Origin of the sequence: Isoptericola sp. NPDC056618 (assembly GCF_042792715.1) — a bacterium.
GTDB classification, from domain to species: domain Bacteria; phylum Actinomycetota; class Actinomycetes; order Actinomycetales; family Cellulomonadaceae; genus Isoptericola; species Isoptericola nanjingensis.
The window spans coordinates 1-114,267 of the sequence record NZ_JBHTVZ010000013.1 but is presented as its reverse complement, the minus strand read 5'-3'; the positions used below and the strand labels follow the sequence as shown (position 1 = coordinate 114,267).

At 75.3% G+C, this 114,267-nt stretch carries 102 protein-coding genes and 1 pseudogene (1 of these 103 only partly in view); 32 read left to right on the top strand and 71 right to left on the bottom strand.

Annotated elements, in window-relative coordinates; genetic code table 11:
* The 8 genes from ACFQ8T_RS15505 to infC form a co-directional block, all read right to left on the bottom strand.
* Positions 1–600 carry the 5' portion of an SDR family NAD(P)-dependent oxidoreductase gene (locus ACFQ8T_RS15505; RefSeq protein WP_430547408.1) on the bottom strand. It extends 273 nt beyond the left edge of the window, so 600 of the gene's 873 nt are visible here — the first part of the coding sequence; its start codon is at positions 598–600; its stop codon lies off the left edge, out of view.
* Positions 593–3,205 carry a phenylalanine--tRNA ligase subunit beta gene (gene pheT, locus ACFQ8T_RS15500; protein WP_430547407.1) on the bottom strand — a complete coding sequence of 871 codons (2,613 nt, stop codon included), beginning with the start codon at positions 3,203–3,205 and terminating at the stop codon, positions 593–595. Before pheT ends, ACFQ8T_RS15505 begins: the two co-directional genes overlap by 8 nt.
* Positions 3,205–4,293 (bottom strand): phenylalanine--tRNA ligase subunit alpha, encoded by a 1,089-nt coding sequence (gene pheS, locus ACFQ8T_RS15495; RefSeq protein WP_429762144.1) that lies wholly within the window; start codon positions 4,291–4,293, stop codon positions 3,205–3,207. The genes pheT and pheS overlap by 1 nt, the downstream gene beginning before the upstream one ends.
* A gap of 174 nt (positions 4,294–4,467) precedes the next feature.
* On the bottom strand, positions 4,468–5,139 hold the full coding sequence (locus ACFQ8T_RS15490; protein WP_430547406.1) for a 2'-5' RNA ligase family protein: 672 nt from the start codon (positions 5,137–5,139) through the stop codon (positions 4,468–4,470).
* Positions 5,140–5,304: 165 nt separating this feature from the next.
* Positions 5,305–6,162 carry a TrmH family RNA methyltransferase gene (locus ACFQ8T_RS15485; RefSeq protein WP_430547405.1) on the bottom strand — a complete coding sequence of 286 codons (858 nt, stop codon included), beginning with the start codon at positions 6,160–6,162 and terminating at the stop codon, positions 5,305–5,307.
* A 57-nt stretch (positions 6,163–6,219) separates the two neighbouring features.
* Positions 6,220–6,603, bottom strand: coding sequence for a 50S ribosomal protein L20 (gene rplT / locus ACFQ8T_RS15480; protein ID WP_079576292.1), 384 nt, complete (start codon positions 6,601–6,603; stop codon positions 6,220–6,222).
* Positions 6,604–6,693: 90 nt separating this feature from the next.
* Entirely contained in the window at positions 6,694–6,888 is a 195-nt protein-coding gene (gene rpmI / locus ACFQ8T_RS15475; RefSeq protein ID WP_079576291.1) for a 50S ribosomal protein L35, read from the bottom strand.
* Positions 6,889–6,992: 104 nt separating this feature from the next.
* On the bottom strand, positions 6,993–8,018 hold the full coding sequence (infC, locus tag ACFQ8T_RS15470; protein ID WP_430547404.1) for a translation initiation factor IF-3: 1,026 nt from the start codon (positions 8,016–8,018) through the stop codon (positions 6,993–6,995).
* A gap of 306 nt (positions 8,019–8,324) precedes the next feature.
* Here infC and ACFQ8T_RS15465 point away from each other — a divergent pair, with 306 nt between their 5' ends.
* From ACFQ8T_RS15465 to ACFQ8T_RS15445, 5 genes are all read left to right on the top strand, one after another.
* On the top strand, positions 8,325–8,792 hold the full coding sequence (locus ACFQ8T_RS15465; RefSeq protein ID WP_430547403.1) for a Fur family transcriptional regulator: 468 nt from the start codon (positions 8,325–8,327) through the stop codon (positions 8,790–8,792).
* A 43-nt stretch (positions 8,793–8,835) separates the two neighbouring features.
* Positions 8,836–10,353 carry a catalase gene (locus tag ACFQ8T_RS15460; protein ID WP_430547402.1) on the top strand — a complete coding sequence of 506 codons (1,518 nt, stop codon included), beginning with the start codon at positions 8,836–8,838 and terminating at the stop codon, positions 10,351–10,353.
* Between the two features lie 121 nt (positions 10,354–10,474).
* Positions 10,475–10,861, top strand: coding sequence for a DUF1844 domain-containing protein (locus tag ACFQ8T_RS15455; protein ID WP_430547401.1), 387 nt, complete (start codon positions 10,475–10,477; stop codon positions 10,859–10,861).
* A 1-nt stretch (position 10,862) separates the two neighbouring features.
* Complete coding sequence (locus ACFQ8T_RS15450) at positions 10,863–11,444, top strand: hypothetical protein (RefSeq protein ID WP_430547400.1); 582 nt, start codon at positions 10,863–10,865, stop codon at positions 11,442–11,444.
* Positions 11,441–12,250, top strand: a complete 810-nt coding sequence (locus ACFQ8T_RS15445) for a S1C family serine protease (RefSeq protein WP_430547399.1) — start codon at positions 11,441–11,443, stop codon at positions 12,248–12,250. The genes ACFQ8T_RS15450 and ACFQ8T_RS15445 overlap by 4 nt, the downstream gene beginning before the upstream one ends.
* A 7-nt stretch (positions 12,251–12,257) precedes the next feature.
* Here the strand turns inward: ACFQ8T_RS15445 and ACFQ8T_RS15440 are convergent, their stop codons facing one another.
* From ACFQ8T_RS15440 to ACFQ8T_RS15415, 6 genes are all read right to left on the bottom strand, one after another.
* A complete protein-coding gene (locus ACFQ8T_RS15440) occupies positions 12,258–13,049 on the bottom strand; it encodes an SseB family protein (protein WP_430547398.1) in 792 nt (263 codons plus the stop codon).
* The gene (gene priA, locus ACFQ8T_RS15435; protein WP_429762153.1) at positions 13,046–13,777 is read right to left on the bottom strand and encodes a bifunctional 1-(5-phosphoribosyl)-5-((5-phosphoribosylamino)methylideneamino)imidazole-4-carboxamide isomerase/phosphoribosylanthranilate isomerase PriA; all 732 of its coding nucleotides are present in this window, start codon (positions 13,775–13,777) and stop codon (positions 13,046–13,048) included. The genes ACFQ8T_RS15440 and priA overlap by 4 nt, the downstream gene beginning before the upstream one ends.
* Positions 13,778–13,854: 77 nt before the next feature.
* Positions 13,855–14,670 carry an imidazole glycerol phosphate synthase subunit HisH gene (gene hisH / locus ACFQ8T_RS15430; RefSeq protein ID WP_430547397.1) on the bottom strand — a complete coding sequence of 272 codons (816 nt, stop codon included), beginning with the start codon at positions 14,668–14,670 and terminating at the stop codon, positions 13,855–13,857.
* 9 nt (positions 14,671–14,679) lie between these two features.
* Positions 14,680–15,225 (bottom strand): hypothetical protein, encoded by a 546-nt coding sequence (locus ACFQ8T_RS15425; protein WP_430547396.1) that lies wholly within the window; start codon positions 15,223–15,225, stop codon positions 14,680–14,682.
* Positions 15,226–15,229: 4 nt separating this feature from the next.
* Positions 15,230–15,832, bottom strand: a complete 603-nt coding sequence (gene hisB / locus ACFQ8T_RS15420) for an imidazoleglycerol-phosphate dehydratase HisB (protein ID WP_430547395.1) — start codon at positions 15,830–15,832, stop codon at positions 15,230–15,232.
* Complete coding sequence (locus ACFQ8T_RS15415; protein WP_430547394.1) at positions 15,832–17,058, bottom strand: histidinol-phosphate transaminase; 1,227 nt, start codon at positions 17,056–17,058, stop codon at positions 15,832–15,834. The genes hisB and ACFQ8T_RS15415 overlap by 1 nt, the downstream gene beginning before the upstream one ends.
* 279 nt (positions 17,059–17,337) lie before the next feature.
* On the opposite strand from ACFQ8T_RS15415, the gene adhP reads away from it, so the two are divergent.
* Positions 17,338–18,369: an alcohol dehydrogenase AdhP gene (adhP, locus tag ACFQ8T_RS15410; protein ID WP_430547393.1), complete on the top strand. Its 1,032-nt coding sequence runs from the start codon at positions 17,338–17,340 to the stop codon at positions 18,367–18,369.
* Between the two features lie 65 nt (positions 18,370–18,434).
* Here adhP and ACFQ8T_RS15405 read toward each other — a convergent pair whose 3' ends face one another.
* Positions 18,435–18,956 (bottom strand): Rieske (2Fe-2S) protein, encoded by a 522-nt coding sequence (locus tag ACFQ8T_RS15405; RefSeq protein WP_430547392.1) that lies wholly within the window; start codon positions 18,954–18,956, stop codon positions 18,435–18,437.
* A gap of 79 nt (positions 18,957–19,035) precedes the next feature.
* Here ACFQ8T_RS15405 and ACFQ8T_RS15400 point away from each other — a divergent pair, with 79 nt between their 5' ends.
* The gene (locus ACFQ8T_RS15400; protein ID WP_430547391.1) at positions 19,036–19,458 is read left to right on the top strand and encodes a hypothetical protein; all 423 of its coding nucleotides are present in this window, start codon (positions 19,036–19,038) and stop codon (positions 19,456–19,458) included.
* A 265-nt stretch (positions 19,459–19,723) separates the two neighbouring features.
* A complete protein-coding gene (locus ACFQ8T_RS15395; protein WP_430547426.1) occupies positions 19,724–21,958 on the top strand; it encodes a RecQ family ATP-dependent DNA helicase in 2,235 nt (744 codons plus the stop codon).
* 33 nt (positions 21,959–21,991) lie between these two features.
* On the opposite strand, the gene ACFQ8T_RS15390 is transcribed toward ACFQ8T_RS15395, so the two are convergent.
* On the bottom strand, positions 21,992–25,354 hold the full coding sequence (locus ACFQ8T_RS15390) for an SNF2-related protein (protein ID WP_430547390.1): 3,363 nt from the start codon (positions 25,352–25,354) through the stop codon (positions 21,992–21,994).
* 147 nt (positions 25,355–25,501) lie between these two features.
* Positions 25,502–26,827, bottom strand: a complete 1,326-nt coding sequence (gene hisD, locus ACFQ8T_RS15385; RefSeq protein WP_430547389.1) for a histidinol dehydrogenase — start codon at positions 26,825–26,827, stop codon at positions 25,502–25,504.
* Between the two features lie 58 nt (positions 26,828–26,885).
* Here hisD and ACFQ8T_RS15380 point away from each other — a divergent pair, with 58 nt between their 5' ends.
* Complete coding sequence (locus ACFQ8T_RS15380) at positions 26,886–27,134, top strand: RNA-binding S4 domain-containing protein (protein WP_430547388.1); 249 nt, start codon at positions 26,886–26,888, stop codon at positions 27,132–27,134.
* A gap of 70 nt (positions 27,135–27,204) precedes the next feature.
* On the opposite strand, the gene ACFQ8T_RS15375 is transcribed toward ACFQ8T_RS15380, so the two are convergent.
* The gene (locus ACFQ8T_RS15375) at positions 27,205–27,609 is read right to left on the bottom strand and encodes a pyridoxamine 5'-phosphate oxidase family protein (RefSeq protein WP_430547387.1); all 405 of its coding nucleotides are present in this window, start codon (positions 27,607–27,609) and stop codon (positions 27,205–27,207) included.
* A gap of 98 nt (positions 27,610–27,707) precedes the next feature.
* Between ACFQ8T_RS15375 and ACFQ8T_RS15370 the strand changes: the two genes are divergently transcribed.
* Entirely contained in the window at positions 27,708–28,070 is a 363-nt protein-coding gene (locus ACFQ8T_RS15370; RefSeq protein WP_430547386.1) for a hypothetical protein, read from the top strand.
* Positions 28,043–28,231 (top strand): hypothetical protein, encoded by a 189-nt coding sequence (locus ACFQ8T_RS15365; RefSeq protein WP_430547385.1) that lies wholly within the window; start codon positions 28,043–28,045, stop codon positions 28,229–28,231. The genes ACFQ8T_RS15370 and ACFQ8T_RS15365 overlap by 28 nt, the downstream gene beginning before the upstream one ends.
* A gap of 34 nt (positions 28,232–28,265) precedes the next feature.
* Here ACFQ8T_RS15365 and ACFQ8T_RS15360 read toward each other — a convergent pair whose 3' ends face one another.
* The 23 genes from ACFQ8T_RS15360 to mraZ all read right to left on the bottom strand — a co-directional run bounded on the left by ACFQ8T_RS15360 (position 28,266) and on the right by mraZ (position 54,624).
* Positions 28,266–28,772 (bottom strand): NUDIX domain-containing protein, encoded by a 507-nt coding sequence (locus tag ACFQ8T_RS15360; protein ID WP_430547384.1) that lies wholly within the window; start codon positions 28,770–28,772, stop codon positions 28,266–28,268.
* Complete coding sequence (gene dnaE, locus ACFQ8T_RS15355) at positions 28,769–32,356, bottom strand: DNA polymerase III subunit alpha (RefSeq protein WP_430547383.1); 3,588 nt, start codon at positions 32,354–32,356, stop codon at positions 28,769–28,771. Before dnaE ends, ACFQ8T_RS15360 begins: the two co-directional genes overlap by 4 nt.
* 80 nt (positions 32,357–32,436) lie before the next feature.
* On the bottom strand, positions 32,437–32,853 hold the full coding sequence (locus ACFQ8T_RS15350) for a YkvA family protein (RefSeq protein WP_430547382.1): 417 nt from the start codon (positions 32,851–32,853) through the stop codon (positions 32,437–32,439).
* Between the two features lie 9 nt (positions 32,854–32,862).
* On the bottom strand, positions 32,863–33,807 hold the full coding sequence (locus ACFQ8T_RS15345) for an RluA family pseudouridine synthase (RefSeq protein ID WP_430547381.1): 945 nt from the start codon (positions 33,805–33,807) through the stop codon (positions 32,863–32,865).
* Positions 33,804–34,472, bottom strand: coding sequence for a signal peptidase II (locus ACFQ8T_RS15340; RefSeq protein ID WP_430547380.1), 669 nt, complete (start codon positions 34,470–34,472; stop codon positions 33,804–33,806). Before ACFQ8T_RS15340 ends, ACFQ8T_RS15345 begins: the two co-directional genes overlap by 4 nt.
* Positions 34,473–34,523: 51 nt before the next feature.
* Positions 34,524–34,985 (bottom strand): TraR/DksA family transcriptional regulator, encoded by a 462-nt coding sequence (locus ACFQ8T_RS15335; protein WP_430547379.1) that lies wholly within the window; start codon positions 34,983–34,985, stop codon positions 34,524–34,526.
* A gap of 159 nt (positions 34,986–35,144) precedes the next feature.
* Positions 35,145–35,777, bottom strand: a complete 633-nt coding sequence (locus tag ACFQ8T_RS15330; RefSeq protein WP_429762172.1) for a DivIVA domain-containing protein — start codon at positions 35,775–35,777, stop codon at positions 35,145–35,147.
* Between the two features lie 220 nt (positions 35,778–35,997).
* Positions 35,998–36,291, bottom strand: coding sequence for a YggT family protein (locus ACFQ8T_RS15325; RefSeq protein WP_430547378.1), 294 nt, complete (start codon positions 36,289–36,291; stop codon positions 35,998–36,000).
* A gap of 101 nt (positions 36,292–36,392) precedes the next feature.
* On the bottom strand, positions 36,393–36,863 hold the full coding sequence (locus tag ACFQ8T_RS15320) for a cell division protein SepF (protein WP_430547377.1): 471 nt from the start codon (positions 36,861–36,863) through the stop codon (positions 36,393–36,395).
* Between the two features lie 148 nt (positions 36,864–37,011).
* Entirely contained in the window at positions 37,012–37,830 is an 819-nt protein-coding gene (pgeF, locus tag ACFQ8T_RS15315) for a peptidoglycan editing factor PgeF (RefSeq protein ID WP_430547376.1), read from the bottom strand.
* A gap of 7 nt (positions 37,831–37,837) precedes the next feature.
* Positions 37,838–39,190, bottom strand: a complete 1,353-nt coding sequence (ftsZ, locus tag ACFQ8T_RS15310) for a cell division protein FtsZ (RefSeq protein ID WP_430547375.1) — start codon at positions 39,188–39,190, stop codon at positions 37,838–37,840.
* 239 nt (positions 39,191–39,429) lie between these two features.
* Positions 39,430–40,446 carry a cell division protein FtsQ/DivIB gene (locus tag ACFQ8T_RS15305; RefSeq protein WP_430547374.1) on the bottom strand — a complete coding sequence of 339 codons (1,017 nt, stop codon included), beginning with the start codon at positions 40,444–40,446 and terminating at the stop codon, positions 39,430–39,432.
* Complete coding sequence (murC, locus tag ACFQ8T_RS15300; RefSeq protein ID WP_430547373.1) at positions 40,446–41,969, bottom strand: UDP-N-acetylmuramate--L-alanine ligase; 1,524 nt, start codon at positions 41,967–41,969, stop codon at positions 40,446–40,448. The genes ACFQ8T_RS15305 and murC overlap by 1 nt, the downstream gene beginning before the upstream one ends.
* Complete coding sequence (murG, locus tag ACFQ8T_RS15295) at positions 41,966–43,141, bottom strand: undecaprenyldiphospho-muramoylpentapeptide beta-N-acetylglucosaminyltransferase (RefSeq protein ID WP_430547372.1); 1,176 nt, start codon at positions 43,139–43,141, stop codon at positions 41,966–41,968. Before murG ends, murC begins: the two co-directional genes overlap by 4 nt.
* A gap of 10 nt (positions 43,142–43,151) precedes the next feature.
* Complete coding sequence (ftsW, locus tag ACFQ8T_RS15290; RefSeq protein WP_430547371.1) at positions 43,152–44,507, bottom strand: putative lipid II flippase FtsW; 1,356 nt, start codon at positions 44,505–44,507, stop codon at positions 43,152–43,154.
* Between the two features lie 36 nt (positions 44,508–44,543).
* Complete coding sequence (murD, locus tag ACFQ8T_RS15285) at positions 44,544–46,010, bottom strand: UDP-N-acetylmuramoyl-L-alanine--D-glutamate ligase (protein WP_430547370.1); 1,467 nt, start codon at positions 46,008–46,010, stop codon at positions 44,544–44,546.
* Positions 46,007–47,089 carry a phospho-N-acetylmuramoyl-pentapeptide-transferase gene (gene mraY / locus ACFQ8T_RS15280; protein ID WP_429762183.1) on the bottom strand — a complete coding sequence of 361 codons (1,083 nt, stop codon included), beginning with the start codon at positions 47,087–47,089 and terminating at the stop codon, positions 46,007–46,009. The genes murD and mraY overlap by 4 nt, the downstream gene beginning before the upstream one ends.
* Positions 47,086–48,582, bottom strand: a complete 1,497-nt coding sequence (gene murF, locus ACFQ8T_RS15275; protein WP_430547369.1) for a UDP-N-acetylmuramoyl-tripeptide--D-alanyl-D-alanine ligase — start codon at positions 48,580–48,582, stop codon at positions 47,086–47,088. The genes mraY and murF overlap by 4 nt, the downstream gene beginning before the upstream one ends.
* Positions 48,579–50,222, bottom strand: a complete 1,644-nt coding sequence (locus tag ACFQ8T_RS15270) for a UDP-N-acetylmuramoyl-L-alanyl-D-glutamate--2,6-diaminopimelate ligase (RefSeq protein ID WP_430547368.1) — start codon at positions 50,220–50,222, stop codon at positions 48,579–48,581. The genes murF and ACFQ8T_RS15270 overlap by 4 nt, the downstream gene beginning before the upstream one ends.
* A 119-nt stretch (positions 50,223–50,341) precedes the next feature.
* Complete coding sequence (locus tag ACFQ8T_RS15265) at positions 50,342–52,387, bottom strand: penicillin-binding transpeptidase domain-containing protein (protein WP_430547367.1); 2,046 nt, start codon at positions 52,385–52,387, stop codon at positions 50,342–50,344.
* Positions 52,388–52,527: 140 nt separating this feature from the next.
* Positions 52,528–52,959 (bottom strand): hypothetical protein, encoded by a 432-nt coding sequence (locus ACFQ8T_RS15260; RefSeq protein ID WP_430547366.1) that lies wholly within the window; start codon positions 52,957–52,959, stop codon positions 52,528–52,530.
* The gene (rsmH, locus tag ACFQ8T_RS15255) at positions 52,956–53,996 is read right to left on the bottom strand and encodes a 16S rRNA (cytosine(1402)-N(4))-methyltransferase RsmH (protein ID WP_430547365.1); all 1,041 of its coding nucleotides are present in this window, start codon (positions 53,994–53,996) and stop codon (positions 52,956–52,958) included. The genes ACFQ8T_RS15260 and rsmH overlap by 4 nt, the downstream gene beginning before the upstream one ends.
* 193 nt (positions 53,997–54,189) lie before the next feature.
* Entirely contained in the window at positions 54,190–54,624 is a 435-nt protein-coding gene (gene mraZ, locus ACFQ8T_RS15250) for a division/cell wall cluster transcriptional repressor MraZ (protein WP_429762671.1), read from the bottom strand.
* A 392-nt stretch (positions 54,625–55,016) separates the two neighbouring features.
* Here mraZ and ACFQ8T_RS15245 point away from each other — a divergent pair, with 392 nt between their 5' ends.
* From ACFQ8T_RS15245 to ACFQ8T_RS15235, 3 genes are read left to right on the top strand one after another with little or no spacing between them, the layout of a single operon-like run.
* Positions 55,017–56,129 carry an AAA family ATPase gene (locus ACFQ8T_RS15245; protein ID WP_430547364.1) on the top strand — a complete coding sequence of 371 codons (1,113 nt, stop codon included), beginning with the start codon at positions 55,017–55,019 and terminating at the stop codon, positions 56,127–56,129.
* An 8-nt stretch (positions 56,130–56,137) separates the two neighbouring features.
* The gene (locus ACFQ8T_RS15240; protein ID WP_430547363.1) at positions 56,138–57,541 is read left to right on the top strand and encodes a DUF58 domain-containing protein; all 1,404 of its coding nucleotides are present in this window, start codon (positions 56,138–56,140) and stop codon (positions 57,539–57,541) included.
* Complete coding sequence (locus tag ACFQ8T_RS15235; protein ID WP_430547362.1) at positions 57,538–59,775, top strand: transglutaminaseTgpA domain-containing protein; 2,238 nt, start codon at positions 57,538–57,540, stop codon at positions 59,773–59,775. The genes ACFQ8T_RS15240 and ACFQ8T_RS15235 overlap by 4 nt, the downstream gene beginning before the upstream one ends.
* A gap of 223 nt (positions 59,776–59,998) precedes the next feature.
* Here ACFQ8T_RS15235 and ACFQ8T_RS15230 read toward each other — a convergent pair whose 3' ends face one another.
* From ACFQ8T_RS15230 to ACFQ8T_RS15220, 3 genes are read right to left on the bottom strand one after another with little or no spacing between them, the layout of a single operon-like run.
* Positions 59,999–60,427 (bottom strand): DUF3040 domain-containing protein, encoded by a 429-nt coding sequence (locus tag ACFQ8T_RS15230; RefSeq protein WP_430547361.1) that lies wholly within the window; start codon positions 60,425–60,427, stop codon positions 59,999–60,001.
* 38 nt (positions 60,428–60,465) lie between these two features.
* Positions 60,466–61,743, bottom strand: coding sequence for a DNA polymerase IV (locus ACFQ8T_RS15225; protein ID WP_430547360.1), 1,278 nt, complete (start codon positions 61,741–61,743; stop codon positions 60,466–60,468).
* Positions 61,740–62,156 (bottom strand): SAV_6107 family HEPN domain-containing protein, encoded by a 417-nt coding sequence (locus ACFQ8T_RS15220; RefSeq protein ID WP_430547359.1) that lies wholly within the window; start codon positions 62,154–62,156, stop codon positions 61,740–61,742. Before ACFQ8T_RS15220 ends, ACFQ8T_RS15225 begins: the two co-directional genes overlap by 4 nt.
* Before the next feature lie 294 nt (positions 62,157–62,450).
* Here ACFQ8T_RS15220 and ACFQ8T_RS15215 point away from each other — a divergent pair, with 294 nt between their 5' ends.
* Positions 62,451–63,269: a spermidine synthase gene (locus tag ACFQ8T_RS15215; RefSeq protein ID WP_430547358.1), complete on the top strand. Its 819-nt coding sequence runs from the start codon at positions 62,451–62,453 to the stop codon at positions 63,267–63,269.
* A gap of 100 nt (positions 63,270–63,369) precedes the next feature.
* Here ACFQ8T_RS15215 and ACFQ8T_RS15210 read toward each other — a convergent pair whose 3' ends face one another.
* The 5 genes from ACFQ8T_RS15210 to ACFQ8T_RS15190 form a co-directional block, all read right to left on the bottom strand.
* Complete coding sequence (locus ACFQ8T_RS15210; protein ID WP_429762195.1) at positions 63,370–63,573, bottom strand: cold-shock protein; 204 nt, start codon at positions 63,571–63,573, stop codon at positions 63,370–63,372.
* A 216-nt stretch (positions 63,574–63,789) separates the two neighbouring features.
* Complete coding sequence (locus tag ACFQ8T_RS15205; RefSeq protein WP_430547357.1) at positions 63,790–64,728, bottom strand: proteasome assembly chaperone family protein; 939 nt, start codon at positions 64,726–64,728, stop codon at positions 63,790–63,792.
* 113 nt (positions 64,729–64,841) lie between these two features.
* The gene (locus tag ACFQ8T_RS15200; RefSeq protein WP_430547356.1) at positions 64,842–65,282 is read right to left on the bottom strand and encodes a response regulator; all 441 of its coding nucleotides are present in this window, start codon (positions 65,280–65,282) and stop codon (positions 64,842–64,844) included.
* A 90-nt stretch (positions 65,283–65,372) separates the two neighbouring features.
* Complete coding sequence (locus ACFQ8T_RS15195) at positions 65,373–66,584, bottom strand: ATP-binding protein (protein WP_430547355.1); 1,212 nt, start codon at positions 66,582–66,584, stop codon at positions 65,373–65,375.
* Entirely contained in the window at positions 66,581–67,996 is a 1,416-nt protein-coding gene (locus ACFQ8T_RS15190; RefSeq protein ID WP_430547354.1) for a PP2C family protein-serine/threonine phosphatase, read from the bottom strand. Before ACFQ8T_RS15190 ends, ACFQ8T_RS15195 begins: the two co-directional genes overlap by 4 nt.
* A gap of 170 nt (positions 67,997–68,166) precedes the next feature.
* On the opposite strand from ACFQ8T_RS15190, the gene ACFQ8T_RS15185 reads away from it, so the two are divergent.
* A complete protein-coding gene (locus tag ACFQ8T_RS15185) occupies positions 68,167–70,476 on the top strand; it encodes a HelD family protein (RefSeq protein ID WP_430547353.1) in 2,310 nt (769 codons plus the stop codon).
* A gap of 69 nt (positions 70,477–70,545) precedes the next feature.
* Positions 70,546–71,679, top strand: a pseudogene (gene serA / locus ACFQ8T_RS15180) (phosphoglycerate dehydrogenase); the annotation flags it as partial.
* A 20-nt stretch (positions 71,680–71,699) separates the two neighbouring features.
* Here serA and ACFQ8T_RS15175 read toward each other — a convergent pair.
* The 3 genes from ACFQ8T_RS15175 to ACFQ8T_RS15165 all read right to left on the bottom strand — a co-directional run bounded on the left by ACFQ8T_RS15175 (position 71,700) and on the right by ACFQ8T_RS15165 (position 72,946).
* Positions 71,700–71,879: a DUF5302 domain-containing protein gene (locus ACFQ8T_RS15175; protein ID WP_429762202.1), complete on the bottom strand. Its 180-nt coding sequence runs from the start codon at positions 71,877–71,879 to the stop codon at positions 71,700–71,702.
* A gap of 132 nt (positions 71,880–72,011) precedes the next feature.
* Complete coding sequence (nrdR, locus tag ACFQ8T_RS15170; protein WP_430547352.1) at positions 72,012–72,494, bottom strand: transcriptional regulator NrdR; 483 nt, start codon at positions 72,492–72,494, stop codon at positions 72,012–72,014.
* Positions 72,495–72,607: 113 nt separating this feature from the next.
* Positions 72,608–72,946: a LysM peptidoglycan-binding domain-containing protein gene (locus ACFQ8T_RS15165; protein ID WP_430547351.1), complete on the bottom strand. Its 339-nt coding sequence runs from the start codon at positions 72,944–72,946 to the stop codon at positions 72,608–72,610.
* Between the two features lie 246 nt (positions 72,947–73,192).
* Here ACFQ8T_RS15165 and lexA point away from each other — a divergent pair, with 246 nt between their 5' ends.
* Positions 73,193–74,023 (top strand): transcriptional repressor LexA, encoded by an 831-nt coding sequence (gene lexA, locus ACFQ8T_RS15160; protein ID WP_430547350.1) that lies wholly within the window; start codon positions 73,193–73,195, stop codon positions 74,021–74,023.
* Positions 74,024–74,047: 24 nt separating this feature from the next.
* Here the strand turns inward: lexA and ACFQ8T_RS15155 are convergent, their stop codons facing one another.
* From ACFQ8T_RS15155 to hflX, 3 genes are all read right to left on the bottom strand, one after another.
* Positions 74,048–75,007, bottom strand: coding sequence for an L-lactate dehydrogenase (locus tag ACFQ8T_RS15155; protein WP_430547349.1), 960 nt, complete (start codon positions 75,005–75,007; stop codon positions 74,048–74,050).
* 9 nt (positions 75,008–75,016) lie between these two features.
* Positions 75,017–77,077, bottom strand: a complete 2,061-nt coding sequence (locus ACFQ8T_RS15150; RefSeq protein WP_430547348.1) for an ATP-dependent DNA helicase — start codon at positions 77,075–77,077, stop codon at positions 75,017–75,019.
* A gap of 87 nt (positions 77,078–77,164) precedes the next feature.
* Positions 77,165–78,739: a GTPase HflX gene (hflX, locus tag ACFQ8T_RS15145; protein WP_430547347.1), complete on the bottom strand. Its 1,575-nt coding sequence runs from the start codon at positions 78,737–78,739 to the stop codon at positions 77,165–77,167.
* A gap of 173 nt (positions 78,740–78,912) precedes the next feature.
* Between hflX and ACFQ8T_RS15140 the strand changes: the two genes are divergently transcribed.
* Positions 78,913–79,515, top strand: a complete 603-nt coding sequence (locus ACFQ8T_RS15140) for a class I SAM-dependent methyltransferase (RefSeq protein WP_430547346.1) — start codon at positions 78,913–78,915, stop codon at positions 79,513–79,515.
* 20 nt (positions 79,516–79,535) lie between these two features.
* Here the strand turns inward: ACFQ8T_RS15140 and dapF are convergent, their stop codons facing one another.
* Both dapF and miaA read right to left on the bottom strand, forming a co-directional pair.
* Positions 79,536–80,471: a diaminopimelate epimerase gene (dapF, locus tag ACFQ8T_RS15135; RefSeq protein WP_430547345.1), complete on the bottom strand. Its 936-nt coding sequence runs from the start codon at positions 80,469–80,471 to the stop codon at positions 79,536–79,538.
* Positions 80,468–81,547 carry a tRNA (adenosine(37)-N6)-dimethylallyltransferase MiaA gene (gene miaA / locus ACFQ8T_RS15130; RefSeq protein WP_430547344.1) on the bottom strand — a complete coding sequence of 360 codons (1,080 nt, stop codon included), beginning with the start codon at positions 81,545–81,547 and terminating at the stop codon, positions 80,468–80,470. Before miaA ends, dapF begins: the two co-directional genes overlap by 4 nt.
* A 121-nt stretch (positions 81,548–81,668) precedes the next feature.
* Between miaA and ACFQ8T_RS15125 the strand changes: the two genes are divergently transcribed.
* Genes ACFQ8T_RS15125 through ACFQ8T_RS15115 form a run of 3 tightly spaced genes read left to right on the top strand, consistent with a single transcriptional unit; the run spans position 81,669 to position 86,151 of the window.
* Positions 81,669–82,184 carry a YbjN domain-containing protein gene (locus ACFQ8T_RS15125; RefSeq protein WP_430547343.1) on the top strand — a complete coding sequence of 172 codons (516 nt, stop codon included), beginning with the start codon at positions 81,669–81,671 and terminating at the stop codon, positions 82,182–82,184.
* On the top strand, positions 82,181–84,136 hold the full coding sequence (locus tag ACFQ8T_RS15120) for an HSP90 family protein (RefSeq protein WP_430547342.1): 1,956 nt from the start codon (positions 82,181–82,183) through the stop codon (positions 84,134–84,136). Before ACFQ8T_RS15125 ends, ACFQ8T_RS15120 begins: the two co-directional genes overlap by 4 nt.
* Positions 84,133–86,151 carry a hypothetical protein gene (locus ACFQ8T_RS15115; protein WP_430547341.1) on the top strand — a complete coding sequence of 673 codons (2,019 nt, stop codon included), beginning with the start codon at positions 84,133–84,135 and terminating at the stop codon, positions 86,149–86,151. The genes ACFQ8T_RS15120 and ACFQ8T_RS15115 overlap by 4 nt, the downstream gene beginning before the upstream one ends.
* A 33-nt stretch (positions 86,152–86,184) precedes the next feature.
* Here ACFQ8T_RS15115 and ACFQ8T_RS15110 read toward each other — a convergent pair whose 3' ends face one another.
* Positions 86,185–86,889, bottom strand: coding sequence for a hypothetical protein (locus ACFQ8T_RS15110; protein ID WP_430547340.1), 705 nt, complete (start codon positions 86,887–86,889; stop codon positions 86,185–86,187).
* Positions 86,890–87,030: 141 nt separating this feature from the next.
* On the opposite strand from ACFQ8T_RS15110, the gene ACFQ8T_RS15105 reads away from it, so the two are divergent.
* Together ACFQ8T_RS15105 and ACFQ8T_RS15100 are read left to right on the top strand one after the other, a co-directional pair.
* On the top strand, positions 87,031–87,606 hold the full coding sequence (locus tag ACFQ8T_RS15105; RefSeq protein WP_430547339.1) for a YbjN domain-containing protein: 576 nt from the start codon (positions 87,031–87,033) through the stop codon (positions 87,604–87,606).
* Complete coding sequence (locus ACFQ8T_RS15100; protein WP_430547338.1) at positions 87,603–88,187, top strand: YbjN domain-containing protein; 585 nt, start codon at positions 87,603–87,605, stop codon at positions 88,185–88,187. The genes ACFQ8T_RS15105 and ACFQ8T_RS15100 overlap by 4 nt, the downstream gene beginning before the upstream one ends.
* Before the next feature lie 28 nt (positions 88,188–88,215).
* On the opposite strand, the gene miaB is transcribed toward ACFQ8T_RS15100, so the two are convergent.
* Entirely contained in the window at positions 88,216–89,868 is a 1,653-nt protein-coding gene (gene miaB / locus ACFQ8T_RS15095) for a tRNA (N6-isopentenyl adenosine(37)-C2)-methylthiotransferase MiaB (RefSeq protein WP_430547337.1), read from the bottom strand.
* Positions 89,869–90,101: 233 nt separating this feature from the next.
* On the opposite strand from miaB, the gene ACFQ8T_RS15090 reads away from it, so the two are divergent.
* The 4 genes from ACFQ8T_RS15090 (at position 90,102) to ACFQ8T_RS15075 (ending at position 93,620) form a co-directional block, all read left to right on the top strand.
* Positions 90,102–90,896 (top strand): amino acid ABC transporter ATP-binding protein, encoded by a 795-nt coding sequence (locus tag ACFQ8T_RS15090; RefSeq protein ID WP_430547336.1) that lies wholly within the window; start codon positions 90,102–90,104, stop codon positions 90,894–90,896.
* A gap of 129 nt (positions 90,897–91,025) precedes the next feature.
* Positions 91,026–91,886: a glutamate ABC transporter substrate-binding protein gene (locus ACFQ8T_RS15085; protein WP_430547335.1), complete on the top strand. Its 861-nt coding sequence runs from the start codon at positions 91,026–91,028 to the stop codon at positions 91,884–91,886.
* A 124-nt stretch (positions 91,887–92,010) separates the two neighbouring features.
* The gene (locus tag ACFQ8T_RS15080) at positions 92,011–92,700 is read left to right on the top strand and encodes an amino acid ABC transporter permease (RefSeq protein WP_430547334.1); all 690 of its coding nucleotides are present in this window, start codon (positions 92,011–92,013) and stop codon (positions 92,698–92,700) included.
* Entirely contained in the window at positions 92,697–93,620 is a 924-nt protein-coding gene (locus ACFQ8T_RS15075) for an amino acid ABC transporter permease (RefSeq protein WP_430547333.1), read from the top strand. Before ACFQ8T_RS15080 ends, ACFQ8T_RS15075 begins: the two co-directional genes overlap by 4 nt.
* A gap of 179 nt (positions 93,621–93,799) precedes the next feature.
* On the opposite strand, the gene ACFQ8T_RS15070 is transcribed toward ACFQ8T_RS15075, so the two are convergent.
* The 5 genes from ACFQ8T_RS15070 to ACFQ8T_RS15050 all read right to left on the bottom strand — a co-directional run bounded on the left by ACFQ8T_RS15070 (position 93,800) and on the right by ACFQ8T_RS15050 (position 99,066).
* Entirely contained in the window at positions 93,800–94,474 is a 675-nt protein-coding gene (locus ACFQ8T_RS15070; RefSeq protein ID WP_430547332.1) for a regulatory protein RecX, read from the bottom strand.
* Between the two features lie 40 nt (positions 94,475–94,514).
* Positions 94,515–95,633: a recombinase RecA gene (gene recA, locus ACFQ8T_RS15065; protein ID WP_429762224.1), complete on the bottom strand. Its 1,119-nt coding sequence runs from the start codon at positions 95,631–95,633 to the stop codon at positions 94,515–94,517.
* A gap of 158 nt (positions 95,634–95,791) precedes the next feature.
* Positions 95,792–96,730, bottom strand: a complete 939-nt coding sequence (locus ACFQ8T_RS15060; RefSeq protein ID WP_430547331.1) for an MBL fold metallo-hydrolase — start codon at positions 96,728–96,730, stop codon at positions 95,792–95,794.
* On the bottom strand, positions 96,727–98,769 hold the full coding sequence (locus tag ACFQ8T_RS15055; protein WP_430547330.1) for a phosphodiesterase: 2,043 nt from the start codon (positions 98,767–98,769) through the stop codon (positions 96,727–96,729). Before ACFQ8T_RS15055 ends, ACFQ8T_RS15060 begins: the two co-directional genes overlap by 4 nt.
* A gap of 63 nt (positions 98,770–98,832) precedes the next feature.
* Positions 98,833–99,066 (bottom strand): DUF3046 domain-containing protein, encoded by a 234-nt coding sequence (locus ACFQ8T_RS15050; protein ID WP_429728478.1) that lies wholly within the window; start codon positions 99,064–99,066, stop codon positions 98,833–98,835.
* A 112-nt stretch (positions 99,067–99,178) separates the two neighbouring features.
* Here ACFQ8T_RS15050 and ACFQ8T_RS15045 point away from each other — a divergent pair, with 112 nt between their 5' ends.
* Together ACFQ8T_RS15045 and ACFQ8T_RS15040 are read left to right on the top strand one after the other, a co-directional pair.
* Positions 99,179–104,266 carry a DEAD/DEAH box helicase gene (locus ACFQ8T_RS15045; protein ID WP_430547329.1) on the top strand — a complete coding sequence of 1,696 codons (5,088 nt, stop codon included), beginning with the start codon at positions 99,179–99,181 and terminating at the stop codon, positions 104,264–104,266.
* Between the two features lie 14 nt (positions 104,267–104,280).
* Complete coding sequence (locus ACFQ8T_RS15040; RefSeq protein ID WP_430547328.1) at positions 104,281–105,084, top strand: DNA-formamidopyrimidine glycosylase family protein; 804 nt, start codon at positions 104,281–104,283, stop codon at positions 105,082–105,084.
* 87 nt (positions 105,085–105,171) lie between these two features.
* Here the strand turns inward: ACFQ8T_RS15040 and ACFQ8T_RS15035 are convergent, their stop codons facing one another.
* From ACFQ8T_RS15035 to pgsA, 3 genes are all read right to left on the bottom strand, one after another.
* Complete coding sequence (locus tag ACFQ8T_RS15035) at positions 105,172–105,516, bottom strand: helix-turn-helix domain-containing protein (protein ID WP_430547327.1); 345 nt, start codon at positions 105,514–105,516, stop codon at positions 105,172–105,174.
* A 246-nt stretch (positions 105,517–105,762) separates the two neighbouring features.
* Positions 105,763–106,296, bottom strand: coding sequence for a CinA family protein (locus tag ACFQ8T_RS15030; protein WP_430547326.1), 534 nt, complete (start codon positions 106,294–106,296; stop codon positions 105,763–105,765).
* On the bottom strand, positions 106,293–106,895 hold the full coding sequence (gene pgsA / locus ACFQ8T_RS15025) for a CDP-diacylglycerol--glycerol-3-phosphate 3-phosphatidyltransferase (RefSeq protein ID WP_430547325.1): 603 nt from the start codon (positions 106,893–106,895) through the stop codon (positions 106,293–106,295). Before pgsA ends, ACFQ8T_RS15030 begins: the two co-directional genes overlap by 4 nt.
* 74 nt (positions 106,896–106,969) lie before the next feature.
* Between pgsA and ACFQ8T_RS15020 the strand changes: the two genes are divergently transcribed.
* Positions 106,970–108,265 (top strand): CapA family protein, encoded by a 1,296-nt coding sequence (locus tag ACFQ8T_RS15020; protein ID WP_430547324.1) that lies wholly within the window; start codon positions 106,970–106,972, stop codon positions 108,263–108,265.
* A gap of 40 nt (positions 108,266–108,305) precedes the next feature.
* Here ACFQ8T_RS15020 and ACFQ8T_RS15015 read toward each other — a convergent pair whose 3' ends face one another.
* The gene (locus tag ACFQ8T_RS15015; protein WP_430547323.1) at positions 108,306–111,119 is read right to left on the bottom strand and encodes a DNA translocase FtsK 4TM domain-containing protein; all 2,814 of its coding nucleotides are present in this window, start codon (positions 111,117–111,119) and stop codon (positions 108,306–108,308) included.
* Between the two features lie 77 nt (positions 111,120–111,196).
* On the bottom strand, positions 111,197–111,610 hold the full coding sequence (locus ACFQ8T_RS15010) for a hypothetical protein (RefSeq protein ID WP_430547322.1): 414 nt from the start codon (positions 111,608–111,610) through the stop codon (positions 111,197–111,199).
* A gap of 92 nt (positions 111,611–111,702) precedes the next feature.
* Between ACFQ8T_RS15010 and ACFQ8T_RS15005 the strand changes: the two genes are divergently transcribed.
* Complete coding sequence (locus ACFQ8T_RS15005; protein ID WP_430547321.1) at positions 111,703–112,284, top strand: TetR/AcrR family transcriptional regulator; 582 nt, start codon at positions 111,703–111,705, stop codon at positions 112,282–112,284.
* A 22-nt stretch (positions 112,285–112,306) separates the two neighbouring features.
* Here the strand turns inward: ACFQ8T_RS15005 and add are convergent, their stop codons facing one another.
* Both add and ACFQ8T_RS14995 read right to left on the bottom strand, forming a co-directional pair.
* The gene (gene add, locus ACFQ8T_RS15000; protein WP_430547320.1) at positions 112,307–113,350 is read right to left on the bottom strand and encodes an adenosine deaminase; all 1,044 of its coding nucleotides are present in this window, start codon (positions 113,348–113,350) and stop codon (positions 112,307–112,309) included.
* A 30-nt stretch (positions 113,351–113,380) separates the two neighbouring features.
* Positions 113,381–114,160 (bottom strand): DUF4328 domain-containing protein, encoded by a 780-nt coding sequence (locus tag ACFQ8T_RS14995; RefSeq protein WP_430547319.1) that lies wholly within the window; start codon positions 114,158–114,160, stop codon positions 113,381–113,383.
* Positions 114,161–114,267 lie beyond the last annotated feature (107 nt).

Here is a 114,267-nt window from a genome sequence, read left to right as displayed (position 1 = left end):
CGCGACCTCCAGCACGCGCAGGCCACGGTCGTGGCCGGCGGCGTGCAGGCCGGCGCCGAGACGCATCAGCGCGGTCTTGCTCGCGGTGTAGGCGGTCGCGTCGGCGTTGTCGTGCGAGCCGGCACCGCTGTTGAGGTCGACGACCCGCCCGCCGCCGCGCGCCAGCATCCCCGGCACGGCGTGCCGGGCCAGCAGGAACGGCCCGCGCACGTTCGTCTCGAGCACCGACCACCACTCGTCGGGGTCGGCCTCCCACAGCGGCACCTCGGCGTCGATGCGGCCGGCGTTGTTGACCAGCAGGTCCACGGCGCCCAGCCCGCCGTCGGTCGGGGACCCCTCCGCGGCCCGCACGGCCGCCGCCACCGCCGCGGCGTCGGTGATGTCCGCGGGCAGCTCGAGGGCCGTCCGGCCGAGGTCGCGCACCTCGCGCGCGACCTCGGCCAGGCGGGCGGCGTCCCGAGCGACGAGGGCGACGTCCAGCCCGGCCCGCGCCAGCCCGAGCGCCACCGCGCGCCCGATGCCGCGGCTCGCGCCCGTGACCAGCGCGGTCCGGGCGGGCCGAGGCTCGACGGGCCGGGCCGACGGTGCCGACTCAGCCACGCAGCACGGCCCCCACGCGCTCGGTCGCCGCGGCGACGACCCCCTCGCGGACGGCGCGCACGTCGTCGGCGGTCAGCGTGCGGTCGGCGGCGCGCAGCCGCACCGAGTAGGCGAGCGACTTCTTGCCCTCGCCCACCTGCTCGCCGGTGAACACGTCGAAGAGTCGCGCGTCCTCCAGCAGCGGGCCCGCGCCCGCGACGACGGCGGCGTGCACGGCGTCGGCCGTCACGTCCGCGTCGACGACGAACGCGAAGTCCTCCTTCGCCGCGGGGAACGCCGACACCGGCTCGGCCACGACGGGCACGCTCCCGCCGGCGGAGATCAGTGCGCCGAGGTCGAGCTCGAACGCCACCGCCCGGGCAGGCAGGCCCAGGGCCTCGACCACCTTCGGGTGCAGCTCGCCCGCGTGCCCGACGACGGCGCCGTCGGCCAGCGCCAGCGCCGCGCAGCGCCCGGGGTGCCACGGCATCGTGCCGGAGTCGGCCCGGACCACGACCTCCGCGCCCGCCCGCTCCGCGACGAGGCGGGCGGCGTCGAGGGCGTCCGTCCAGTCGGCCGCACGGCCGTCGCCCCACCAGCCGGCAGGCACCGCCCGGCCGGTGAGCACGCCCGCGACGTGCCGCGGCTGGTCCGGGACGGCGGAGACGAGCGCCGCGAGGTCGTCGTCCGACGGCCGCACGCCGACCGGCAGCTGCGGCGGGGCCGGGGTGCCCGGCGTCGGCCGCGTGACCAGGCCGATCTCGAAGACCGCCACGTCGGGCAGCCCGCGCGAGACGTTCCGCCGCGCGGTCTCGAGCAGCGTCGAGAGCAGGTCGGCGCGCAGGAAGGGCCGGTCGTCGGCCAGCGGGTTGGCGAGGCGCAGCGTGGTGCGGCGCACGTCCTCGTCGGGCAGGCCGAGCGCGTCGAGGTCGGCCTCGCCGACGAACGGGTAGGAGAGCACCTCGACGAGGCCCGCCTCCGCGAGCGCGCGCGCCACCGACCGGCGGGCCCGCTGCTCTGGCGTCAGGCCGCGACCGCCCGGGGCGGCCGGGAGCACCGACGGGATCTGGTCGTAGCCCGCGATCCGCACGACCTCCTCGACCAGCGCGGCCGGCTCGGTGAGGTCGGGGCGCCACGACGGCGGCGTCACGCGGACCGCGTCCACGCTGGCCCCGGCGACCGCGTCCGTCACGGTGCAGCCGATCTGCTCGAGGATGCCGACCACGGTGGCCCGGTCGTACTCCACGCCCGACAGGCGCGTCGGCAGGGTGACGTCCAGACGCACCGGCTTGGCGGCGGTCGTGGTGTCGAGGTCGCTCACCGCGGCGTCCGCGGTGCCGCCGCCGAGCTCCACGAGCAGGTCGACCACGCGCTGCGCCGCGACGGCAGGCAGGCGCGGGTCCACGCCGCGCTCGAACCGCTTGGCGGCCTCGGACGGCAGCCGGTGCCGCCGCGCCGTGCGGGCCACGGTGATCTGGTCGAAGTGGGCCGCCTCGACGAGGACGTCCGTCGTCGTCGGGCTCACCTCCGACGACGCACCGCCCATGACGCCGGCCAGCCCGAGCACGCGAGCGCCGCGCTCGCCCGCGGGCGAGTCCGTGATGAGCAGGTCCTCGGCGTCGAGCGCGCGGTCGGTGTCGTCGAGCGTCGTGAGGCGCTCGCCGGGAGCCGCACGCCGGACGACGATCGGCGCCGCGACCTTGCCGAGGTCGTAGGCGTGCAGCGGCTGGCCCAGGTCGAGCATCACGTAGTTGGTGACGTCGACGGCCAGGGAGATGGACCGCATGCCCGAGCCCTCGAGACGGCGCTTCATCCACGGCGGGGTGGGCGCGGCGGGGTCGATGCCGCGCACGACGCGCGTGACGAACCGGTCGCAGCCGACCTGCCCGTGGATCGGCGCCGCGTCGTCGACCTCGACGACGAACCCGTCGGCCGTCGGGGCGGGCGGGGGCGTGACGAGGTTCTCCGGCAGCCCGCGGTCGGTGAACCGCGCGCCCGTGGAGTGGGCGTACTCGCGCGCCACGCCGCGGTAGCTGAACGCGTACCCGCGGTCCGGGGTCACGTTGATCTCGAGCACCTCGTCGCCGAGGCCGAGCAGGGCGATCGCGTCCTGGCCGGGAGTGAGGTCGGCGGCGTCGAAGCCCGCGCGCGTGAGCACGAGGATGCCGTCGTGGTCGTCCCCGATGCCGAGCTCCCGCACCGAGCAGATCATGCCGTCGGAGACGTGGCCGTAGGTCTTGCGCGCCGCGATGGCGAAGCCGCCGGGCAGCACGGTGCCCGGCAGCGACACGACGACGTAGTCCCCCACGCCGAAGTTGTGCGCGCCGCAGATGACGCCGCGAGCGCCGCCCGCGGGGACGTCGGCGTCGTCGACGCCCTTGATCTGCGTCGCGTTGTGCTCCGGGCCGACGTCGACCAGGCACCAGTTGACGGTCTTGCCGTTCTTCTGCGGCTCGGGCGTCTGCGCGAGCACTCGCCCGACGACGAGCGGGCCGGTGACGGCGGCGGGGTGGATCTCCTCCTCCTCCAGGCCGACCCTCACCAGCGCCGCCGCGAGCTGCTCCGCGGTGAGGTCCGCCGGCAGCTCGACGTGCTCGCCGAGCCAGTCAGTGACGATGCGGGGCATCAGATCTCCGTCCCGAACTGGGTGGAGAAGCGCACGTCGCCCTCCACGATGTCGTGCATGTCCGCGATCGAGTGGCGCAGCATCGCCGTCCGCTCGATGCCCATCCCGAACGCGAAGCCCTGGTACTCCTCGGGGTCGATCCCGGCCGCGCGCAGCACGTTCGGGTTGACCATGCCGCAGCCGCCCCACTCGATCCAGCCGGCGCCGCCCTTCTTCTGCGGGAACCACAGGTCCATCTCCGCGCTGGGCTCCGTGAACGGGAAGAAGCTCGGGCGCAGCCGCGTGCGGGCCTCCGGGCCGAACATGGCGCGCGCGAACGCGTCGAGGGTGCCCACGAGGTTCGCCATCGTCAGGCCCTTGTCGACCGCCAGGCCCTCGACCTGGTGGAAGACGGGCGTGTGCGTGGCGTCCAGCGCGTCGGTGCGGAACACCTTGCCCGGGCACGCGATGTACAGCGGCACGCCACGCTCCAGCATCGAGCGCGACTGCACCGGCGACGTGTGCGTGCGCAGCACGAGGTTCGACGGCTTGTCCCCCTCGCCGGACACGTAGAACGTGTCCTGCATCTGCCGCGCGGGGTGGTCCGGGTCGAAGTTCAGCGCGTCGAAGTTGAACCACTCCGCCTCGACCTCGGGGCCGTCGGCGATCTCCCAGCCGAGGCCCACGAAGAAGTCGGCGATGCGCTCCTGCACCAGCTCGATCGGGTGCCGCGCCCCGACGGGGCGGCGGTCGGTCGGCAGCGTGACGTCGACCGTCTCCTCGACCAGGACGCGCTCGTCGCGCTCGGCCTCGAGCTCGGCCTGGCGCGCGGCGATCGCCTGGTTCACGCGCCCGCGGCGCGGGCCGACGTTCTTGCCGGCGGCGGCCTTGTCCGGCCCCGGCAGGGCCCCGATGGCACGGTTGGCGAGCGCGAGCGGGCTCTTGTCCCCGGTCTGCGCGGTGCGGACCGTCTTCAGCTCGTCGAGGTCGCGCGCGGCGGCGACCGCGGCGAGGGCCTCGTCGACGGCGGAGTCGAGCGCCGCGACGTCCAGCGGGTCGGGGCTCTGCCGTTCGATGCCGGGTTCTGGGGTGGGTGCGGGCGTGGACATGCGTGCCTTCCTGAGAGGGGCCCTGCGAAGGGTGTGGGCGGCGGGGTCAGTTTATGTGCCCGCCCGGGCCGGTCAGGTCGGCGTCCGCGGTACCGCGCTCAGCGCGCGGGCGTCGCCGGGGCCGGGCCCGTGGCGGGCCCGGTAAATCGGCGGTCGCGGCGTGTCACGCACCCATCATGGCACGGGCCGTCCCGTCCCGTCCCGGTCCGCCAGGGGGATCACGGCGACGTCGTCGTGCAGCGGACCCCCCGACCGTCCCTCGCCGAGCCGGGACGCGACGACGTGCACGGCGCCGACCTCCCACGACGGGCCGCGGTACACGGCCAGCGCCCGCGCCCACGGCACCAGGGGCGACGCCTCCGGCTCGCGCCCGCGCGGGCCACGCGTCCCCCCGCGGGCGCCGTCGACCCTCCGCCGGCCCTCCGCCGCCCGCAGGGTCGCGCGCGCGACCGTGAGGTGCGGCCGTCCCGACGTGCGGTCGGAGGCGGGCAGGCCCGCCGCGCCGACGGCGGCGTCCTGCGCGAGCTCGCCGGCGCGCCGCAGGTCGTCGACCGACCCGGCCACACCGACCCAGAGCGTCCGCCCCCCGAAGGTGCCGCCACCGCTCAGGGCCAGCGCGAACGGCGGCACGTCGGCCAGGGCGATCCCCAGCGCCTCGACGTAGTCCGGCACGGCTCCGTCCGGCACCTCGCCGTGGAAGGCGAGGGTGACGTGGCGCTGCTCCGGCGCCACCCAGCGCAGGCCGCGGCCCGGGTCGGAGAGAGCGGCGCCGCCCACCCCGGCGAGGGCGAGCTCCAGGTGGTCGCCGGCGTCGGCGGAGGGGTACACGGCCGTGAACAGGCGCATCCGCGCATCGTGCCACGCCCCGGCACGGGCCGCCCCGGGCGGCGCGCGACCGGCGCCGGGCAGGGTCCGGACCGACCGCCGCCCTCGCGACCGCCGGCGAGCGGGCTGTCCCACGCCGGGCCGGGGCGTTCGGCCGGCGCGACGACGACGCGGCGGCCTGCGGCGTCAGCGCTGCGCGCGCCCGCTCGCGTAGAGGCAGACCGTGGCGGCGGTGGCCAGGTTGAGCGACTCCGCGCGGCCGCGGATCGGCACGCGCACGACGGCGTCGGCCAGCGCACGGTCGGCCTCGGGCAGGCCCCATGCCTCGTTGCCGAAGACCCAGGCGCTCGAGCCCGCCAGGTCCGGCTGCCCGGCGTCGACGGCCGGGCCGCCCGCCACGTCGAGCAGGTCGTCGAGGTCGTGCTCGCCCGTGCCGTCGGCGGCGAGGACGACGCAGCCCGCGGCGCGGACGACGGCGACGGCGTCGGCCAGGGGCAGGCCCGTGACCACGGGCAGGTGGAAGAGGGAGCCGGCGGTGGAGCGCACCACCTTGGGGTTGTGGACGTCCACGCTCTCGCCGGCGAGGACGACGAGGTCCGCGCCCGCCGCGTCGGCCGCGCGGATCACCGTGCCGGCGTTGCCCGGGTCGCGGACGTTCGCGAGCACCGCGACGAGCAGCGGCCGCGAGGTGACGCCGGCCAGGGCGTCGTCGAGGCCGAGCGCGGTGGTGCGCACCACCGCGAGCACGCCCTGCGCGTCCGGGCTCATCGCCTCGAGCACCTCGGCCGTGCCGACGTGCAGGTGCAGCCCGGCGCCGAGCGCCGCGTCGACGATCTCGGCGTAGCGCTCCGCGGCGGCGGGCGTGAGGTAGACGTCCCGGACGTCGGCGGCCGCGTGGCGCACGGCCTCACGCACGCCCTGGGGCCCCTCGACGAGGAACTGTCCGTGCCGGGAACGCGCAGGACGCCCGGACAGCGCCCTGACCTGCTTGACCCGGTCCGCCCGCGGGTTCGCGAGCGTCACGTCGGGGATGCCTGAGATCATGCGCGGCATCGACAGGTCGGGGGGTGTCCGGGCGTCCGGGGTGCTGAGCGGGGTGGCTCAGGCGGCCTTCGGCGCGTTGACGTCGGCCGGCAGCGCGTCCTTGGCGACCTGGACGAGCGCGTTGAACGCCGCCACGTCGTTGACCGCGAGCTCGGCGAGCATGCGGCGGTCGACCTCGACACCAGCAGCCTTGAGGCCCTGGATGAGGCGGTTGTAGGTCAGACCCTGCGCGCGGGACGCAGCGTTGATGCGCTGGATCCACAGCTTGCGGAAGTCGCCCTTCTTCGCCTTGCGGTCGCGGTACGAGTAGACGAGGGAGTGGGTGACCTGCTCCTTCGCCTTCCGGTACAGGCGCGAACGCTGGCCGCGGTAGCCGCTGGCGCGCTCGAGGGTCGTACGGCGCTTCTTGTGGGCGTTGACCGCCCGCTTCACGCGTGCCACGTGATGCTCCTTGCAGTGTCGGGGCCGGAAGTGGACCCGGCGGTCGTGCGTCCCGGTGGTGTCACCGGACTCAGCGGACCGCCGAGGGCGTCACTTGCCGAGCAGCTTCTTGATGGTCTTGACGTCGGCGGCCGAGACCACCTGGTCCTGGGCCAGACGACGCGTGCGGCGGCTGGACTTGTGCTCGAGGTAGTGGCGAGCGTTCGTCTGCTCCCGCATGATCTTGCCGCTGCCGGTGACCCGGAAGCGCTTCTTGGCGCCGGAGTGCGTCTTGTTCTTCGGCATGACTGCCGTCTCTCCTCGTGTCGGTCACCCGCCGGGTGGCGGGGACGTGGTGCGGACCGGGGCCGGCGAGCGGCCCGGTGCCAGATGGACGTTGCGGTGCCGCCTCAGCGACCTGCGCGGGGGCTCGGCTTCGGCCGCGGCGCCGGCGGCCGCGGGGTGGCGGGCTTCGGCGTCGTGGGCTTCGGCGTCGCCGCGGCGGGCTTCGCCGGGGTCGCGGGCTTCGGGGCCGCCGCCGGCTTGGCCGGCGCGGAGGCCGGCTTCGCCGCGGCCGCAGGCTTCGACGTCGCGGGCTTCGACGGGGCGGCCGGCGCTGCGGCGGGCTTCGTCTCGGCAGGCTTCGTCTCGGCGCGCGGGGCGGGCGCCGGCTGCGCGGCCTCGGGGGCCGGAGCCTCCTGCGCCTCGACCTCGGGCTCCGTCGGCTCGGGCTCCGTCGTCGGCTGCGCCGGCGCGGCCTGGGCGCGGGCCTCGGCCTTGACCTCGGACTTGGTCTTGCGCTGCGCGTTGATCTCGCTGGACCGCTTGCGCTGCTCGACCTTGGCGTCGGCCTTCTTCTTCACCGGGCCGAGCACCATGGTCATGTTGCGGCCGTCCTGCTTCGGCATCGACTCGACGAAGCCGAGGTCCGAGACGTCCTCCGCGAGACGCTGCAGAAGCCGCACGCCCATCTCGGGGCGCGACTGCTCACGACCGCGGAACATGATCATGACCTTGACCTTGTCGCCGGCCTCCAGGAAGCGGACGACGTGGCCCTTCTTGGTGCCGTAGTCGTGCGGGTCGATCTTCAGGCGGAACCGGATCTCCTTGAGGACCGTGTTCGCCTGGTTGCGCCGCGCCTCGCGCGCCTTCATGTCCGACTCGTACTTGAACTTGCCGTAGTCCATGAGCTTGGCGACGGGCGGACGGGCGTCCGGGGCCACCTCGACGAGGTCGAGGTCGGCGTCCTGGGCAAGCTTCAGGGCGACTCCCGTGGCGACCACGCCGACCTGCTCCCCGCCCGGGCCGATGAGTCGGACCTCGGGGACGCGGATCCGATCGTTGATGCGAGGCTCGCTGATGGTGATGCTCCTAAACTCGTCGGTAAACCGCCAGGGACGGGAAAGGCCCCCGACCTGAGCACAGGTGGAGGCCATCTACCGACGCCGGGGCGCGAGCGCTCCGGCGACCGAGGCGGACGCCCACGAGAGGCGCCCGACCGGGACCCGGCCCCTGTCGGCGCCCCGGGGGCGCTCGGTCGGTGCTCGGGTGGGATGAGATCCACTTGATGCACCTGAGCCCTGCAGCCGCTCCGTAGAGCGACGTGCCGATGGACCCAGGTCGGTCAGCTGTCAAGGCTAGCACGGGATGGCCGCGGGGCCGGCCGGTGTGGTGAGAGTCTCGACCGTCCACGTCGCGACCTTTACTGGAATCGTTCCAGAAAGTGTGGCAGGGTCGCGGCCATGACCACGGCGAGCACGGACGAGACGTTGCTGAGGGAGCGGGGCCTGCGCGTCACCGGTTCCCGGCTCGCCGTCCTGCGCGCGCTCTCCGAGCACCAGCACGCCACCGCGGACGACGTCGTGCGCGCGGTGCGGGCCGACCTCGGCTCGGTGTCCGTGCAGGCGGTCTACGACTGCCTGCACGCGCTCACCTCGTCCGGTCTCCTGCGCCGCATGGAGCCCGCCGGGCACCCCGCACGCTACGAGCGCCGCACCGGCGACAACCACCACCACGTGGTGTGCCGCTCGTGCGGTGCCGTCGCCGACGTCGACTGCACCGTGGGGCACGCGCCCTGCCTGACGCCCAGCGCGTCCCACGGGTTCGCCGTCGACCTCGCCGAGGTCACCTTCTGGGGCCTGTGCCCCGACTGTGCCGACGGTTCGGCCGCCGACCCCGTCCCGGCAGCCGGCCCCGGCACTACCATCTGAAACCGGACCGAACCGGAACCCCCCTGAGAAAGGACGTCATCACATGACGACGCCGTTCACGACGACGCAGACCGGCACCCCGGTCGCGAGCGACGCGCAGTCCCTCACGCTGGGCGCGGACGGGCCCACCGTCCTGCACGACCGCTACCTGGTCGAGAAGCTCGCCTCCTTCAACCGGGAGCGTGTGCCGGAGCGCAACCCGCACGCCAAGGGCGGCGGCGCGTTCGGCGAGCTCGTCGTCACGGAGGACGTCTCGCAGTACACCCGCGCGGCCGTCTTCCAGAAGGGCGCGAAGAGCGAGACGCTGCTGCGCTTCTCGTCCGTCGCGGGCGAGCAGGGCTCCCCCGACACCTGGCGTGACGTGCGCGGCTTCTCGCTGCGCTTCTACACGACCGAGGGCAACCTCGACATCGTCGGCAACAACACCCCGGTCTTCTTCCTGCGCGACGCGATGAAGTTCCCGGACTTCATCCACTCCCAGAAGCGCCTCGGCGCCTCCGGCCTGCGCAACGCCGACATGCAGTGGGACTTCTGGACCCTCTCCCCGGAGTCGGCCCACCAGGTCACCTACGTCATGGGCGACCGCGGCCTGTCGAAGTCGTGGCGCCACCTCAACGGCTACGGCTCGCACACGTACCAGTGGGTCAACGCCGAGGGCGAGCGCTTCTGGGTGCAGTACCACTTCATCTCCCAGCAGGGCGTGGAGCACATGTCGTCCGAGGACGCCGAGCGGATCGCCGGCGAGGACGCGGACTACTACCGCCGCGACCTGTACGAGGCCATCGAGCGCGGCGAGCACCCCTCGTGGGACGTCAAGGTCCAGGTCATGCCGTACGAGGACGCCAAGACCTACCGCTTCAACCCGTTCGACATGACGAAGGTCTGGCCGCACGCGGACTACCCGCTGATCAAGGTCGGCACGTTCACGCTGAACCGGAACCCGAAGAACTTCTTCGCGGAGATCGAGCAGGCCGCGTTCTCGCCCGGCAACCAGGTGCCTGGCACCGGCATCTCGCCCGACAAGATGCTCATGGCCCGCGTCTTCTCCTACCCGGACGCGCAGCGCTACCGCATCGGCACCAACTACAACCAGCTGCCGGTAAACCAGCCGCACGCCGCCCCGGTCGCGAACTACATGCACCAGGGCAGCATGCAGTACCACTTCAACGGCCCCGAGCACCGCGTCTACACGCCGAACTCGTTCGGCACCCAGGGCGGCCCCGTGGCCGACCCGGCGCGCGGCGTCGAGTCCTCGTGGGAGTCGGACGGCGAGCTCGTGCGTGCCGCGCAGACCCTGCACGCCGAGGACGACGACTTCGGCCAGGCGGGCACCCTGTACCGCGAGGTCTTCGACGACGGCGCCAAGGCGCGGTTCCTCGAGACGCTCACCGGCCAGGGCCTCGCCATCACGATCGACGAGATCCGCGAGCGGTTCTTCCAGTACTGGACGAACGTGGACGCCGAGCTCGGTGCCAAGCTCCGCGCCGAGGTGTCCGCGGGTCACGTGCCCTCGCCGGCCGCCGCCGGCTCGGGCCCGGACGTCGAGCCCGTCGGGATCTGACAGGGCGGGCGACGGCGGGCCCTCCGCCGTCGCCCGCGCACCGAGGCCGGGTCCCCCGCGGGGCCCGGCCTCGCCGTCCCGGCGGGCCGTCGCGGTCCCGCCCGATGCGAAGATGGACCCCATGAGCACCTCGCCCGACGCCTCCTCCCCCGCGACCACCCCCACGAACACCCACGCGGCCGACGACGCCACCCGTGACATCGCCGACGTCGCCGCGGTCGAGGTCATCACCGCCGCAGCCGTGCACCTCATGAGCGCCGCCGCCGTGAAGTGCGGCCTGGCGGAGGACGCCGACGCCCAGGGGCACCTGGACCTCGACGAGGCCCGCAAGCTGATCACCGCCCTGGCCGCGCTCGTCACCGCCAGCGCCCCCGACATCGGCAACCAGCACGCGCGCTCGCTGCGCGACGGGCTGAAGTCCCTGCAGCTCGCGTTCCGCGAGGCGTCGGTCGTGCCGGACGCTCCCGGCGAGGGCCCCGGCGAGAAGTTCACGGGCTCCGTCGTCTGAGATGTCCGCCCCGTCCGCCTGGCCGCCGCCCCCGGACCGCCCGCCGCCCCCGCCGGAGGCCGGCGCACCCGCTCGACGCCGCGACCGGCGCACGGCCGTGGTCGTCCTGGCCGTGCTGCTCGCCGGGGCGCTCGGCATCGGCGCGTACCTGTGGGTGACCACCACCCGCTGGCAGGCGCACAGCGCGGCCTGGGAGGACGAGGCGCGGGGGTATGCCGACCGGGTGGCGGCCCTCGACGCCGAGCTCGACGCCACCGACGCCGAGCTCGTCGCGGCCCGCGAGCAGCTCGCCACCGCGACGGCTCGCATCACCGACCTCGCCAACGAGAAGGCCCAGCTCGGCGACGAGAACGTCGCCTCGCAGCAGTACCTCGACTACCAGCGGCGGGTGAGCGAGGCGGCCGGCGTCGTGACCACGGCGCTCGGCGACTGCGTCGACGCCCAGTCGCAGCTCATCACGTACCTCGAGGACCGCGGCTCCTACGACGCGAAGGACCTCGACCGGTTCGCCTCGGACGTCGAGACCCTGTGCCGGCAGGCCTCGAAGGCGAACGACCAGCTCGAGCAGGAGCTCGAGCAGTGACCCGACCGGGCCGCTCGCGCGGCCTGCGCCCGGCGCCGGCCCTCCTCCTCGCCGCGACGCTCGCCGGCTGCGGGGTGCTTCCCTCGCTGCCGCCCGAAGTGCCGGACGACGTCGTCCCCACGCGCGTCGCGCCGTCGGCCCCCGCCTCGCTCGCGCCCGACGGCGCAGAGGGCCTGTCCCCCGACGGCTTCGACGCCGTGCAGCGGATGGCCGTGCGGATCCGGAACGTGGGCTGCAACGGGCTGTCGACCGGGTCGGGGTTCGCCGTCGACGAGCACACGCTCGTCACCAACCGGCACGTCGTGGCCGACTCGGAGTCGCTGGAGGTCAGCATCTACGACGGGCGCGACCTCGAGGTCTCCGCCGCGGGCAGCGCGGCGCTGGCCGATCTCGCCCTGGTGCGCACCGCGGACCCGCTGCCCAGCCATCCCAAGCTCGCGGACGCCGACCCGCGGCCCGGCGACGCCGTCACGGTGGTCGGCTATCCCGAGGGCGGCGAGCTGACGATCACCGCGGGCGAGGTCATCGGACCGACCACCGACCCGCTCCACGAGAACCTGGGCGAGGTGCTGCTCACCGACGCCCCGGTCGAACCGGGCTCGTCGGGGTCGGCGGCGCTCGACGAGCAGGGCCGGGTGATCGGCGTCGTGTACGCGAAGACCTCCGACGGCCGCTCGCTGCTGGTACCGCTGTCGACCCTGGAGCGGCTGCTGGACGACGCCGACGGGTTCCGGGCGCTGCCGCCGTGCGCCCAGCCGTCCGGACAGCCTTCCGACGGCGGGCCGTCCGCGACGCCGACGCGCTAGGACGGGGTCAGCGCGCCGCGCCCACCCGCAGCTCGAGCGAGTCCACACGGGCGGAGATCACCGTCGAGGCGCCGAGGCGGGCGTTCACCTGCGCGAGCACGCGGTCCAGCCCCGCCCGGTCCAGGCCCGGGTCGAGGGCGAGCACGACGGCGACCTCGGCGCGGCGCCCGCGCTCGGCGTGCGCGCGCACCACGTGCTGCACCGGCGCGGCGGCGTCCGCGACCGCCGCGGCGACGTCCGGCTCCACCTCGAGCGCGCCGTCCGGGCCCGCGGGGACGAGCGCCGGGCGCCACTCCTCGCCCTGGGCGAGCGCCCAGACCGCCGGACGGGGCACGAGGGCGGTCGCCGGCCCGGCCGGGTCCACGACCAGCAGCGACCAGTCCTCGCTCACCGCCGAGAGGGCGGCACGGGCGGCCTCGACCGGGACGGGACGCGCGTCTGCGCGCCACGCCGTCATCGCGTCGACCGACGTGAAGACGGGGAGCGCCCGGCGACCGTCGGGCACCTCGATCGCCACCACGCCGGCCGCGGCCTCCTTGTCGACGTGCAGCTCCTGCGTGCCGCCGGCCGTCTCGTGCTCGACCACGTCGGCGACGGCGAGCTCCGCGAGGACGGGCACCAGCACCCGGGTGACGGCGAGTCGCCGCACGACGTCCTCCAGCGACCCGGTGCCGGCGGCGTGCGCACGCAGCAGCGCGGCGAGCTCGGCGTCGGCCGAGCCGTCGTCGCCCGCGAACTGCGACGTCGGCTGGATCGACTTCAGGTGCCCGGGCAGGGCACGGCCGCCCTCGGCCGTCACGGCCGGCCCGCCACGTCGAGCGCCTCGGGCAGCGTGAACGCGCCGGCGTACAGGGCCTTGCCCACCACGGCCCCCTCGACGCCGTCCGGCACCAGGGCGCGCAGCGCCTCCAGGTCGGCGAGGGACGAGATCCCGCCCGACGCGACCACCTTCGCCGGGGTGCGCGAGGCGACCTCCCGCAGCAGGTCGACGTTCGGGCCGCGCAGCGTGCCGTCCTTGGTCACGTCCGTGACGACGTACCGGGAGCAGCCGGCGTCGTCCAGGCGTGCCAGCACCTCCCACAGGTCGCCGCCCTCCTGGGTCCAGCCGCGGGCGGCCAGCGTCGTGCCGCGCACGTCGAGGCCGACGGCGACGGCGTCGCCGTGCTCGGCGATGACGCGCGCCGTCCACTCCGGGTCCTCGAGGGCGGCGGTGCCGATGTTGACGCGGCGCGCGCCCGTGGCGAGGGCGCGCTCGAGCGAGGCGTCGTCACGGATGCCGCCCGACAGCTCCACCTGGACGTCGAGCTCGGCCACGACCTGCGCGAGCAGGTCGGCGTTCGAGCCACGACCGAACGCCGCGTCGAGGTCCACGAGGTGGATCCACTCGGCGCCGCCCGCCTGCCAGTCGCGGGCGGCGGCCAGCGGGTCGCCGTAGGACGTCTCGGAGCCGGCCTCCCCCTGCACGAGGCGGACGGCCTGGCCGTCGGCGACGTCGACGGCGGGCAGCAGCACGAGGCGGTCGGTCATCAGGGTGTCTCCAGGTTCTACGACTGCGGGTTCTGGAACGGCGGGTTCGGGTGCGGCGGTGATCGGACCGACGACGCTCAGAGCGAGCGGACCCAGTTCTCGAGCAGGGTCGCGCCGGCGTCGCCGGACTTCTCGGGGTGGAACTGCGTGGCGGCGAGCGGTCCGCTCTCGACGGCGGCGACGAACCGGGCCTCGGAGCCCGGCGCGCCGTGCCGCGCCCAGGTGACCAGCGGCGGCGTGTAGCGCGGGTCCGCGTCGCCGTCGTGCCCCTGGGTGAACTGCTGCGCCGCGTACGAGTGCACGAAGTAGAACCGCTCGTGCTCCACCCCCGCGAAGAGGCGGGAGCCCTCGGGGGTCTCCACGGGCGACCAGCCCATGTGGGGCACGACCGGGGCGTCGAGGCGCTCGACGACGCCCGGCCACTCGCCCAGGCCCTCGGCCCGCTCCCCGTGCTCCACGCCGGCGTCGAACATGACCTGCATGCCGACGCAGATGCCCAGCACGGGGCGCCCGCCGGCGAGGCGCCGGTCGATCACCTGGTCGCCGCGGACGGCGCGGAGCCCGGCCATGCACGCGGCGAACGCGCCGACGCCTGGCACCACCAGCCCGTCGGCCTCCGCGGCCCGCGTCAGGTCCGCGGTGAGCTCGACGTCGGCCCCCACCCGCTCGAGGGCGCGCACGGCCGAGCGGACGTTGCCGAAGCCGTAGTCGAGCACCACGACGCGGGACCGCCCGTCCGCGCGGGCGGGCGCCGGCGCGGGGTTGAGGTCGGCCGCCGCGCCGCCGTGCGGCAGCAGCGGCGTGATCCCCGCGGCCTCCTGGGCCGCGGCGAACTTGTCCCGGTCGTTGTCCCGGTCGGGCGTGCTGGGCGTGTCGCTGGGCGTGTCCGGCATGCGTCTCCCCTACTGCTTCTTGCGGGCCTTGCGCGCGGCGCCGGTGAGCATCCGCATCGCCTTGAAGCGGCCGATGCTCGACGACGGCACGACGCCCGGCAGGTCGGCGACCGTGAGCTGACCGGTGACGAGGTCCTCGAGGGCCTCCGGAGCGCCGCCCAGCACGAGGCCCGGCGGGAGCTCGCCCTCGGCCTCGCCGTCGGCGTAGCGCACGCAGGTGAGCTGCTCGCCCTGGCGGGTCACGAGGACGAGGGGCACCCCCGCCACGAGCTTCGAGATCGCGGCGGCGGCCCGGCCGGGCGCGCCGTCGCTGGTGTCGCGCAGGATCGCGAGCGCGCCGACGGGGGTCGGCGCGGCGTCGACGTCGAGCTCGGCGAGCGCGCAGGCGGCCGCCAGGGGCTCGGCGCCCGCGATCTGCGTGATGAGGACCGCCAGCTCGGGGTCCGCGGAGGCACCGTCGAGGCCCGACAGGTCGTCGGGGATCTCGAAGCCCTCGGGCAGGTCGTCCGGCAGGTCCGGCTGCGGGTCGGGGTGCCGGTCGGGATCGGTGGTCATGCGGCTACAGCGCACCCTTCGTGGACGGGACGCCCTCGACGCGCGGGTCGGGGGCGACGGCGGCGCGCAGCGCACGGGCGAGCGCCTTGAACTGGGCCTCGACGATGTGGTGCGGGTCGCGGCCCGCGAGGACCCGCACGTGCAGGCAGATGCCGGCGTGGTGGGCGATCGACTCGAGCACGTGGCGGGTGAGCGACCCGGTGAAGTGCCCGCCGATGAGGTGGTACTCCTGCCCTTCCGGCTCCCCCGAGTGCACGAGGTACGGGCGGCCCGAGACGTCGACGACCGCGAGCGCGAGCGCCTCGTCGAGCGGCACGGTGGCGTCGCCGTAGCGGGAGATGCCGCGCTTGTCGCCGAGCGCCTCGCGCAGCGCCTCGCCGAGCACGATCGCGACGTCCTCGACGGTGTGGTGCGCGTCGATGTGGGTGTCGCCGGTCGCCCGCACGGTGAGGTCGATCAGCGAGTGCTTGCCGAGCGCGGTGAGCATGTGGTCGTAGAACGGCACGGTGGTCGAGATCTCCGTGCGTCCCGTGCCGTCCAGGTCCAGCTCGACGACGACGCTCGACTCGCTCGTCGTGCGCTCCACGCGGGCCGTGCGGTGCTGCATCAGTCCTCCTTCTCGGGCGCCGCGGCGCCGGTGACCGTCTCGCCGACGACCTCGATGAACGCCGACCGGAACGCGGCGTTCTCGCCGGGCGTGCCGACCGAGACGCGCAGCCAGCCCTCGGGCCCGGTCTCGCGGATGAGGACCCCGCGGTCCAGCAGGCCCTGCCAGACGGCGTGCCGGTCGCCGAACGTGCCGAACAGCACGAAGTTCGCGTCGGAGTCCGCCACCCGCAGCGGGCGACCGTCGACCTCCTGCGCGCGCAGCCAGGTCACCAGTGCGTCGCGCTCGTCGCGCAGGTCGCGCACCTGCGCCCGCAGCTCGTCGTGGTGCGCCAGCGCGCCCCGCGCGGCCGCCTGCGTGACGGCCGACAGGTGGTAGGGCAGGCGGACGACGCGCAGGGCGTCGACGAGCGCGGTGGACGCGGCCAGGTAGCCGAGCCGCAGCCCTGCCGCGGCGAAGGCCTTCGACATCGTGCGCGAGACCGCGAGGTGCGGGTGCGCGTCGAGCAGCTCGAGGGCCGACGGCGTGCCGGGGCGGCGGAACTCGGCGTAGGCCTCGTCGACCACGACGACGGCGCCGGCGCGGCGGCCGCCGCGCTCCGGGGCGTCGGGCACCTCGACCTTCGCCGCGGCGTCCAGGACCGCCTCCACGGTCGCGAGCGGCAGCGCCGTGCCGGTCGGGTTGTTCGGGCTGGCGAGGAGGATCACGGAGGGCCGGACCTCCGCGATCGTCGTGACCGCGTGGTCGACGTCGAGCGTGAAGTCGCTCTCCCGGCGGCCGGTGACCCAGCGCGTGTGCGTGTCCCGCGCGTACTCCGGGTACATCGAGTAGGTCGGCGCGAAGGACAGCGCGGTGCGCCCCGGGCCGCCGAACGCCTGCAGCAGGTGCAGCATGACCTCGTTGGAGCCGTTGGCGGCCCAGACCTGGTCGGCCGCGACCCGGACCCCGGACTCGAGCGCCAGGTAGTCGGCCAGGTCGCCGCGCAGGGCCGTGAAGTCACGGTCGGGGTAGCGGTTGAGCCCACGCGCCGCGTCGGCGACATGGCGGGCGATCGTCGCGACGACCGCCTCCGACGGGGCGTACGGGTTCTCGTTGACGTTCAGCCGCACGGGCACGTCGAGCTGCGGGGCGCCGTAGGGCACCTCGGCCGCGAGCTCGGGACGCAGCGGCAGCCGCGCGCCGTCGACGCCGCCCGCGGGTGCGGAGGCGGACAGGGGGGTGGTCACCGCGCCAGTCTACGGAACCGCGGGAGCCCCCGGTGGCGGCGTCCGCCCCTCGACCTCGAGCCCTCGCCGCCGACGGACCGGTCGCCGGGCTCACCTGCCGACCCGGACCGCCGAGCAGCTTTGTGAAAAATTGCACATGCCGCGAACGGCCTGGCTCCGGGCCTTGTGACAGTCTTCACAAGGCCTGAGGACTGCGCCGCGGGCGCATCGTGCCTACCGTCGAGGTATCAGCAGTTCGTCCGTGTGGGCCGCCGAGCGGCCCGTGAGAGGGAGAAGCAGATGAGCACCATGCAGGCCGCGGTCGTCCACTCGTTCACCGAGCCCCTGTCCGTCGAGGACCGCGAGATCCCGACGCCCGGGCCGCACGAGGCCCTGGTCAAGGTCGACTACACGGGCGTGTGCCACACCGACCTGCACGCCGCGCACGGCGACTGGCCGGTCAAGCCGGCCCCGCCGTTCGTCCCGGGCCACGAGGGCGTCGGGCACGTCGTCGCCGTCGGGGACCAGGTGACCCGCGTCAAGGTCGGCGACACGGTCGGCAACGCCTGGCTGTGGAGCGCCTGCGGCGAGTGCGAGTACTGCGAGACCGGGTGGGAGACCCTCTGCCCGAACCAGAAGAACGGCGGCTACTCCGTCGACGGCTCGTTCGGGCAGTACATGCTCGTCGACGCACGGTACGCGCCGATCGTCCCCGAGGGCGTGGACCTGTCCGCCGTCGGGCCGATCCTGTGCGCCGGCGTCACCGTCTACAAGGGGCTCAAGGTCACCGACACCAAGCCCGGCGAGTGGGTGCTGATCTCCGGCATCGGCGGCCTCGGCCACATCGCCGTGCAGTACGCGGTCGCCATGGGCCGCCGCGTCGCCGCGGTCGACGTCGACGACGCCAAGCTCGAGCTGGCGCGCCGGCACGGCGCAGAGGTGACCGTGAACGCAGCCACCTCGGCCGACGCCGCGGCCGAGCTGCAGGAGAAGACCGGCGGCGGTGTGCACGGCGCGCTCGTGACGGCCGTCAACGCCCACGCGTTCCCGCAGGCCGTCGGCGCGCTGCGCCGCGGCGGCACGGTCTCGCTCGTCGGCCTGCCCCCGGAGAAGTTCCCGCTGGACATCTTCACCACGGTCCTGTTCGGGCTCACCGTCCGGGGCTCGATCGTCGGCACGCGCAAGGACATGGCGGAGGCGCTCGACTTCTTCGCCCGCGGCAAGGTCGACCCGACCTACACCGTGCGCCCCCTCGGCGACATCAACGCGATCTTCGACGAGATGATCGCCGGCAAGATCGACGGTCGCGTCGTCATGGACATGCGCAGCTGACGTCTCCCGGACGCGCGGAGGCCCGGCGGTGCGTGCCGCCGGGCCTCCGCACGTCCGGGCCGTCCTCACGCGAGCACGACGTCCTCCCCCGAGACCTCGACCTGGATCGCCGGGAGCGGCTCGGGCGCCGGCCCGCCGAGGACGGCGGCGTCCGTCAGCGCGTAGCGCGACTGGTGGCACGGGCACAGCAGCTCGCCCTCGCCGGGCGCGACCGTGCAACCCGCGTGCGTGCAGATCGCGCTGAACGCGTGCACCTCGCCCTGGGTCGGCTGGGTCACGAGCACGTCCTGGCCCCCGACCTTCGCGGCGACGGCGCCGCCCACCGGGACGTCGGCGAGCGCGACGACGACGGTGCCCGCCCCCGCCGCGCCCGCGGAGGCCGCCGCCTCCTGCGGCGTCGGCTTCTGCTCCGCGCAGGCGGCGAGCACCCCCACGCCGGCGATCGCGCCGGCCGCCGCGCCCGTGCCGCGCAGCAGCTGTCGGCGGGTCGGGCCGCAGGGGCAGGCGGCGCCCTCGAGCGCGTCTCTCCCCGGGCTCACGTCGCGCACGTCCCGCACGGTCGGGTGGGTCGACGGGCTGATCGGCATGACGCCTCCGGTGGGTCGGGCCCCGGCCCGCCGGACGCTTCCGCTGACGGCACCACCGAGGAGTGGGAGCATCATCATCATGGACTCGTCCCACGGCGCGGTGCCACCTCGGCCGCGGTCCCAGAGCCCGGCCCGGCCGCCCGCGGCGCGCGGCTGGCGGCTCGCCGCCTCTCTCGCGGTCCTGGTCTCGGCCGTCGTCCACGTCGTGCTCTACGTCGACGGGTACGACACCATCGCCGTCGTCGGCCCCCTCTTCCTCCTCAACGCGGTGGCCGGCGTCGCGCTGGCCGTGCTGCTCGTGGTGTGGCGGCACTGGCTGCCGCTCGTCGGCGGGATCGGCTTCGGCGGCCTGACCCTGCTGGCGTTCGTGCTGTCGACGACGGTCGGCTTCTACGGCGTCAACGAGACGTTCGCGGGCACCACCGAGATCGTCGCCGCCGCGGCCGAGGTGGTCGCGGTGGTGGCGTCGGCCGTGGCGCTCCTGCGGGAGTACGTGCGATGACGGGCCTGTGGAGGGCGGGCCGACGCCGTCGGCGGCGCCCCCTACGATCGAGGACGTGAGCCACCCCGACGACCCGTACGCCGACCTCGTGTTCGACCCGACGGACGAGGACGTCCCGCCGCCCGACGACCAGGCGCCCGAGCGCGAGCCCGAGAACGAGCGCGGCGCCCCGCCCGGACCCCGGACCGCCCCGCCGTCGGCCACGACTCCCGCGACCCCGACGGGCGACCCGGGGCCCGACGCGGCCAAGCGGGCGAAGCTCGCGATGCTCCGCGGCCTGCTCGACAGCGCGGGCGAGGGCGGCGGCACGCTGCGCGAGCAGGCCGAGGAGGCGCTGCGCGCGCTCGTCGGCCGGGAGGACGCGTCGCTGCGGGAGGACCAGTGGCGCGCGATCGAGGCCCTGGTCGCGTTCCGCCGTCGCGCGCTCGTCGTGCAGCGCACCGGCTGGGGCAAGTCCGCCGTGTACTTCGTCGCCACGTCGCTGCTGCGCTCCCGGGGGGCGGGGCCCACCGTCATCGTCTCGCCGCTCCTGGCGCTCATGCGCGACCAGATCGCGGCGGCGGCGCGGGCCGGGATCCGCGCCGTGACGATCAACTCGTCGAACGTCACCGAGTGGGACCAGGTGCACGCGGCCATCGCGGCCGGCGAGGTGGACGTGCTGCTGTGCTCGCCCGAGCGCCTCAACAACCCGGCGTTCCGCGACGAGGTGCTCCCCCGCCTGGCGGCCGACGCCGGCCTCGTGGTGATCGACGAGGCGCACTGCATCTCCGACTGGGGCCACGACTTCCGGCCCGACTACCGCCGCATCCGCACGCTGCTCGCCGACCTGCCGCCCGGCATCCCCGTGCTCGCGACCACGGCCACGGCGAACGCCCGCGTCACCGCCGACGTCGCCGAGCAGCTCGGCGTGCACGGCGCGGCCCCCGGCGGCGGCACCGCCCCGGACGAGGACGTGCTCGTGCTGCGGGGCGGCCTGGACCGCGAGTCGCTCCACCTCGCCGTGCTCGAGCTCCCCGACCAGCCCACGCGGGTGGCGTGGCTCGTCGAGGCGCTGCAGGACGTCGAGGGGTCGGGCATCGTCTACTGCCTCACCGTGTCCGCCGCCGAGCAGGTGGCCGAGCAGCTCCGGGGCGCGGGCCTGGCGGTCGCCGCCTACACCGGACGGACCGACCCCACCCAGCGGGAGCAGCTGGAGGAGGACCTAAAGGAGAACCGGGTCAAGGCCCTGGTGGCGACGTCCGCGCTCGGCATGGGCTTCGACAAGCCCGACCTCGCGTTCGTCGTGCACCTCGGCGCCCCGTCCTCCCCCATCGCCTACTACCAGCAGGTGGGCCGTGCCGGCCGCGGCGTGGACGACGCCGTCGTCGTGCTTCTTCCCGGGCACGAGGACCGCGCGATCTGGGACTGGTTCGGGTCACAGGCGTTCCCCGCCGAGCCGCAGGTCCGCGCCACGCTCGGCGCTCTCGGGGCGTCCGAGGGTGCGCAGTCCACCGCCGCGCTGGAGACGCAGGTCGACCTCAAGCGGTCCCGGCTGGAGACGATGCTCAAGGTGCTCGACGTCGACGGCGCGGTGCGCCGCGTGCAGGGCGGCTGGGTCGCCACCGGCACCCCGTGGGCGTACGACGCCGAGCGCTACGCCCGGGTGGAGGCCACCCGCCAGGCGGAGCAGCAGGCGATGGTCGACTACGTGGCCACCGCCGGTTGCCGGATGGCGTACCTGCGCGCCCAGCTCGACGACCCGGAGCTGCCCGACGGCTGGGCCTGCGGCCGCTGCGACCGGTGCGACGGCGTCACGCTGCCCGCCGTCCCCGACGCGGAGGCCGTCGCCGCCGCGCGGGCCGACATGGACCGGCCCGGCGTGGAGGTCGGGCCGCGCGCGATGTGGCCGTCCGGGCTCGCGGCCCTCGGCCTCGACCTCAAGGGCAAGATCGCTCCCGACGAGCGCGCCGAGCCCGGGCGCGCGGTGGCGCGACTGGACGGCCTGGGCTGGTCCGGCCCGCTGCGCGACCTGTTCGCCGCGGGCGCGCCGGACGGCGAGGTGCCCGTGCCGCTGCGGCACGCCGCCGCGCGGGTCCTCGACGACTGGGACGCGATCCGCCCCGAGGGTGCCGAGGCAGGCGAGCAGGCCCCCGAGGGCGCGCGCCGCACGGTGATCGAAGGTGTCGTGGCGGTGCGGTCCACGACGCGCCCGCAGCTGACGTACCACCTGGCGTCCGGGCTGGCCGCCTACCTGGGCGTCCCGCTCATCGGCGCCGTCGGCCCGGCCGCCGGAGCCGAGCAGCCCGACCGGCACGACGTGAACTCGGCGATGCGGCTGGCGGGGGTGGCGCGACGCCTGCGGCTGGAGCTGGGCGAGGCTGCCCTGCGCGGCCTTCCCGGGCGCACCGTGCTGCTGGTGGACGACTGGACCGAGTCCGGCTGGACGCTCACGGTGGCCGCACGGCTGCTGCGCCAGGCCGGTGCCGCGGCGGTGCACCCGTTCGTCCTCGGGGTGCGCTGACGCACCGACGACGCCCGGGACCGTCGGGGCATGTCAGCCGTCGAGCAGGCCCCGGACGTCGTCGGCCGCGAGCGCCCGGGCGAACGTGCCCGCGGCGTCGTCGAGCACGGCGTCGAACAGCGCGGCCTTGCGCTGCGCGAGCGCCATGACCTTCTCCTCGATCGTGTCCTGCGCGACAAGGCGCGTCACGACGACGTTGCGGGTCTGGCCGATGCGGTGCGTGCGGTCCACGGCCTGCGCCTCCGTGGCGGGGTTCCACCAGGGGTCGAGCAGGTAGACGTAGTCGGCCTCGGTGAGGTTGAGCCCGACCCCGCCCGCCTTGAGCGAGATGAGGAACACGGGCGCGTCGCCCTCCTTGAAGGCCCGCACGACGTCGGCCCGCCGGCGGGTGGCGCCGTCGAGGTAGACGACGGGCAGCCCGGCCGCGGTCACGCGCTGCTCGACGCGCCGTAGGAACGAGGTGAACTGCGAGAAGACGAGGGCCCGGTGCCCCTCGGCCGCGATCTCGGTCAGCTCGTCGGTCACCACGTCGAGCTTGGCGGAACCCACGCCCGCGTAGGCGTCGTCGAGCAGCGAGGCGTCGAGCGCGAGGCGCCGCAGCGTGGTCAACGACCGGAAGATCGCCACGCGGTTCGCGTCGAAGTCCTCCAGCAGCCCCAGCAGCCGCTGCCGCTCGCGCTGCAGGTGCGTGTCGTAGACCTTGCGGTGGTCGGGCGTGAGGGGGACGCGCAGCACGCGCTCGGTGCGCTCGGGCAGCTCGGGGGCGACCTGCTCCTTGGTGCGGCGCAGCACGAGCGGGCGGATCCGGCGCTTGAGCCGCGCGAGCGCGCGGTTGCCGGCCGCGACCACGTGGGGGTCGTCGTCGGCGGCCGCGGCGTCGACCAGGCGCGCCGTCTCGGCCTTGAAGCGGTGCATCGACGGGTAGAGGCCCGGCGCGACGATCGCGAGAGCCGCCCACAGCTCCATGAGGTTGTTCTCGAGCGGCGTGCCGGTGATCGCGAGCTTGAACGGGGCCCGCAGCATCCGGGCGGTCTCGTGCGCCCGCGTGCGGGGGTTCTTCGCCACCTGCGCCTCGTCGAGGATCAGCCCGCCCCACTCGAGGGCGTCGAACGCGTCGAACTCGAGGCGGAAGACGGCGTACGACGTCACGACCACGTCGGCCCCGCGGGCGAGCTCGGCCAGGTCGGTGCCGAGCGTGCGCGACGTGGCGGGCATCGCTGCCACCCGCAGCCCGGGCGTGAAGCGCGCCGCCTCGTCCACCCAGTTCCCCACCACCGACGCGGGCGCCACGACGACGAACGGCGGGGCGTCCGGTGCCGTCGTCCGCGCGTGCGCCAGGAACGTGAGGGCCTCGACGGTCTTGCCGAGACCCATGTCGTCGGCCAGGATCCCCCCGAGCCCGTGCCGCCACAGGAAGGTCAGCCACTCGAACGCCTGCCGCTGGTACGGCCTCAGCTCGGCCCGCACGCCCTCGGGGACGTCCAGCACCTCGGTGACGCGCTCCCCCGCCGCGAGCGCGCGCAGGCCGGCCAGCGAAAGCCGCCAGGCCTCCGCGGCCTCGACGACGTCGGCGACGTCCTCGAGCCCGCCCCACAGGTCGGCGTCGTAGCGGCTGACCCGCGCCTTGCCCGGCCGGTCGCTCAGCGCGGTGGCCTCCGTGATGAGGTCGCGCAGGCGGCCCAGCACCGGGTTGTCGAGACGCAGCCACGACCCGTCGACCAGGAGCAGCCGCTTGTCGCCGCGGGCGAGGGCCGTGAACAGGCGGGCGAACGGGATCTCCTTGCCCCCGACGGTCACCGAGACCCCGAGGTCGAGCCAGTCGGCGTCCCCCGAGGGCGCCCCGGAGACGACGACGCGGGGGGCGGCGTCCAGGTGCAGGTAGTGCGGCACCTCGCTCGCGTCGACGCGCACGTCCGTCGCGGCCGCCAGCGCGGGGAGCACGCCGTGGGCCAGGTCGAGGGCGTCCAGGCCCTTCAGCTCCGTCCGGCCGGCGAGGTCGAAGCGCTCGAAGCCCGGCACGCCTCGGACGGTCGCCTGGGCCTTGGCACGGATCTCGACCTCGGCGTCCGGGTCTCGCACCGGGTCCGACGCCGCGCCGTCCAGCGGGACGCGACGCGCCGAGCCCGCGCCCGGCACCAGGGGCCCGGGTGGCGGGTACTCGAACCTCCACGACAGGAGCGCGTGCTCCGGCGACGCGAAGGCCACCACGGCGACGAGCACGGGCCGCGGCGGGTCGGGCAGCGCGACGGACCCGTCGGACACGACGCGCACGGCGCGGCGGAGCACGGGGAGATGCTCGGCATAGAGCTCCCCCACGTCGTCGCCGGGCACCTCCACCCGGCCGACGACGACGAGCTCGCGCGCGGCGTCGGACAACCGGCGCGGCGTCGGGCCGAGCCGGAGCACGGTCCGCCGGTCGGAGGCCTCGACCGCGTACAGGCCCGTGTCGCCCACCGTGCCGAGCCGGGACCCCGGTGTCGCGTCGACGCCGTCGAACGCGACGACCGGGTCGAGGCGCACCCCAGCGTCCGTCGCACCGTCCGCCGCCGCCGCCCCGATCCCCGTCCCGACCGTCAGCCGGATCTCCGCCGCGTCCGCCAGGAGCACCTCGTCGCGCGACCCGTGCGCGACGAACGGGATCTCCAGGTCGGCGGCCTCGGCCAGCAGCGCCCACAGCCCGCGGCCGCCGGCGGCCAGGGGGCGCCAGGCGCGCCGACCGCGACCGAACCCGCCTCCGTCGCCGAGCGCGGACCCGAGGTCCGCGAACCAGCGTCGTACCTCGGGTGCGGGCGTGGCGCGCACGTCGGCGAACGCGTACAGGCCGGTGGCCAGCGCCTCCCAGCTCGCCTCGGGGGCGACCTTCCAGCCGGTGCGCCCGGGCACGACCGGCCGCACCGAGAGCTCCGGGGGCAGGCCGCCGAACGCCTCGTCGAGCCGGAACCGCAGCGCGACCGGGAGGACACCGCCGTCGCGGGCGGCGGACTCGCGCGATCCGGGGTCCCGGGCCCCGGTCACCCCGGCCAGGCGCCCGCGCCACCCGACGGGCACGTCGTCCTCGTCTCCGGCGTCGGCCCCCGCGGCGTCGGTCGCCTCAGGGTCGGCGCCGACGTGCAGGAGCACGGCCGCGACGTGCTTGCAGTCCTCGCGGACCGGGCAGCTGCACGTCGAGCCCTCGTAGCCGTACCGCCCGTCGGACCCGACGGCGAACGACACGCGGCAGCTGTACGGCTGGCTCCCGCTGCCCGCGACGCGGGCCGTGAGCTCCCGCGCGTCAGGGTCCCAGTGCCACGTGCGCACCATGCCCGCGCGCTGGTAGCCCTGGGCCCGCCGGAACGTCGCGCTCCCGACGACGTCGCCCACCACGACCGGGTCGAGGCGGGGTGGCGGCGCGGGCATGCGTCCATGCTCGCACGGCCCTCCGACGCGGCCGCCGGCGTCAGCCGTGGCGCTTGGCACACTATTCTTCCGAGCCGCGAGAGCAGACCGTCGACGCGACGGCCATGCTCCGGCGCCGCTCAGGTGCCGGCGCTCAGGCGACGCAGCTCAGAGGAAGCGCCCGCGGACGGCCTCGCCGTGCGCGGGCAGGTCCTCGTCGTTCGCGACGGCGACGATACGGTCGCCCAGCTCCTCGAGCGCGTCGCGGGTGTACTCCACCACCTGCACGGACTTCAGGTAGGCGTGCACGCCGAGGCCGCTGGAGAAGTGCGCCGAGCCGCCGGTGGGGAGCACGTGGTTGCTGCCCGCCATGTAGTCGCCGAGGGAGACCGGCGACCACGGGCCGACGAAGATCGCCCCCGCCGAGCGCACGCGCTCCGCGAGCGCCGCGGCCCCCTCGGTCTGGATCTCCAGGTGCTCCGCGCCGTAGGCGTCCACCACCGCGAGGCCCTGCTCCAGGTCGTCGACGAGGACGACGGCGGACTGCGGCCCGCTGAGCGCCTGCAGGACGCGTGCGGAGTGCTTGGTGGAGCCCACCAGGTCGCTCAGCCGGGCCTCCACGGCGCCGGCGAGCTCCACGGACGGGGTGACCAGCACGGAGGCGGCCATCGGGTCGTGCTCGGCCTGGCTGATGAGGTCGAGGGCGACGTGCCCCGGGTCGGCGGTGGCGTCGGCCAGCACGGCGATCTCCGTGGGCCCGGCCTCGGCGTCGATGCCGACGACGCCGCGCACCAGGCGCTTGGCCGCCGTCACGTACACGTTGCCGGGGCCCGTCACGACGTCCACCGGCTCGCACAGCACGTCGCCGTCCTGCGGCTCGGTGCCGGCGGCCCCGTACGCGAACATCGCCACCGCCTGCGCGCCGCCGACGGCGTACACCTCGTCGACCCCGAGCAGCGCGCAGGCCGCGAGGATCGTCGGGTGCGGCAGCCCGCCGGCGTCCTTCTGCGGCGGGGACGCGACGGCGAGCCCGGGAACCCCGGCCTCCTGCGCGGCGACCACGTTCATGATCACGGACGACGGGTACACGGCGCGGCCGCCGGGCACGTACAGGCCCACGCGCTGCACGGGGACCCACCGCTGGCGCACGACGGCACCGGGCGCGAGCTGCGTGGCGTGCTCGGTCGGCACCTGCGCGGCGTGCACCGCGCGCACGCGGCGGATCGCCTCCTCCAGGCCCGCCCGTACCTGAGGGTCGAGCTCCTCGAGCGCGTCGGCCAGCGCGGCCGCCGGGACCCGCAGATGCTCCGGCCGCACACCGTCGAGGCGCTCCGACAGGTCACGGAGCGCGGCGGCGCCGCGGGCCCGGACGTCGGCGATGATCGGGGTGACGGCCTGGATCGCCTGGTCCACCCCGACCTCGGGGCGCGGCAGCACCCCGAGCAGCTCGGTGCGGGTCAGGTCCTGCCCGCGGAGGTCGATGCGTCGGATCACCCGGCCAGTCTAGGCAGCGCGCACCGCCGCCCGGGCGCCGGTGCCGGAGAATGGACGCATGAGCGCCGACCACGACAGCCACCACGACGGCATGGACGTCCCGATCCGCGACGACATGATCCGCCTGGGTCAGTTCCTCAAGCTCGCGGGGCTGGCCGAGTCCGGCACGCACGCCCGCGACCTGGTCGCCGACGGCGAGGTCAGCGTCAACGGCGAGGCGGAGACCCGGCGCGGTCGCCAGCTCGTCCGCGGCGACCGCGTCACCGTGGCGCTCCCCGAGGGCGACGAGACCGCCGTCGTCGCCTGACGCGGACCGTGGTGGGCGTTCGTGTGGCGCTGTCGCACGACCCACAGCATCGAACGAGCGCCCACGACGATCAGGCCATGTAGGTGGAGGCCATCGCGCGGTCGGGGGTGAGGCGCAGGACGACGCGCTCGGGGTCGTGCTCGAGCGGTCGGTAGCGCTTCGCGTACCGCACGACGGCGTCCGCGACCTCGTCCGGGTCCTCGCTCACCTCGATCGTCCCCTCGAGCGTCAGCCACCGCCCGCCGTCGACCTGGCAGAGCGCGGCCCGCGGCCGGCCCCCGTCGGCCGTCGCCCGGCGCGCGTTGGCGACCTTCGTCGACGTGCGCCGTGCCGTGGTGCGCGCGACCCCGGCGTCGGCGTCCCAGGTGAAGGCGACGGGGACGACGTGCGGGCTGCCGTCCGCGCGCAGGGTGGTGAGGGTGGCGAGGTGGCGCTCGGTGACGAACACGAGCTGCTCGGGGTTGAGGCGGAACACGCCCCGAGCCTACGGCCGCCGGTGGCAGCCCACCGATGAGTCCGGAGGCGGGCTGCGGTCCCACGACCGGCCGGACCGTCCTGCCCGAGGAGCCCGCCGTGACCGCCACCGTCCCCACCCCCGCTCCCGCCGTCGTCGACCGCGCCACCTGGCTGCGCGACCGTGAGGAGCTGCGCGCCCGCGAGAAGGCGCACACCCGCGAGGGCGACCATCGCGGCGTGACGTTCGCCGTCTTCTGCGGGGGCCCCTGGGGCGAGGTCGCCCCGTTCGTGGAGTTCATGGGCTACCGCGTGCCCTGGTACTCGATGCAGGGCGTGACCGACGAGGCGGTGGGCGGCGGGCTCAGCGACGACCGCGGGCTGATCTCCTGCTACCTGCGCGTCGGCGACCGGGTCCTCACGAACGAGACCACGCACCGCGGGTCGAGGCGATCATGGCGCAGGCGCAGCTGCTCGACCTGACGGTGTACGGGCGGCAGGAGCGCTGGGAGGACTCCCCCGCCGGGTGGCCGCAGCACCCGACCGCCACGTGGTGGAAGGACCGCGGACGCCCGGTGCCGCCGTGGTCCCGGCCCGGGGCGACGGCGTACGACCCGCACGCGGCGCACGGCCACCACCACTGATCCGCCGGCCCCGATCCGATCTGGCCGCGCCGGGTCAGAACCCGCCGGTGAGGATCGGCGGCACGCGGGTACCGTGTCGCCCTTCGTCGTGCAGGGCGCGCAGCACCACCAGCTCGTGCGGCACGACCGGGTCGGGCAGCGCGACGAACGGGAACCAGCGCAGGTCCCCGACCTTCTCCGGCTCGCGGATCTCCGGGGCGCCCGCCCAACGGGTGGCCGTGAAGAAGAAGTCGACCCGCTGCTCGAGCGCCGGGCCGCCGGGCTGTCCGCGGTGCATCGTGGTCACCGGTACGAGATCGGCCGGGTCCACCTCGACACCGAGCTCCTCGCGCACCTCCCGCACGGCGGCGTCGAGGACGGACTCCCCCGCCTCGACGTGCCCCGCCGCGGCGGCCGCCCAGTGCCCGTCCCTGTACCCCGTGCCCTGCCGCAGCTGCAGCAGCACCTGGCCCTCGCGGCGCAGGTAGACGTAGGCGGCCGGGACGACGCGGAACCGGTGGTCCGCCGAGCCGTCGTCCACCGCGGCCCCCCGACCCGTCACGACAGGCAGCTCGGGCCGAGGAGCGCCTTGAGGTCGCCGAACAGCGCGGGCGACTTCTCGACCCGCAGCGTGTCCGCCGCGCGCACCACCGTCCGCTTGCCGGGCTCCGCGACGCTCACGTGCACCTCCGCCGAGCCCGGGTGCGTGGCGAGCACCTCGCGCAGCCGCACCATCACCGGCTCGACGCAGCGGGTGTGCGGGACGGTGACCAGCACGGGCGCGTCGGCGACGGCGGACGTGTCCGGCAGAGAGACCTCCATCGCCTGCAGCTGCATCTGGTCGTCGCGGCGCCGCACCCGGCCGCGCAGCGTGACGACCTGGTCCTCCGCGAGGATCGTCGAGTACGCGAGGTACGTCTCGCCGAAGAACATCACCTCGACGGCACCCTCGAGGTCCTCGACCGTGACGGCCGCCCAGGGGTTGCCGTTCTTGCTCATCTTGCGCTGCACGCTGGTGAGCAGACCCGCCACCGTGACCTGCGAGCCGTCCTGCCGCCCCTCGTCGGCCATCAGCGACGCGATCGACGTGTCCGCCGCCCGCGCCAGCACGTGCTCCAGGCCCGACAGCGGATGGTCCGACACGTACAGCCCGAGCATCTCGCGCTCGAACGCGAGCCGTTGCTTCTTGTCCCAGTCGGGCAGGTCGGGCACGTCGACGGCGAACGTCATCGCCGCGTCCTCCTCCGCACCGCCGAAGCCGGCGAAGAGGTCGAACTGGCCCTCGGCCTCCTTGCGCTTCACGGAGATGACCGAGTCCACGGCCTGCTCGTGCACCACGAGCAGGGCCCGGCGCGGGTGGCCGAGCGAGTCGAACGCCCCGGCCTTGATGAGCGACTCGATGGTGCGCTTGTTGCAGACCACGGCCGGCACCTTGTCGAGGAAGTCCGTGAACGAGGTGAACGCACCCTTCTCCTCGCGCGCGGCGATGATCGCGTCCACGACGTTGGCGCCGACGTTGCGGATCGCCGTCAGGCCGAAGCGGATGTCGTCGCCGACGGCGGTGAACTTGGCCGCGGAGTCGTTGACGTCGGGCGGCAGCACCGTGATGTGCATGCGACGGCACTCGCCCAGGTAGAGCGCCATCTTGTCCTTGTCGTCCCGCACGCTCTGCAGCAGGCCGGCCATGTACTCGGTCGGGTAGTTCGCCTTGAGGTACGCCGTCCAGTACGAGACGACGCCGTACCCGGCGGAGTGCGCCTTGTTGAACGCATACCCGGCGAACGGCACCAGGGTGTCCCAGACCGCCTGGATCGCGGGCTTGGAGTAGCCGCGCTCCTTCATGCCCGCCTCGAAGGGGACGAACTCCTTGTCGAGGATCTCCTTCTTCTTCTTGCCCATCGCGCGCCGCAGCAGGTCGGCCTGGCCGAGCGAGTACCCGGCGAGGATCTGGGCGGCGCGCTGCACCTGCTCCTGGTAGACGATGAGGCCGTACGTCTCGCCGAGCACCTCGCTGAGCGGCTCCTCGAGCTCCGGGTGGATCGGCTCGATCTTCTGCATGCCGTTCTTGCGCAGGGCGTAGTTGATGTGGGAGTTCATGCCCATCGGCCCGGGGCGGTACAGCGCGATGACGGCGGAGACGTCCTCGAAGTTGTCCGGCCGCATCTGGCGCAGCAGCGAGCGCATCGCGCCGCCGTCGAGCTGGAACACGCCGAGCGTGTCGCCGCGGGCAAGCAGGTCGTAAGTGGCCTTGTCGTCGAGCTCGACCGTCTCGATCGCCACCGGCTCCTTGCCGTTCATGACGATGTTCTCGAGCGCGTCGTCGAGGATCGTGAGGTTGCGCAGCCCGAGGAAGTCCATCTTGATGAGGCCGAGGCCCTCGGACGTCGGGTAGTCGAACTGCGTGATGACCGCGCCGTCCTGCGGGCGCCGCATGATCGGGATGATGTCGATCAGCGGATGGCTCGACATGATGACGCCCGCGGCGTGCACGCCCCACTGGCGCTTCAGGCCCTCGATGCCGCGGGCCGTCTCGACCACGCGCTGGGCCTCGGGGTCGGCGTCGTGCACCGCGCGGAACTCCGCCGCCTCGGCGTAGCGCTCGTGCTTCGGGTCGAAGATGCCCGACAGCGGGATGTCCTTGCCCATGACGGCGGGCGGCATCGCCTTGGTGAGCTTCTCCCCCATCGCGAAGGGGAACCCGAGCACGCGGGAGCCGTCCTTGAGCGCCTGCTTCGCCTTGATGGAGCCGTAGGTGACGATCATCGCGACGCGGTCGTCGCCGTACTTCTCGGTGACGTACCGGATGACCTCGGCGCGCCGGCGCTCGTCGAAGTCGACGTCGACGTCGGGCATGGAGATGCGCTCCGGGTTGAGGAAGCGCTCGAAGATCAGGCCGTGCTTGAGCGGGTCGAGCTCCGTGATGCCCATGACGTAGGACACCATCGAGCCGGCGGCCGAGCCGCGGCCCGGACCCACGCGGATGCCCTGCTCCTTGGCCCAGTTGATGAAGTCGGCCACCACGAGGAAGTACCCCGGGAAGCCCATCTGGATGATGACCTCGACCTCGTAGTTCGCCTGCTTGCGCACGTCGTCGCCGATGCCGTCGGGGTAGCGGCGGCGCAGACCGGCCTCGACCTCCTTGACGAACCAGCTGACCTCGTCCTCGCCGTCCGGCACCGGGAACCGCGGCATGTAGTTCGCCTTGGTGTCGAACGAGACCTCGCAGCGCTCGGCGATGAGCAGCGTGCTCTCGATCGCCTGCGGCAGCTCGGAGAACAGGCGGCGCATCTCCGCGCCCGAGCGCACGTAGAAGCTGTCGCCGCTGAAGGCGAACCGGCTGCCGCCCTGGTCGTAGGTCGGCTCGTCGAGCGTCGACCCCGAGTTCACGGCGAGCAGCACCTCGTGCGAGTGCGCGTCCTCCTGCTTCGTGTAGTGCAGGTCGTTGGTGGCCACGAGCGGCGCGTCGATGTGCTCCGCGAGGCGCAGCAGGTCCTTGTACGTGCGGGACTCGATCTCGATCCCGTGGTCCATCAGCTCGACGAAGAAGTTCTCCTTGCCGAGGATGTCCTGCAGCTCGCCCGCCGCACGCACCGCCTCGTCCCACTGGCCCAGGCGCAGCCGCGTCTGCACCTCGCCGGAGGGGCAGCCCGAGGTGCCCATGAGGCCCTTGCCGTACGTCTCGAGGAGCTCGCGGTCCATGCGCGGCCACTTGCCCATCTGGCCGTCCAGCGACGCGAGCGACGACGCGCGGAAGAGGTTGTGCATCCCCTCGTTGTCGCGCGCCCAGAGCGTCATGTGCGTGTAGGCGCCGCCCGCGGAGACGTCGTCGCGCCGCTGGTGCTGCTCGCCCCACAGCACCTTGGTGCGGTCGTGGCGGCTGGTGCCCGGCGTCACGTACGCCTCGACGCCGATGATCGGCTTGACCCCGTGCTTCTGCGCCGTGCTCCAGAAGTCGAACGCGCCGAACAGGTACCCGTGGTCCGTAATCGCGATGGCCTTCTGGCCGAGCCGCGACACCTCGCTGAACAGGTCGTTCATGCGCGCCGCGCCGTCGAGCATCGAGTACTCGGTGTGCACGTGCAGGTGGACGAAGTCGTCCTCGGAGGTACCGGTCGGCTGGGCGGTGGAGGAACCTGCGTCGGGCATGGACCGAGTCTAGGCAGTCGCCTCCGACACTCCGGGCCGCCCCGCCGAGGGGAACCTCACAGGGCCGCGGAGGCGTCCCGTCACCACCGCACGAGGAGCCGCAGCACGGCCAGGCCGTCCTCGGTCCCCGGCCAGTGCCGGCGCACGACGTCGGGTCCCGCGCTGCGCACCACGGCCCGCAGGACGAGCGCCACGACGATCACGTCGTCGGCCCAGCCGAGCACGGGGACGACGTCCGGGACGAGGTCGATCGGCATCGCGAGGTAGCCCATGAGCACGACGAGCAGGGCGCGCACGCGACGCGACAGCGTGCGGTCCCCCGCGAGCCGCCTCACCAGGCGCAGCACGTCGGGCAGCAGGCGCACGGCGCCGCGCAGCGAGCCGCGACCGGTGCGCCGCCGCACGACGAGCAGGCCGGCGGCCAGCAGCGCCCAGAGCGCGAGCACGGCCACCACGAGGCCGGCGAGGACGTCCGCCCACCAGGGCAGGTCGGGCACCAGGGCTGCCTACCGGTAGGCCCCGCGGACGACCTCGAGCGCGTGCGCCAGGTCGTCGGGGTACTCGCTGGTGACCTCCACCCAGCGGCCGGTGAGCGGGTGCTCGAACCCGAGCCGTACGGCGTGCAGCCACTGGCGCTCCAGCCCCACCTTCGACGCGAGCACGGGGTCCGCGCCGTAGGTGAGGTCGCCGACCAGCGGGTGCCGCACCGCCTGGAAGTGCACCCGGATCTGATGGGTGCGGCCGGTCTCGAGGTGCACCTCGACGAGCGACGCGGCGGGCAGCATCTCGAGCACCTCGTAGTGCGTCACCGAGTGCTTGCCGTCCGCGACGACGGCGAACCTGTAGTCGGCGCTGGGGTGGCGCCCGATCGGCGCGTCGATCGTGCCCGTCGTGGGCTCGGGGTGGCCCTGCGCCAGCGCGTGGTAGACCTTCTCGACCGTGCGCTCCTTGAACGCCCGCTTGAGCCCGGTGTACGCCGCCTCGCTCTTCGCCACGGCCATGAGGCCCGACGTGCCGACGTCCAGCCGGTGCACGATGCCCTGCCGCTCCGCCGCGCCGGACGTCGCGATGCGGTAGCCGGCCGCGGCCAGCGCGCCGACCACGGTGGGGCCGGTCCAGCCCGGCGACGGGTGCGCCGCGACACCGACCGGCTTGTCGACGACCACGACGTCGTCGTCCTCGTAGGCGATCCCCATGCCGGGCACCGGCTCGGCGACGACCGGCGCCGCGGGCCGCGCGTCCGGCACCGTGACCTCGAGCCAGCCGCCGGCGACGACCCGGTCGGACTTCCCGACCTCGCGCCCGTCGAGGAGCACGGCGCCGGAGGCCGCCAGCTCCGCGGCCTGGGTGCGGGAGAAGCCGAGCATCCGCGCGAGCGCGGCGTCGACGCGCTCGCCCGCGAGGCCGTCGGGCACGGGCAGGGTGCGGGTGGAACCGGTCGGCACGGTCACCGCCCCTCTGTCGGCTCGGACGGCTCTGCCGGGGTGTCCTCGCTCTCGACGTGCCGGCGGCCGTCCAGGCCGATCCCCCGGAAGGACAGGACGACGATGAGCACCGCGGCGGCGACGATGGCGATGTCCGCGACGTTGCCGACGAAGACGCCGTAGTCGATGAAGTCGACCACGTGCCCGCGGGCGAAGCCCGGCTCGCGGAAGAAGCGGTCGCCGAGGTTGCCCAGCGCGCCGCCCAGCAGCAGCCCGAGCGCCACCGCCCAGCCGGTCGAGCCGATCCGGCGGATGGCGCGGACGATGACGACCACGACGATCACCACCACGATCGTGAGGATCCACGTCATGCCCGTGGCGATGGAGAGCGCCGCGCCGGGGTTGTAGATCAGCCGGAGCTGCAGCAGCTCGCCGATCAGCGGCTTCGGGTCGTCGCCCCACACCAGGGCGGACTCGGCCCACCACTTCGTCAGCTGGTCGACCAGCAGCACCAGCGCGGCGAGCACGAAGGTTCCCGTGATCAGCCGCCGGCGACGCTCCGCGGACACCGGCGCCCCGGTGTCCTGCGGCGCAGCGGCCCCGGCGGGCGCGTCCGACCCGGGCATCTCGGGGGCGCCGTCGCGCGGCACGGGCTCAGGGGCCGGGGCGGAGCCGGCGGGCGTGGTCGACATCGTCCGCAAGTGTAGGCGGACCGCGCCGGTCGTCGGGGCGGGACCGCCCGGTCAGCGTCGCTCCTCGCGCGCCTTCGCCTCGACCGACAGCGTCGCGCGCGGGAACGCCTGCAGGCGCGCCTTGCCGATCGGCAGCCCGGTGATCTCGCAGGTGGCGTAGGTGCCCTTGCGGATGCGGTCGACGGCGTGCGCGGTCTGGGCGAGCAGGTCGCGCATGTTGTTGACCAGCGTGAGCTCCTGCTCGCGCTCGAGCGCGCTCGAGCCGTAGTCCGCCTGGTCGTCGCCCGCGCCGTCGCCAGAGTTGCGCAGCAGGTCCGACAGCTCCTGGTCGGCGGCCGCGAGCTCGCGCTCGAGGCGCTCCTTCTCCTCGAGCAGGAAGGCCGCCAGCTCCTCCACCTCGGGCAGGGTCCAGGGGTCCTCGCCGTCACGGACCGGGAAGGACTTCACGTCGCGCGCGAGGTGCGGGAAGTTCTCCCGCAGTGCCGCGCGCGTGGTGGTCGAAAGCTTGGCCATCGGTGCCCTTTCGTTGGTGCGTCGACGACGAGTCACCGCAGCGTAAGTGCGCCGAGCGGCCCGCACAACAGCACGCGCGGTAGAGGCGTGCGTGTCGTGCGGGCCGCTCGGCGTGAGGCGTGACGAAGGAGCGGGGTACGCGGGGTGACGGCCCCCCGCTCAGAGCTCCGAGCCGCGACCGGCGTTGGCGTTCTGCCGCTGCGGCGGCAGGGCCGAGCCGCGGGCGTCGAGGTCGCCCAGCAGGTTCTGCAGGAAGCTCTTGAGGCGCGTGCGGTAGTCGCGCTCGAAGAGGCGGAGCTCGTCGATCTTGCGCTCGAGGAGCGACCGCTCCTGCTCGAGCTGCGAGAGGGTGCGGTGGCTGGTCTCCTCGGCCTCGCGGACGATGCGCGAGCCCTCGGACTTGGCCTCCGTGATGAGACGGTCGCCCTCCTCCTGACCGGACCGCACGTAGTCGTCGTGCAGCTTCTGGGCCAGCTGGAGCATCCCGGTCGCGGACTCCGGCTCCGCGGGCTGCTGCTTCGCGGCGGCCGGGGCAGGCGCCGGGGTCGGGGCGGGCGCCGGGGTCGGCGTCGGCTGCGCCTGCTGCGCGGCGTCCGAGCGGCTCAGCTCGGCGACCCGGTGCTCGGCCGCGGTGAGCTTGGAGCGGAGGTCGTCGTTCTCCTCCTGGACCGCCGTGAGGGTCCGCACGACCTCGTCGAGGAAGTCGTCGACCTCTTCGACGTCGTAGCCCTCGCGGAACTTGGTCGCGGCGAACTTCTTGTTCAGGATGTCCTCTGCCGTCAGCAGCGCCATCGTCTCACCTCATCGTTCTTGCAGGGTCGGTGGGACCCGGTTCCCGGGCCGTCTGGATGACCACGGTAGCGGACGTGTCGGCGGGCGACCTGCCCGACGAGGCCGGGTCGTCGCGCCCACACGACGTCTTCACAGGTCAGCACCGGGGCGCCCCTCGACGCCCGGGGCGAACCCCGACCGAGGTCACAGCGCGAGCGCCGCCCAGGTCACCGCAGCGGGGTCACACCGCGGCCAGGAACGACGCCACCCGCATGAGGATGCCCGTGCCGATGAAGAGCACGAGGAAGGCGATGTCGAGACGGATCTGGCCGAGGGTCAGGGGCGGGATCAGCCTGCGCAGGAAGCGCAGCGGCGGGTCGGTGACCGTGTAGACCGCCTCCGCCAGGACCAGCAGCACGCCCTTCGGCCGCCAGTCGCGCGCGAAGAACTGCACCCAGTCGAAGACGAGCCGGACGATGAGGCACAGCAGGAACAGCCACAGGACCAGGTAGACCAGGTTGAAGACGAGACTCACGGGTCGAACCTACCCGAGCACGACGCAGGGCCGGGGCAGAACTGCCCCGGCCCGTGCCGGACGGTGCGATCGGCGTGCGATCGGCGCTCTCGGGCGCGCGGTCAGCTCTGGTTGTAGAACGCCCCGCGTCCGGGGGTCTTCTCCGCCGGCGGCTCCTCGCCCGCGATCTCCACGTGCTCCGGCGAGAGCAGGAAGACCTTGTTCGTCACGCGCTCGATCGACCCGCGCAGCCCGAAGATCAGGCCCGCCGAGAAGTCCACGAGGCGCTTCGCGTCGGCGTCGTCCATGTCGGAGAGGTTCATGATCACCGGCGTGCCGCCCCGGAAGGCCTCGCCGATGGTGCGGGCGTCGTTGTACGAGCGCGGGTGGATGGTCGTGATGCGTCGCAGGTCGGAGGCGATCACCGACTCGCTCCCTCCGCCTCGGTGCAGCGGGGTGACCTGCGCCTGGTAGTCGTCACGGTCGCGCACCGGTGCCTCCAGCTCCTCGTACTCGTCGAGGTACTCCTCCGACTCACCCTGGTCGTCGGCGAGCCCCAGGTACAGCATCGTCTTGCGAAGCGCTCCGCCCATCGCCTTGCTCCGTTCGTCGCCACGTCCCCGCCCTCCGTCCCGGACGGGTGCCACGACGTTAACCACGCCCGCGGCGGCATCGACGCACGACACGCCGGTGTGTCGTGCGTCGCGGGCGTGTCAGGCCGCTCTCGGCGACGACGACACCTCAGGTCAGGACGACGACCCCCGCCTGGCGCCCCGTCGTCGTGCCCTGGGCGGTGGCGCGACGGTGGGAGTAGAGGTCGGTGTCCGTGAGCGTGCACCGGTCCACCCGGGTGGCGGCCACGCCGTGCGACGCCAGCTGTGCGAGCACGCCGGCCGGGAGGTCGAGCGCCGGAGTACCGGCCGTGGTCGTCGCCCACGTCTCGGGGACGACGGCGGCGACCTCGTCGCGCATCGCGGCCGGCACCTCGTAGCAGTCGCCGCAGACGGCCGGACCGACGGAGGCCCGGAGGTCCTCGGCCCGCGCCCCGCGCGCGAGCAGATGCTCGACCACGCGGTGCACCACCCCCAGGGCGACCCCGCCCCGACCTGCGTGCGCGACCGCCACGACGCGGGCCACCGGGTCCGCGAGGACGACGGGCACGCAGTCCGCGACCAGGACGCCGAGCGCCAGGCCGGGCTCCGCGGTGACCATGGCGTCGGCCTCGCCCGCGGCGGACGGCGGCTCCGTCGACGACCACTCGGCGAGCTCGGCGGCCCCGAGTCCCAGGACCCGGTCCCCGTGCACCTGTGCCGAGAACGCCACCGGCGCGCCCACCCACGCCCCGAGGCGGGCACGGTTCTCCCGCACCCGCACGGGGTCGTCGCCGGTCGAGGTGCCCAGGTCGAGCGAGGACCACGGGGCGGGCGACACCCCGCCGTGACGCGTGGTGAAGCCCGCCACGACGCCCTCCCCGAGGTCCACCCGCAGCAGCCCCGCACCGAACTGGTCAGGCAACAGCGCCTCCTGGGCCCAGCCGACCGCGCCGTGAGTTCCGCTCACCCGGCGCTCACTTGAGGAAGTCGGGCACGTCGAGCTCCTCGGCCGGGCGGCGCGGCTCGTCGAACAGGCGCGGCACCTCGACCGGCCGCTCGACGGTGACGCCCTCGCCCTCGGCGTCCTCGACCACCGTGAACGGGCGGCGCTGCTCCGCGGGCCGCGCGCCCGCCGGCGGGGCGGGCGGCGCGTCGAGGCTCACGGGGACGTCGTCCGGCTCGGCCGGGATCGGCCGCGGCTGCGCGGCGGCGGCCGGCACCGACTGGGTGGCCGGCTGCGGCGGGCGGGGCGGTGCCGTCTGGACCCCGGGCTGGGGCACGGACGTCGCCGTCGTGCCGCCCTCGCCGACCGTGACCGTCGGCTTGGCCGGTGCGCCGGCGATCTGGCCGAGGCCGCGACCGTCCTTGCGGGCCTGCGGCACGCCGCCGTCGAACCCGGCGGCGATGACGGTGACCCGCACCTCGTCGCCCAGCGCGTCGTCGATGACCGTGCCGAAGATGATGTTGGCCTCGGAGTGCGCCGCCTCCTGCACCAGGCGCGCGGCCTCGTGCACCTCGAAGAGGCCGATGTCGCTGCCGCCCTGGATCGACAGCAGGACGCCGTGGGCGCCGTCGATGGAGGCCTCGAGCAGGGGGGACGAGATCGCGAGCTCGGCGGCCTGCACCGCGCGGTCCTCGCCCCTCGCCGAGCCGATGCCCATCAGCGCCGAGCCCGCCCCCTGCATCACGGACTTCACGTCCGCGAAGTCGAGGTTGATGAGGCCCGGCGTCGTGATGAGGTCGGTGATGCCCTGGACACCGGAGTGCAGCACCTGGTCCGCGGAGTGGAACGCCGCGATCGCCGAGACGCTCTTGTCGGACATGGACAGGAGCCGGTCGTTGGGGATGACGATCAGGGTGTCGACCTCCTCGCGGAGGGTGTCGATCCCCTGCTCGGCCTGCACGGAGCGGCGGCGGCCCTCGAAGGTGAACGGGCGCGTCACGACGCCCACCGTCAGCGCACCGAGCGAGCGGGCGATCCGGGCCACCACGGGCGCGCCGCCCGTGCCGGTGCCGCCGCCCTCGCCCGCCGTCACGAAGACCATGTCGGCGCCCCGCAGGACGTCCTCGATCTCCTCGGCGTGGTCCTCGGCGGCCTTCTTGCCGACCTCGGGGTCGGCGCCGGCGCCCAGGCCACGGGTGAGCTCACGGCCGACGTCGAGCTTGACGTCGGCGTCCGACATCAGCAGCGCCTGCGCGTCGGTGTTGATGGCGATGAACTCGACACCCTTGAGCCCGACCTCGATCATGCGGTTCACGGCGTTCACGCCGCCACCGCCGATACCGACCACCTTGATCACTGCCAGGTAGTTCTGCGGAGTTGCCACGTCGTTGCCTCTCGGGTCGTTCCTTGTCCCGACGTCCGGTCCTCGTCCCCCGTCCGCCCCGCCGGCCGGCCCGCGGGCCTAACCTTAAGGTTCGAGTTGAGGGTTAGAGTTATGTCAGGTTGCTGCTGCGATCGACGGTAGGCGGCGCGGCGGGCGCAAGGCCGGACGTGCTCCGGCGTGTCGCGCGCGCCCGGTGCTTGCCACACCCGCCCGCGCCTGCCGCGCCCTCGTCGCTCCCCTCATCGGGTCACCGGCAGCTCGGGCGACGAGACGTCGATGGTCCGCGCACCGTCGTCGAGCTTGCGCAGCGTGCGCACCGCCTCGACCTTGAGCGGGAGGTCGGAGCTGCCGCCCCACCGGACGGTCGTGCCGTCCTCCAGGACCGTCTCGACGGCGTCCTGCGTGTCGGCGCTGACGTGGTCCACCTGGCCGGCGAGCCGGGCGGGCAGCGCCGCCAGCACGTGGAGCGCCGCCTGCAGCGCCAGCGCGTCGTCCAGCGGCACGTCCACCTGCGGCAACCCCTTCGGCGCCGCGTCGCGCGTCGCCACGCGCACCCCGGACGAGTCGAGCAGGGCCAGCCGGTCGCCGTCGGGCACGGCCGCCACCGGGACGCGCGACGTGAGCTCCACCGCGAGCCCGTGGGGCCAGGCCCGCGCGATCCGCACGTCCTTCACCCCGCGCAGCCCGAGCACCTGCTCCCGCATCGCCACGGTGTCCAGGCGGGGCAGCGGGGTGCCGTCCGGCGCCTCGACGATCTCGCGCACCCTGGCCTCGTCGACGTACCGCCCCGCACCGGCGACGCTCACCTCCGCCTTCTCCAGGGCGAGCACCGGCGACCAGAGGGCCACCCACGCGAGGCCCGCGACGACCACCAGGGAGAGGACCCACGCGAGCACCCGCCGCCAGGCACGGTGCCGGCGCATCGCGGTGCGCTCGGCGAGCCGGTCCGCCATCGCCGTCGACACCCGCGGCGGGACCTCCTGCCCGGCCGGCACCACCGCCGTCGCCGTGGTGCGGGGACGGGACCGCGCGGCCTCGGCGGGCGCCGCCGTCGGGGCCGTCTTCGGAGCTGTCTTCGGGGCGGCCTTCGTGGTTCCCGTCGCGGGCCCCCTCGAGCCGCCCTTCGTCCCTCGCGTCCCCGTCGGCACCCCGGCGGCCACCGACGGCGTGCCGGTCGGCGCGGTCGCCGCTGATCGTCCGGACGTCGCGCGGCCCGACGTCGTGCGGGTCGGGCGCGGGCGGGCTGGCGGTCGCATCACCCCATGGTCTCGTCGCGGGCGTCGCCGTCCGGCGACGCCACGCCGGAGGTACGCGCGGCGAGGTCCGCCAGGATCACGGGGCCCAGCTCGGTGACGTCTCCCGCGCCCACGGTGAGCACCAGGTCGCCGGGGCGCGCGAGCGCGGAGGCCACGTGCGCCGCCTCGAGCCGGTCCTCGACCGCGCGCACTCCCCCGCCGGACGACGTCCTCTCGAGCAGGTCGGTGATGGTGCGCGGGCCGACCGTCGGGTCGACGTCCTCGCGGGCCCGGTAGACGCCGGTGACGACGACCTCGTCCGCGAGCGCCAGCGCCGCGGCGAACCGGTCGGCGAAGATCCGCGTGCGCGAGTACAGGTGCGGCTGGAAGAGCACGACGATGCGGCCGTCACCGGCCACCGGTCGGGCCGCCCGCAGCAGCGCCTCCACCTCGGTGGGGTGGTGGTCGTAGCTGTCGAACACCCGCACGCCGTCGACCTCGCCCTTGGGCTCGAACCGCCGCCCCGTCCCGACGAAGGTCCCCGCGCCCCGGGCGGCGTCGCCCGGCTCCGCGCCGAGCAGCACCGCGGTCACGACGGCCGCCGTCGCGTTGAGCGCGTTGTGCGCGCCGGGCACCTCGGGGCGCAGCGCGTACGGCCCGTCGCCCAGCGGGCCGCCGGAGACGACGGCCTCGACGGTCCCCGCCCCGACGACGACGTCGCGCACCCGCACGTCGGCGCCCGCGGCCTCGCCGTACGTCACCACGGCCCTCCCCGCGGCCCGGTGCGCGTGCGCGAGGGCCGCCGAGCCGGCGTCGTCCGCGCACGCCACGAGCGTGCCGCCGTCGACGATCCGGCCGGCGAACTCCTCGAACGCCCGCTCGAAGGCCTCCTGCGAGCCGTAGTGGTCGAGGTGGTCCGGCTCGACGTTGGTCACGACGGCCACCGTGGGGGCGTAGTTGAGGAACGAGCCGTCCGACTCGTCGGCCTCGGCCACGAGCACGTCGGACGCACCGAGGTGGCCGCCGGGCACCGCGCCCTCGTGGCCCTCGGCGTCCCGCACCCGCACCGTGCCCCCGATCGCGAACGACGCGTCGACGCCGCACGCGCGCAGCACGGTCGCGACCATCGCCGACGTCGTGGTCTTGCCGTGCGCGCCGGCCACGGCCACCGCCCGGCGTCCGAGCATCAGCGACGCGAGCGCCTGGGAGCGGTGCAGCACCCGGATCCCCGCGGCGCGGGCCGCGGCGAGCTCCGGGTTCGTCGCCCGCACCGCGGAGGACACGACGACCGTGTCGACCAGGGGTGTGCCGTCCGGCCCGACCACGTGCGCCGCGTCGTGCCCGACCCAGACCCGCACGCCGTCCGCGCGCAGCGCCTCGAGGGCGGGGCCGGCCGCCGCGTCGGAGCCCTGGACGTCGGCCCCGCGGGCCGCCAGCAGCCGCGCGACGACGGACACGCCCGCACCGCCGACGCCGACCAGGTGCACGCGGCCGAGCTCCTCGACGGGGAGCGCCGGGGGCCGCGTCGACGGTGCGGCGCTCATGCCTGCCGCCCGGAGCCCGCGCCCGCGTCCGCCTGCGCGACCGCCTCGGCGACGAGGTCGGCGACGCGCGCGGCGCCGTCGCGCACCCCGGTCGCCCGGGCCGCGGACGCCATCGCGTCGAGCCGCGGCCGGTCGCCCAGCAGCGCCGGCACGTGCTCCGCCACCCAGGCGGGCGTGAGGTCGGCGTCGTCGACGAGGAGGCCGCCGCCCGCCTCCACGAGCGGCGCGGCGTTGAGGCGCTGCTCGCCGTTGCCGATGGGCAGCGGCACGTAGACGGCGGGCACGCCGAGCGCGGCGAGCTCGCACACCGTGCCGGCGCCCGAGCGGGCGACGACCAGGTCCGCGACGGCGAGCGCGAGCTGCATCTCGGACAGGTACTCGCGCACCTGGTAGCGCGCGGCCTCGAACCCTCCCGCGGCGGTGGCGGCGTCGACGGCGGCACGCACGGGCCCGTCCTTGCCCTTGCCCGTCAGGTGCAGCACCTGGACGCCGGCGCGCAGCAGCCCCTCCACCGACCCGGCCAGCGCCGCGTTCACCGACGCCGCACCCGAGGAGCCCCCCGTGACCACGAGCGTCGGGAGGCCGGCGTCGAGGCCCAGCGCGTCGGCGGCCTGCACACGCGCGGCCAGGGCGTCGGCCTCGCGCGCCGAGACCAGGTCCGCGATCTCGGCCCGCAGCGGGAGACCGACGACCTGGGCGCCCGGCAGCGGGGTGCCCGGGAAGGTCGCGCCGACGCGAGCCGCCCAGCGGGCGCCGAGCTTGTTGGCCAGGCCGGCACGGGCGTTCTGCTCGTGGATCACCACGGGGACGCCCTTGCGCCGGGCGGCGAGGTACGCGGGGGTGGAGACGTACCCCCCGAAGCCGACGACCGCCTGGGCGCCGATCTCGTCGATCGCGGCCTCCGCCGCCTTCACGGCCGCGCTGAGGCGGCCGGGCAGCTTCAGCAGGTCGACGCTCGGGCGCCGCGGCAGCGGCACGCGCGGGATCGGCCACAGCCGGTACCCGCGCTCCGGGACGAGGTCGGCCTCCAGCCCCGACGTGGTGCCGAGGGCGAGGATCCTGGCCTCCGGCTCCCGCGCGCGGAGCTCGTCCGCGACGGCGAGGAGGGGGTTGACGTGGCCGGCGGTGCCGCCCCCGGCGAGGACGACGGACGTGACTGCAGAGCTCTTCACAGGCAGGACCCTATCGGCCGCCGTCGCCTCCGCGGCCCCGCGCGCCCCCACCGGTGGCGCCGGACCGGCCCCGCCGCGACAGGACCGCGACCGACCGCTTGACGACGCTCCGCCGGGCGGCGAGCGCCTCGGCGGCGCCCGGCTCGCTGCGCGCGAAGCTGATCACCACGCCGAGCGCCACCATCGTCGTGACCAGGGCGGACCCGCCGGCCGACACCAGCGGCAGCGGGACGCCGATCACGGGCAGGACGCCGATCACCACGCCGATGTTCACGAAGGCCTGGCCCACCACCCAGCAGCCGATCGCGGCCGTGGTGATCTTCACGAACGGGTCCGGGTGCCGGCGCACCACCCGCGCCATCGCGATCCCGAGGACCACGAACAGCGCGAGCACGAGCAGCGTGCCGAGCAGGCCGAGCTCCTCGCCGATCACGGAGTAGATGAAGTCGTTGTGCGCCTCCGGCAGGTACTTCCACTTCTCGCGGCTGGCGCCGAGGCCCACGCCGAACAGCCCGCCGGTGCCCAGCCCGTACATCCCGTGGATGGACTGGTAGCACTGCCCCTGCGTGTCGGTGCACGTGCCGTACGCGGCGAGGATCCGGGTGAGGCGGTCGGAGCTGCCCTGGTTGAGGATGAACGCCCAGCCGACCACCAGCGCCGCCCCGGCGCCACCGACGATCAGCAGGGACGCCGGGGCGCCCGAGACCCAGTAGGCGCCCAGGCCGAGCACCGCGAGGATGAGGGCCGTGCCGAGGTCGTGTCCCGCCATGACGAGCCCGAGGACCGCGCCGAGCCCCAGCACCCCCGGCACCAGCGCCTGGCCCCAGCTGCCCAGCAGGTGCTGCTTGCGGCCCAGCACCGAGCCCAGCCACACGGCGAGCCCCAGCTTGGCGAGCTCCGAGGGCTGGAACTGCAGAGGACCGACGACGAGCCAGTTCCGGTTGCCGTTGACGAGCTTGCCGGCGAAGAGCACCGCGACGAGCATCGCCAGCGTGACCAGCATCGCCGGCCACGCCAGGCGCTTGTACCAGCGCACCGGCAGCCGGGCGGCGATCAGCATGAGCGGCAGGCCGATGAGGGCGAAGCGTGCCTGCACCATGAACGCGGCGAACGGCGAGTCCCCCGCGGCGATGGACGTCACCGTCGAGCTGGAGAGCACCATGACGAGCCCGATGACCAGCAGCAGCCCGGTGGCCCCGACGAGCAGGTAATAGCTCGTGACGGTGCTGTTCCACTGACCGAGCCACGGGCGCTCGGTCCGCTTCGGGGAGGTGCGCGGCGCTGGCCTGTCCCTCGGGGTCCGGCCCGTCGACGGACGGCCGGCCGAGCCTCGCGGGGCGCGTCGGGTGCCCGTGGTGACCGCCATCCGACACCTCTCGCTCGTCGTCGCGGCGTCGTGCCGCTACAGCTCCGCCACGGCCGTGGCGAACGCCTCCCCCCGCTGGGCGTAGGAGGCGAACTGGTCCATGGACGCACCGGCGGGCGCCAGCAGGACGGTGTCCCCGGCGAGAGCCAGGTCACGTGCCGCCGCGACCGCGCGTCGCATCACGGACCCAGTGTCGCCGGGATCGACCACGACGACGGGGATCTCGGGCGCGTGTCGGGCCAGCGCCCCGCGGATCGGCTCCGGGTCGACGCCGATGAGCACGGCCGCGCGGAGGCGGTCGGCGCGGTCGGCGACGAGGGCGTCGAACGACGCCCCCTTCGCGAGGCCGCCAGCCACCCACACCACGGTGCGGGGCGCGTAGGACGCGAGCGAGGCCGCCGCGGCGTGCGCGTTGGTCGCCTTCGAGTCGTCCACCCAGGCGACGCCGTCGAGCACGCGCACCTCGGCGATGCGGTGCGCGCCGGGCCGGAACGCGCGCAGGCCGTCGCGCACGGCGGCCGCGGGGACGCCGTGCGCGCGGGCGAGCGCGGCGGCCGCCAGGGCGTTCGCGACGACGTGCGGCGGCGGGGTGCCGCCCCCGGGGGCGAGGTGCGCCAGGTCGTCGAGGGTGCCGAGCTCGGCGGCCGTCCGCTGCCGGTCGCGCGCGCCGGGCTCGGCGTGGAAGGCGCGGTCGACGAGCACGTCCTCGACCACGCCCAGCTGACCCGGTCCCGGGGCGCCGAGGGTGAACCCCACGGCGAGGGCGCCCTCGGTCACGTCGGCGTCGCGCACGAGCTGCTCGGTGCGCGGGTCGGCCGCGTTGTACACGCACGCCACCTGCGCGCGGGCGTAGATCCGGCCCTTGTCCGCCGCGTACGCCTCGAGCGACCCGTGCCAGTCGAGGTGGTCGGCGGCCACGTTGAGCACGGCCGCGGCCTCGAACGACGTCGTGAGCGTGTGGTGGAGCTGGAAGCTGGAGAGCTCCACCGCGAGGACGTCCAGCGACGGGTCCTGCGCCGCCTCGACGACCGGGGTCCCGACGTTCCCGACCGCGGCGGCGCGCAGGCCGGCCGCGGTGAGGATCGACGCGAGCATCTCGACGGTCGTCGTCTTGCCGTTGGTCCCCGTGACGGCGAGCCACGGGGCGGGACCGCGCGCCCCGACCGCACCGGTGCGCTCGACCCGCAGCCGCCAGGCGAGCTCGATCTCGCTCCACACGGGGACGCCGGCGGCCCGGGCCGCGGCCAGCAGCGGGGTGCTCGGCGCCCACCCCGGGGACGCGACGACGAGGTCGGCGCCCGCGACGACGCGCTCCGCGACGGCGGGGTCGTCCGCGTCGCGCACGTCGGCGTCGTCCGCGCGTCCGTCGACCGTGACCACCGAGGCCACCCGCCCGGCCGCACCGCCCGACAGGGCGGCGACGACGGCGCGCCCGGTCACGCCGAGCCCGGCGACGACGACGCGGGCGCCGTCGGGCAGCGCCCGCGGGTCGGGCTCGGTCACGTGGCCACCCACTCGGCGTAGAAGACGCCCATGCCGAGCGCCGCGAACAGGCCGGCGATGAGCCAGAACCGGATGACGATCGTGACCTCGCCCCACCCGGACAGCTCGAAGTGGTGGTGCAGGGGCGCCATCTTGAACACGCGCCTGCCCGTCATCTTGAAGAAGCCGATCTGGATGACGTCGGACATGACGATGACGACGAAGAGACCGCCGATGATCGCGGCGAGGATCTCGGTGCGCGACAGGATCGAGATGCCCGCCAGGGCGCCGCCGAGGGCCAGCGAGCCGGTGTCGCCCATGAAGATCTTCGCGGGGCTGGCGTTCCACCAGAGGAAGCCGATGCAGGCGCCCGCGATGGCGGCGGCGACGATCGCGAGGTCCTGCGGGTCGCGCACCTCGTAGCAGCGCGGCCCGGCCGCGGCGAGCCGCTGGCACGACTGGTTGAGCTGCCAGATGCACACGAGGACGTACGCGCCGAAGACGATGATCGACACGCCGGTCGCCAGTCCGTCCAGACCGTCCGTGAGGTTCACCGCGTTCGACCAGGCGGTGATGAGGAAGTTCGCCCAGATCACGAAGAGGATGAGCCCCACCGTGACTCCGGCGAACGCCAGGTCGAGGTTGGTGTCGCGCAGGAACGAGATCCGCGTGGACGCGGGCGTCCGGGCGTTCGCGTTGGGGAACTGCAGCGCGAGGACCGCGAAGCTGATCCCGACGAAGCCCTGGCCGATGATCTTCGCCTTCGGCGTGAGACCCAGGGACCGCTGCTTGCGGATCTTCGTGAAGTCGTCGAGGAAGCCGACCAGGCCGAGGCCCGTCATCAGGTACAGGCACAGCAGCGCCGACGCGCTCGGCGGCCTCCCGGCGACCAGCATGGACACCGCGACGCCGACCAGGGCCGCCGCGATGATCACGACGCCGCCCATCGTCGGGGTGCCGCGCTTGGTGAAGTGGGCGGTCGGCCCGTCCTGGCGGACGAACTGGCCGTAGTTCCGGTGGATGAGGAACCGGATGAACAGGGGCGTCCCGAAGAGGGCGACCAGCCCGGAGACGCCGGCCGAGACGAGGATCGCGATCACGGGGCGACCTCCACGGCCGGTTCGCCGGCCGCCGGCCCGCCGGCGGCGAGCTCGTCACCGAGGCGCCACAGGCCCGACCCGAGGGAGGACTTCACGAGGACGACGTCGCCCGGCTCGAGCGCCTCGGCGAGCACCGCGCGCGCGGCGTCGAGGTCAGGCACGAAGACCGACTCCTCTCCCCAGGAACCCTCTTGCATGGCCCCCTCGTGGATGTGGTACGCCCCGTCGCCGACGACGACCAGGAGCTTGACGTTCAATCGCACCACGAGGCGGCCGATCTCGTCGTGCGCGGCGCGCGAGCCGTCCCCGAGCTCGAGCATCTCGCCCAGCACGGCGACGGAGCGGCGCGTGCGGCCCGCCATGACGGCGAGCGCCCGCAGCGCGGCGCGCATCGAGTCCGGGTTGGCGTTGTAGGCGTCGTCGACCACGGTGACGCCGTCCGGTCGCTCGGTGACGGCCATCCGGTGCGGGCTGAGGGGGGTCGCCCGGGACAGGCCGTCGGCCACGCGCGCGACCGCGGCCGCGGTGGTGCCGTCCAGCGCGAGCACCGCCGCGGCGGCGGCGAGCGCGTTGCTCGTGTGGTGCGCACCCACGAGGCGCAGCGCCACGGGGGCGGGGTCGGCCCCGTGGTCGGAGGAGTCGTGCCCGCCCGCGACGGCGAGCCCGAACGTCGCCCGGCCGGAGGCGTCCACGCCGATGTCGGCGGCGCGCACGCCGGCCGAGGGGATGGTGCCGAAGGTGATGACGGTGTGCTCCGGGGCGGCGAGCGACGCCATGGCCGCGACGCGCTGGTCGTCGGCGTTGAGCACGACGGCGCCGCCCGGCACGACGCCCGAGACCATCTCGGCCTTGGTGCGCGCGATGGCCTCGACCGAACCGAACTTGCCCACGTGGGCCACGCCGACGGCGAGCACGATGCCGACGTCGGGCGGGGCGATCCGCGTGAGGTAGGCGATGTTGCCGGGGCCGTCCGCGCCCATCTCCAGCACGAGGAAGCGCGTGGCCTCGGTGACGCGCAGCACGGTCAGCGGCAGGCCGACCTCGTTGTTGAACGACCCGGTGGGCACCACCAGGCCGTCCTCGGGGGCGACGCCCTCCGGCAGCAGGTCCACGAGGAGCTGGCCCAGCAGGTCCTTGGTCGTGGTCTTGCCCACCGAGCCGGTGACCGCGACGACCCGGAGGTCGCCCGCGGCCCGCACGCGGGCGAGCACGACGCGCGCGAGCTCTCCCAGCGCGGCCTGCACGTCGTCGACGACGACCGTCGGCACGCCCTCGAGCTCGCGGGCGGCCAGGACCAGAGCGGCCCCCGACTCGACGGCGCCGCGGGCGAAGTCGTGCCCGTCGACGCGCTCGCCGGGCAGCGCGACGAACAGCCCCCCGGGCTCGACGCGGCGGGAGTCCACGACGACGGGCCCGGTCACGGTCGTGGCGGCGTCGGCGTGCAGCCGTCCCCCGGTCGCCTCGGCGACGTCGGCGGCGGTCAGCGCGATCATGCGGTAGTCCTCTCGTGCCGCCGCTGCAGCGCGCGGCGGGCCTCGTCCCGGTCGTCGAGCTCGAGGTCGACGCCCGCGACCTCCTGGATGGTCTCGTGGCCGCGGCCCGCGACGAGGACGGTGTCGTCCGCCCCGGCGTCGAGCACGGCCCTCTCGATGGCGGCCGCGCGCGGCGCCGCCTCGGTCACGACGACGTCGCGACCCGAGCCGCGCGCCGCGTCGCGGGCCGCGCGGGCGCCCTCGAGCACCGCGGCGCGCACGGCGGCGGGGTCCTCGCCGTGGGGGTCGTCGTCGGTGACGACGACGACGTCCGCGCCCGCGACGGCGGCGGCGCCCATCGCGGGCCGCTTGCCCTTGTCGCGGTCGCCTGTGGCTCCGAACACGACGACGAGCCGGCCGGCCGTCGTCGGGCGCAGGGCGGCGAGCGCGAGCTCGAGCGCCTCGGTGTTGTGCGCGAAGTCCACGACGACGCGCGGGTGGCCGTCCCCGCCCGCGCCGACGACCTGCATGCGGCCCGGCACGACGGCCGAGAGGCCGTCGGCCGCGGCGAGGGCCTCGGCCACGTCCTCGACGTGCGCGCCGCCCTCGAGCACCATCGCGACGGCCAGCGCGGCGTTCGCGACGTTGAACCCGCCGGGCAGGGACGTCGACGTGCGCAGCGATCGCCCGTCGCCGTGCGTGACCGTGAACGCGGAGCCGGTGCCGTGCGGCGCGACGTCCGTGACGGTCCAGTCCGCCGCCGCCTCGCCGTCCCGGGGGGCGCGGGTGCGCAGGGTCGCGACGGGCACCTGCGCGGCCGCCGCCATGCGCTCGCCCCACACGTCGTCCACCACGACGACGCCGCGGCGCGCGTGCTCGGGCGTGAACAGCGACGCCTTCGCGTCGAAGTACGACTGCAGGTCGCCGTGGAAGTCGAGGTGGTCCTGGCTGAGGTTCGTGAACCCGACCACGCCGAACTCGATCCCGTCCACCCGGTGCATCGACAGCGAGTGGGAGGACACCTCCATCGCGAGCGTGCGCACCTCCGCCTCGCACATCGCGGCGAGCAGCGCCTGCAGGTCGGCGGCCTCCGGGGTGGTGAGCCGGCTCGGGAGCACCGTGTCGCCCGCGCGCATCTCGACCGTGCCGATCAGGCCGCCGGTCCAGCCGAGGGCCCGCAGCAGGTGGTCGACCTGGTAGGTCGTCGTCGTCTTGCCGTTGGTGCCGGTGACGCCGAAGGTCATCAGGTGCTCGGCGGGCTCTCCGTACACCCAGGCCGCGACGGGGCCGAGGACGGCCCGCGGGTCGCCGGCGACCAGGACCGGCACCGCGGGGTCGAGCGCGTCCGGCCCCCGGGTGAGGGTGGCGGCGCCGGCGGCGTCGGTGAGCACGGCCCGGGCGCCGCGGGCCACGGCGTCGGCGGCGAACCGCGCGCCGTGGGCGTGCGCACCGGGCAGGGCGACGAACAGGTCGCCACCTGCGACGACGCGGTTGTCGGACGCGACCGAGGTGATGACGACGTCGGCGGGGACCTGCGGCCGGGGGCCGCCCTCGTCCGGTGCCGCCGGCGTCGTCACCTCGAGCCCGAAGGCCAGGGCGAGGTCCCGCACCCGCCGGGGCGTCGTGCCCGCGGGCCGGATACGGGGAAGCGGGGATGTCACGGAGAAGAACCTACCGTCTGCGTGCTGCGGGCCCGGCACCCAGGGCGCCCGGCATGAGAACCGTCACGGACCTCACGGCGTCGGTCGCCGCCTCGGTCACCGCCTCGGTCACCCGTCGTTCACCAGGTGAGGGCGTAGGGCTTGAACGGGGTCGTGCTCGGCGGCACGTCCATCTTCTGCAGCGTGTACCCCATGAGGTCGCTGAAGACCGGCGCGGCCACCACGCCGCCGTAGATCGACGACTGGGGGCTGCGCAGGAAGACCGAGACCGTGTAGCGGGGGTCGTCGGCGGGTGCGACGCCGATGAACGACGCCATGTAGGTGGTCCCGGCCCCCGTCCACATCTGGGCGGTGCCGGTCTTGCCGGCCACGCGGTAGCCGGGCACCCGCGCGTTGGCGGCGGTGCCCTCCTCCCCCACGACCGACTCCATCATCCGCATCACCGAGTCGGCGGTCCTCTCCGAGACCACGCGCTCCTTCGCGGGCGCCTCGGCGGGCGTGAACGTGCCGTCGGAGGCGCGCGTGCCGGCGACCAGGCTGGGCTCCACCCGGACGCCGTCGTTCGCGACCGTCGAGAAGACCTGCGTCGCCTGCATCGCGTTCACGGCCACGCCCTGCCCGAACAGGATCGTGTACGGGGTGCGGGCGTCGTGCGCCAGCGTCTGCTCCGAGGGCAGGATGCCCGCCGACTCGCCCGGCAGCCCGAGGCCCGTGGGCTGCCCGAACCCGAACTTGCCGAGGTAGTCGTAGCGGACGTCGAGCGGGATCTTCTCGCCGATCTGCACCGTGCCCGTGTTGGACGAGTGCGCCAGGACGCCGGCGAGCGTCAGCTGCTGGTCGGGGTGCTCGTGCGAGTCCTTGAACGACTCGCCGTTGGGCGTGGTGAACCGGTACGGCACGCGGAACTGGCTGTCGGGCTTCCAGTAGCCCTCCTCGAGGGCCGCCGCCATCGTGATCACCTTGCCCGTGGAGCCGGGCTCGAAGACGTCCTTCACGGCGCGGGAGCCGTTGGCCACCGCGGACGTCGACCGGTCGTTGGGGTCGACGTCGCCCGAGTCGGCCACCGCGAGCACCTGGCCCGTGCGCACGTCCTCGACGACCGCCATGGCGTACTTCGCCCCGGTCTTCGAGACCGCGTCGTCGAGCAGCTCCTCCGCCTTCCACTGGACGTCCAGGTCGATCGTCAGCTCCACGTCGCTGCCGGGCACCGCCTCGGTGGTGTCCCGCTCCGAGTTCGGGATCGGGACGCCGTCGCGGCCGCGCTCGTAGGTGACCTTGCCGTCGGTGCCCGCGAGCACGTCCTCGTAGGCGCGCTCGAGCCCGCCCTGGCCCACCTGGTCGCGGTCGACGAAGCCGACGAGCGTGCCCGCCACGGTCCCCGCCGGGTAGGTGCGCCGGGAGGTGAGCTCGGTGCGGACGTAGGCCTGCAGGTCCAGCTTGGCGATCGCCCGCTGCACCTCGGGCACGGCGTTGCGCTTGAGGATCACGTACCGGTCGTCGCCGTTGAGCTTCGCGGCGAGCTCCGCGGGCTGCGCGTCGAGGATCGGCGCGAGGAGCTGCGCGATGCCGAGCGCGCCGTCCTGCACCGCCTTGCCGGTGGCGGTGTCCACGCGCTGGCCGCCCTGGAAGCCCTGGATGGCGAGCGTGTCGGCGGAGATGGTGTACCGGTCGACGGACGTCGCGAGCACGCGCCCGTTCGCGTCGACGATGTCGCCGCGGTGCGCGAGCTCCACCGAGTGCGTGGTCCGCGCCTCCTGCGCCTTCGCGGCGAGCGCCGGTCCCTGGAAGATCTGCACCTGCACCAGCCGGCCCACGAAGACGGTGAGCACGAGCGCCGCGACGACCATGATCCACCGCTGCCGGCGCCCGGGGTCGCCCGGACGCCCCCGGCTCGCGGCTCCGCCACGCGGGCGCGGCGGGGCACCCCCGCCGCGCACCGTCGTCCGGCCCGTGGAGCGGACCGGCGTCGTCCCTCCCCGCGGCCGCCCGCCGCCCGCGGGCGGGTTCGCGCTCCGGGCCGCCGTCCCGCGTCCCGAGGCGGACCGGGGCGTCGTGCCGTTCGTGCCGCGGCCCGGCGCGCGCGGCGTCGACCGCGAGGTCGAGCCTGGGCCAGGACGCGCGGCCGCCCGCGGCGTCGAGCCGTTCGTGGTGCGGGAGGTGCTCACCCCTCGAGTCTGCGGTGGCTGCGCCCGGGTCGTGCGGGCCGGGCCCGGGCGTGTCGCGCGCCCGCCGGCCGAGCGGCCTCCCGAGCCCGCGCCCGAGCCGCCGCTCCGCGCACCGCCGCGGGCCGGAGGCGTCCGCCCGGTCACGGCGTCTCCGTGTCGCCGATCCCGACCTTCGCGCGCTTCTCGACGCTGATCATCGTCGGGTCCTCGGCGGGCACCATGCCGAGCTTCATGGCGCGCTCCGCCAGCGACGACTCCGCGGCCCGGAGCTTCTCCTGCTGGGTCTGGACGTCCTGCGCCACCTGACCCACCTCCGCCTGCAGCCGCGACGCCTCGTACGAGCCGCGCGCCATCGACGTGTTGAGGAGCAGGGCCGCCAGCAGCGCGCCGGCGAGGATCACCGCGCACAGCACGAGGAACGGGACGCCCGACGTCGCCTGGAGGGGGGCGCGGACCGCGTCGAGCCGGCGGCCGCGGTCGGCGGCGCCGCCCGGCAGCGAGGTCAGCGGTGCACGACGGGGTGCCGCGGCCGGGCGGGTCCCGGGGGTGGCGGGGGCACGCAGGGCGCTCATCGGCGGTCCTCCTTGGGGTGCGGGCGGGTGCGCGGTCGGGGCGCGGTGGTGCGCATGTGGTCGGGGGTGGGGCGGACACGGCGGGCGGCGCGCAGGCGGACCGAGGCGGCGCGCGGGTTGCGCTCGAGCTCCGCCTCGTCGGCCTCCTCCGCGCCCCGTGTCAGGGCCTCGAGGTAGGGCTTGTGGGTCTCCGGCTCGACGGGCAGGCCGGCCGGCGCGCTCGACGTCGTCCCCCGCGCGACGGCCCGCTTGACGATCCGGTCCTCCAGCGACTGGTAGGACTCGACGACGATCCGCCCGCCGACGGCCAGCGCCTCGATCGCGGCGGGCACGGCGCGCTCGAGCACCTCGAGCTCGCCGTTCACCTCGATCCGCAGCGCCTGGAACGTCCGCTTGGACGGGTTGCCGCCCGTGCGCCGCGCAGCGGCGGGGATGGATGCCCGGACCAGGTCGGCGAGCTCGCCCGTCCGCTCCCACGGCCGCTCCTCGCGGCGCCGCACGATCGCCCGGGCGATGCGCGGCGCGAACCGCTCCTCGCCGTACTCGCGCAGCACCCGCGCGAGCGCGCGCTCGTCGTAGGTGTTGAGGACGTCGGCCGCGGTCGCGCCGCGCGTCTGGTCCATCCGCATGTCGAGGGGCGCGTCCTGGGCGTACGCGAAGCCGCGGCCCGCCTCGTCGAGCTGCAGCGACGAGACGCCCAGGTCCATGAGGACGCCCTGCACGCCGTCCAGCCCGAGCTCCGCGACGACCTCGCCGATCTCGTCGTAGACCGCGTGCACCGGGGTGAACCGGTCGCCGAAGCGGGCCAGCCGCTCGCCCGCGAGGCGCAGCGCCTGGGTGTCGCGGTCGATCCCCACGACGCGGGCCGTCGGGACCTGCTCGAGCACCGCCTCGGTGTGACCACCCATGCCCAGGGTGCAGTCGACCAGCACGCTGCCGGGCTCCGCGAGCGCCGGCGCGAGGAGGTCGACGCACCGCTGCAGCAGCACGGGCAGGTGACGATCTCCCGCGGGTCGCGGGTCGTCCGGTGTGCTCATCGGTGCTCCTCCTCTCGTGCTCGGTCTCGTGTCGGGTCCGGTCCAGCTGGTCGCCGGGGCCCCGCCCGGCCAGGTCTCCCTCCGCGCCGTTCTGGCACCGGGGAAGTGCGCCAGACCCTCGCGGGAGGAGGCCTCGTCGTGCGGGGCCCTGCTGCTGCTCGTCTGCTGTGCGGTTGTGGGTGGTGCCGGTGGTTCAGAACTGCAGGTCCGGGAAGATCTGCTCGGACGTCTCGGAGTACGACGACTCCTGCTCGGCCAGGTAGGTCTCCCAGGTGGTGCGGTCCCAGACCTCCACGCGGGTGCCGGCGCCGATCACGGCGACGTCCCGGTCGAGGCCGGCGTACGCGCGCAGGGCGGCCGGGATGACGACCCGCCCCTGCTTGTCCGGCAGCTCGTCGCTGGCACCCGACAGGAACACGCGCAGGTAGTCGCGCGCCTGCCGGCTGGTCACGGGGGCCTGCCGCACCTGCTCGTACATGCGGCCGAACTCGTCCATCGGGAGGAGGAAGAGGCAGCGCTCCTGTCCCCTCGTCATGACGAGGCCGGGAGCGAGTCGGGCACGGAACTTCGCGGGGAGGATGAGCCGGCCCTTCTCGTCGAGCTTGGGGGTGTAGGTGCCGAGCAGCAGCCCGGCCCCCGGAAACGTGTCCTCCAGACCTGCCACGGCTCGCACCTCCCCTCGCGCTCCCGCAGCCTCCACGCTACTCCACTTTCCTCCACCGGGCGCGGGCAACGGTGGGGAGTTCTCCCCATCTCACCCCCTCCCCCCACAGTCCCCACACATCGCCGCAGGTCAGGACGCCAGGGACGGACGGACCGCCGGTGGAGGGCGGTGGAGGGCGGGCCGCCGGGCCCGTGTCGTCCGCCGCGCGCGTCCGGTACCCGGAGGTGCCGCACGGCCGCGACCACCGGACGCGGGGTGCGTCGTGGAGCGAGGTGGAGCGGGTGATCGTCGTCACGTCCGGCCCCGATTCCACTAGGCTGCGAGAACGTCACGAGCACGTGAACCGGAGGTCACCCGTGCACCCAGAACCCGTCTCCCCCACGCTGGCCGGCGCACGCACGGAGACGGAGGACCGCAGGGACGGCGCGACCCCCTCCACGGGGACCGGCCTCGACGCCCTGGCCAGAGATCTCGACGAGCTCGTCACCGCCACCACGCGGGTGCGGGAGGCGATCGACTCCGTGGTCTCGGGGCGTCCCGGCCTCGCCGAGGTGACCGTCGCCGTCCTGCTCGCCGAGGGTCACCTCCTGATCGAGGACGTCCCCGGCGTCGGCAAGACGACGCTGGCGAAGGCCCTCGCCCGCAGCATCGACTGCCGCGTCGGCCGCATCCAGTTCACCCCCGACCTGCTCCCGAGCGACCTCACCGGCGTCAACATCTTCCGCACCGCCACGCACGACTTCGAGTTCCGGCCCGGGCCGGTGTTCAACAACGTGGTGATCGGCGACGAGATCAACCGCGCCTCGCCCAAGACGCAGTCCGCGCTCCTCGAGTGCATGGAGGAGGGCCAGACGACGATCGACGGCACCACGCACACGCTGCCGCGGCCGTTCCTCGTCGTGGCGACGCAGAACCCGGTGGAGATGGAGGGCACCTACCCGCTGCCCGAGGCGCAGCGCGACCGGTTCATGGCCCGCCTCACCGTCGGCTACCCGGACACGGACGCCGAGCTGCAGATGCTCGACCGCCAGGAGTCCTCCGACCCCTTGGACCACCTGTCGCCCGTCACCACCGGCGCCGACATGGTGCGGTACGCCGAGGCGGTGCGCGCCGTGTACGCCGCGGCGCCCGTCAAGCAGTACGTGCTCGACCTCGTGGGCGCGACACGGCAGCACGAGGGGGTCCGGCTCGGCGCCTCGCCGCGGGCCTCGCTCCAGCTGCTGCGGGCCGCCAAGGCCGCCGCCGCCATGGCGGGGCGCGAGCACGTGCTGCCCGACGACGTGCAGTCCCTCGCCGTCTCGGTCCTGGCCCACCGCCTGATCCTCAGCACCGAGTCCCGGCTCGGCGGCGTGACCCCCGAGGACGTGATCTCCGAGATCGTCCAGCGCACCGCCGTGCCCGGCGGCCGCGTCGCCGTCGCCGCACCCGCGGGGTCGTTCGCGCGACCCTCCCGCGAACGCGGCCGGTAGGGCCGGCGATGTCCGGCGACGACGAGTCCGGCACGGTCCCGGCCGCCACCGAGCGCAGGGCGGGGCGGGTCGGCCCGCGCGACACCCGGCACCCGGCGCTGCGGCGGGTCGTCCGCGTCCGGCCCACGCGCCGCGGCCTGGCCCTGCTCGTCGCGGGCCTGGTGCTCGTCACGGTCGGCACCCTGCTCGACCTGCCCGACGTCGTGGGCCTCGGCGCCGCCGCCGTGCTGGCCGTCCTCCTCTCCTGGGTGCTCATGGGGGTGCAACGCCTCGACGCCGGTCGGGGGGCGCTCGTGGTCACGCGCGAGCTCACGCCGAACCCCGTCGTGCGCGACCAGACGGCCACGGTGCGCCTCGTCGTCGGCGCCCGCGCCCGCACGGGCGCGGCCTACGAGCGGCTGGCCCGGCTGCGGCTGTCCGAGCAGGCCGCGCACGAGCTGGCAGGGCCGCACGGCATCCGCGCCCGGGTGACGGCGCACGCGGACCGCATCGCCGTCTCCTACGCGCTCACCCCGTCCCGCAGGGGCCGCTGGGCCCTCGGCCCGCTGCTCACCACGCGCACCGACGCCTTCGGGCTGGTCCGCACCACGCAGCCGCTCGGCGCCGCGACCCGCGTCGCGGTGTGGCCCCGGACCGTCGGCCTGCCCACGCGCACGCGGGTCCTCGGCGACGTCGAGCGCGCGGCCACCGGCGCGCGGCTGGCGTCCACCGACGACTCCGTCCTGCGCGAGTACGTCTCCGGCGACGACCCCCGCCGGGTGCACTGGGCGGGCTCTGCGCGCCAGGGCCGGCTCATGGTCCGGGCGGACGAGAGCGCCGGCGTGCGGCCCGTGACCGTGCTGTTCGACCGGGCGCTGCTGCCGCCGCCCGTCGACCCGCGCACCGGCGTCTGGCCGTCCACCCGCGGCTCCCGCACGCACGCGGAGGGCGAGCTCGCCGTCGAGCTCGCGGCCTCCGTCGCCACGTCGTTCCTCGACGCCGGCCACCCCACGCGGCTGGTGCCCACCGGCTCGGGCCCCGCGCCCGTCCCCTTCGCGGCCGGCGCGCGCACCGGCCGCGCGACGGTCCTCGACCAGGCGGTCGACCTGCGCGGGCACCGCGGGGCCGCCGACGCCGAGCGCGCCGTCCTGCAGACGGTCCGCGCCCTGCGCGCCTCGCGCTCGCAGGAGGAGATCGTCGTCGCCGTGCTGGGCCCCCAGCCGGAGGCCGCGTTGCGCGAGGTGGCCGAGCTCGGCGTCGAGGGCACCTGCTGGGCGCTCGTCGTGGCGCCGGCCGAGACCCGGGACGCCGGTGCGGCGCCGGCGGGAGACACGGTCGGCGCGCTGCGCGCCGCCGGCTGGCGCGTGGCCACCTGCCCCCCCGGCACGGCGGCCGACCGCGCCTGGGCGCTCCTCGCGGAGGGGGCAGCATGATCCCCGCCCACGCGGGCCCGACGGCCCGTACCGTCGCCTCCGGGGTCCTGGTCGCCGTGGCGGTCGCCGCCTCGATGCTCTCGCTCACGAGCATCGTGCTGCCGGGGGGCTGGACCCGCGCGGCCCTCCTCGGCATCGTCCTCGTCAGCGCGACGACGGTCACGTCCCGGGTCACGATCGAGCGGCGGGCCCGCGCCCGGGGGCTGCGCACCAAGGAGTCCGGCTCCGCCTGGCCCAGCGTGCTGGGCGGCGTCGTCGCCGCCTGGTTCGTCCTCGCGCGGTACGGCGGCCCCACCGCCGACCCCACCTTCCTGGTCACCCCGGAGCACCTGTCGCGCGTCGTGGCGCGGCTCGGCGAGGCCGGAGAGATCGCCCGCTCGGAGGTCGCCCCCGTGACGGGGAGCGTCCCGATGGGCCTGCTCACCGTCGGCGGCACGCTGCTCGTGCTGCTGCTCACCGACGCTCTCGCGGGCGCGCTGCGCCGTCCAGCGGCGGTCGGCCTGCCGCTCCTCGCCCTCTGGGCCCCGCCGCTCGTGCTCGCGGGACGAGTGCCGTGGGGCGTGTTCGTCGTGACCGTCGCGGCCCTGCTGCTGCTCCTCACGCTCGACGGCCCGCTGGTCGCCCGGGCGCGACGGGCCGAGCGCACGCCCGCGCCCGTGCGGCGCGCCGAGCGGTCCCGCGCCGTCGCGACGACCGCCGGAGCCGTCGTCCTCGCCGTCGTCGCCGGCCTCGTCGGTACCGCGTCCGCCGCGCTCCCCGGCGGGCCCGCGGGCTGGTACCGCACCTTCACGACCACGGGCGACACCATCCGCCTCGCCGAGGACCTCGACATCCTGCGGAGCCTGACCGAACGGTCCCGCTCCGTGGTCCTGTCCTACGACACCGGTTCCGACGCGGACGTCGGGCCGTTGCGCAGCTACACCGCCACGGCGTTCGACGGGCGACGGTGGCAGCGCGGGGAGGAGCGCGGCGGCCGGGATTTCGGCGACCGCGACGTCCTCTGGCCCGACGACCCGCCGTCCGGCGAGACCTCCGTCCGCAGCGTCGCCCTCGACGTCGGCGAGCTCCGCGACGACAAGCTGCCGATCAGCATCGACCCCCGCCAGGTGGCCACGGACGGCGGCGGTTGGGGGTACGACCCCGCCCGGGACGAGGTGGTCGGCGGGCTGACGACCGCGGGCGACTCCTACACCCTCACGGTGCACGAGCGGGACCTCGACCCCGCCACCCTCCGGGAGGCGCCGACGGCCGACCTCGACGAGGTCTACACCCAGGTGCCCGACACCGCGCACGCGGGCGACGTCGAGGCGGCCGCACGCGAGGCCGTGGGCGACGCCGACACCGCCTACGACCAGGCCGTCGCCCTCCAGCGCTGGCTGCGGGACCCCACCCGCTTCACCTACTCGACGACCATCCCCCGCGGCGGCACGGGAGACCCGGTCTGGGACTTCCTGCAGCACCGCACGGGCTACTGCATCCAGTTCGCGACGACCATGGTGGTGATGGCGCGGTCGCTCGGCATCCCCGCGCGCCTCGCCGTCGGGTACCTGCCCGGCGACCGCACCGGCGAGACCACCTGGCAGATCACGGGGCAGGACTCGCACGCCTGGCCCGAGATCTACTTCCCCGGCAGCGGGTGGGTGCGCTTCGAACCGACGCCCGCCCAGCAGACGGGGAGCCCGCCCGCCTACACGATGCCGCGCGTCCAGGGCGACCCGGCCGCGGCGCCCACGGCCAACGACCTCCGCGAGCGGCAGCCCACGGCGGGGAGCACCTCGACCGAGGACGAGGCGACGCCGTCGGCCTCGTCCGCCGCCGCGGCCACGCCCGTCGTCGACACCGGCCTCCCCGGCTGGGTGTGGATCACCGCGGGCAGCCTCGTCGTCGTCCTGGTGGGTGGCCTGGTGCTGCTGCTCGCCCGACGACGCCGTGCCTCGCTGGAGCTCGATCCCGAGCTCGCCTGGCAGCAGGTGCTCGCCACCCTCGCCGCCGAGGGCGTCCGGCTACCGCCGGCCACCACGCTCCGCCGCGCCCCGGACGCCATCGCGTCCGCAGTGACCGCCCGGAGCGGCCGCGAGCTCAGCCCCGCGGTGCGCGAGGACCTCGCCGCGCTCGCAGGGGCGGCCGAGGCCAGCAGGTACGCACGGGAGCCCGTCGCGCCCGAGCCCGACGAGCTCGAACGGCTCACGACGGCGGTGGCCTCCGGGCTCGGCGAGACCCTGTCGACGCGATGAGCCCGGCGGCGGTCGCGGGTCCGCCAGACGAGCCCGACCGCACCGGGAGTAGTGGACCACCAGCGCGGTGCGCGCCCGGGACGCGCTTGCCGACAGACGGACGAGCCCGCCCCGTCCTCGGGACGGGGCGGGCTCGTCGTGCCTGCGGTACATGCGGTGAAGCGGTGCGTGCGACGACGCGTCGCGGTGGTTCGCCGCTCCGCCGTTCAACGACCTTGGCGGCTCAACGACCCTGGTCGCGTCGCCGCTCCCAGCGCTCCTCGAGACGGGCGAGGAAGCCTTCCTTCTTCGCCGCGCGCGCCGGCTGCGGGGCGGTGCGGCCCGGACGCGAGCGGTCCGGGTTGGTCGCGGGGTCCACGGTGCCGTCCGGCCGGACCACGCCCGTGGGGCCCGACCGCCGCGGGGCGGCGAACGCGTAGGCGACGCCGGCGAACATCAGGACGAAGCCGACGACGCCGACCCAGGCCTGCGACGTGGCAGCACCGACCACGAGCAGCAGCAAGCCCGCGACGACTCCGACGCCGGCCAGGACATAGCGCAGGGGCGACCGGCGGCGCGCCTGCTGCAGGGTGTTGGCCAGACGGGGATCGTCGCTGCTCAGCGCGCGCTCCATCTGCTCCAGCACTCGCTGCTCGTACTCGGACAGTGGCATCGAGTCCCCCCGGGGATCGAGGTGGAACGGTAACGCCCTCAGGATATGCCCGCGCCGCCCGGCACGGTAGTCGACGGGGGTGAACCTCGGCGGCGACCCGACGCCGCACCCAGGCTGATCGCCGATCGGCCGAACCGCTCACGCACCGCGTCCAGCGCGAGCTCGGCCTCGCGGCGGGCCTCCTGACGCGGATCCACGGCCTCGTCGAGGGTCACCTGCTCGGCGAGACCGGACCTGACCTGCAGGTTCTCGCCGCGGACGCCGACCAGCCGCACGGGCAGACCGCGCAGGTCCGCCGCGCCCAGCAGGTCGCGCGCGACGAGGAAGATCGCGCGCGCCACGTCGGTCGGGCCGTCGAGCGTGCGCGACCGGGTCAGGGTCCGGAAGTCGGAGGTGCGGACCTTGATCGACACCGTGCGCGCGACCACGCCCTGGTGCCGCAGCCGGGCCGCGACCCGGTCCGCGAGCTCGAGGACGCGCTGCTCCACCGCGCCCAGGTCCCACAGGTCGCGCTCGAACGTGGTCTCGGCCCCGACGCTGCGCTCCTCGTGACCCGGGACGACCGGCCTCGGGTCGCGCCCCCATGCGAGGTCGTGCAGGTGCGCCCCGGAGACCGACCCGACCGCCGCCTGCAGCGTCGGCACGTCGGTGTCCGCGAGCTGGGCCACGGTCGTGATGCCCCAGCGCGCCAGGGCGGCCTCCGTCTTCTCACCGACCCCCCAGAGCGCGCCCACCGGCAGCGTGCGCAGGAAGGGCACCGTCGCGTCCGCCGGCACGAGCATCATCCCGTCCGGCTTCGCGTGGGTGGACGCCAGCTTGGCCACGAACTTGTTGCGCGCGATCCCCACGGAGCACGTGATCCCGTGCTCGGCACGGACCTGCTCGCGCAGCCTCGCCCCGATCACCGTCGGGGCGCCGAGCCGACGACGGGCCCCGCTCACGTCGAGAAAGGCCTCGTCGACCGAGATCCGCTCCACCAGCGGCGTGATCGTGGCGAGGATCGCCATGACCGACTCGGACACCTCGTGGTACAGCGTGTGGTCGGGCGGCACCACGACGGCCTGCGGGCACAGCCGCAGACCGGCGGCCATCGACATCGCGGAGCGCACGCCGAAGGCCCGGGCCTCGTAGGTCGCCGCGAGCACGACGCCCCGCTCCCGACCCCCGACGATCACGGGACGACCTCGCAGCTCGGGGCGGCGGGCGAGCTCGCAGGACGCGAAGAACGCGTCCATGTCGACGTGCAGCACGGAGGTGCCCGACTCGTCGGTGCCCCAGTCCCGGAACGCCTCCGCAGACCGCGGACCGCGGCTCACGACGCCGCCGGCGCGACGGCGAGCGGTCGCGCGAACCCGGCGCGGGGGTCGACCAGGAGGCCGACCTCGTCGCGGAAGTCCTCCGCGCACGCCACGAGCTCGGCCGCCCGGCGCGCGTCGACGTCGGGCTCGAGCCCCGCCTCGACCGCCGCCCGGACCCGGGCACCGGAGGCGAAGTACCCCGACCACGCGGCGAGGTCGGGCTCCACGAGCGCCAGCATGTCCCAGACCGAGCGCGCCCGGCTCCGGGCCGACGGGCGCCCGCGCAGCGCGACGACGGCGGCCGCCGCGCGCAGCGCAGCCAGGTGGGCGTGGACGAAGCGCTCGGCAGGGTCCGTCGCCGTCGAGGCCGCCGCGAGCTCCGCGTCGGAGCGGTCGAGGAGCCGGGTCACCTCGGGGCTCGGGGGCAGCACCGCGCCCCCACCGACATGACCTGCTCGGCCGGCATGGCCACGACCGCTCGTCGCACCGGCAGATCTCGTGCGAGCCGACATCCTGCACCTCCCGTGCTCCGCGGTTCCCCGCGCCCGTCCAGTGTCGAACACCTGTTCGAACCTGTCAACCGCCGGACCCCGGGCCCTCCTCGTCCTCCGAGCGGGGAGACTGGTCGCATGTCCCGCTCCTCCCGAGGCGGATCGCGCCCCGAGCGCCGGTCCGGTCGACGCCACCCAGCATCCCCCGACGCACCGACACTCCCCGACGAGGAGGTGCCGATCGACACGGGCACGGCGCGCGTCGAGCGCGACCCGGACCACCCCGGCCGCGTGACGCTGCACGTCAACGGCGTGCCGAGCTCCGCCCTCGACCTCGACGACCCCGGCTTCCTCGCCTTCGAGTACATGCAGCAGATGGCCGCCGTGCTGGCGGGGCTGCCCGAGGGCCCGCTGCGGGTGCTGCACCTCGGGGCGGCTGGGTGCGCCCTCGCGCGGCACGTCGAGCACGAGCGACCGGACTCGCGCCAGCTGGGCGTCGACGTCGACGCCCGCCTCCTCGAGCTCGTGCGGTCGTGGTTCGCGCTGCCGCGCTCGCCCCGCCTCCGGCTGCGGGCCGACGACGCCGGCCACGCCCTCGCGTCCCTGGCGCCGGGCTCGTTCGACGTCGTCGTGCGCGACGTCTTCGCGGGCGACCGCACGCCCGACCACCTGGCCGACGCCGCGTTCGCCGCGGCCTCGCACCGCGTGCTGCGGCCCGGCGGCGTCCTGCTGGCGAACTGCGCGGACCGGCCCCCGCTGTCCCTCGCGCGCCGGGAGACGGCGACGCTCGCCGCGGCGTTCGGGCCGGACGCCGTCGCCGACGGACGGCTCGGCGTCGTCGCGGAGCACGCCGTGCTCAAGGGGCGCCGGTACGGCAACGTGGTGCTCGTCGCCGTCCGCGCCGCACCCGACGACGCCCGCGACAAGTCGGGCGAAGACACCGCCGACGAGCTCGACCTGCACGACGCCGGCCTCGCGCGCCGGCTGCGCAGCCTGCCCGTCCCGGCGCGGCTCCTCGTCGGGGGCGAGCTCCAGAGGTTCGCCGGGGCCTGACCCGGCACGGACCAGCGGCGGGCCGAGGGACGTGCTCCCCGGTCACGACGACGGCCGCGCCCCGGGCGGGGACGCGGCCGTCGTCAGGCGAGCCGGGTGCTCAGAGCGGCACGACCTGCTCCGCCTGCGGGCCCTTGGGGCCCTGGGTGATCTCGAACTCGACCCGCTGGGCCTCGTCCAGGGTGCGGTACCCCTGCGACTGGATCGCGGAGTAGTGCACGAAGACGTCGGCTCCGCCGTCGTCCTGCGCGATGAAGCCGTAGCCCTTCTCCGAGTTGAACCACTTCACAGAACCTTGCGCCATGCTGATCCTTCGACCTTCCGTCACAACGGGCACGAGCGGGCCGGGCGGCCACCCGTCGCTGCAAGCCGCACCGCCGGTTCGTGCGAAGGAGCGCCTCTGCAACGCGGTCAGTGTGGCACGGACCACACCGCCGTGCCACGGATATGCCGCGGAAGCCGCGCATCGGCCATTCGGGACCGGGCCGGTCCGCGCTCCGGGAGCGCGGCCGGCGCAGCGTCAGTCGTCGTCCTGCCGGGCCAGGAAGCGCTCGAACTCCGCGCCGAGCTCGTCGGCCGTGGGCAGGGGGGCCTGCTCGGCCAGGAGGCTCGGCCGCCCCACCGACCTCGTGAAGGCGTCGTACTGCTCCTCGAGCGCCTTGACGACGGCCTTCACCTCGCCCGACTCCCCCACCTGCTTCTCGACCTCGATCGTCGCGTCCGCCGCGGCCTCCGCGAGCAGGCCGGTCGCGAGGTCCAGGCCCGTGGCGCGCTCCACGTGCCGCAGCGCGACGACCGCCGCCGGCGCGTAGCGCGACTGCGCGAGGTAGTGCGGCACGTGCACGGTGAAGCCGATCGCGTCGTGCCCGGCCTCGCCGAGCCGGTACTCCAGGAGAGCGGCCAGCGATCCGGGCACCCGCACGGTGCCGAAGAACGACGTGTAGTCCTCCACCAGACCGGGGCGCGTGCCGTGCGCCGTCAGCGACAGCGGCCGGGTGTGCGGCACGCCCATCGGGATGCCGTGGAAGCCGACCGTGAGAGAGACGTCGAAGCGCTCCACGAGGCCCTTCACGGCCGCGACGACCCGCTCCCACTGCAGGTCCGGCTCCGAGCCGTGCAGCAGCAGGAAGCCGGTGCCCTCGCGGTCGGCGACGTGGTCGATCGCGAGGTAGGGCTCGTCGTAGGCGGACCACCGGTCGGCGTCGAACGTCATCCCGACCCGCTTCGAGCGGTAGTCGAGGAGCTGGTCGACGTCGAAGGTCACCAGGCGCGTGGTCGTCAGCTCCTCGGTGACGTGCTCCACGGCGATCTCGCCCGCGGAGCCGGCGTCGACGAACCCGTCGAGCGCGTGCAGCAGCACGGGGCCGGTGCCGACCGACGCCGCGTCGGGCCCGTGGTGGGGCAGGACGCTCTTGACGGCGGCCTCGTCGACCTCGTAGATGCTCTGCGGGTCCAGCAAGGGGTTCCTCCTCGGTTCTCCGGCTCGCGCCGGCGGGCTCGCGCCCGCACGAGTGTCAACCGCGCCCCGCCCCGGATCCTTCCCGGCCCGTGGGCTTCTGCTCCCGGCCCCGCTCAGCGGTGGGGCAGCCGCACCACCGTGACGAAGAAGTCGTCGATCTGGCGGACCACCTGGATGAACCGGTCGAAGTCCACGGGCTTCGTCACGTAGGCGTTCGCGTGCAGGGAGTACGACCGCAGCACGTCCTCCTCCGCCTCGGAGGTCGTGAGCACGACCACGGGGATGTGCTTGAGCCGCTCGTCCGCCTTGACCGCCGCGAGGACCTCACGGCCGTCCATGCGAGGCAGGTTGAGGTCCAGCAGGATGAGGTCCGGCGTCGGCGCCTGGGCGTGCTCGCCCTCCTTGCGCAGGAAGGCCATCGCGCTCACGCCGTCCGCCACGACCGACAACCGGTTGGCGACCTTGTGCTCGTCGAACGCCTCGCGGGTCATGAGCACGTCACCCGGGTCGTCCTCGACGAGAAGGACCTCGATACCCGTCTGCTGGTCCGTCATGCCCGCTCCCTCGTCGTCGAACGCCCGGTCGGGGCGCGCCCCTGCCCTACCTTCTGCTGCATCGTCGCAGGTCAGCGACGTCTGCCGAGCCTAACCGACGATGACGTCGGTCGCCTCGTCACGGTCCGGGAGGGTCCACCGCACCGACGTCCCGCCGCCCGGGGCCGGCTCCAGCCAGACCCGCCCGCCGTGGTGCTCGACCACCCGCTTGACGAGCGCGAGCCCGATGCCGGTACCCGAGTAGACGTCCTTGGGGTGCAGCCGCTGGAAGATGACGAAGACGCGCTCGGCGTACTGCGGGTCGATGCCGATGCCGTTGTCGGTGCAGGACAGCTCCCAGCCGGGCTCCGGCCCCTCGACCCGCCGCGCCGACAGGTGCACGCGCGGCGGACGGTCGGGGTCCCGGAACTTCACGGCGTTCCCCACGACGTTCGCCAGCAGCATCGTCAGCAGCGCCTTCTCCCCCCGGACGACGGGCAGCGGGTCGTGCGTGACCTCCGCGCCCGCCTCGGCGATCCGGCCCTCCTGGTCGTGCCGCACCTGCTCGAGCGCCCGCTCGAGGTCGACGTCCTCGGGCTCGCTGCCGGAGCGGCCCACGCGCGAGAAGCTCAGGAGGTCCTGGATGAGCCGCTGCATGCGCCGCGCGCCGTCGACGGCGAAGGCGATGTACTGGTCGGCCCGCTCGTCCAGCTGCTCGCCGTACCGCTTCTGGAGCAGCTGGGTGAAGCTCGCCACCTTGCGCAGCGGCTCCTGCAGGTCGTGCGAGGCCACGTAGGCGAACTGCTCGAGGTCGCGGTTCGAGCGCTCCAGCTCCTGGTTCGAGCGGGCCAGCTCGCGCGCCTGCTCGGCGAGCAGGGCGTGGGCGCTCTCGGTCTCGACGTGCGACGCGCGCACCTCGGCCACCTGCTGCACCAGCTCGCGGCGCATGTGCTCGACGTCGGCCGCGAGCGCCGCGACCTCGCCGGTGCCCTCGACCCGGATCTCGTGCTCGTGCTCCCCCGTGCTGGCGGCGCGCACCGAGTCGGCGAGCCGGGCCAGGGGCCGCGTCACGCCGCGCTGCAGGGCGCGCCACATGAACAGGCCCATGACCACCACCAGCAGGACGAGCACGATCACCACGACCAGCAGGGTGAGGTTCCACGCGTGGGCCGCGTCCATGGCCTCGTCGCCCGCGCCCACCCGCAGCAGCACCAGCGAGCGCTGGATCGCGACGAGCGCGACGGCGAGCGCGAGCAGCAGCACCGCGCCGACGATGAGCAGCAGCCGCAGGACGACGTCGTGCAGCGGGCGCTCGCGCCTCACGGGCGCGCCCACTCGGCCGAGTCCGCGAGGGTCGAGGACCGCTCCCCCAGGTACGGCGTGTCGTGCCCGGTCCACCCGACGACGAGCAGCGCCGCGTCGTCGGTGAGCGGGCCGCCGTGCAGCGCGCGCACGCGTCGCAGCACGCGCTCGACCACGCCGACGATGCCCTGCCGCTCGAGGTCGTCGCGCACCAGGTCGTGCAGCCCGGACTGCCCGAGGCGCGGCACCCGGCGCCGCAACGGGCCCACGCGCGCGGGCCGCTCGCCGTGCAGCGCGACGAGCCCGAGCGCGTCCTTGCCCAGGCCGTCCAGCACGGGTTCCGTCGCCGCGTCCGGGACGCCGCCGCCATAGCGCACCTCCGCCTCCACGAGCCCGTCGGTGTAGAGCATGAGCGCAAAAGGGCCGTCGAGCCCGATCCGCCGCGGCTCCCACCCGCCGTCGACGGGGACGCCGAGCGCCCGGCCCCGGCCGGTGGGCGGCAGCAGCTCGCAGCGCAGGCCCCCGACCGGTCCGGTGATGAGCAGCGGCGGCAGATGACCCGCCAGGTAGAGGTCGATCCCGGAACGGTCGGGGGCGACGACCACCTGGCACAGGGTCACGAAGACCTCCGGCCGTGCCCGCTCGGTGAGCAGCACGCGCTCCAGATGCTCGAGGATGCGCTCGGGCGGCGTGCCGGTGAGGACGAGGGTGCGCCAGGCGGTGCGCAGGGTCGCCCCCAGCGCCGCCTCGTCGGGGCCGTGGCCGGCGACGTCGCCCACGACGGACAGCACGGACCCGTCGGGCCGCTCCACGGTGTCGAAGAAGTCGCCACCGAGCAGGCCGCCGCCGCCCGGCAGGTAGCCGACCATCACGGAGACGCGCTCGTCGCCGACGAGGGGCTTCGGCAGCAGGGCCCGCTCGAGCCGCGCGGTCTCCTCGGCCCGCACCGCGCTGCGGTAGAGCGCACGCTGCTGTGCCGCGGACCGGCGCCGCTGGAGCGCGTAGCGCAGCGACCTGCCGAGGAGCCCCGAGTCCGTCTCGCCCTTGACGAGGTAGTCGTCGGCCCCCGCGGCCACCGCCTGCAACCCCTGGTCGCCCCCGGTCAGGCCTGTGAGCACCACGAGGGCGGGCACGTCGTGGACGCGCTCGGCGACCTCGCGCAGCCGTGACACCGCCGTCAGCCCGACGGCGTCCGGCAGCCCGAGGTCGAGCAGGACGCAGTCGACCCCCGGCGCGCCGCCGGGCCGGGAGAGGGCGTCCACCGCCTCCGCCACGGACCGGGCGCGGCGCAGCACGACCGTGACCTCGGCGTCCTCGAGCAGCTCCGTGACGAGCAGCGCGTCCCCGTCGTCGTCCTCCACCAGGAGGACGGTGGCGGCCGCGTCCTCGGCGGGTCCGTCGGACCCGGCTCGCAGGACGTCGCCGCTGCTCATGGGCCTGATCCTAGCCCCGGCCCTCCGCTCCGGGCAGGTGTCGGGAGCCCGGCGCGTCGCCGCCCGGCGCCGGACGGTGCCCACGGGCGCCCCCGGCATCTGCAATGATGGTCCGCCGCCGGGGCCGCACCGTCGTCAGAGCGCGGCCCGAAGGACGCTGGGGAGGATGCGTGGCAGGCAGGCAGGACGAGCTGGCACGCGAGCAGGAGGTCGTCGACGGCCTCTACGCCCGACTGGACGAGCTGCGCCGCGCGACGCGCGACCGGCTCGCGGAGGTCCGGCGCTCGGGGCCGTCGGGGTCGCCGCAGAACCGGAGCGAGCGGGACGCCTTCGCCACCCTCTACGAGGACCGCGTGGCCCAGCTGGACGCCGTCGAGGACCGGCTCGCGTTCGGTCGCCTCGACCTCGACGACGGCGACACCCGGTACGTGGGCCGACTCGGTCTCGCGGACGCCGAGCACCGGTCGCTGCTCACGGACTGGCGGGCGCCGGCCGCGACGCCGTTCTACCGGGCGACGGCCCTCCACCCGGCCGGGGTCCGCCGTCGCCGACACCTCGTGACGACGGGACGCGCGGTCACCGGGCTCGAGGACGAGGTGCTCGACCTCGACGCCCTGGCGGACGGCGCCGAGGGCGACGACGGCTCCCTCGCCGCGTCGACGCTCTCCGGCGAGGGCGCCCTCCTCGCCTCGCTGGCCGCGCGCCGCACGGGTCGGATGACCGACATCGTCGCGACGATCCAGTCCGAGCAGGACCGCATCATCCGTGCCGAACTCGCCGGCGCTCTCGTCGTGCAGGGCGGCCCCGGCACGGGCAAGACCGCCGTCGCCCTGCACCGCGCCGCGTACCTCCTGTACGCGCACCGTCGCGTGCTCGAGCGCAGCGGCGTCCTCCTCGTGGGCCCGAGCCGCGCCTTCCTGCGGTACATCGACCAGGTGCTGCCCTCGCTCGGCGAGACCGGCGTCGTCGCGACCACCGTGGGCGAGCTGCTGCCCGGCGTCCGGGCCGACCTGGCCGACACCCCCGCCGCCACCGAGATCAAGGGGCGGCTGGTGTGGCGCGACGTCGTGCGCCGCGCCGTGCGCGCCCGCGAGCGCGTCCCGGAGCGCGACGTCCGCTTCCGGCTCGAGGGGTACGACCTCGTCGTGCGCCGCCGGGACGTGCGCGACGCGATCGGCCGCGCGCGCCGGACGCACAAGCCGCACAACGAGGCCCGCGCCGCCTTCGTGCGCGACATGCTCGCGCGCCTCGTGGACCAGTACCGCGCCGCGGCCGACACCGAGCTCGCCCCCGAGGACGTCGCGATGGTCACCGAGGACCTGCGCTCCCACCGGGACGTGCGGGTCGCCCTCAACCTGGCCTGGTTCCCGATCAGCCCCGAGAAGCTCGTCGCCGATCTCTTCGCCAAGCCGCACCGGCTGGCGGAGGCCGCGCCCGAGCTGTCCGCGAGCGAACGAGCGGCCCTCCGGCGCGACCCGGACGCACCCTGGACCGAGGCCGACGTCCCCCTGCTCGACGAGGCCGCCGAGCTGCTCGGCGAGGACGGCTCGATCGCCAGGGCCGAGGCCCGGGCGCGCGCCGCCGAGCGCGCCGCGGAGCTGGAGTACGCCCGGTCCGTGCTCGAGTCCACCGGCGCGGGCGGCGGCCTGGTGGACGCCGAGACGCTGGCCTCCCGTTTCGAGTCCACCGGGCCGCGGCTGACGACGGCGGAGCGCGCCGCGGAGGACCGCACCTGGACGTACGGCCACGTGGTCGTCGACGAGGCGCAGGAGCTCTCCCCCATGGCGTGGCGGATGCTGGTGCGCCGCGTGCCCACGCGCTCGATGACGATCGTCGGGGACGTCGCGCAGACGTCGTCCCCCGCGGGCGCCCGGTCGTGGGCCCGCGCGCTGGACCCGGTGCTCGGCGACTCCTGGCGCCAGGAGGAGCTGACGGTCTCCTACCGCACCCCGGCCGCGGTCGCGGACGCCGCGCAGCGGATGGCCGCGGAGGCCGCGCTCCCCGTCTCGCCGCTCACCGCCGCCCGGCAGGTCGACGGCGCGCTGGAGCTCGCCCGGGTCACGCCCTCGGGTCCCGCGCGTCCGGTGCTGGTCCAGGAGGTCGTGGGCCACGCGGTCTCCCTCGCGCGCGAGTTCGTCGGCTCCGACGGCGCCGGGCGGGTGGCGGTGGTGGCCGCGGCCGACCAGGTCGAGGCGATCCGGGCCGCGGTCGAGTCCGTCCTGCCCGACACCCTCGGGCCGGCCGAGGGCGCGCGCCTGCTCGCCCAGCGCCCGGAGGACGCCCAGGTGAGCGTGCTCGACCCGCGCGCGGCCAAGGGGCTGGAGTTCGACGCCGTCGTGCTGGTCGAGCCGGCGGCCGTCGCGGAGGGCCCCGGCGGGGCGTCGGACCTGTACGTCGCGATGACGCGCCCCACCCAACGCCTCGTCGTCGTGCACGAGCGTGCCCTGCCCGCCGGCATCGTGGAGCTCGTCGCGGCGTGACGCCGGAGGTGGCACCGCAACGGTGAGACGCGTTTGTGGGCGCGGGCCCGCACGGCGCACCATGGCCTCGTGCTGCGAGCCCTCCTTCTCGAGAACGTCCACCCCGTCGCTGCCCAGAATCTTCGTGATGCGGGCATCGAGGTCGTCACGCGCCCCGGCGCGCTCGACGAGTCCGAGCTGATCGAGTCCCTCGCGGACTTCCAGATCCTCGGCATCCGGTCCAAGACCACCGTCACCCGCAAGGTCCTGGAGAGCGTCCCCGGCCTGCAGGCCGTCGGCACGTTCTCCATCGGCACCAACCAGATCGACCTCGAGGCCGCCGCCGCCCACGGCGTGGCCGTGTTCAACGCGCCCTACTCGAACACGCGCTCCGTCGTCGAGCTCGCGATCTCGGAGATCATCGCCCTGACGCGCCGCCTCACGGTGCGCGACAAGGCGCTGCACGACGGCGTCTGGGACAAGACGGCGGAGGGCTCGCACGAGGTGCGGGGCCGGACGCTGGGCATCATCGGCTACGGGAACATCGGCTCCCAGCTGTCGGTGCTCGCCGAGAACCTCGGCATGCGGGTGGTCTTCTACGACACCGCCGAGAAGCTCGCGCTCGGCAACGCGCACCGCGTCGAGACCATCGAGGAGCTGCTCGCCGAGGCGGACGCCGTGACGATCCACGTGGACGGGCGGGCGGGCAACGCCGGCCTCTTCGGGGCGGACCTGTTCGCCGGCATGAAGCCCGGCGCGATCTTCCTCAACCTGTCGCGCGGCTTCGTCGTGGACGTCGAGGCGCTGCGGGAGCACATCCTCTCCGGCCACCTCGGCGGCGCGGCCGTCGACGTCTTCCCGACCGAGCCGAAGAAGCGCGGCGACGGCTTCACGTCGCCGCTGCGCGGCCTGCCGAACGTCATCCTCACCCCGCACGTCGGCGGCTCGACCGAGGAGGCCCAGGAGGCGATCGGCGAGTTCGTGTCCAAGAAGCTGCGCGACTTCGTGGCGACCGGGTCCACGACGCTGTCGGTGAACCTCCCGAACCTCCAGCTCGCGCACACGGGCGTCGGCCGCATCATGCTGCTGCACCGCAACGTGCCCGGCGTCCTCGCCCGCGTGAACCAGGTCTTCGCCGACCACGGCGCCAACATCGAGGCGCAGATGCTCGCGACGCGCGGCGAGATCGGCTACGTGGTGACCGACATCTCGGACGTCACCCAGCGCGGCGCGTCGGCCGGTGCTCAGCCCGACTTGCGGCGGAACATCTTCTGCACGGGCCCGGTCGTCTCCGAGCCGTGCACCTGGCCAGTGTTGCCGTCCTTGCCGGCGGTCGGGTGGCTGGCGGCGTTCTTCTTCTCCAGCGCCTCCCGGAAGCGCGCCTTCGTGTCCTCGGAGGGCTTCGCCCTGGAGTCGTCCGTCATCGCGGTCACCTCGTCGTCCGTCGGGGTGGGTGTGCTCGCGCGGCGGGGCCACGCAGCACCTGGTGGCGTCCAGCATGCCCCGGGCCGCCACCCCGCGCCAGGGCATTTCGCCCGGACCGGGCGACCCGGGCGTCAGGCGGTCGTGCCGCTGCCGGCGGTGGCGCGCTCGTCCCGCTCCGCCCGCAGCGAGGTGATCGCCGACTCGAAGTCCTCGAGGGACTCGAACGACTGGTAGACGCTGGCGAAGCGCAGGTAGGCGACCTCGTCCAGCTCGCGCAGCGGCCCGAGGATCGCCAGACCGACCTCGTTCGCCTCGATCTCGGGGCGGCCGGAGGCGCGCAGGGTCTCCTCGACCTTCTGCGCGAGGACGGCGAGGTCGTCGGAGCTCACCGGCCGGCCCTGGCACGCCTTGCGCACGCCCGCCACGACCTTGTCCCGACTGAAGGGCTCGGTCACCCCGGAGCGCTTGGCCACCGACAGGCTGGCCGTCTCGATCGTGGTGAACCGGCGCTGGCACGCGGGGCACTGACGCCGACGTCGGATGGACGAGCCGTCGTCGGAGGTGCGCGAGTCGACGACTCGCGAGTCCGCATGGCGGCAGAACGGGCAGTGCATCGCTGGTCTCCTGCGCTCGGCTCCGGACCGGCGCCCGGCTGCCCGACAAGGTAAGCGGCGGGCGACCGTCCGCGCAAGCAGGATCCCCGCGGCGGGCGCGCCGGTCCTCGCCGTCAGTCCAGCGGGAGCACCACGACCTGCCCGGTCTGGAGCTCCGCCGACGTGAGCCCGTTGAGGTCGCGGAGCTCGGCGACCACGTCGCGCAGATCCTCGCCCGTGTCGCGCACCTGCTGCGCGTACTGCCAGAGGGTGTCGCCGGGCGCCACCGTCTGGAGCCGGACCTCGACGCCCGCGCCCGGCGACTCGGCGACGGCGCGCTGGCCGAACAGCCCCGCGCCCACGAGCACGAGGAGCACGAGGGCCGCGACCACCACCCGGCCCCTGCGGGTGAGCCGGAGCCCTCCGAGCCCGAGGAAACCGTGCGCGTCGCTGGTGCTGCGTGCGTTCTGCATCGTCCTGCCTCCGGTCCACGTGGTGCCGCGCGAGGCGGCCGCTCCGTCGAACGTCTGTTCTTCGAACACCTGTACGTCGAACTGCTGTACTAGGTGTACCACGTCCCGGCGACACGGTCGAGGTCCGATCGAACAGATGTTTGATGTCGGGCCGGAACTGGCTTAGAGTGGCCGACAGCGCGATGGAAGGTTTGTCGGATTTCATCGGCCCGCCCACGGGCCGCGCCCTGCAGGACGGAGAACGCGATGACCAGCGGACGGGACCAGGCCCCGGCGTCCACGACGACGGCGACGCCATGGGCTGCCCAGGACGACACCCTCGAGGACGCGGCCACCACGACGGCCGGCGCCTCCACGACCGCGCTGGCGTCGGTGAGCGAGCTCTCTCCGTCGTCCGACCGCCTCACGCCCCGCCAGCGGCGCGTGCTCGAGACCATCCGCAGCTCCGTCGAGGCCCGCGGCTACCCGCCGACCATGCGCGAGATCGGCGAGGCCGTGGGCCTGGCGAGCCCGTCCTCGGTCAAGCACCAGCTCACCACGCTCGAGCGCAAGGGCTACCTGCGCCGCGACCCCAACCGGCCGCGCGCGATCGAGGTCGTCGACCCCGAGACGCCCGCCGTCGTGGCCGCCGCTCCCGACGCCGACCCCGCTCCCGGGTACGTGGCCGGGTCGCTCGCCGCGTCCGACGCGCAGCCGGCCCAGGCCCCGTCCTACGTCCCGCTGGTCGGCCGGATCGCCGCCGGAGGCCCCATCCTCGCGGAGCAGGTCGTCGAGGACGTCTTCCCGCTCCCCCGGCAGGTCGTCGGCGACGGCGACCTGTTCCTGCTCAAGGTCGCGGGCGACTCGATGGTCGACGCCGCGATCTGCGACGGCGACTGGGTGGTCGTGCGCAGCCAGCCCGTCGCCGAGAACGGGGAGGTCGTCGCCGCGATGATCGACGGCGAAGCCACGGTCAAGACCTTCAAGCAGGCCGACGGGCACACCTGGCTGCTGCCGCAGAACGCCGCCTACTCCCCCATCCCGGGCGACGAGGCGCAGGTGCTCGGCCGGGTCGTGGCGGTGCTCCGCAGCCTCTGAGCGCCGGTGCGGCGCCCCGGGCCGTCAGAACCCGAGGCGCTGCTGCACGGCCCGCATGTTCTCGGCCGACGCGCGCAGCCCGGCGACCTCGTCGTCCGACAGCGGGGTGTCGATCGTCTCCGCCACGCCCCGTCGGCCGACGAGCGACGGTACCGACAGGCAGACGTCGCTGATGCCGTAGAAGTCGTCGAGGCGCGACGACACGTTCATCACGCGGTGCTCGTCGTTGAGCACCGCCTCGATGATCCTGGTGGCCGCCAGACCGACCGCGTAGTTGGTCGCCCCCTTGCCGGCGATGACGCGGTAGGCGGACTCCACGACGTCGGTCGCGATGCGCCGCCGGGCGGGCTCGTCGAGGGGCGGGTGCCCCCGGAACGGCCGCCAGTCCAGGAGAGGCACGCCGGCGATCGTCGCGGAGCTCCACAGCACGATCTCCGAGTCGCCGTGCTCGCCCGCGATGTTCGCGTGCACGTTCCCGACGGCCACCCCGCAGTGGCGGGCCAGCGCGTCGCGCAGCCGGGACGAGTCGAGGACGGTCCCGCTGCCGAACACCCGGCCCCGGGGCAGGCCGCTGATCTCCTGCGCGGCGTAGGTGACGACGTCGACCGGGTTGGTGACCATGAGGAACACGGCGTCCGGGGCCACCTCGAGCAGGCCCGGCAGGATGGACCGCGTGAGGCCGACCGTCGCCTCGGCCAGGTCGAGGCGGCTCTGGCCGGGTTTCTGCTTGGCTCCCGCCGTCACCGCGACGATGTCGGCGCCGCGACAGACCTCCACGTCGTCCGAGCCGTCGATCTCGGCCTGGGGGATGAACATGCCCCCGTGCCGAAGGTCGAGCACCTCGGCCTCGACCTTCGCGCGGTTGACGTCCAGGAGGGCGACGGACCGGGCCGCGCCCCGGGCCAGCGCTGCGTACGCGAGGGTGGAGCCCACCGCGCCCGCCCCGACGATCGCGAGCTTGGTCGTCCTGCGTGTCTCGTCCACGGCCACACGCTATGTGTCGAGGCGCCGGAGCGCAGCGCGGACGAGCTCCCCGTCGGTGGTCGGCCAGAAGTCCGGCATGGACCGGGTGAGGAAGGAGCCGTAGCGGGCGGTCGCGAGCCGGGGGTCGAGCACGGCCACGACGCCGCGGTCCTCCCCCGTGCGCACGAGCCGGCCGGCGCCCTGCGCCAGCAGCAGGGCGGCGTGCGTGGCCGAGACCTGCATGAACCCGTTGCCGCCCGCCTGCTCCACGGAGCGGGCACGGGCCGCCTTCACCGGGTCGTCCGGGCGCGGGAACGGGATCCGGTCCACGAGCACCAGCTGGCAGCTCGGGCCCGGGACGTCCACGCCCTGCCACAGGGACAGCGTGCCGAACAGGCAGGTCTTCGGGTCGTCGGCGAACGCCTTGACGAGCGTCGGCAGCTGGTCGTCGCCCTGGCACAGCACGGGCACGTCCAGCCGTTCGCGCATCGCCTCCGCCGCGGCCTGCGCCGCTCGGCGGGACGAGAACAGCCCGAGAGTCCGTCCTCCCGCGGCCTCGATCAGTCCCGCGATCTCGTCGAGCTGGGCGTCCGTGGTCGGTTCCCGCCCAGGCGCGGGCAGGTGCCGCGCGACGTAGAGGATGCCCTGGCGCGGGTAGTCGAACGGGCTGCCGACGTCCAGCCCGGACCAGTCCGCCGTCTCGTCGGAACCGCCCGAGCCCGCGAGGCCGAGCGAGCGCGCCACCGGGTCGAAGGTGCCGCCGAGCGTGAGGGTGGCCGACGTGAACACGCCGGTCGCCTCGCCCAGGAGGTGCGTGCGGATGAGCCCCGCCACCGCCAGCGGCGCGGCGTGCAGGCGCGTGACGCCGTCGCCGGCCCACGGAGCGTTCTCCGGCGGACGCGAGCACCAGAGCACGTCCGCCGTCGTGTCCTCGGCCGCCATCCGCTCCGCGACCTCGAAGAGCTGCAGGACGGCGGACTGCGCCATCTTCATCCCGGCGTCCGGCGCCTCCTGCCCCTTCCCCGCGCCCTGGGGCTTGAGGCGCGTGAGGAGCTCGCGCGCCGCGTCACGCACGGCGCCCACGGCGGCGCGCAGCTCGTCGGGAAGGCCGAGCGGGAAGCGTTCCGCGGGCGCGGTGGCGAGCAGGGTGCCCAGGCGCTGGGAGGCGGCGTCGAGCGCCTCCGTCTCGGTGCCGCCGTGCCGCCGGGCGAGGCGCGCGGCGTGCTCCACGATCGTCAGCGAGAGGTCGACGGTCGCGGCCGCCGTCACACGCTCGGCGAGCTCGTGCGCCTCGTCGACGACGACCGCGTCGTGCTCCGGCAGCACGCCCGGGTTCCCCGAGACGGCGATGCCGAGCATGGCGTGGTTGGTGACGACGACGTCGGCCTCGCGGGCCGCCGCGCGGGCCCGCTCGGGGAAGCACTCCGCCAGGAGCGGGCACCGTTGCCCCAGACACTCCAGGGCCGTCACGGAGACCTGCCGCCAGGCCTTGTCGGGAACGCCGGGCACGAGGTCGTCCCGGTCGCCCGTGTCGGTCTCGTCGGCCCAGCCGTGCAGCCGGCGCACGTGGTCGGCCAGCGTCGCCGTGTCGTCGGCGCGCCCGCCGCGTCCGCGGGGGCCGGGCGGCGCCGGGTGCTGCTCGGCGCCCGCCCCCTCGCCGGGGCCGGGGTCGGCCGGGAGGTCGAAGAGCGTCGCGCCCTCGACCGGGTAGCCGCCCGTCACCTTGTGCTTGCACAGGTAGTTGTGCCAGCCCTTGAGCAGGGCGACCTTGGGGGGACGCGGCAGCTTCGGCCCCACCGTCTCGGCGACCAGCGGCAGGTCGCGCGTGACCACCTGGCGCTGCAGCGCCAGGGTCGCGGTGGAGACGATGACGCGCCTGCCGTCGACGACCGCGTGCCGTACCGCCGGGACGAGGTACGCGAGCGACTTGCCCGTCCCGGTGCCCGCCTGCACCAGCAGGTGCCGGCCGTCGTCGACGGCCTCGGCCACCGCCTCCGCCATGCGGCGCTGGCCCTCCCGCCGTCCGCCCCCGAGGGCCCCCACCGCCAGGTCGAGGAGCTGCGGGGCGTCGGGGGCGTCGGCGGAGGTCACCCGTCGATCCTAGGGCGCCCCGCCGACCGTCCGGGGCGCCGCCCACAGCCGGGTCGCCGACCGGTGGGCGGCGACCACGGCGGGCGGTCAGCCCCCGACGGCGGCGGCCCTGAGCTCGGCCGCGAGCGCCTCGTCCACGCGACCGCGCAGGTGGGTGCCCTCGGCCAGGTGCTCCTCGGCGACCGAGCCGCCGGCCTCGTGCACGCGGTGGACCAGGTCGCCGCGGGAGTACGGGACGACCAGGTCGATCTCGACGTGCGGCTGGGGCAGCTCGGCCGCGATGAGCTCCCGCAGCTCGGCCATGCCCTCGCCGGAGTGCGCCGACACGACGACGCTGCGCCGCTCGCGACGCTGCACCCGGCCGACGACGGCCGGGTCGGCGACGTCGGCCTTGTTGAGCACGACGACCTCGGCCACGTCCGCGATCCCGGGGATCTCGGCGAGCACCTCGCGCACCGCGGCGATCTGGCCCTCGGGGTCCGGGTGGGAGGCGTCGACCACGTGCAGCAGCAGCGCGGCGTCGCCCACCTCCTCGAGCGTGGACCGGAACGCCTCGACGAGCTGGTGCGGCAGGTGCCGCACGAACCCGACGGTGTCCGTGAAGGTGTACGGTCGGCCGTCCTCCGTGCGGGCCTTGCGGACGGTCGGGTCCAGCGTCGCGAACAGGGCGTTCTCGACGAGGACGCCCGCGTCGGTGAGCGCGTTGAGCAGCGACGACTTCCCGGCGTTCGTGTAGCCGGCGATCGCCACGTTCGGCACGCCGTGCCGCTTGCGGTCGAGCCGCTTGGTCTCGCGCCCGGGGGCCATGGCGGCGATCTCGCGGCGCAGCTTGGCCATCCGGTTGCGGATCCGGCGCCGGTCCAGCTCGATCTTCGTCTCGCCGGGTCCGCGGGAGCCCATGCCGGCGCCCTGGCCGCCCACCTGGCCACCGGCCTGGCGGGACATCGAGTCGCCCCAGCCGCGCAGGCGCGGCAGGAGGTACTCGAGCTGGGCGAGCTCGACCTGGGCCTTGCCCTCCCGCGACTTGGCGTGCTGGGCGAAGATGTCGAGGATCAGCGCGGTGCGGTCGACCACCTTGACCTTGACGATGTCCTCCAGCGCGCGGCGCTGCGACGGGGCCAGCTCGGTGTCGGCCACCACGGTGTCGGCGCCGACGGACGCGACGACGTCGGCGAGCTCGGCCGCCTTGCCGGACCCGAGGTACGTGCCCGGGTCGGGCTTCTGGCGGCGCTGCAGCAGGCCGTCGAGCACCTGCGAGCCCGCGGTCTCGGCGAGCGCGGCGAGCTCGCGCAGCGAGACCTCCGCCTCGCGGGCCGCGGCCTCGCCACCGGAGTACAGGCCGACGAGCACCACGCGCTCCAGGCGGAGCTGGCGGTACTCGACCTCGGTGACGTCCTCGAGCTCGGTGGAGAGCCCGGCGACGCGGCGCAGCGAGATGCGCTCCTCGAGGTCGAGCTGTTCGCCGTCGTGGGCGGTGTGCACCGTGGCGCCCTCGGACCGCGCCGTCCCGGCCCGTGCGAGCACCCGGGCGACGACGTCCTGCGCGATCGCCTGGGCGTCGCGCTCGGCCTCGCGGCGCGCGTCCGCCGAGGTCTCGGCGCCGGAGGCCCCGGCGGTCTCGTCGGCCTGCGGGGTGTCGGGGTTGGTCGGGGTGTGGGTCAAGGTGTGCCTCTCGGGTCGGGGTCGGCGGTCCTGCCGCCGTAGGAGTACAACAAGGGTCCCACGCGAGACAGTCCCGGTGGAGAGTTTTTCCCCGTGCAGGCCGGGCCCGCAGTTCTGCGGGGCGGGCGCCGGGCACGACGCCGGAGGCGACGCCCGGGACCTAGGATCGCGGGGTGAGCGAGCAGCCCGACCACTACTTCACCGCGCAGCCGGCCTCCGCCGCCGAGCGCCGCCGCGCCGTCGTCGAGCTCGCCGGCCGGGAGGTCGAGGTGGACGTCGCCTCCGGCGTCTTCTCTCCCGGCGGCGTCGACAAGGGGACGCGCGTGCTGCTGCGCGAGGTGTCCGCCCCGCCCGCCTCGGGCGACCTGCTCGACCTCGGCTGCGGCTGGGGACCCCTCGCCCTCACGATGGCGCTCGCGTCCCCCGGGGCGACCGTCTGGGCGGTGGACGTCAACGAACGGGCGCTCGACCTGCTCCGCTCGACGGCGGCGCGCCTGGGGCTGAAGAACGTGCGCGCCGTGCGCGCCGAGGACGTGTCGGACGACGTGCGGTTCACCGCGATCTGGTCGAACCCGCCGATCCGCGTCGGCAAGGCCGTGCTGCACGATCTCCTGCGCGCCTGGATCCCCCGGCTGGCCCCCGACGCCGAGGCGTGGCTCGTGGTGCAGAAGAACCTGGGCTCCGACTCGCTGGCGCGCTGGATCGAGGCCGAGCTGGGCCGCGGCGTCGAGCGGGCGTCGTCGTCCAAGGGCTTCCGCGTGCTCCGCGTCGACTGACCCGCGACGCCGCCGGTCGCTCAGAGCTCCCCGAGCTCCGTCTCGCCGCTGAACACCAGCTCCGCGGGGCCGGCGAGCTCCACGTGCCCGTTGTCGAGCAGCCGCACCCGGACGAGCCCGCCGGGCACCTCGACCTCCCAGACGTCCGGCACGGGGCCGTCGGCGCCCGCCGCGGCCCACGCGCGCACCGCGAGCGCCGCGGCGCACGCCCCCGTGCCGCAGGACTGCGTCTCCCCCACGCCGCGCTCGTGCACGCGCATCCGCACGTGCCCGACCGCCCGCCCGTCGGGGTCCACCGTCTCGGCGAGGGGCACGACGAGCTCGACGTTCGTGCCCTCGGGGGGCTGGGGGTCGACCTCGGGCGCGCGGGTCAGGTCGGCCTCGGCGAGCTCCGACGCGCGCGCGAGGGCGACCACGGTGTGCGGGTTGCCCATGTCGACGCTCAACGCCGGGCGCGGGGCGTCCCAGCCCCGCACGAGGACGGCGGCGTCGGCGCCGCGCGTCGCGGCCTCCTGCCCGCCGGGCAGCGCCCAGGGACCCATGTCCACGGCGTACCAGCCGCCGGGCTCCTTGCGGACCCGGCGCACGCCGGCGCGGGTGCCGAGCGCGAGCTCCTGCCCGTCGTCGAGGTCCGCGAGCCCGAGCTGCTCGGCGAACGCGGTGAAGACGCGCACGCCGTTGCCGCACATCTGGGCGACGGAGCCGTCGGAGTTGCGGTAGTCCATGAACCAGATCGCCGCGGGCTCCTCGGCGAGCACACGGTCGGCGACCGCCTCGCCGGCGCGCGCGACGGCCGCGGTCGGCGCGAGCCGGATGACGCCGTCGCCGCCGATCCCGGCGCGTCGGTCGGCCAGGCGCCGCACCTGGTCCGGGGTCAGGTCGAGGTCTCCCCGCGTGTCGGCCAGCAGCACGAAGTCGTTCTGGGTGCCGTGACCCTTGGTGAAGCGCAGCGTCATGAGCCCAGACTACGGCGCACGGGCCCCGTCCCGGGCTCGGGCAGCCGCCCGGCGTCGGCGTCGCGCACCACCGCGAGCGCCTCGTCCAGCAGGTCGGGCGAGCCCGCGTCGAGCCAGCGCACCCGCGGGTCCCGGCCGAACCAGCCCATCTGCTTGCGCGCCAGACGACGGGTGTTCGCGACGATCGCCTCGCGAGCGGCCTCGAGCGTGAGCTCACCCCGCCAGCACGCGAGCAGCTCGGCGTAGCCGACCGCGCGGGCCGCCGTCGTGCCCAGGCCCGTGCCCGTCCCGCCCTGCTCGGCCGAGGCGAGCGAGCGCACCTCCTCGAGGAGGCCCTCGTCCCACATCCGCTCGACCCGGCCCGCCACGCGGGCGTCGAGCACCTCGCGGTCGCAGTCGAGCCCGATCTGCACGGCCGGGCGGACGTGCTCCTGGCGGGGCAGGTTGGCGGTGTACGGGCGGCCGGTGAGCTCGATGACCTCGAGCGCGCGCACGATCCGGCGTGTGTTGTGCGGTCCGATCGACGCCGCGGCGTCGGGGTCGAGCCGGGCGAGCTCGTCGTGCAGGGCGCGGCGCCCCTCGCGCTCGGCGCGGTCCTCGAGCCGGGCCCGGACGGCCGCGTCGGTGCCGGGGAAGTCCATGTGGTCGAGCAGCGCGCGCACGTACAGGCCGGAGCCCCCGACGACGACGGCGCGCGCCCCGCGGCCCGCGATCGCCTCCAGGTCGGCGCGCGCCGCGCTCTGGTACCGCGCCACGGACGCGTCCTCGAGCGGGTCCAGGACGTCGAGCTGGTGGTGCACGATCCCGCGCCGCTCGGCGACCGGCACCTTCGCCGTCCCGACGTCCATGCCCCGGTAGAGCTGGAACGCGTCCGCGTTGACGACCTCGGCGTCGGCGGTCCCCCGCAGGGCGCCGCGCGCACCGGCTCCGGACGGCGACAGGGCCTGCGCCAGGTCGAGCGCCAGGTCGGACTTCCCCGTCGCCGTCGGGCCGACGACGGCGACGACCGCGGCCGCGCCGGACCCGCCCCCGCGCGCGCTCTCGGACGGCCTCGCGGTGGGGTCGGGTGCGCTCACGCCCACGACCCTAGCCCGCCGTCCGAAGGCTGTCGGACAGGCTGGTTAGGGTGTCCTTCGCCACCCACCGAGCCCGGCGCGACGACGCGTGCGCCCCGGCTCCCGCACAGGACGAGGACCCATGGCCTTCTTCACCAAGCCCACCGACGCGGCCACCGCCGCCCCCGCCCCGCTCACCCGGGACCGGCTGGAGGCGCTGATGACGCGCCGCGAGTGGTACTTCGGCATCGACGACGACGGCGACCTCGGCGGGGTCTGGGACGAGAACACGTTCTACTTCCTGCTCGTGGGCGAGCCCGCAGGGATCCTGCAGATCCGCGGTCGATGGAGCCGCACGCTCCCGGTCTCCGGGCTGGGGACGCTCACCGCGCTCATCAACGAGTGGAACGTGGGGCGCATCTGGCCCAAGGTCTTCGCACGCCCGGAGGACGACGGCTCGGCCGTCGTCGTGTACGCCGAGGTGGCCACCGACCTGCGCAGCGGCGCGAACGACGAGCAGCTCGAGCGGATCGTCGACTGCGGCCTCGCCACGGGCCTGTCCTTCTTCGAGATGCTGGACGAGCGCTACCCGGCGGGCGACGGCCCGCAGGGGGCGGAGCAGGAGGCCGCACGCCCCGCGGCGGGCGACGCGCGGTGACCAGCGGCACCGACGCCTTCCAGGTCGACCTGCGCGGGCTGGTCGAGCTGCTGAGCCGGCACCTGTACTCGAGCCCCCGCGTCTACCTGCGCGAGCTGCTGCAGAACGGCGTCGACGCGATCACCGCGCGCCGCGCCCTGGACGCCGACGCGCCCGCGCGCGTGCTGCTGCGCCCGCTGGACGACGGCGGTCTCGAGGTGCACGACACGGGCGTCGGCCTCACCGCCGACGAGGCCCGCGACCTGCTGGCCACGATCGGGCACAGCTCGAAGCGCGACGCCGGGCCTGCCGACCCGGCCGACCCGCTCGCCGGGGCTCTCGGCACGGGGTTCGGGGGCGGGCGCGAGGAGTTCCTCGGCCAGTTCGGGATCGGCCTGCTGTCGGCGTTCATGGTCGCCGACGAGATCGACCTCGTGTCGCGCTCGGCGCGCGACCCGCAGGCCGCGCCCGTGCGGTGGCGCGGCTACGCCGACGGGCGGTACGAGCTCACCGAGCTCGACCCCGCCGACCCCTCGGCTCCCGGCGAGCCCGGGAGCGTCGTCCGGCTGCGCCCGCTGCGCGACGCGGAGCACTGGCTCGAGCCCGACACCGTCGCGGCCCTCGCCGCCGACTTCGGCGGGCTGCTGCCCGTGGACGTGTCGGTCGAGGTGCGCCTGGACGACGGCGGCACGGTCAGGCGCCGCCTCAGCGGAGGCGAGCTGCCCTGGCGCGCGACCCGTGCGGACGACGCCGAGCGCGCGCGGGCGCTGGCGGCGTACTGCGAGCGCACCCTCGGCTTCACGCCGCTGGCCCACATCGACCTCGACCTGCCCGTCGCCGGGCTCAGCGGGGTCGCGTTCGTGCTCCCCGCCGCCGTGGCGCCGACGACCGCCGCGCACCACCGGGTGTCGCTCAAGCGCATGCTGCTCGGCACGGGCGTCGAGAGCCTCCTGCCCGAGTGGGCGTTCTTCGTCCGCTGCGTCGTCGACGCGTCCGCCCTGCGGCCGACGGCGTCGCGCGAGGGGTTGTTCGAGGACGACGTGCTGTTCGCCACCCGCGAGGCGCTCGGCGAGCAGGTCCGTGCCTGGGCCCTCGAGACGCTGGCCGAGCCGTCGCCGCTGGCACGGTCGTTCCTGTCCACGCACCACCTCGCGGTCCGCGCCCTGGCGGTGCAGGACGACGCCATGCTCGACCTCGCCGCCCGGGTGCTGCCGTTCGAGACCACCGTCGGCACGCGCACGCTCGCCGACCTGGCCGAGCCCTCCGACGGGGAGGCGCCCGCGCGGGTGCTGTGGACCACCAGCGTCGAGGAGTACCGCCGGGTGGCCGCGGTCGCCGCGGCGCAGGGCCTGCCGGTGCTCAACGCGGGGTACGTCTACGACGCCGACCTGCTCGCCCGCGTCGCCCGGCGACGACCGGGGTGGCGCCTCGCCCCGGTGGCGCCGGGCGACCTCGAGGCCGTGCTGGGCGAGGTGGAGCCGCTGCGCGAGCTCGAGGTGACCGCCGCGCTCGCCGCCCTCGGCGACGACCTCGCCGACCAGGACTGCGACGTCCAGCTGCGGGTCTTCTCGCCGTCCGAGGTGCCCGCGATGGTGCTCACCGACCGGGACGGGGAGCACGCCCGTCAGGCCCGCGCGGCCGCAGCCCCCGTCGGCGACGCCACGGACGTCTGGGGCTCCGTCCTCACCGGCCTCGCCGGCCCGGCCCGTGCCCGCCGTCTCGTGCTGAACGACGCCAACCCGACGGTCCGCGCGCTGCTCGCGGCCGACGACGCCCCCGTCCGCGCGGCGGGCGCCCGGTCGCTGTACGTGACCGCCCTGCTCGCGTCGGGCCGGCCGCTGGCCGGCGCCGAGGCGAGCCTGCTCGACCACGCCCTGCGCACGCTGCTCGAGCGTGCCCTGCCCGACGCCAGCACCACCGAGCCCCGCACCACCGAGCCCCGCACCACCGACACCGAGGACGACGCCCGATGACCCGCACCCTGGACGAGGCGAACCGCGCCGTCTCGACGATCATGAGCATGCCGTACGGCGTCGCGCGCAGCGCCGCCGCGGAGCAGGAGGCCGCCCGCATCACCGCGGAGGGCCCGGACGAGGCCCGCGCGTACGCCCTGTTCGCGCTGGTGGACTCGTACACCTCGACGCCCGAGGCCGAGAAGGCGTTCCTGCCGTTCACGCAGCTGTTGCGCTGGTGGGACGAGCACCCGGAGCTGTTCGACGGCAGCGACACCCACTCGCTGTTCTGGTCGTTCAAGTGGATGGTGGGCCTGCTCGCCCGCTTCCCCTCCGTCCCGACCGCACAGCTCGACGCGACGCTCGACGACATGGAGCGCCGCTACGCGCTGGCCGGGAACGGGACCAGCGCGGTGGCCGGCGAGCGGTTCGCCTGGCTGCGCGCCCAGGGTGCCCCCGGCACGGAGGAGGCGTACCGCACCTGGATCACCACGCCCCGCGACTCCTTCTCGGACTGCGCCGCCTGCCTGCCCGCCGGTCAGGCGGAGTACCTCGCCGAGACCGGCCGCGTCCGCGAGGCGGCCGACGTCGTGAGCGCCGCCGTCGCGTCGGGCGCCACCTGCGGCGACGAGCCCGCGGGGATGGAGTCCCTGCTGCAGCTGCTCCTGCTGGACCTGGGCGACGCCGCGGGTGCCGCGGCCGCGCACCGCAGCGCGATGAGCCACCTCGACGCCGCGGTGTCGAAGGAGATCGCCACCTCCCGCCACGTGGAGTTCCTCGCGCGGACCGGGCACCCGGAGCGCGCCCTGCGGCTCCTGCACGCCTCCCCCGAGCACCTCACGGTGTCCGACTCGCCGGGCGAGCGCTTCGCCGTGCTCACCCACGTCGCGGTCGCCACGGGCGTGCTGCGCGAGACGCACGCCGAGACGCCCGTCGAGCTCGCGGGGGTGCCGGCGCGCACGGTCGCCGAGCTGGACGCGTGGGCGCGCGGCGAGCTCGCGCCGGTCGCCCGCGCCTTCGACGCCCGGCACGGCACCGACCGGCACGCCCGCCTGCTCGACGCCGCGTGGGAACGGCAGTCGCGCCGCCTTCCCGTCGAGCTCGGCGTGCTCGCCGCCGCCGAGCGCACGGCCGCCGCGACCGACCCCGCCCCCGGCCCGGTGCCCGACGCGCTGACCGACGTGCTCACCGACGGGCTGCCCACGTCTCTCGCGGGCGCGGACGCGGGCTCCCCCGCCGGCGTCGACCTCGCCGGCGTGACGGACCCGCGCGACGACGCCGACCCGGTCGCCGCCGCTCTCGCACGGGCGGAGCTCGAGCCCGACCCCGTCGAGGCCTCCGCGGCCTACCTCACCGCCGCCCGCGTGGCCGAGGAGGCCGGGCGGCTCGAGGACGCCGGCTTCGCCCTGGCCGAGGCCGCGCAGGTCGCCGCCGCCCTGGGCGACGACGAGGGCGCGGTGCCCGCGTTCGGTCGGGCCGTCGGCCTGCTCCGGGCCGCGGGGACCGACCCCGCCTACGTGGGCCCCGTGGTCCGGGCCGCCGCCGGGGCCCAGGCTCGCGTCGGCGACGTCGACGCCGCCCTCGCCGCCGTCGAGCGGGTGCTCGAGGACGTCGCGCGCCCCGCGGACGAGGCGCCCGCGGCGCCGACGCCCGCGCTGTCGGAGGACCTCGCGACCCGCCGCGCCGCGTTCGCCGCCGCCGAGGAGCGGCAGCTGCGCGACGTGCGCGCCCGCCTCCTCGCGACCGCGGGGCAGCACGCCGAGGCGGCGCGCCAGGCGGAGACGGTGGCCGAGGAGTTCGGTCGTGCCGGCCTCCCCTTCGACGCCGCCCACGCGTTCTGGCTGGCCGGCAGCGCGCTCCGGGCCACGGGCGACGCCACCGCGGCGGTCGACCCGCTGCGGGCCGCGCTGGAAGGTCTCGCGGCGGTGGGCGCGCGGGCGGACCTGGCCACCGTCGCGGACGAGCTCGTCGGGACGCTCCGGGGTCTGGGTCGCGCCGAGGAGGCCGACGCCGTCGCCGCGTCGCTCGTGCCCTGACGCCCGGCACCCGGCGCAGGGCCGGTCGGCTGGTCAGCCCACGCGTCCCTCGGCGATTCCGTAGGACGGCGGCAGGTGCTCGTGGCCGCCGGGGACGGTCGTCACGCCCCACGACCACCGGCCCGGCGCCACGGCGCCGTCCAGCAGGGCCGAGACCGCCGGCGCGAGGAGCACCGGGCAGCCGGGTCCCCGGTCGGGCGTCGAGCCCGGCTGCGGGTCCGGCACCGCCGCGGCGCCCGGGGCCCCGGGCGCGGCGCCCCCCGCGACGACGACCGCGGGGGCGCGGTGCAGCGCGGCGACCGCCTCGGCCGGCGCCCCGGCGGCGTCGGACACCTCGAGCACGACGACGTCGGGCGGTCCGTCGTGTCCCGCTCGCCGCAGCGCGGCGCGCAGCGCGAGCAGCGCCACCGATGCCGGCACGTGCGCCGGACGGGCCGGCGCCGGGTCCGCCCGGGCCCACCCGGCGACGTCGGGCACCCAGCGGTCGGCGACACCCGCCCCCGCGAGGGACGGCCGCCGCCGACCGAAACCGCCGCCCGCCCCCCGAGGCACGGCCCCCAGCACCACGAGAGGTGCGTCACCGTCCCGCCGCGTCGTCGCCGGGGTGACGGACGCGGCCACCAGCCGGTCGAGGGCCGCGGCCACCGCGACGCGGACGTCAGCGAGGAGGTCGGCGCCGCCGCCGGCACCGGGCACGAGCAGGGACGTTCCTGGGAGGACGACGGCGCGGGCTGGCACGCGCCCAACCTACCCTCGCCCTCGCGACCGCCCTCGTCACGCCCCTGCCACCGCGGCGGCGGCCGGCACGGCCCGCTCCCCACGCCGTCCGGCCCTCGGCGCACTCACCCCGCCGTGGGTCCCGACGTGTAGCGTGGACGGGTGAGGTTCTTCGGTTCACGCCGGGCAAGCAAGATCCGGCCGACCTCCGTCGGCCGGGAGGACGAGCTCGTGGGCGACCTTCGGGACGACGAGCTCCACGACCGGATCGAGGGTCTGCTCGCCGACCACGTCGGCGCGGACGACGCGCTGGCCCCGTTGTCGCGCGACCGCGTGACGGACTGGCTGGAACGGTCCGGTTTCTCCTACTTCGTCGACTCCGACGGAGACGTCGGCGGGCTCTGGCACGGCTGGTTGTTCTACTTCCTCGTGCTGGGCGAGCGGTCGGAGGTGCTCCAGGTCCGCGGCCAGTGGCACCGCGACCTCAGCATCGATCGCCTCGGCGACATCCTCGAGCTCTGCAACGAGTGGAACGCCGAGCGGATCTGGCCCAAGACGTACGTGCGCGTGCGCGACGACGGCTCCGTCGTCGTGTGCGCGGAGGTCACGGTGGACGTCGGCAGCGCGGTCGGCGAGGCGCAGCTCGACCAGCTGCTGCAGTGCGGCCTCAGCACGGGGTCGATGTTCTTCGAGCACCTCGACACCACGTTCCGCGACCCGCTGCGGGACGCGTCGTGACCGGCGCACACCGGTCCGGCGGCACCGCCCGCCGGCTGCTCGGCGGCGTCCGGCGAGCGGCGGACGCGGTCGGTCGCGCCGTGCAGGACGCCGGCGCACGCGTGGCCGCCCGCGCGGAGCGCGCGCCCGCGGGACCGCGCGGCACGACGCCGAGGCCGTTGTCCCACGCCCGTGTCGCGGACGACCTGACCCGCCGGGGCTACCGGTTCCGCACGGACGACGACGGCGACGTGACCGGCACGTGGGACGGCAACCGGTTCTGGTTCCTCCTGCTCGGCGACCACGACGAGATCCTGCAGGTGCGCGGCCGCTGGGCCGGCACGGTGCCCGAGGGCGCCCGCCTGGCGGTGCTGCAGGCCGTGAACGACTGGAACCGCGAGCGGGTGTGGCCCAAGGTGTACGCCCGAGCGGAGGGTGAACGGCTCGCGCTCTACACCGAGGTGTCGGTGGACTTCGAGCACGGCGCGACGGACGAACAGCTCGCCGCCACCGTGTCGTGCGGACTCGTCACGTCGTCGCAGTTCTTCAGCACCGTGGGCGCGATGACGCCTGGCGGGCCGGAGACCGACGGCCCGTCCTGAGCCGGCCCGGCCCGAGCGCCCCTGACCGTCAGGCCCGCAGCGAGGGCATCCCGAGCACGACCGGGCCCGCGGACGGCGCCGTGCCGTGGGAGTGCTCGTCCTCTCCCCCGCCGAGGCGCGCCGTCTCCCGCTGCGCCCAGGCGTCACCCGACCGGGTGCGGCGCACGGCGTACGCGCCGCCGTCGAGCACCGCGTCCGCGACGAGGAAGTGCGGCGCCGACCGCGTGACCCCCACGGTCACGACGTCGCCCGGGCGCGGCAGGCGCGGGTCGAGGGTCGCGGCGTCGGCGAGCCGCGGGTCCTCGAGCGAGGCCGGGGCGCCGGCGAGGCCCTCGGCCCCGGCGGCGACGTCGTCGAGCAGGTCGGCGGGGAGCGCGAGGTGCACGAGCCGGTTGTCGGGGGCGCGTCCGGAGAGCCGGTGCGTCGCGCCGTCCTTCTTGCCGGCGCCCTCGGAGACCAGGACGTCGATCGTGCGCCCGACCTGGCGGGCGGCCTCCTCGCCGGCGATGCGCTCCTGGAGGGCCAGCAGGCGCTCGAACCGCTCCTGCACGACCTCCTTGGGCAGCTGCTCCTCCATGGTCGCGGCCGGCGTGCCGGGGCGCGGGGAGTACTGGAACATGAACGCCGAGCTGAACCGCGAGGCCTCCACGACGCGCAGCGTCTCGCGGAAGTCCTCCTCCGTCTCCCCCGGGAAGCCCACGATGATGTCGGTCGTGATCGCGGCGTCCGGCATGGCGTCCCGCACGCGGTCGAGGATGCCGAGGAACCTGGCCGACCGGTACGACCGGCGCATGGCGCGCAGCACGCGGTCCGAGCCGGACTGCAGCGGCATGTGCAGGCTCGGCATGACGTTCGGCGTCTCGGCCATGGCCTCGATGACGTCGTCGGTGAACGCCGCCGGGTGCGGGGAGGTGAAGCGCACGCGCTCCAGCCCCTCGATCGCGCCGCAGGCGCGCAGCAGCTTCGCGAACGCGCCGCGGTCGCCGAACTCGACGCCGTAGCTGTTGACGTTCTGGCCCAGCAGCGTGACCTCGACGGCCCCGGCGGCCACGAGCGCCTCGACCTCCGCCAGGACCTCCCCCGGACGGCGGTCGCGCTCCTTGCCACGCAGGTGCGGCACGATGCAGAACGTGCAGGTGTTGTTGCAGCCGACCGAGATCGACACCCAGCCCGCGTACACGGACTCGCGCCGCGTAGGCAGCGTGGAGGGGAAGACCTGCAGCGACTCGGCGATCTCCACCTGGGCCTCGGCGTTGTGGCGGGCCCGCTCGAGGAGGACCGGGAGCGCGTCCAGGTTGTGCGTGCCGAAGACGACGTCCACCCACGGCGCCTTGGACACGATCTCGCCGCGGTCCTTCTGCGCGAGGCAGCCGCCGACCGCGATCTGCATCCCCGGCCGGTCCGACTTGATCCCGGCGAGCTGCCCGAGGTTCCCGTAGAGCCGGGTCGCGGCGTTCTCGCGCACGGCGCAGGTGTTGATCACGACGACGTCGGCGCGGCTGGCCGCCTCGTCCTCGGCGGTGGCGCGCGCGTAGCCGGCCTGCTCGAGCATGCCGGCCATGTGCTCCGAGTCGTGCACGTTCATCTGGCAGCCCAGGGTGCGCACGAGATAGGTGCGCTGGCCGGACGGCTCGTCGGTGGGACGTGCCGACACGGCGGGGCTCTGCGTGGTACTGGACATCGCATCTAGGGTACGGTGCCCGACGGCCGGGCCCCGACGAGGTGACCCACCCATCGCTCGAGAGCGCCGCACGACGCCGTCGCACGACGACCGCGACCCACGACGCTCGAGACACGCGGCCACCGCCGCCGGGACTCGGACCGCGCGCCCTGCGCGTGCACTGTTACTGAACCGTTGCGGAACCGGACAACCCGGTGCTGGTCGCGGAAACACCGAGTGGATAGGTTCGACAGATGGATCACGGCGATGCGACCACGACGACCGACCCCGCCGAGGCGTCGTCCTCCCTCGGTGCCCCGCTCGTCGAGCTGAAGAACGTCAACAAGCACTTCGGCGAGCTGCACGTGCTCCAGGACATCGACCTCACCGTGCGCAGGGGCGAGGTGCTCGTCGTCATCGGCCCGTCCGGCTCCGGGAAGTCCACCCTGTGCCGGGCGATCAACCGCCTCGAGACGATCGACTCCGGCGAGATCCGGATCGACGGCCAGCCCCTGCCCGAGGAGGGCAAGGCCCTGGCCAAGCTGCGGGCCGACGTCGGCATGGTGTTCCAGGCGTTCAACCTCTTCGCGCACAAGACGATCCTGGAGAACGTCACGCTCGGGCCGGTCAAGGTCCGCAAGGAGCGCTCGTCGGCCGCGAAGGAGCGCGCCCTGCAGCTGCTCGACCGGGTCGGGGTGAAGAACCAGGCCCAGAAGATGCCCGCCCAGCTCTCCGGTGGTCAGCAGCAGCGCGTCGCGATCGCCCGGGCGCTGGCGATGAAGCCCAAGGTGATGCTCTTCGACGAGCCCACCTCGGCGCTCGACCCGGAGATGATCAACGAGGTCCTGGACGTCATGGTCGCGCTCGCGAAGGAGGGCATGACGATGATCGTCGTCACCCACGAGATGGGCTTCGCCCGCAAGGCCGCGAACCGCGTCGTCTTCATGGCGGACGGCCAGATCGTCGAGGAGGCCACCCCCGAGGAGTTCTTCACCGCGCCGAAGAGCGACCGTGCCAAGGACTTCCTGTCCAAGATCCTCTCCCACTGACCCGCCCACGACCCGACCTCCCCACGACCACAGCCACGCAAGGGCGGGAACCCCCGCCGGCCGCGCGGACCGGGACCTGACATCGGCGTCCCCGGCCCGCCCGGGCGACCACAACGAAGGGTAAGAACGATGCGCACACGACACGCAGGGGCCGCGGCGCTCGCCGCACTGACCGCTCTCACGCTCGCCGCCTGCGGCGGCGGCGAGGTCGGTGGCGGTGGTGGTGGCGGCGACGAGACCGGTGGCTCCGGTGGCGGCGACTCCATCAAGATCGGCATCAAGTTCGACCAGCCCGGCCTGGGCTACCAGGACGGCAGCGAGTACACCGGCTTCGACACCGACGTCGCCCGCTACGTCGCGGACAAGCTCGGCTACTCGGAGGACCAGATCGAGTGGGTCGAGGCGCCGTCGGCCAACCGCGAGACCATGCTGCAGACCGGCCAGGTCGACATGATCTTCGCGACCTACTCCATCACCGACGAGCGCAAGGAGCAGGTCGCGTTCGCCGGCCCGTACTTCATCGCCGGCCAGGACCTCCTCGTCGCCGAGGACAACACCGACATCACCGGCCCCGAGACGCTCGAGGGCAAGAACCTCTGCTCGGTGACCGGCTCGACGTCGGCGCAGCGCATCAAGGACGAGTACGCCGAGGGTGTGCAGCTCGTGGAGCGGCCCGGCTACGCCGAGTGCGTCACCGCGCTCACCGCCGGCCAGGTCGACGCGGTCACGACCGACGACATCATCCTCGCCGGCCTCGCCGCGCAGGACGCCAACAAGGGCAAGGTCAAGGTCGTGGGCAACCCGTTCTCCGAGGAGAACTACGGCGTCGGCCTCCCGCAGGACAACGACACCTGCGAGGACATCAACGCGGCCATCACGTCGATGATCGACGACGGGTCGTGGGAGAAGGCCGTCCAGGCGAACACCGAGGGCACCGGCTACACGCCCAACGCCGACCTCAACCCGCCGACGCCGGACGCCTGCGCCTGACGAGGCCGTCCGACCGTCCGATCGGCACCGGGGGGAGCGGCGCGGCCGCGCCGCTCCCCCCGCGTGTCGACCACTCGCCCGTCCACCGCGGCTCCGGCCGCATCCCCCGGGAGGCTGACACACCGTGGGTGACTTCCTGTCCCAGTTCAGCGAGCTCTTCGCGAACTACGACGTGCTCGGAGCGTTCTGGGTCAACATCCAGCTGACGTTCTGGGCCGCGATCTTCTCGCTGGTCCTCGGGACCGTGCTCGCGCTCATGCGCATCTCGCCGATCGCGAGCCTGCAGTGGGCCGGCGCCGCGTACGTGAACATCCTGCGCAACACGCCGCTGACCGTCATCATGACGTTCACGTTCCTGGCCGTGTGGACGCAGCTGCAGATCTCGTTGTCCGACGACTTCGCGCAGAACTTCTTCCGCTTCGCCGTCATCGGCCTGACCGTCTACCACGCGGCGTTCGTCTGCGAGTCGATCCGCTCGGGGGTCAACACCGTGCCGCTGGGTCAGGCGGAGGCCGCCCGCGCGATCGGGCTGCCCTTCCTGCCGGCGGCGCGCCTCATCATCCTGCCGCAGGCGTTCCGTGGCTCGGTCGCGCCCCTCGGCAACACCCTCATCGCGCTGCTGAAGAACTCCACGGTGGCCGCCGCGGCGAGCGTCTCCACGGAGACCTCGACGCTGATGCGGGAGATGATCGAGAGCAACGCCGACCTCATCTACGCGATCTTCATGACCTTCGCGATCGGCTTCGTCATCCTCGTGATCCCCATCGGCCTGCTCACCACGTACCTCTCCAACCGACTGGCGGTGCGCCGATGAGCTCCCAGCACTCCGTCCTCTTCGACGCCCCCGGCCCGCGTGCCCGGCGATGGATCGTCCTCGGCAACGTCGTCGGCGCGCTCGTCGTCCTCGGCATCGCGGCGGTGGTCCTGGTCGAGCTGGGCCGCAAGGGCCAGCTCTCCTGGGACCTGTGGGGTCCCGTCTTCACGTCGAGCGCCTGGCAGGACTACTTCATCCCGGGCCTGCAGAACACCCTGCGCGCGGCCGGGTTCGCCATCGTGGGGGCGATCCTCTTCGGGCTGATCTTCGGGTCGGGGCGCCTCGCACGATCGCGGACCGTCCGCTGGATCAGCGGCGTCGTCGTGGAGTTCTTCCGCGCCGTGCCCGTGCTGCTCATGATGATCTTCTTCTGGCTCCTGTTCGGCTTCAACCGGATCGGCACCGAGCCGGCGTTCCTGGCCGTGGTCGTGGCGCTCATCCTGTACAACGGCTCCGTCATCGCGGAGCTGGTGCGGGCCGGCGTCGGCAACCTGCCGAGGGGCCAGTCCGAGGCAGGCCTCGCGGTCGGGCTCACGGGTGGGCAGGTGCTGCGCTCGATCCAGCTCCCCCAGGCCCTCATCGCGATGCTGCCGGCGCTGGTCTCCCAGCTGGTCGTGGTCCTCAAGGACACCGCCCTGGGCCAGATCATCACCTACGACGAGCTGCTGCGCGCCGCGCAGATCTTCGGCAACGGCCACAGCAACAACCTGCAGACGCTCACCGTCGCGGCCGTGGTCTTCATCGTCATCAACTGGGCGCTGACCGCCGTGGCGCGGTGGCTCTCCCGCTACCTCAGCGGGCGCACGTCCGGCGCCACGGGGACCGGTCCCGGGATCGGCAACCCGACGACCGTCGCCGGCGGCAAGACGACGGGGCCGGGCAACGCCATCGCCGCCACCGGAGACCCGTCCGCGACCTGACGCGCGGTCACGCCTGCCACGCAGGACGACGGATGCCCCCGGACGCTTCTCGCGTCCGGGGGCATCCGTCGTCCTAGGGGCGTGCGAGGAGATCCTGTCCTGCGGGCGGAGACCCATGACGGGCGTGGACGTGGAGGCGACGGCACCGGGGGCGGCGGAGCCCGCTGCCAGCGCGCGAGTCAGTCCATCACGCCGGGGTAGTCGTCCTCGAGGCCCTCCTCGCCCTCCTCCGTGAGGGCGTCGCGCACGACGCCGAAGGAGACGCCCGGCGCGTAGCCCTTGCGCCCGAGCGCCCCGACGGCGCGGCGGACGCGCACGTCGCGCTCCAGCCCGCGGGTGCGTGCCACGTGCTTGCGGGCCAGGGCCAGAGCGGCCGCGCGCTCGTCGTCGGGGTCCACCTGCTCGAGCGCGTCGGCGGCCGTCTCCTCGGTGATGCCGCGGCGGCGCAGCTCCATCGCCAGCGCGCGCCGCGAGAGCCCCCGCTCGGCGTGCCGCGTGCGCACGAGCATGTCGGCGTAGGCGGCGTCGTCGACCAGACCCACCTCGTCGAACCGGTCCAGCACCGGCCCCACGACCGCCTCCGGGTAACCCTTGCGGGCGAGCGACTGTTCCAGCTCCGCGCGGCTCTTCGGGGCCGCCGTGAGGATGCGCAGCAGCGTCTCGCGCGCCTTCTCCGTGGCGTCCTCGAGCGACAGCTCGCCGGCCTCGAGCCGCTCGGCCACTGTGCGACGGCGCTGCCGCCCGCGCGCGGCGCCGTCCGCGTCGCCCTCCGAGCCGGCGTCCGAGCCGGCATGGCGGCGGCCGCGACGCTTCCCCACGCCGCGACCGCCCGGGGCAGTATCCCCCGACGTCACGAGACCCCTCCTCCGTCGACGGCGACGAGCGCGGCGCCTGTCAGAACGGCGCCTTCTTGCCCTTGGCGCCCGCCTTGGCGGTCGGTGCCGGGTCGACGCTCAGCCCCGTGGCGGAACCCGCGGCGCCCGTGGCCGGAGCCTCCGCCGCGGGGGCGTCCAGCTTGGCGCCGACACCGAGCTTCTCCTTGATGCGCTTCTCGATCTCGTTCGCCAGGTCGGGGTTGTCCTTCAGGAAGGCCCGGGCGTTCTCCTTGCCCTGGCCCAGCTGGTCGCCCTCGTAGGTGAACCACGAGCCGGACTTGCGCACGAACCCGTGCTCCACGCCCATGTCGATGAGCCCGCCCTCGCGGGAGATGCCCACGCCGTACAGGATGTCGAACTCCGCCTGCTTGAACGGCGGCGCCATCTTGTTCTTGACGACCTTGACGCGGGTCCGGTTGCCGACCGCGTCCGTGCCGTCCTTGAGGGTCTCGATGCGGCGGATGTCCATGCGCACCGAGGCGTAGAACTTCAGGGCCTTGCCGCCGGTGGTGGTCTCCGGCGAGCCGAAGAACACGCCGATCTTCTCGCGGAGCTGGTTGATGAAGATCGCCGTGGTGCCCGACGCGCTCAGCGCACCGGTGATCTTGCGCAGCGCCTGCGACATCAGGCGGGCCTGGAGGCCGACGTGGCTGTCGCCCATCTCGCCCTCGATCTCGGCCTTCGGCACGAGCGCCGCGACCGAGTCGATGACGATGATGTCCAGCGCGCCGGAGCGGATCAGCATGTCCGTGATCTCCAGGGCCTGCTCGCCGGTGTCCGGCTGCGAGACCAGCAGGGCGTCCGTGTCGACGCCGAGCTTCTTGGCGTACTCCGGGTCGAGCGCGTGCTCGGCGTCGACGAACGCCGCGATGCCGCCGGCCCGCTGGGCGCTGGCGACGGCGTGCAGCGCGACGGTCGTCTTGCCGGAGGACTCCGGCCCGTAGACCTCCACGACACGCCCGCGCGGGAGGCCGCCGATGCCGAGCGCGATGTCGAGCGCGATCGAGCCGGTGGGGATGACCTCGACGGGCGCGCGACCCTCGTCGCCGAGGCGCATGACCGAGCCCTTGCCGAAGCTGCGGTCGATCTGGGCGAGCGCGGCCTCGAGTGCCTTCTCGCGGTCTGCCGTTGCGGGCATGTCGGTCACCTTTGCGTTCTGGGCGCGGCGGCTGCGCGCCGGCGTTCGTGGCTGCGTGCTCATGTTGTCGTCGACCGTACGTGCCGCCACCGACACGGTCGGGGCGGTCCGTCGCGGCTGTGGAGGACGACGTCCGAGGACCCTCCTGGGGGCAGACTCTACCCGAACACGTGTTCGAGGACGTCGTCGCCCCCGGGCGTGTCGCGCCACGTCCCGCCGGGCCGCAGGACCACCACGCGCACGTCCGGCGCCGCCCGGCGGCAGGCCGCCGCGAAGGCCTCACCCGCGTGGTCCATCCACCCGCGCGGCACGTGCTGCCCGCCCGGCACGTGCAGGGTGCCCCAGTGCACCGGGACCGCCACGCGCGGCCGGACCTCGGCGCACACCTCGGCGGCACCGCGGGGGCCGAGGTGGCCGCCCGACAGCCGCGGGCCCCAGCCGGACACGGGCACGAGAGCCACGTCCACCCGCCCGCCGGCCAGCTCCCGCACGCGCCCCACGCCCGGGTGATGCTCGGTGTCCCCCGCGGCCCACACCGTCGCTCCGCGCCCGCGCACCAGGTGCCCGCTCGCGGCGTTCGGCCGGTGCGGCATCGGCCGGTCGCCGTGCACCGCGGCGGTCAGGCGCACCTGCACGCCCGCGACGTCGTGCCAGCGGCCTTGCTCCGGGGCGGGCTGGGGGGCTGGGTGGGAGGCATGGTGCGAGGCGTGATGCGCGACGTCGTGGCCCGGCGGGTGCCCGGCGGGGGGCGGCAGGTCGAGGCCGACGCCGCGCAGGCCCTTGCCGCGCAGCCAGCGGGCGTTCGCCGGTGCCGTGAGCACCGGCACGTCCCCGAGCAGCCGCAGCGAGCCCAGCTCGGCGTGGTCGTGGTGCAGGTGCGACAGCAGGGCGGCGTCCGCGCCGCGCCAGGCGTCCGCGTCCGGACGCCCGCCGCGACGCCGCAGGAGGCCCGCGTGCCGCCGCAGCAGCGGGTCCGTCACGAGCCGGGCGGTGCCGCCGCCCGCGCGCGGGACGTCGAGGACGACGGTCGAGTGCCCGAGCCACGTCACCCGGAGCCCCGACCCGTCGGCGCCGCGCCCGCCCGGCGCCCCGCTCACGAGGCCTCCCGCAGGCCGAGCGCGGCGAGCCAGGCGACGAGCCGGCGGTGCACCGCCTCCGCACCCACCAGCACGCGGGCACCGTCCACGTCCTCGCGCTCGTCGTCGGGCACGACGAGGTCGGCGGGGTGCAGCAGCAGCGCCTCGCCCTGCGCGCCGCCGAGCCCGCCGTGCGAGCCCACCAGCCCCTCGAGCGCGTGCACCCGGCCCATCGGGCCGACCGAGGACACGACCACGAGGTCGCCGGCGTCCTCCAGCCCGGCGACGCGCAGGAGGTCGGCACGCGCCCGCGACCCGTAGCCGACCAGGGGGTCCCGACCGGTCACGCGGCCGGTCGCCAGGTCGTGGGAGCCGAGCCGCCCGCGCGCCACCGGCCCCTGCGCGCCGTGGACCACGACGAAGCCCACGGCGGGCGACTCGACCAGGCCGGGCACGAGCGCGGGCCAACGCGCCGCGACCTCCGCGGCCGACAGCCGGCGCGGCTCGCGGCAGAACCACACCATCCCGAGGTTGCCCGAGCCGATCACCTCGACCTCGGGCAGGCTCGTCCGGCCGGTGTCGCGGTCCGGCCCGACCAGGAGCCGGCCGTCACCGTCGTCGTCCCGGCGCAGCGCGTGCAGCGCGGTGTTGGCCGGGCCCCACGCCTCGCCGTCCGTCCGGCCGCCCGGCGCCGGGGCGGGGATCGCCATGAGTCGGTGCACCTCGTCGGCGAACGACCGTCCCACCACCTGCTCGAAGGTCGCCCCCAGCGACTGCCCGTGGTCCGACACGACCACCGTGCGATACCGGCGCGGGGCGCCGCGCACGATCTCCTCCCACAGCCCGACGACCCGGTCGAGCCCTTCCAGCGCACGCAGCGCCTCCGGCCGCAGCGGGCCGGCGTGGTGCGCGATCTCGTCGTAGTCGACGAGGTCCACGCACACCACGGGCGCGCCGCGCACGAGCTGCTCCGCCACGAGCGAGGTGTTGAGGTCGCGCAGCAGCACGTTGGTCACCGCCCGCAGCACCGGGTACCAGCCGCGACGCGCCACCCGGGGACGCACCCCGCGCACCACCTGCTGCCACCCCTGGTACACCTCCTTGAGCGCCTCCCCGACGGTCCCGACCACCGCCCGCACCAGCACGAACGGGCTCGAGAAGAAGCGGACGAACAGCTGGCCGGGGCCGAGCCCTTCCGTCGCGCGGCTCATCACGAGCAGGCTGGTCGGGGCGTCGCCGGAGAACATCGTCGACACCGCCACCCCGCCGTCGGCGAGCAGCCCACGGCCGTCGGAGGCGGACCGCTCCACCTCGGCGGCGTCCGCCGGCCGGTTCGTCACCACCAGTCGCCCGAGCCGCCGCGACCACCATCGGAACGCCGGCACCGCGTCGGTGGTGCCGTGCAGCAGGCCCAGGGTGCTGGCCGGGGTGGTGCACGGGACGCGGGCCCACCACGACTCGAGCCGATGGCTGCCCGACCCGAGCCAGCGCTCCATCGTGGGCACGAGCCCGGCCTCCAGGGCGTGGTCGAGCGTCGGCCGGGCCACGCCGTCGAGCATGACGACGAGCATGCCCGGGGGCCGGTCGTCCGCACCGCCGCCGTCGCGGGCGGCCCGGCGCGGGAGCCCGGCGCGGCGCCGGGCCCGGCGCAGCAGGTCGCCGACCACGTACGCGTTGTCCCGCGCCCCGACCACCCAGTGCCCGCACGCCATCACCAGCGCGGCGACGAGGAGCACGGCGAGGACGTCCGCCCACGAGTCGCTCGACACGCCCGGGAGGAACGTCAGCGCGGCCCAGACGACCGCCACCTGCGCCGCCAGGCCGAGCAGGAGCGCCACGACGGCCCCGCCGGCGCGCGCGAGGCGACGCAGCGGCGCCCGCAGCAGCGCGTCGCCGAGCCCCACGACGAGCGCCGCGAGCAGCACGTCCCACGGTGCGGTGACCCGCACGCCGTCGACCAGCGCGATCGCGACCCCGAGCCCCGCGGCCGTGGAGACCAGGGACCAGAGGGCGGCGCGGACGTCCGCCACCGTCACGAGCGGGGGACGGTGGCGGCGCATGGCGCCATGATGCACCGCCTGCCCGACGTCGGCCCGAGCGGCGGGCGGTCGGCGCGCGGGCGGTCAGCGCGCGGGCGGCGCCTGGCGGCGGTCGTCGCGGCCCCAGCGCTCCGCGTCGGGGACGTCGAGCGCGTCGCACAGCGCGTGCCAGACGTCGCGGGGCTCCAGCCCGGCCTCGAGCGCCTCGGCCGGGGTCCGGCCGTCGAGGCGCGGCAGGACCTGCTCGCGCACGAGGGCACGCCCGTAGGCGGGCCCGAAGACCTCGTCGACCAGCTCGGCGAACTCGCGATAGCGCACGCCCCCAGCCTCGCACGGCCGGGAGCACGGTCGGGACGCCGGGCGCCGCGGACGCCGGGGCGACCTCCGGCCCGCCCTGCGGGCTGTCGGTGCTCCCTGCCAGGATGGCGAGGTGGTCGTCCCCCCGTCCGGCGTTCCCGCCGACCCTGCCGTCGCGCACGACGGCGTCCTCGCGCGGTTCGGCCCCGCGACGCGTGCCTGGTTCACCGGGGCGTTCGCCGCGCCGACCGCGGCGCAGGCCGGGGCGTGGGACGCGATCAGCTCCGACCGGCACGCGCTCGTCGTCGCGCCGACCGGGTCCGGCAAGACCCTCGCGGCGTTCCTCTGGGCCATCGACCGCCTCACGACCACGCCACCGCCGGAGCGGGCGCGCCGCTGCCGGGTGCTGTACGTCTCCCCGCTCAAGGCGCTCGCCGCCGACGTGCAGCGCAACCTGCGCTCCCCGCTGGCCGGCATCCGGCAGGCCGCCGCACGCGAGGGGCTCACGGTCGAGGAGGTGACCGTCGGCGCGCGCACGGGCGACACCCCCGCCTCCGAGCGCCGCGCGTTCGCCACCCGGCCGCCGGACGTGCTGGTCACCACCCCCGAGTCGCTGTTCCTCGTCCTCACCTCACAGGCGCGCGCGGGCCTCGCCGGCGTCGAGACCGTGGTCCTGGACGAGATCCACGCGGTGGCGGGCACCAAGCGCGGCGCCCACCTGGCGCTGAGCCTCGAGCGGCTGGACGCGCTCCTCGACCGGCCCGCGCAGCGGGTCGGCCTGTCCGCGACGGTCCGCCCCGTGGAGACGGTGGCCGAGTTCCTCGCCGGGCACCGCACCCCGGACGACGGCGGCCGGGAGGTCGTCGTCGTGCAGCCCGAGTCCACCAAGAAGTGGGACATCGACGTCGTCGTGCCGGTGCCCGACCTCGCCGACCTCGACTCGGGCGGTGTGCCCGACCCGACCGCGCCCGCGCCCGCGGCGGCGCCGTCCGCGGCCGGGCTCGGCGACGAGGAGCTGGAGCTCACCGGCGACGCCGCGTCGCCGCTGCGCCGCGCGTCCGTGTGGCCGCACGTCGAGGAGCGGGTCGTGGACCTCGTCGCCGAGCACCGCTCGACGCTGGTGTTCACCAACTCGCGCCGCGGCGCCGAGCGGCTGACCGCTCGGGTGAACGAGATCTGGGCGGAGCGCTCCGGGGTCGACCTGCCGGAGGCGGGCACGCAGTGGCCCGCGCAGACGCAGGGGCAGTCGGGGGCGTCGGTCGGGCTGCCCGCCCCCGACGGCGGGGGGCCGGACGTGCTCGCGCGCGCCCACCACGGCTCCATGAGCCGGGTCGAGCGCACCCGCACCGAGTCCGACCTCAAGGCGGGCCGCCTGCCGGCCGTGGTCGCGACGTCGTCCCTCGAGCTCGGCATCGACATGGGCGCCGTGGACCTCGTCGTGCAGGTCGGTGCGCCGCCGTCCGTCGCGAGCGGGCTGCAGCGCATCGGGCGCGCCGGCCACCAGGTGGGCGCGGTGTCGCACGGCGTCGTCTTCCCGACGTTCCGCGGCGACCTGGTGCCCGCGACCGTCGTGGCCCAGCGCATGCGCGCGGGCGAGATCGAGCACCTGCACGTCCCCGCCAACCCGTTGGACGTGCTCGCCCAGCAGGTGGTGGCGGCGCTCGCGACGGACGACTGGCAGGCCGACGACCTCCTCGCCGCGTTCCGCCGGGCGCACCCGTTCCGCTCGCTCGGCGACGCGACCTGGCGGGCCGTGCTCGACATGCTCGCCGGCCGCTACCCGAGCGAGGAGTTCGCCGAGCTGCGCGCCCGCATCGTCTGGGACCGCGCCACCGGCCGCCTGTCCGGGCGCCCCGGCGCCCTGCGGCTCGCCGCGACCAGCGGCGGCACCATCCCCGACCGCGGGCTCTACGGCGTCTACCTCGCCACGGAGGCGCCGGCCTCGGGCGCGCCGGCGGACGGCGGCGGCACGGCCGACCGGCCCCGCGGCGGGAAGCGCGTGGGCGAGCTGGACGAGGAGATGGTCTACGAGTCGCGCGTGGGCGACACGTTCACCCTCGGCTCGTCGACCTGGCGCATCGAGGAGATCACGCCCGACCGCGTCCTGGTGACCCCCGCACCCGGGCTCCCCGGGCGCCTGCCCTTCTGGAAGGGCGACTCCCCCGGCCGTCCCGTCGAGCTGGGGCGCGCGGTGGGCGCGTTCGTCCGCGAGACCGACGCGCTGCTCGCCGACGACGAGGAGCGCGGCACCGGGCGCGGCCGGGAGGTGCTGCGCGACGCCGGGCTCGACACCTGGGCGGCGGACAACCTCGCCGCGTACCTGGGCGAGCAGCGCCGCGCGACGGGGCGGCTGCCCGACGACCGCACCGTGGTCGTGGAACGGTTCCGCGACGAGCTCGGTGACTGGCGCGTCGTGATCCACTCCCCCTTCGGGGCGCCGGTGCACGCGCCGTGGGCGCTGGTCGTCGCCGCGCGCCTGCGGGCGCGGTACGGCACCGACGTCGCGGCCATGCACGCCGACGACGGGATCGTGCTGCGGCTCCCCGACGCCGGTGACTCCGGCTGGGACCTGGGCGGACCGGGCTGGGGCTCCGGGCCGGACGGCGCCGGGCCGGACGGGGCGGCGCGCGGCGACGCCCCCGCGGTCACGGCCGAGGACCTGCTCGTCGACCCGGACGAGGTGCTCGACGCGGTGCGCGAGGAGCTCGGCGGCTCGGTGATGTTCGCGGCGCGCTTCCGCGAGGCCGCCGCGCGGGCGCTGCTCCTGCCGCGGCGGCGTCCCGACCGGCGGCAGCCGCTGTGGCAGCAGCGGCAGCGGGCGTCACAGCTGCTGCAGGTCGCGTCGCAGTTCCCGGACTTCCCGATCATGCTCGAGGCCGCCCGCGAGTGCCTGCGCGACGACTTCGACGTCACGGCGCTCACGGACCTCATGCGCGACCTGCAGGGCGGCCGGGTGCGCCTGGTCGAGGTGACCACCTCCACGCCGTCCCCGTTCGCGCAGGCGCTGCTGTTCGGCTACACCGCCCAGTTCCTTTACGACGGCGACGCGCCGCTCGCGGAGCGGCGGGCGGCCGCACTGTCCCTGGACCCGGACCTGCTCACGGAGCTGCTCGGCGAGCAGGGCGCCACCCCGCTCGCGGACCTCCTCGACCCGGGCGCCGTGGAGCGCACCGAGGCGGAGCTCCAGGCGCTGGCGCCCGCGCGGCAGGCGCGCGACGCGGAGGGGCTGTGGGACGTGCTGCGCCGCACCGGGCCGCACGCCGCGTCCGCGCTGCGGGCCCGGACCCGCGAGGACTCCCGCGACCTCGTCGACGCGTGGCTGGCCGACCTGGAGGGCGCGCGCCGCGTCCTCCGGGTGCGGGTCGGCGGCCGCCCGGGCGACGATGCCGACGCCGAGCAGTGGGCCGTCGTGGAGGACGCCGGCCGGCTGCGCGACGCGCTCGGCGTCGCCCTGCCCGTGGGCGTGCCCGAGACGTTCACCGAGCCGGTGCCCGACCCCCTCGGCGACCTCGTCCGCCGCCACGCCAGGACGCACGGTCCGTTCCCCGCCGTGGACGTCGCGCGCCGGTTCGGGCTCGGCATCGCGGTCGTGGCCCAGGTGCTGGCCCGGCTGGAGGCGTCGGGCGCGGTCGCGCGCGGGGCGCTGCGGCCTTCCTCGCTGGGCGGCACGGGCGACGAGTGGTGCGACCCGGAGGTGCTGCGCACGCTGCGGCGCCGGTCGCTCGCCGCGCTGCGCGCCGAGGTGGAGCCGGTGGAGCCGGAGTCGCTCGGGGTCTTCCTCCCGCGCTGGCACGGGATCGGGGTGCGGGTGGGCGGCGCCGGGTCCGGAGGCGGGACGCTGCGCGGCGCGGACGGCGTGCTGCGCGCCGTGGAGCAGCTCTCGGGGGCCGCGGTGCCGGCGTCGGCGCTCGAGACGCTCGTCCTGCCCGCCCGCGTCTCCGACTACTCCCCCGCGGTGCTCGACGAGCTCACCACCGCGGGCGAGGTGCTGTGGTGCGGGCACGGCCGGCTCCCGGGGTCGGGCGGCGGCGACGGCATGGTGAGCCTGCACCTGGCCGACGGCGCCCCGCTCACCCTGCGCGACCCGGACGCCGTGGACGAGGGCGGGCCGCTCGACAGCGACCTGCACCGGGCCGTGCTCGACCTGCTCACCGGCTCGGGCGGATACTTCCTGCCCCGCCTCGCGGAGCTCGCGGACGCGAGCCAGGCCGGCACGCTCGACGCGTTGTGGGACCTGGTGTGGGCGGGCTGGGTGACGAACGACCGCCTGGGTCCGCTGCGTGAGTCGCTCGGCGGCTCCACCCGGCGCGGGACCAGGCACGGCGGCGGCGCGCACCGCGCTCCCGCGGCTCCCGGGCGGGCCCGCCCCGTGCGGCCGTCCCGCTTCGGGCTCGCCCGCCCGACGTCGGCGGCCGCCGCGCCGCGGACCGGCGGCGGCCGCTGGTCGGCGCTGCCGCCCGTGGAGCAGGACCCGACCGTGCGCGCCCACGCCCTCACCCAGGTGCTGCTGGAGCGGCACGGCGTCCTGACCCGCGCGGCGGCGCCCGCGGAGGGGGTGACCTCCCGCTTCCGCGACGTGTACCGGGTGCTCCGGGTGCTCGAGGAGCGCGGGGCCGTGCGGCGCGGCTACTTCGTCGAGGGCCTGGGCGGCTCGCAGTTCGCGCTGCCCGGAGCGGTCGACCAGCTGCGGACGGACGCCGCCGACCGCGCCCGGGCCCGGGACGCCCTCGTCGAGGGCGACGGCGCCGGCCCCGCCAGCATCGGCGGCCGGGCCGAGCCGGGCGCCGTCCTCCTCGCCGCGACCGACCCGGCCAATCCGTACGGCGCCGCGGTCGCCTGGCCGCGCACGGCGACCCCGCGCACCGGGTCGGCCGGGGCCCGGGCCTCGGACGGCGGGGACGACGCCGCCGGTGCGCACCGTCCGGGGCGCAAGGCCGGCGCGGTCGTCGTGCTGGTCGACGGCGAGCTGGTGCTGTTCGTCGAGCGCGGCGGGCGCACGGTGCTGTCCTTCGGCCGCGGCGACGCGGGCGACGGCCCCCGCCACGCCGCTGCGGCCCGGCTGCTCGTGACGGAGACGCGCGCCGACCGGCTCGGGCGCGTCACCGTGCAGCGCGTCGACGGCATCCCCGCCCTCACCGCCGCCCGCGACCGGACCCCGGCCGCGGCCGCGCTGCTCGACGCCGGCTTCGGCGTGACGCCGCGCGGCCTGCGCCCGGCCTGACCCCAGGAGGCGACGTGCCCGAGGGAGACGTGCTGCGGCTCACCGCCGGACGGCTCGGCGCCGCGCTGCGCGGCTCGCCCCTGGTGCGCGCCGAGCTCCGCTGGCCCTCCGCGGCGGGTGTGGACCTCGTCGGCGCCACGGTGCGCGAGTCGGTCGCGTACGGCAAGCACCTGCTCACCCGGTTCGACGACGGCCGCACTCTGCACACCCACCTGCGGATGGACGGCTACTGGCGGGTGCACCGCACGGGCGCCCGCGAGGCGAACGGCCGCTCCCCCGCCGTCCGCGCGGTCCTGGCGACCGAGACCTGGACGTGCCTCGGGTGGCACCTCGGCATGCTCGACGTCCTCCGCACCCGCGACGAGCCCCGCTTGCTGGGCCACCTCGGCCCGGACGTCCTCGGCGACGACTTCGCGGAGCGGCTCGACGAGGGCGCGGCCCGCCTCGTCACCGACCCCGACCGTCCGCTCTGCGCGGCCCTGCTCGACCAGCGCGGGGTGGCGGGCCTCGGCACCATCTGGACGGCCGAGTCGCTCTTCGCCACGCGCCGGTGGCCCTGGACCCCCGTCGGCTCCCTGGACGACGACGCGCGCCGCACCCTGCTGGTGACGGCCCGCCGGCTCATGGGGCGCAGCGTCGAGGTGGGCCGGCGCTCCGGGCTGGGGGCCGTGGAGCTCGCCGTGCACGGCCGCCACCACAAGCCGTGCCGCCGCTGCGGCACGCCCGTCGCCCTGGGCTCCACCGCCGGCTCCGGGCGGCGGCCCGACGCCGGCGAGCGAGCGATCTACTGGTGCCCGACCTGCCAGTCCGCGCCCTGAGCCTCCCGCCCCGGACGCACGAAGGTCCGGCCCCCGGGCGGTACCCGCGGGGCCGGACCTGTGCGTGGGAAGAGCTGTGGGCCCTGATCAGCCGACCGGTGCGAGGTCTCCTCGCATCGACTCGTCGCGCGACTCGCCGGCACGGCTGAGCAGCCCGGCGTAGACGTCCGCCGGGATCGTGTCGGGGATGTGCAGGCCCTCGGCGACCGCGATCCGGTCGCTGACCTCACGCAGCACGAGGGACATCGGTACGTCGAGCGCCTCGCAGATCGACGCCAGCAGCTCCGACGACGCCTCCTTCTGCCCGCGCTCGACCTCGCTCAGATATCCGAGCGAGACCCTCGCTGCGGACGACACCTCACGCAGGGTGCGCCCCTGGCGCTGCCGCGCGTCGCGCAGCACGTCGCCGATCTCACGTCGCAGTACGACCATCTCGCGCCCCCTCTCCGTGTCCGATCGTCCCGGCACCGGACCGGTCGTGACCGGGTTCCTCGTCCGTCCTGTCGTTCCCCTGGCTCCAGGGGTGGCACTACCGTACCGCGCGCGCGCCGTGCCCGGCCTGGTGTGGCGTGCATCGAGACGGGTTCGTGCCCTGTCGGTCATCACACCCTTCGCAACGCGGGCACCCGGGTGCTTGTTCCCGCGGTCACGACCCGCGACAGGCTCGTCACGCACCCTTCACAGGCCGCCGTCCTGCCCGTCGTCCGGCACGACGTCGTCCGCGGCCGACGCGTCGCCCCAGGCCTCGAGCGCCAGCGCCAGGACGGCCCGCACCACCCCCGCCCGCACCTGGGCGCGGGTGCCGGCGAGATCGAGGCGGAGCACCCGGTCGCCCACGGGCGTGCTGACGGCGGCGTAGGCCTCGCCCGGCGGGTGACCGTCCTGCGGGTCGGGCCCGGCGACCCCGGTCGTCGCGAGGCCGACGTCGGCGCTCAGCACCCGGCGCACGCCCGACGCCATCTGCCCGGCGACCGCGGGGTCCACGGGGCCCCGGAGCGCCAGGAGGCCGGGGTCGACGCCCAGCGCCGCGGCCTTGAGGTCGGTCGCGTAGGCGACGACGCCGCCACGCACGACGGCGGACGCCCCCGGCACGTCGACGAGGGTCGCCACCACCAGCCCGCCGGTGAGGGACTCCGCGGCGGCCAGCGTCCAGCCGCGGGCGTGCGCGCCGTCGAGCACGGCGCGCGCGAGCCTCCCCGACGGCGTCGTCATGCGGCGGGCCGGGGCCCGGGCTCACGACGCCCGGCGGCGAGAAGGCGCGCGCCCTGCACGAAGTAGTCGACGCCCGTCACGACGGTCACCGCGATCGCGGCCCACAGCACGATCCACGCCACGACGTGCACGACACCGGGGAGCGCCGCCAGGGGCAGGAGGAAGAGCGTGATCGCGACGGCCTGCAGCACCGTCTTCAGCTTGCCGCCCCGCGACGCCGGCATCACGGCGTACCGCAGCACCACCATCCGCAGCGCGGTGACGGCGAGCTCGCGCGCGAGGATGACCGTCGGCACCCACCACGGCAGCTCGCCCAGCGGCCAGCAGAGCAGGATCAGGGCGGCGCCCACGAGGGCCTTGTCCGCGATGGGGTCGAGGATCTTGCCGAGGTCGGTCACGAGGTTGCGCGACCGGGCCAGGTAGCCGTCGACGCGGTCGCTCACGGCGGCGACCACGAACACGCCCGTCGCCACGAGCCGCCAGGTGATCGAGTCCCCGCCCTCCATGAGCAACGCCCAGGCGAACACGGGCACCAGCGCGATGCGCACGAGGGTCACCGCGTTGGCGACGTTCCAGGGCGAGGGCGCTTCGTTGACCACCGGCCCACCCTATCGGGGCGACGGGCGTCGGACGCCCGCGGGCCGGTGGGCCGCGCGGGCAGTACTCTCCTCGCGTGCCGCGCCACGCGTCCGACGACGGACGACCCTCACGACGACGTCTCGTCGCCCTGGCCGCGCTGTGCGGTACCGCCCTCGGCGTCGGCGGGGTGCTCGCCGTCGGACCGCTCGGGGGCGCGGAGCCCTCGCCCCCCTCCGGCGCGGGCGCGTCGTCGACGGGCGCGTCTCCCGACAGCCCGTCCCCGACCCCGAGCCCGACTCCCCGGCCGGTCGAGTTCACGCTGCTCGCCGCGGGCGACCTGCTCACGCACAACCCGGTCGTCAGGTCCGCCGGCGGGCCGCAGGATCCCGACTTCACGCCCCTGCTCGCCGGGCTGGACGCCTGGGTGGAGGGCGCCGACCTGGCCCTGTGCCACCTGGAGGTCCCGGTGGCGCCGAAGGGCACGGACCCCAGCGGCTACCCCCTGTTCGGCGCGCCCCCGGGCCTGGTGCGGGACCTCGACGAGCAGGGCTGGGACGGCTGCTCGACGGCCTCCAACCACTCCGTCGACCGGGGCTACGACGGCGTCACCGCCACGATCCGGCGCCTGGCCGACGCCGGGATGGGGTTCGCGGGGACGGCCCGCAGCGCGGCGCAGCAGGACGAGCCGCAGCGGTACGTGCTGACCCGCGAGGACCGGGAGATCACGGTCGCGCACCTGGCCGCCGCCTACGGGCTCAACGGGCTGCCGATGCCCGCGGACGCGCCCTGGGCGGTCGACCTCATCGACGCCGACCGGCTCGTGCGGCAGGCCCGCCAGGCCCGCGAGGACGGCGCCGACGTCGTCGTCGTCAGCCTGCACGCCGGGGTCGAGTACACGGAGACGCTGACCGACCAGCAGGAGGACGTCGTACGACGGCTCGCGCGGTCCGGCGAGGTCGATCTCGTCATCGGGCACCACGCGCACGTCCCCCAGCGGATCGACCTCGTGGGCAAGGGCCCCGACGGCGAGGGGATGTGGGTCGCCTACGGCCTCGGCAACCTGCTGTCGAACCAGAGCGCGGCGTGCTGCGACGCGCGCACCAGCAACGGCGTGCTGCTCACGGCGACCCTGACCCAGGACACCCCGGACGACCCCACCCGCGTGACGGGGGTGACCTGGACCGGCACCACCGTGGACATCGGCGGCGGGCACGACGTGGTCGCGCTCCCCGACGTCCTCGACGATCCCGGCACCACGACCCTGTCCGCCGCGGAGCTCGAGGCCCGCGAGGACCGGGTCCGGGACGCGGTCGGCGACGTCGCCCGGGAACGACAGGAGCCGTCCGTCGCCACGGGCCCTCCGCCGGAGGTGCTCCCCCGCGACGACTGACCGGCGACCGGCGCGGAGCCTCCCGGGCCTCCCGGGACGCTCAGCGCCAGCCGTTCTCCGGGTCGGTGTCGGCGTCGTCGTGGTAGTCCGTGGCCACGGGCGGGGCGTGCCCGTCGGTGCCGTCCGCGTACGGGTCCGACGTGCCGCCGCCCGCGGACCCGCCGTCGGCGTCCTGGTCGTACGCCTGCGGCGTCTCGCCGCGGATGAGGGCGAGCGCGGACGGCAGGTCGTCCGGGGTCACCAGCACCTCGCGCGCCTTCGACCCCTCGGACGGGCCGACGATCTCGCGCGACTCGAGCAGGTCCATGAGTCGGCCCGCCTTGGCGAAGCCCACCCGCAGCTTGCGCTGCAGCATCGACGTGGAGCCGAACTGCGTGGTCACCACGAGCTCGGTGGCCTGGAGCAGCAGGTCGAGATCGTCGCCGATGTCCTCGTCCACCTGCTTCTTGGCCGCCGCGGGCGCGGTGACGTCCTCGCGGTAGACGGGCTTGAGCTGCGCCTTCACGTGCTCGACGACGGAGTGCACCTCGGACTCGGTGACCCAGGCGCCCTGCACGCGCATGGGCTTGGCCGCGCCCATGGGCAGGAAGAGGGCGTCACCCTGGCCGATGAGCTTCTCGGCGCCCGGCTGGTCGAGCACGACGCGCGAGTCGGCCAGCGACGACGTCGCGAACGCGAGCCGGGACGGCACGTTCGCCTTGATCAGGCCGGTGACGACGTCCACCGACGGGCGCTGCGTGGCGAGCACCAGGTGGATGCCGGCGGCGCGCGCGAGCTGGGTGATCCGCTGGATCGAGGCCTCGACGTCGCGCGGCGCCACCATCATGAGGTCCGCGAGCTCGTCCACCACGACCAGGAGGTACGGGTACGGCGCGATCTTGCGCTCCGAGCCCGGCAGCGGCTTCACCTTGCCCGCCCGGACGGCGGAGTTGAAGTCGTCCACGTGCTTGTAGCCGAACGTGGCGAGGTCGTCGTAGCGGGCGTCCATCTCGCGCACCACCCAGTCGAGAGCCTCGGCGGCCTTCTTGGGGCTGGTGATGATCGGCGTGATCAGGTGCGGGATGCCCTCGTAGATCGTCAGCTCGACGCGCTTCGGGTCGACGAGGACCAGGCGCACCTGCTCCGGCGTCGCCCGCATGAGGATCGAGGTGATGAGCGAGTTGATGAAGCTGGACTTGCCGGCGCCCGTCGCGCCGGCGACGAGGATGTGCGGCATCTTCGCGAGGTTCGCGACGACGTAGCCGCCCTCGACGTCCTTGCCCACGCCCATGACCATCGGGTGCTCGGTGCGGCGTGCCGCCGACGAGCGCAGCACGTCGCCGAGCACGACCGTCTCGCGGTCGGAGTTCGGGATCTCGATGCCGATCGCCGACTTGCCGGGGATGGGCGACAGGATGCGCACGTCCGCGCTCGCCACCGCGTACGCGATGTTGTTGGACAGCGACGTGATGCGCTCGACCTTGGTCTTCGCGCCGACCTCGACCTCGTACCGGGTGACCGTCGGCCCACGGGTGAAGCCCGTCACCTGCGCGTCGACGCCGAAGTCCTCGAAGACCTTCGTCAGCGACTCCACCACGCGGTCGTTCGCCGCGGACCGGGTCTTGTGCGGCGCGCCCTTGCCGAGCGACTCCTCGCTGGGCAGCAGGTAGACCGTGTCGCCGTCGAGCATGGGCTGCTCGGCGCGGCCCATCGGCGGCAGGTCGCTCGCGGGGGCCGGGGCGGGCTCGTCGGGCACGACGGCGGCGACGGCCTCGGTCGGCGCGGTCGCGGCAGCGCCGACCCTCGGTGCGGCCTTGCCGCGCGGGCCCTTCGCAGCCTTGGCGGCCGCGTCCTTCTCGAGCGTGGCGGCCTTCTCGAACGCCTCGTCCCCGGCGTACTCGTCGAGCCCGTCGGCCTCGGCCGCCTCGGCGGCCCGCTGCGCCTTCGTCTTGCGGGTGCGCTTCTTGCGCGGCGCCGGGTCGGTGCCGTCGTGCCGCGAGACGCCCTCGGCGAGCGCGAGCCCGTCGTCGTCCACGGCCTCGTCGGCCCGGTGGTTGCCGGTGAGGCGGTCGTACAGGCCCCGCAGCCGCTCGGGGATGCGGTGCACCGGCGTGGCCGTGACCACCAGGAGGCCGAAGAAGCCCAGGAGCAGGAAGAGCGGGACGGCGACCCATTCGGTCAGCCCGGTCACGACCGGCGTCGCGGCGAGGTAGCCGATGATGCCGCCGGCGTCCTGGAGCGCCTCGAAGCCGTCGCTCGGCGCGGGCGTGCCCTCCGCGATCGCGACGAGCGCGCACACCGACACGACGACGAAGATCAGGCCGATGGCGACGCGGGAGTTCGCCTGCCCCCGTTCGGGGTGCCGCATGACGCGGAACCCCAGCCACAGGAGCAGCACGGGGACGGCCACGCCGGCCAGTCCCACGGTGCCGGCGACGACGGCGTGCACGACGGTGCCGAAGGTGCCGGAGATCCCCCACCACTCCCGCGCGGCCACGACCAGCGCGAGGGCGATGAGGAAGAAGGCGACGCCGTCTCGGCGGTGCTCGGGTTCCAGGTCTCTTGCTCCCTTGGTGATGCTGCGGGTCAGGCCGCCGAGCCCGTGCGCGACGCCCAGGTACAGGCCGCGCACCGCCCGGACGGGCCAGGACGGCCCCGACCGTACCGGCCGTCGCGCCGGCGGCCTGCGCGTGCCGGTGCCCCGACCCGAGCTGCCGCCCGACCCCTTGCCCGACGAGCGGGTGGACGACGAGCGCCCGGAGGAGGACCGGGCGGGCGCACGCCGGGTCGGGGCGGCCACGGATGCGGTCCGCCCCGTTCGTGCCGTCCCCCGCGGAGTCCCGGTAATTCTGCGGGCGGGTGTCCGGGTCGCCATGATGCCCCCACGGTACCCGCGCCATGGGTCGCGACGCCGCAGGTCCAGGGCGCGTGTTGCCGGCCCCCGGGCGGGCCTCAGCCGGCTGTGAGAAGCCCCACGCCCAGCGTCACGACGCCGGCGGCGAGGACGGCGGCGCCGGCGGGCAGCAGGAGGACGGCCCGGTTCGGCGACGTGCGCCCGGCCCCCGCGGCCGACAGGAAGAAGCCGGCGGGCAGGAGGATCGCGGCGACCAGCACGCCGGTCGCCGCGAGCCAGCGCCACCCTCCGGCGAGATCCGTCGCCTCGGCGAGCACCACGCACAGCAGGCCCAGGATGACGAGGACCCCGGCGTGCGCGTGCCCCGCCCGGAAGAACGAGGTCTGGAACGGCGTGGCGGGCGCCCTCCCGGTGACCACCTTCACGAGGAACCAGCCGCCGGACTCGATGCCGACCACGGTGAGGAGGACGACGCCCGCCGTGATGCGGGCGGCGTCGGTGAGCTCGAGCACGGGATCCTCCGGCAGGACGAACGGACGAGGTTTATGAACATGGTTATAGAACACCGTTCGCAAACCTGCGTCAAGAGGTCTACGCTCACCGCATGGCCCGCCCCCGCCTGCACGACGACGCCCTGCGCACCCGCCTGCTGGAGGTCACCTCCGAGGCCCTCTCCACCGGGGGCGAGCACGCCGTGACCGTCCGGTCGGTCGCCGCCTCCGCCGGCACCAGCGCGTCCGCCGTGTACGCGCTGTTCGGCTCGCGCGAGGAGCTGCTCGCCGCCGTCAGCGCCGAGGGCTTCCGCCGGTTCGCCACGCATCTGGCCGCCGTCCCGCGCACCGACGACCCCGCAGCCGACCTGCGCGCCCTCGGCGTGGCGTACCGTCGCAGCGCGCTGGCCGACCCGCACTTCTACCGGACGATGTTCGACCGGGCCGTGCGCCCGGGCGCCGACGCCGCGCCCGCCGTCGAGCAGCCCACCTTCCGCGTGCTGCGCGACGCCGCCGCGCGCGTGCTCGGCGTCGGGCCCGACGACGCCGAGGCGGTCGCCGTCGGGCTGTGGGGGCTCGTGCACGGCCTGGTGTCGCTCGAGCTCGCCGGGCTGCTGCCGGGCGACGAGCCCGCCCGCGCCGCGCGCTACGAGGCCGCGGCGGGCGCCGTCGGGCCCGCCCTGCTCGCGCGCTGAGGAATGCCGGCCGGCGCGGCGCTCAGCCCGCCCGGCGCCACTCCTCGACGTCGGCCACGTGGCGCGCCACCGCCTCGGGAGCCAGGAAGGACCCGCGGAACGACGCCGCGGCGAGGTCGGCGCGCTGGTCCCGCGTGAGGTGGAACTGCGCGGTCACGGCGTCGTCGACCTCGTCGACGTAGCCGCCGAAGTACGACGGGTCGTCGGAGTTGAGCGACACGTTCAGCCCCGCCTCGAGCATCGCCGGCAGCGGGTGCTGGGCGAGGGACGGCACGGCGCGCAGCCGCACGTTGGAGACGGGGCAGACGGTGAGCGGGACCTGGTCGCGCACCAGCCGCGCCACCACGTCCGGGTCCTCGAGCGCGCGGATGCCGTGGTCCACCCGCTCCGCGCCGAGCAGGTCCAGCACCTCGGTCACGTGCCAGGCCGGGCCCTCCTCGGCGGCGTGCGCCGTGCGCCGCAGCCCGTGCGCGGCGGCCCTGGCGAACGCCGGCGCGAACGGGGCGGCCGAGAAACCGACCTCCGTGGACGCGAGCCCCACGCCGGCGACCGGGGCGTCGAGCGCCAGCAGGTCGTCGAGCAGCTCCTCCGCCTCCGGCGCGGGCCGGTGGCGCAGGAACGCCGCGATCAGCAGGCCGGAGACGCCGAGCTCCGCCTCGCCGTCCGCGAGGCCCTGCGTCACGCCCGCCACGACCTCCGCCAGGGGCACGCCCCGCGCGACGTGCGTCTGCAGGTCGACCATGAGCTCGGCGTGCCGCACCCCGCCCGCCGCGGCCCGCCGCAGGTAGGCGACCGTGAGGTCCGCGAAGTCGTCCGCCGTGCGGAGCACCTGCGACGTCGCGTGGTAGAGGTCGAGGAAGGACTGCAGGTCCGTGAACGCGTACGCCGTGCGCAGCGCGGCCGGGTCCGCGAACGGCAGGTCGATCCCGTTCCGGTCGGCGAGGGCGAACGCCAGCTCGGGCTCGAGGGTGCCCTCCAGGTGCAGGTGGAGCTCGGCGCGCGGGGGTCGCTGCGGGGTCGCCGCGAGCGGGTGGGACGACGCCGGGGTCGAGGGGGTCGGGGTCATGCCAGGCAGCGTACGGTGCCGCGTGCGCCCTCAGGCGACCGGGGCGAGCCTGGCCCGCAGCCCCCCTGTGATCTCGCGCACCAGGCCGATCCAGAGGACGGCGCCCGCCACCACGGCCACGGTGGCGAGGCCCTCGAACACGGGGACCGTCTCCGGGTCGCGCGCGGCGAGGCCCAGGGACGAGAACGCCGCCTGGTTCGACGCCCACAGACCCACGAGCCAGCACGCCCACCACCAGCCGAGCCGGCTCGGCGTCCGGCCGCCCACCGCGGCGGCGCGCACGTCACGCACCACCTGGAACGGGAACCAGAGGGCGACGACGGGGACCGCCCACCCCAGCCAGACCCACACCGGCCCGCGCACCTGCCGGACCGCCGGGGACAGCACCATCGCGATGCGCCGGCACTGCTGGAGCCAGAGGCACGCGACGACGAACGCCGCGACCTGGAGCGGCAGGAGGAGGTTGCCGAGCTCGTCGTACGGCGTCGAGACCGACAGGAGCGACCCGCCCGCCGCGAGCGCCGCCTCGTAGGGCGCGACCGCCGGGAACGAGGCGGCCAGGAGCACCACCTGGACCACGGACCAGGCCACCGCCAGGGCGACGGTCGCCGTCGCGAGCCCCGTCGGGGTGGCCGGCGCGGGAGCCGGCGAGGCCCAGCCCACCGGGGCCGACGGTGCGGCGGCCGGCGGCGTGTACCCCGGCGGCGCGTAGGCACCGAACCGCGGCTGCGGCGCCGGCGCCGGCGCGGCCGGCGGGGCCACGGGTGGGGTGGCACCGGACGGCGGGGCGAACGGGTCGGGCTGGGTCATGGATACCTCCGGGACGGCGGCGGGGGGGGGGGCCCCCCAAGGGGGGGGCCCCCCCCCCCCGCGCGCCCCCCCCCGCCCGGGGGCCCCGCCCGGCCCGCCCCGCCCCC

Coding starts and splice junctions, on each gene's coding strand:
- ACFQ8T_RS15490 (WP_430547406.1), bottom strand. CDS start 5,139: ATGCGCCTGTTCACGGCCGTGTACCCCTCCGCCGACGCCGGCGACCAC.
- ACFQ8T_RS15465 (WP_430547403.1), top strand. CDS start 8,325: ATGACCACGGCGAGCACGGACGAGACGTTGCTGAGGGAGCGGGGCCTG.
- ACFQ8T_RS14995 (WP_430547319.1), bottom strand. CDS start 114,160: ATGACCCAGCCCGACCCGTTCGCCCCGCCGTCCGGTGCCACCCCACCC.
- pheS (WP_429762144.1), bottom strand. CDS start 4,293: ATGTCCACGCCCGCACCCACCCCAGAACCCGGCATCGAACGGCAGAGC.
- murC (WP_430547373.1), bottom strand. CDS start 41,969: ATGAGCGCCGCACCGTCGACGCGGCCCCCGGCGCTCCCCGTCGAGGAG.
- recA (WP_429762224.1), bottom strand. CDS start 95,633: ATGCCCGCAACGGCAGACCGCGAGAAGGCACTCGAGGCCGCGCTCGCC.
- ACFQ8T_RS15400 (WP_430547391.1), top strand. CDS start 19,036: ATGGACTCGTCCCACGGCGCGGTGCCACCTCGGCCGCGGTCCCAGAGC.
- ACFQ8T_RS15165 (WP_430547351.1), bottom strand. CDS start 72,946: ATGCAGAACGCACGCAGCACCAGCGACGCGCACGGTTTCCTCGGGCTC.
- ACFQ8T_RS15485 (WP_430547405.1), bottom strand. CDS start 6,162: ATGATCTCAGGCATCCCCGACGTGACGCTCGCGAACCCGCGGGCGGAC.
- ACFQ8T_RS15365 (WP_430547385.1), top strand. CDS start 28,043: ATGGCGCAGGCGCAGCTGCTCGACCTGACGGTGTACGGGCGGCAGGAG.
- ACFQ8T_RS15125 (WP_430547343.1), top strand. CDS start 81,669: ATGGCCTTCTTCACCAAGCCCACCGACGCGGCCACCGCCGCCCCCGCC.
- ACFQ8T_RS15460 (WP_430547402.1), top strand. CDS start 8,836: ATGACGACGCCGTTCACGACGACGCAGACCGGCACCCCGGTCGCGAGC.
- ACFQ8T_RS15260 (WP_430547366.1), bottom strand. CDS start 52,959: ATGAGCGCCCTGCGTGCCCCCGCCACCCCCGGGACCCGCCCGGCCGCG.
- lexA (WP_430547350.1), top strand. CDS start 73,193: ATGACCAGCGGACGGGACCAGGCCCCGGCGTCCACGACGACGGCGACG.
- nrdR (WP_430547352.1), bottom strand. CDS start 72,494: ATGCACTGCCCGTTCTGCCGCCATGCGGACTCGCGAGTCGTCGACTCG.
- ACFQ8T_RS15055 (WP_430547330.1), bottom strand. CDS start 98,769: ATGCGCCGCCACCGTCCCCCGCTCGTGACGGTGGCGGACGTCCGCGCC.
- hisB (WP_430547395.1), bottom strand. CDS start 15,832: ATGCAGCACCGCACGGCCCGCGTGGAGCGCACGACGAGCGAGTCGAGC.
- murF (WP_430547369.1), bottom strand. CDS start 48,582: ATGATCGCGCTGACCGCCGCCGACGTCGCCGAGGCGACCGGGGGACGG.
- ftsW (WP_430547371.1), bottom strand. CDS start 44,507: ATGGCGGTCACCACGGGCACCCGACGCGCCCCGCGAGGCTCGGCCGGC.
- ACFQ8T_RS15090 (WP_430547336.1), top strand. CDS start 90,102: ATGGATCACGGCGATGCGACCACGACGACCGACCCCGCCGAGGCGTCG.
- add (WP_430547320.1), bottom strand. CDS start 113,350: ATGACCCCGACCCCCTCGACCCCGGCGTCGTCCCACCCGCTCGCGGCG.
- ACFQ8T_RS15405 (WP_430547392.1), bottom strand. CDS start 18,956: ATGCCGATCAGCCCGTCGACCCACCCGACCGTGCGGGACGTGCGCGAC.
- ACFQ8T_RS15210 (WP_429762195.1), bottom strand. CDS start 63,573: ATGGCGCAAGGTTCTGTGAAGTGGTTCAACTCGGAGAAGGGCTACGGC.
- ACFQ8T_RS15380 (WP_430547388.1), top strand. CDS start 26,886: ATGAGCGCCGACCACGACAGCCACCACGACGGCATGGACGTCCCGATC.
- infC (WP_430547404.1), bottom strand. CDS start 8,018: ATGGCCTCCACCTGTGCTCAGGTCGGGGGCCTTTCCCGTCCCTGGCGG.
- ACFQ8T_RS15085 (WP_430547335.1), top strand. CDS start 91,026: ATGCGCACACGACACGCAGGGGCCGCGGCGCTCGCCGCACTGACCGCT.
- ACFQ8T_RS15305 (WP_430547374.1), bottom strand. CDS start 40,446: ATGCGACCGCCAGCCCGCCCGCGCCCGACCCGCACGACGTCGGGCCGC.
- ACFQ8T_RS15175 (WP_429762202.1), bottom strand. CDS start 71,879: ATGACGGACGACTCCAGGGCGAAGCCCTCCGAGGACACGAAGGCGCGC.
- ACFQ8T_RS15330 (WP_429762172.1), bottom strand. CDS start 35,777: ATGGCGCTGCTGACGGCAGAGGACATCCTGAACAAGAAGTTCGCCGCG.
- dapF (WP_430547345.1), bottom strand. CDS start 80,471: ATGACGCTGCGCTTCACCAAGGGTCACGGCACCCAGAACGACTTCGTG.
- ACFQ8T_RS15015 (WP_430547323.1), bottom strand. CDS start 111,119: ATGGCGACCCGGACACCCGCCCGCAGAATTACCGGGACTCCGCGGGGG.
- ACFQ8T_RS15425 (WP_430547396.1), bottom strand. CDS start 15,225: ATGACCACCGATCCCGACCGGCACCCCGACCCGCAGCCGGACCTGCCG.
- rsmH (WP_430547365.1), bottom strand. CDS start 53,996: ATGAGCACACCGGACGACCCGCGACCCGCGGGAGATCGTCACCTGCCC.
- ACFQ8T_RS15030 (WP_430547326.1), bottom strand. CDS start 106,296: ATGACGACGCCGTCGGGGAGGCTCGCGCGCGCCGTGCTCGACGGCGCG.
- ACFQ8T_RS15200 (WP_430547356.1), bottom strand. CDS start 65,282: ATGACGGACCAGCAGACGGGTATCGAGGTCCTTCTCGTCGAGGACGAC.
- ACFQ8T_RS15390 (WP_430547390.1), bottom strand. CDS start 25,354: ATGCCCGCGCCGCCACCCCGCCTCGACCCGGTCGTGGTGGGCGACGTC.
- ACFQ8T_RS15450 (WP_430547400.1), top strand. CDS start 10,863: ATGTCCGCCCCGTCCGCCTGGCCGCCGCCCCCGGACCGCCCGCCGCCC.
- priA (WP_429762153.1), bottom strand. CDS start 13,777: ATGACCGACCGCCTCGTGCTGCTGCCCGCCGTCGACGTCGCCGACGGC.
- ACFQ8T_RS15035 (WP_430547327.1), bottom strand. CDS start 105,516: ATGGTCGTACTGCGACGTGAGATCGGCGACGTGCTGCGCGACGCGCGG.
- ACFQ8T_RS15335 (WP_430547379.1), bottom strand. CDS start 34,985: ATGGCCAAGCTTTCGACCACCACGCGCGCGGCACTGCGGGAGAACTTC.
- pheT (WP_430547407.1), bottom strand. CDS start 3,205: ATGCCCCGCATCGTCACTGACTGGCTCGGCGAGCACGTCGAGCTGCCG.
- ACFQ8T_RS15240 (WP_430547363.1), top strand. CDS start 56,138: ATGTCCGGCGACGACGAGTCCGGCACGGTCCCGGCCGCCACCGAGCGC.
- rpmI (WP_079576291.1), bottom strand. CDS start 6,888: ATGCCGAAGAACAAGACGCACTCCGGCGCCAAGAAGCGCTTCCGGGTC.
- ACFQ8T_RS15395 (WP_430547426.1), top strand. CDS start 19,724: ATGCTCCGCGGCCTGCTCGACAGCGCGGGCGAGGGCGGCGGCACGCTG.
- ACFQ8T_RS15455 (WP_430547401.1), top strand. CDS start 10,475: ATGAGCACCTCGCCCGACGCCTCCTCCCCCGCGACCACCCCCACGAAC.
- ACFQ8T_RS15235 (WP_430547362.1), top strand. CDS start 57,538: ATGATCCCCGCCCACGCGGGCCCGACGGCCCGTACCGTCGCCTCCGGG.
- ACFQ8T_RS15115 (WP_430547341.1), top strand. CDS start 84,133: ATGACCCGCACCCTGGACGAGGCGAACCGCGCCGTCTCGACGATCATG.
- ACFQ8T_RS15190 (WP_430547354.1), bottom strand. CDS start 67,996: ATGAGCAGCGGCGACGTCCTGCGAGCCGGGTCCGACGGACCCGCCGAG.
- ACFQ8T_RS15320 (WP_430547377.1), bottom strand. CDS start 36,863: ATGGGCGGAGCGCTTCGCAAGACGATGCTGTACCTGGGGCTCGCCGAC.
- adhP (WP_430547393.1), top strand. CDS start 17,338: ATGAGCACCATGCAGGCCGCGGTCGTCCACTCGTTCACCGAGCCCCTG.
- ACFQ8T_RS15340 (WP_430547380.1), bottom strand. CDS start 34,472: ATGTCGACCACGCCCGCCGGCTCCGCCCCGGCCCCTGAGCCCGTGCCG.
- miaB (WP_430547337.1), bottom strand. CDS start 89,868: ATGTCCAGTACCACGCAGAGCCCCGCCGTGTCGGCACGTCCCACCGAC.
- hisH (WP_430547397.1), bottom strand. CDS start 14,670: ATGCCGGACACGCCCAGCGACACGCCCAGCACGCCCGACCGGGACAAC.
- ACFQ8T_RS15075 (WP_430547333.1), top strand. CDS start 92,697: ATGAGCTCCCAGCACTCCGTCCTCTTCGACGCCCCCGGCCCGCGTGCC.
- dnaE (WP_430547383.1), bottom strand. CDS start 32,356: ATGCCCGACGCAGGTTCCTCCACCGCCCAGCCGACCGGTACCTCCGAG.
- ACFQ8T_RS15230 (WP_430547361.1), bottom strand. CDS start 60,427: ATGCCACTGTCCGAGTACGAGCAGCGAGTGCTGGAGCAGATGGAGCGC.
- ACFQ8T_RS15005 (WP_430547321.1), top strand. CDS start 111,703: ATGGCCCGCCCCCGCCTGCACGACGACGCCCTGCGCACCCGCCTGCTG.